Genomic DNA, 115,343 nt, shown 5'->3' with positions numbered 1-115,343 from the left:
CCACCAGTTGCTGCTCGATCCCAGCGATCCGTGGCCACAAGGCTATCGCCTGTCCGACACCTGGCCCGGCGCCTGACGCCGAACCGGAGCTTTTGTGGCGAGGGAGCAAGCTCCCTCGCCACAGGAATCGGCGCAATCGGGAAATACCGTTCCCCCAGACCAACGGCTGAAAAAACCACTGTTTGATTGAAAAAAGCACTAGCCGAGCATCGCCATTTAAAATATCGTATACGAAATACAATAAACGAACCGGAGGCAACAATGAGCAAGCGCATTAACTGGAGTGGCGTCTTCCCCGCGGTGACCACTCAATTCAACGATGACTTCTCGATCAACCTGGAAAAAACCCACCAGGTGATTTCCAACGTGATCCGTGACGGCGTGTCGGGCCTGGTGGTGTGCGGTTCGGTGGGGGAAAACACCTCACTGACCGCCGAAGAAAAAATCGCCGTGACCGAAGTTGCGGTCGACGCTTCCCGAGGCCGGGTGCCGGTGATCTGCGGTGTCGCCGAGTTCACCAGCGTGCAGGCGGCCAAGGTCGCCAACGCGGTACGCCGGGTCGGCGTCGACGGTGTGATGCTGATGCCGGCGCTGGTCTACGGCTCCAAGCCGTTCGAGACCGCCGAGCACTACCGCTACGTGGCCAAGAATGCCGACGTGCCGCTGATGGTTTACAACAACCCACCGATCTATAAGAACGACGTCACCCCGGACATCCTGATTTCCCTGGCCGACTGCGACAACGTGGTGTGCTTCAAGGACTCCTCCGGCGACACCCGCCGCTTCATCGACGTGCGCAATGAAGTGGGTGATCGTTTCGTGCTGTTCGCAGGCCTCGACGACGTGGTGCTGGAAAGCATCGCCGTGGGCGCCGAAGGCTGGGTCTCGGGCATGTCCAACGTGTTCCCGAAAGAAGGCGAAACCATCTTCCGCCTGGCCAAGGCCGGTCGCTTCGCCGAAGCCATGCCGATCTACGAATGGCTGATGCCGATCCTGCACCTGGACGCCCGCGCCGACCTGGTGCAGTGCATCAAGCTGTGCGAAGCCATCGCCGGCCGTGGCAGCGCCCTGACCCGTCCGCCACGCCTGGCCCTGCCGGAAGCCGACCGGGTGTTCGTCGAGCGGATCATGGCCAAGGCCCTGGCCAACCGTCCGGAGTTGCCGGACGTCGGTCTCTGAGTGATTGCCGGGCCGGCCCTCACGGGCCAGCCCCGGCTACCTGTCTTTGCGCCCCTACAGGAAACGCCAGCATGTCCAATCCTCAGCACACCCACAGCGCAACCACCCCTTCGGGACTCAAGCGTGTCGTGGCCGCCGCCATGGCCGGCACCGTCGCCGAATGGTATGAATTCTTCCTCTACGGCACCGCCTCCGCACTGGTCTTCGGCCAGTTGTTCTTTCGCCAGACCGACAGCCCGATCGACGGCATCATCGCCGCCTTCGCCTTGTACGCGGTCGGCTTTCTCGCCCGCCCGCTGGGCGGCCTGGTGTTCGGTCACTACGGCGACAAATTCGGCCGCAAGCGCCTGCTGCAACTGAGCCTGGTGGTGGTCGGCATCACCACCTTCCTGATGGGCTGCCTGCCCGGTTTCGACCAGATCGGTTATGCAGCGCCGGTGCTACTGGTACTGCTGCGGCTGATCCAGGGCTTCGCCTTCGGTGGTGAATGGGGCGGCGCGATCCTGCTGGTCTCCGAACACTGCCCGGACAATCGCCGGGGTTTCTGGGCCAGTTGGCCGCAAGCCGGGGTGCCAGCCGGCAACCTGGTGGCCACGGTCGCCCTGCTGCTGTTGTCCTCGAACCTGTCGGAGGAACAATTCCTCGCCTGGGGCTGGCGCGTGGCGTTCTGGTTCTCGGCGGTGGTGGTGCTGATCGGCTACTGGATTCGTACCAGTGTCGATGACGCACCAATTTTCAAGGAAGCCCAGGCCCGTCAGGCGCAGACCAAGCAACAGCAACTGGGGGTGGTGGAAGTCCTGCGTCACCACTGGCGCGCGGTGCTGGTGGGGATCGGCGCACGGTTTGCCGAAAACATCCTGTACTACACCGTGGTGACCTTCTCGATCACCTACTTGAAACTGGTAGTGCACAAGGACACCTCGGAGATTCTGCTGCTGATGTTCGGTGCGCACCTGCTGCACTTCTTCCTGATTCCGGTGATGGGTTACCTGTCCGACCTGGTCGGGCGCAAACCGGTGTACTTGACCGGCGCGGTCCTCACGGCCTTCTGGGGTTTCGTCGGGTTCCCGATGATGGACACCGGCAACAACTGGCTGATCATGGCCGCGATCACCCTGGGCCTGGCCATCGAGTCGATGACCTATGCGCCCTACTCGGCCCTGATGGCCGAAATGTTCCCGACCCACGTGCGCTATACCGCGTTGTCCCTGTGCTACCAGGTGGCGCCGATCTTCGCCGGCTCCCTGGCGCCGCTGATTGCCATCACCCTGCTCAACAAGTACCACAGCTCCACGCCGATCGCCTGGTACCTGGTCGGTGCCTCGGTGATTTCCCTCATCGCCGTCGGCCTGACCCGGGAAACCCGTGGCAAGTCGCTGCATCAGGTGGATGCCGAGTCGGCGGCGCGGATCGCGGCGTTGGGTCACGCAGCACCAGCGTCTACGCGCCGGGGTAGTGAGTTGGTCAGTTAAGCGAACGTCGACCTGTGTAGGAGCAGCCGGTCGACGCTCGAGTGCTCGCGATGGACGTTAACGATAACGCGTGCTTTCTGATTAAACGCGTTGCCCTTGAGTTCATCGCGAGCACGCTCACTCCTACAAATGCGACCTCCGCTCCTTAACTGATCGGCATTAGGCATTAGCCCCCTCTTTTCAACAGGAGTTTTCCATGCCCGAGATCATCGGCCATAACTACATCGGCGGTGCGCGCAGTGCCGCCGGCCACATCACCTTGCACAGCCATGACGCCACCCGTGGCGAAGCCCTGCCCTACACCTTCACCCAGGCCACACTCGAGGAAGTGGACGCTGCCGCCCTGGCCGCCGCGGCGGCCTACCCGACCTTTCGCAACCTGCCAGCCAGTCGTCGGGCGGAGTTTCTCGAGGCCATCGCCAGCCAACTGGATGCCCTGGATGACGAATTCGTCGCCCTGGTCACCCGGGAAACCGCCTTACCCAGCGGGCGTATCCAGGGCGAGCGCGGGCGCACCAGCGGGCAAATGCGCCTGTTCGCCCAGGTGCTGCGCCGGGGCGATTTCTATGGGGCGCGCATCGACCGGGCATTGCCCGCGCGTCAGCCGCTGCCACGGGTCGACATCCGCCAGTACCGGATCGGCGTCGGTCCGGTGGCGGTGTTCGGCGCAAGCAACTTCCCCCTGGCGTTCTCCACCGCCGGTGGCGACACCGCAGCGGCGTTGGCCGCCGGTTGCCCGGTGGTGTTCAAGGCCCACAGCGGACACATGGCGACGGCCGAGCGCGTGGCCAATGCGATCCTGCGCGCCGCCGAGCAAACCGACATGCCCAAGGGCGTGTTCAACATGATCTACGGGGCCGGCGTCGGTGAAGCACTGGTCAAGCATCCGGCGATCCAGGCCGTCGGTTTCACCGGTTCGCTCAAAGGTGGCCGCGCCCTCTGTGACATGGCCGCCGCCCGGCCACAGCCGATCCCGGTGTTCGCCGAAATGAGCAGCATCAACCCGGTGCTGGTATTGCCCGAAGCCCTGCACCTGCGGGGCGAGAAAATCGCCAGCGAACTGGTGGCGTCGGTGGTCCAGGGCTGCGGTCAGTTCTGCACCAACCCGGGCCTGGTGATCGGCATGCACTCTCCTGCGTTCAGCGCGTTCGTTGAACACCTCGCCGCGCACATGGCCGAACAGCCGGGGCAAGTCATGCTCAACGCGGGTACGTATCGTAGCTACAGCAACGGCGTGCAAGCGTTGCTCAGCCATCCGGGCATCCATCGCCTGGCCGGCCAGGATCAACCAGGCAATCACGCACAACCGCAACTGTTCAAGGCCGACGCCAGCCTCTTGCTCAGGGGGGATCCACTGCTGCAGGAAGAAGTGTTCGGTCCCACGACCATCGTCGTCGAAGTCGCCGACAAGGCACAGTTGCGACAGGTGCTGAACAGTTTGCACGGCCAACTCACCGCCACCCTGATCGGCGAAGCGCAGGACCTGCAGGAGCACGGCGAGTTACTGGCGCTGCTGGAGCAAAAAGTCGGCCGAGTACTGTTCAACGGTTATCCGACGGGGGTCGAGGTCTGCGATGCCATGGTCCATGGCGGGCCGTACCCGGCCACCTCCGACGCCCGTGGCACCTCGGTCGGCAGCCTGGCCATCGAGCGTTTCCTGCGCCCGGTGTGCTACCAGAACTGCCCGGACGCCCTGCTGCCCGAGGCGCTCAAAGACGCCAACCCGCTGGGCATTGCCCGCCTGGTTGACGGCAACAGCCAGCGCGAAGCGCTTGCGTAAAACAACGCTCGACGCCCTGTCACGATCGTTCCCACGCTCCTGCGTGGGAATGCCTCAAGGGACGCTCTGCGTCCAGTGACGCGGAGCGTCACCGGCTGCATTCCCACACAGAGCGCGGGAACGATCGACCGTAGGAGCGAGCATCAGGCCAGCAGTGCCTTCAGGTCGTGGTACAAGGCCTCGGGGATCTGCACCCCTTCCACCAGGCTACGCGCTCGCGCTTCATAGCGTCGTTGCGACGGCAGACGCGCGCCCTGCCCCTGGATACTCTCGAACAAGACTTCGGCCCGGGCCAGGTGGTGCTCGGTGGCCTCGCCGAGAAAGCGCCGTGGGTCGAGGGCAATGATCAGTTCGCCATGGTATGGCGACGACTTGCTGCCGGCGTCATAGGCCAGCGATTCGGCGCTGGTCAGGTCACCGATCAATGGCCCGGCGATCAATTCCACCATCGCCGCCAGCGCCGAACCCTTGTGCCCACCGAACGTGAGCATCGCGCCCGTATCCAGCACCACGTTGGCATCGGTGCTCGGTCGCCCCTGGGCATCCACGCCCCAGCCCTCGGGAATCGCCTTGCCGGCACGCCGGTGCAACTCGATGTCGCCCCGGGCAATGGCACTGGTGGCGAAGTCGAAGACAAAGGGGTCCTGGCCCGCACGGGGCCAGCCGAAGGCAATCGGGTTGGTACCGAACACCGGCTGGTTGCCACCGGCCGGCGCGACCCAGGCATGGCTGGGGTTGCAGGCCAGGGCCACCAGGCCGGCGGCGGTCAACTGCTCGATCTCCACCCACAAGGCGGAAAAATGCACGCACCGATTGATCGCCAGGGCGGCAATCCCGTTGGCCCGGGTTTTCTCCTGCAGCAAGGGCAAGCCGGCCTGGTACGCCAACTGGGAAAACCCGCCGGCGGCATCCACCCGTACGATCGACGGCGCCTGGTCGATGACCTGGGGCTGGGCATCGGCCACCACCTTGCCGGCCCTGAGGGAATTCACGCAGCCCAGGACCCGGTACAAACCGTGGGAGGCACAGCCATCGCGCTCACCGGCGATCACCGTGGCGGCCACCGCCTGGGCATGGGCCGCGTTGAAACCGTTGTGTAGCAGGATCGACTCGGCCAGTTCGCGGGCCTCGATCAGGGTCAGTCGGATCATAATCAACTCCTTGGACAGACCGTCCAGACTGGCCCATTGCAGGGTGTGAAGCTTGATCGCTTTAGGCAGGCTCGATGACGAATTCAGCACAACGAGCGTTGTATGACTGCCGTGCTCAGACCAGTAGGTCGACCGTCTGCAGCATCCGCCGATACGGCGACTGTGCCTGGCCCATCTCAAAGTGAATGACGTCGATCAGACACTCCAGGAACCGCTCCGCCGCCGGGCGCAGGGGCTGGCCGCTGCGGCTGATGGCCCCCACCGAGGCACTGCCGACCGGCTCGCGCAACGGCAAGGCGCACAAGCCCTCGCGCTGCGCGCAAATCTCCACCAACGGCCAGGGGAAGATGCTCAACATGTCGGTCTCGCGCAGCAGGCTCAACAGCATCGACAGCGAGTGGGCGAAATGCACATGCCCCTGGCGGGTGATCGTTTCGTCCTGCTGTGAGGCCAGGATCCAGTCGGCTGCGTCCAGCTCCGCCATGGCGTGACAGTCCGACAGCGGGTGTTGCTGACGGGCCACCACCGCACAATCGGCGGTGAACAAGGGTTGGCAGGTCAGGTCGGCGTTGCGGCTATGGGTATCCAGCCGCCCGACGAACAGATCGATGCTGCCTTCGCGCAGCCGCGGGCAGGCCACGGACGAAAGCCCTTCATGCAGTTCCAGTTGCACCTGGGGAAAGCGCTGGCGAAAACACACCACGGCCTTGGGCATCAGCGTCATCGCCAGCCACGGCGTCACCGCGACCGCCAGGCGCCCGGTGAGCTCGCCGTTGCCGTCAGCCAGCACTTGGCGGGCACTGACCATCTGCGCCACCAGCAACCGGGCCTCGACCAGCAATTTCTTGCCGACTTCGGTAAACACGATCCCGGAGGTGTGCCGGATCAGCAATTGCGTGGCGGTGTCGGCCTCGAGTTTCTGCAGGGCCTTGGTGACCGCGGCCGGTGAGGTGTCGAGCCGCCTGGCCGCGCCGCGAATACTGCCCGCATCGGCCACGGCCACCAGGGCATTGAGTTGATAGAACTTCATAGTGTCCGCCACTGTTAACCCTGGGTTGCCGTGTTGACTTTCGGATGTCTATGGGCCGCTCACGTGGCCCTCTAAGCTCGGACCACAGAGCCCGGGCCTTGCACCGCTGCCAGGGACCGTAGCAGAAAACGCCCGCAAGGTTCGCCCAAACGCAGGCTGTCGTGAACCCTGGCACAGGTTGCGGTGCGGGCGACAGTCGGGTTGGACCTCCCGATCATCAAGGAAAACGCTGCCCATGTCCGAGCCCATCACGCTGCTGCAAGAGATCGAGCACGAAATGCGCGAACTGCGCCACCGGATCCATGCCAACCCCGAACTGGGCTATCAGGAAGTCGAGACCAGCCAGCTGGTCGCCGAACGCTTGCTCAAGTGGGGCTACCAAGTGACCCGTGGCCTGGCTGAAACCGCCGTCATCGGCACCCTGAAGAAAGGCACCGGTACCCGGGTGATCGGCATCCGGGCGGACATGGACGCGTTGCCCATCCTGGAGAAGACCGGCCTGCCCTACGCCAGCCGGATACCGGGAAAAATGCACGCCTGCGGCCACGACGGGCACACGGTCATGCTGCTCGCCGCCGCCTACGCCCTGGCCCACGACCACCCGTTCGATGGCACCGTGCACCTGATTTTCCAGCCGGCCGAGGAAGGCCTGGCCGGCGCCCGCAGAATGATCCAGGAAGGCGTGCTGCAACAGTTCCCCTGCGATGCGGTGTTCGCCGCGCACAACATGCCGGGCTACCCCACCGGTAAACTCGGGTTCCGCGCCGGGCCGTTCATGGCCTCCGCCGACCAGGTCAATGTCACGATCCACGGCAAGGGCGGCCATGGCGCCATGCCCCACCTGACCGTCGACCCGGTGGTGGTCTGCGCCAGCATCATCATGGCCTTGCAGACCATCGTCTCGCGCAATGTGTCGCCGCAGGAGATGAGCGTGATCACAGTCGGGGCGGTCAACGCCGGCAAGGCTTCCAACGTGATTGCCGACAGCGCCCACATGCTGATCTCGGTACGGGCACTGGACAACACGGTCAGGGATCGCCTGGAGCACCAGATCAAGCAACTGATTCACGCCCAGGCCCAGGCATTCGGCGCGAGCGCCGAAATTGACTACAGTGCCGACTACCCGTTGCTGATCAACGATGCGCACATGACCCGGTTCGCCAGCCAGGTGGCCACCGACTGGCTGGGTGCGGACGAAGTCATGAACGACATCGCGCCCTTCAATGGCAGTGAGGATTTCGCCTATTTCCTGCAGCAATGCCCGGGCTGCTACCTGATTATCGGCAACGGCGACGGTGAGAAGAGCTGTATGGCCCACGACCCTCGCTATGACTTCAACGACGAGATCCTGCTGCGCGGCGCTGGCTTCTGGGTCAAGTTGACCGAGGCCTTCTTACCGCTCAACCCTTGAACCCAGACCTGCCAAACCGTGAAAAACCATAATAAAAGAGGTCATCATGCAGCCACGCAAACTCCGCTCTACCCTGATGTTGCTCGGGTTGATCTTCGCCCCGCTGTCCCAGGCGCAGCCGGTGATCAAGTTCGGCGTCGACCCCAGCTACCCGCCTTTCGAACAGAAGCAGCCCGACGGCTCGCTGAGCGGTTTCGATATCGACCTGGGCAATGCCCTGTGCGCCGAGTTGCAGGTCAAGTGCATCTGGGTCGAACAGACCTTCGACGGCATGATCCCGGGGTTGAAGGCGAAGAAATTCGACGCCATCCTGTCGGCCTTCAGCGCCACCGCGGCGCGGCGCCAGCAGGTCGATTTCAGCGACCGGATCTACACAGCCCCGTCCTCGCTCGTCGCCCGCAAGGACAGCGGCCTGCTGCCCACGGCCGAGTCCCTCAAGGGCAAGTCGGTGGGGGTAGTCCAGGGCACGCTGCATGAAAGCTTCGCCCGCTCGCACTGGGGCAACCAGGGGGTCAGCATCCTGACCTACCAGACCCAGGACCAGGTGTTTTCCGACCTGATCAACGGGCGCCTGGATGCAACGTTCCAGGCTTCGGTACAGGCCGATGTCGGTCTGCTGCAAAAGCCCCAGGGCCAGGCCTTCGCCTTTGCAGGCGCGCCCATCACCGACAAGAGCATCATCGGCGACGGGGTGGCCATCGGTGTGCGTAAAAACGAGCCCGAACTCAAGGCGCAGTTGAACACGGCCCTTGCCAGCATTCGCCAGTCCGGCGAGTACGACCAGATCGCGAAGAAGTACTTCAACTTCGACATTTACGGTGAGTGAGGCCAGGCCATGAACGACATGATCCCATTCGGTGAGTCCGGTTTTGCCTGCCCCGTGAGCGATGAGGCCGTGCGTGCCTTTCAGGCCCATGGCGCGGTGTGCATCCGTAACGCGTTCACCCCACAGCAAATCAGCGAGTTGACCCAGGGTATCGAACGCAACCTTGCCCGCCCCAGCCCGCGCGCCAAAGTGGCGAGCAGTGCCTCGGACCCGGGCTGGTTTTTCGAGGACTTCTGCAACTGGCAGGAGAACGCGCACTACCGCGACTTCATCTTCAACTCTGCCATCGCCCCCATCGCCGCCGCGTTGTTGGACAGCCAACAGGTGCGCCTGCACCACGACCACTTGCTGGTCAAGGAACCCAATACCCGCCAGCGTACGCCCTGGCACCAGGACCAGCCCTACTACAACATCAGCGGCTCGGACACCGTCAGCTTCTGGATTCCCGTCGACCCGGTGTCCAGGGAGTCGACCCTGGAGTTCATCGCTGGCTCGCACAAGGGTCCTTGGCTGATGCCCCGCACCTTCATGGACAGCCAGGCCAAATGGTTTGCCGAGGGCACCCTGAACGAACTGCCGGACATCGAGAACCACCGCCAGGACTATCCCATCCTCGGCTGGGCACTGGAACCGGGGGACATGGTGTGCTTCAACATGCTGACCTTGCACGCCTCCGCAGGCGTCGGCGGCCAGAACCGCCGTCGCGCGTTTTCGGTGCGGGTCATCGGTGACGACGTCAGGCATGCGCCCAGGGCCTGGGCCACTTCCCCCGACTTTCCCGGGCTGCAGGAAAGCCTGGCGCCGGGCGCGCCCATGGAGCATGCGTTGTTTCCGACGTTGTCGCAGCACGGGCGTTGAATGCCGTCGGGCCTTGAGACCAGGGCCCGGCGATCGGCAATAGCCAGGGGCAGGCAGGGCTGTTGTGGCGAGAGTATCTGCGCAGCCATGAGGTTGCGCGGGTTGACGCTATAAGTCCCGCGACATCAGCCACTGCTCTTTGCCCCACGCCTCGAATCGCTCCATGACTTTCCAGCCGCGCCGGGCGTAATAATCACGTTGGTCGTGGGTGTGCAAATACAGGGTCGGGATGCCGGTTTCCCTGGCGTGGTCGCAGATACCTTCGATCAACTGCGCTGCGAGCCCTTTCCCTCGGGCTTGAGGGGTGATGAACACACAGGCCAGCCACGGGCCCAACTCCGGCCGATCAGGCAGATCGTCGCTGGCAAGGGCCGCGCCACCCAGCAGTTGCCCTCGGTCCAGGACGATCAACGACTTCCAGTTGCCGTCACGCTGCCCATCAGCGAACTCACGTTGCCAATCGGAAAGAGACTGCCGTGCATATTCGTAGCTGAATTGCCGATACAACCATTCGGCCATCGTGGCGCACTGATCCATGTGGTGGTCGAGCCAGTCCATGTGCAGCATGTGAAGCGCTCCTTTTGTCTGGGTTTGCATGACGCGATGCAGGGCCGTCGGATACCACCAGGAAGACCGCCCGCTGCGGCAGATTAGGTGAAATCCCTGGGGGCTGCCTGAGCGTCTCAACCCGGCGACGACCGGAGCCGGCCAGGCCTGGCGGAACACAACACGGCGTCAACGACAGCTGCCTGCCAGGCAAAACGACTGCTAGGCTTTCCGTTAGCCCTGAGCACATCTTGCCTTCCCTGCCGCCCCAAGGCTGTCGGCAGGTGCCGGTCGTTTCCTGGTGTACGTCGGCAACCTCAGGCAGTTGGCGGTTCGTTGATAAATATCAGAGGGGCGCTACCGGTGCTCCAGTACCCTTTCGCGGGCCATCGCCACCGGCGGCTGGCATCAACGATGCGTGCGAAACGGATTCGAACCATCAGAACAACCAGCCACTGCCAGCCATTTCCCATGACCGGCGCCGCTTGCGAGGTAAGTCAATGCTCTACTGGATGCTGCTCTTCATCCCCGGTGCCATCCTCCTGGAGTTCCTGGTACCGCAGCAGCACCTGCTGATCTTCCTGACCGCCGCGCTGGCCATCGTGCCGCTGGCCGGCTGGCTGGGCCGGGCCACCGAGCAGTTGGCGGAGCGCTCCGGCGAGGGCGTGGGCGGACTGCTCAATGCCACGTTCGGCAACGCCACCGAACTGATCATCGCCCTCAGCGCACTGCGCGCCGGCTTGCACGACGTGGTGCAAGCCTCCATCGTCGGCTCCATCATCGGCAATATCCTGCTGGTGCTGGGCGCCGCCATGCTCGCCGGGGGGCTGGGGCACAAGGAGCAGCACTTCAATGCCTCCGCCGCCCGCTCCCAGGCCACCTTGCTGACCCTGGCAACCATTGCCCTGATCCTCAGTTCAGTAGTGGCCTCCCGTGTCCCTAGCGCGCCGCAGGCGTTAAGCCTGTACATCTCCCTGGTCCTGTTGCTGGTGTACGGGCTGTTCCTGGTGTACTCGCTGGTCACCCACAAAAGCCTGTTTGCCGGGGAACCGGTGGTGCGCGATGCGAGCATGCCGCCCCTCTGGTCGATGAAAAAAGCGTTGCTGGTACTGGCGGCAGCCACCCTGATGATCGCCTGGATCAGTGAAATCCTGGTGGCCGCCATCGAGCCGAGCGCCCATCAACTGGGCCTGAGCAATCTGTTCGTCGGGGTGTTCATCGTCGCGATACTCGGCAATGCGGCCGAGCATTTTTCCGCGATTTCCGCCGCCCGGAAAAATCGCATGGACCTCGCGCTGTCGATCTCCATTGGCTCCAGCATTCAGGTCGCCCTGTTCGTCGCCCCCGTCCTGGTCCTGGCCAGCTATGCTATCGGTGCAGCGCCCATGGACCTGGCCTTCCCCGGCGGCCTGGTACTCAGCGTGCTGCTGGCCGTGCTGATTACCGGCCAGGTGGCGGCCGACGGGCGATCGGACTGGCTCAAAGGCGTACAGCTACTGGCGGTGTACCTGATCCTCGGCCTGGCCTATTTCTTCATACCAGAGGCTGTGAGCGCCTGAACCCTATCGACCCAAGGAAAACGTCGCCATGAGCGAAGTCCAGCCCTCCGAACCCGGGCAAGCAACGCCCCCTCAGAACCGTGGCCTGTCCGGCTGGCAACGCTGGCTGCCTGGGCTGCAATTGATGCGCAGCTACCAGCCCGGCTGGCTGCCGAAGGACCTGATTGCCGGCCTGGTGCTGACCACCATGCTGATCCCGGTGGGCATCGCCTATGCCGAGGCCTCGGGGGTGCCGGGCATCTACGGCCTGTACGCCACGATCATTCCGCTGCTGACCTATGCCCTGTTCGGCCCCAGCCGCATCCTGGTACTGGGCCCCGACTCGGCGCTGGCGGCCATCATCATCGCCGTGGTCCTGCCGCTGTCCGGTGGCGACCCCATGCGTGCCATCGCGCTGGCCAGCGCCATGGCCCTGGTGTCGGGCCTGGTCTGCATCGGTGCCGGGCTGCTGCGCCTGGGCTTCATCACCGAATTGCTGTCCAAGCCGATCCGCTATGGCTACATGAACGGCATCGCCTTCACCGTGCTGATCAGCCAGACGCCCAAGCTGTTCGGCATCTCCATCGACAGCAGCGGTCCGCTGCGCGACATCCTGGCCCTCAGCCAGGCTCTGCTTGCGGGGCAGGCTAACTGGATGGCCTTCGCCATCGGCATCGGCACGCTGGCGCTCATCCTGCTGCTTGCGCGCTTTGACCGCGTACCTGGCATCCTCATCGCGGTGGTCGCCGCCACCCTGGTGGTTGGCGGCCTGAGTCTGGACGCGGCCCATGACCTCAAGGTGCTGGGTCCCCTACCCGAGGGCCTGCCCGGTTTCAGCCTGCCCTGGCTGACACTGACCGACCTGAGCACCGTACTGATAGGCGGCTTCGCCGTGGCGCTGGTGTCCTTCGCCGACACCAGCGTGTTGTCGCGCACCTACGCCGCGCGGACCCGCACCCACGTCGACCCGAATCAGGAAATGATCGGCCTGGGCGCTGCCAACCTGGCCGCGGGACTGTTCCAGGGCTTTCCCATCAGCAGCAGCTCCTCGCGCACCCCGGTGGCCGAGGCGGCCGGTTCCAAGACCCAGCTCACCGGCGTGTTCGGCGCCGTGGGCGTGTCGCTGTTGCTGCTGTTCGGCCCCAACCTGCTGCAGCACCTGCCCAACAGCGCCCTGGCCGCGGTGGTGATCGCCGCCGCCATCGGCCTCTTCGAATTCAAGGACCTGCGACGCATCTACCGCATTCAGCGCTGGGAGTTCTGGCTGTCGGTCACCTGCTTCGTCGGCGTCGCCGTGCTCGGCGCGGTACCGGGCATCGGCCTGGCGGTGGTGGCGGCGGTGATCGAATTCCTCTGGGACGGCTGGCGCCCGCATTTCGCCGTGCTTGGCCGCGTCGACGGGATTCGCGGTTATCACGACATCTCGCGCTACCCCCACGCCCGCCGCGCCCCGGGCCTGGTGTTGTTCCGCTGGGACGCACCGCTGTTCTTCGCCAATGCCGAACTGTTCCAGAACTGCGTCATGGAAGCCGTCGCCCAGTCCCCGACACCCGTGCGCCGGGTGGTCGTGACCGCAGAACCGGTCACCAGCGTGGACGTGACCTCGGCGGACATGCTGGTGGAGCTGGAACAAGCCCTGCGCGCCATAGGCGTCGAACTGCGATTTGCCGAGATGAAAGACCCGGTCAAGGACAAGCTGCTACGCCTGGAAGTGCTGGAGCGCATCGGCAGCGAGGTGTTCCACCCGACGGTGGGCGCGGCGGTGGATGCGTACCTGGATGAGCATGAGGTGGATTGGACGCCTTGAAGCAAGCCCGGCCGGGACGCTGTTCAATCAGTCAAGGCAGGGCTCAGGCACAGCTGGGCGATACAGGCACCTGGCTGATGTCGCAGACATAGCGATCGCGCCCCTGTTGCTTGGCCTGGTACAGCAACTGGTCGGCGCGGATCAGTAACGCCTCGAGGCTGTCGCCGGCACCGCGCCACGTGCTGACACCCAGGCTGCACGTCACGCCAATGCACTGCCCTTCATGGCTCAAGGGGGCCTTGCGCAGCGTTTTCAGCAGACGCTCCGCCAGAAGCCGGGCACCCTCCAGATTGGTGTCCGGCAGCAGGATGACAAACTCCTCGCCGCCCATGCGGGCGAGCACGTCATGCTGGCGGATGATCCGCTCCAGCTGGCGCACGAAAAATTTCAACACCTGGTCACCACCATCATGGCCATAGGTATCGTTGATCCGCTTGAAATGGTCGATGTCCAGCTGCAACACGCTCAGCGGACGACCGTTGCGGACGGCGCGGCTCAGTTCGCGCTCGCCCAGCACCATCAACGCACGCCGGTTGTAGGCACCGGTAAGAAAGTCACGGGTGGCCGCCTGGTGATGCCCCACGCTGACATCGACCAGATGCACCAGCAGTAGACCGATCAACGGCAAACAGAGGAGCAACCCGGCGAGCAATATCAATGGAAAGCTATTGATTCGCACGAACAGCGCCAGGTAATTCGAGATCAGCGGCTCACTGTAGTAAATCAGTTGCAACTCGTGCTGGGGGTCCACCAGACGCCGGATAAATCGCTCGCCGCCCGCTGCCACGTCTACACCCTCGTCCACCACAGAAGCAGAGACAAACGCTGGGGGGGCCAGCGCCCTCCAGCCCTCGGCAGAGCAGGCCAGGAACTCGACCTTGCCTGAGGCCAGGTCCATATGAATGTCGAAATACAAGCCGGGATTGCGCCCTTGGGTCATGGCGACATGCAAGACAATGCCATCGCCGAACGCCATCGCCAGGTCAGGTCGCGCGGGTAACGGCAACGGTGGCAAATCGGTCTGCGTCTCCCGGATCAAGGCCAAATCACCCGTGCAGGCGTAGCCGACGACTTGTCGGCTGAGCAAGCGGATCATGCCTTCGTTCAAGCTCATGTGCGGCGAGTTCATAGCGGGCATGCTGTCTGCCATCGCACGCGGCACATTCAGCAGTTGCTGCTTGAGTTCGGGCATGTTCCGGGCCAGCGCCGCACTGACCCGCTCCCGACGGGTAATGCCATCGTTCGGCAGGCAAGTATCCGTCGGTAAGTTGGCCCACAACACCGACTGATGCAAATCATGGATAGAGAGTTGTTTCACCAGGCCCGAGAAGGCTCGATCAGTACGCTCCACCAGCGCCGCATGCTGCCCGGCGAGCAACAATTCACGCTGCAGTTGGTACTGATGCACAAGCCCCTGCAAGGCAGCCAGGGACAGCACCGCCACCACTAACCAACAACCGATCCTGACGCTGCGCGCGTGTTCGACGACCCAATTCATGACACCTGCTCCACTGCGGCACCTGGCACGCGTTGTCTTGCTCCACAGCTGATCTTGCGCAAGGCTGGAACGGCCGTGTCCAACTCTCTCGCATCAACATCGGCCTCACGATGGGCTCGCGGGGGGGGTAGTCAGGACGCGGCGGCAAACGGGGCCGCCGCCAGTGACGGGCCGACCACGGCGCTGACAATGGCCTGCAGTAACGCATACCCCCGGGCATGGCCGCTGTGAATTGAGGCGCCGTTGCGCTGAAAATCGAAGCGTAATGCTGAATACCTGTGAACGTGGCTGATAAGGCGACGTATCGACAGGCGTTTGTTCACAAACGTGATGCCCGACCGTCAATGCGACAGCATGAAGGTGTCGTACTCCAGATCCTCCAGCACCCTCGAAAGCCGGTGCAGTCCCAGGAGCACACAGACCAGCAACGAGAGCGTAAAGCCATAGCCGAAGAAGCTGGGGCCAAGGTACTGGCTGAGCAGGGTCAACACGGTATTCAACACCACGAACCAGACACACAACTCAAGAACGATCATGCGTTTGTCCAGGTAGAAGAAGACATTGAGCAAGGCCATGAACACCACCTGGAGACTCACGCCAATCAAGGCGATGTGAAACAGTGGCAGGTAGTAACTGGACAGCCCCAACCACTCGAGCAAACGCGGGGCGAACAGGAACAACAGCAACACTGTCACGCCCTGCACCTTGCAGATTTCCAGCAGGCCCTGGCGGATCGACAGGACCATCTCGGTTTTCAGCTGACCGATGTACTGCAGCGTTTCGCCGTCTCGAATGGCTTGAAACAACCGTTCGCACCACTCGGCGAAATCGGTTTCGATGCGCACCAGAAACACCGCCATGCCGGGGATGATCGCCAGGTAGGCGAGGAAGATCGGCAGGTCATAGATAATCGAGGCGCGCAGCGGGCCGACCATTTCACTCGATGTCCCGGGGTTGAGCCAGAACAGGAATTTGTCGACCCAGATCCCCAGGTTGTAACAGAAGCCGGTGACGAGCAGGCTGACATACACCTGGCGGCGGTCGAGGAAATCGAAGGCAATCAGTTTCTCTGCCTGGTATTCGCGCAGGATGTCGTAGAGATACAGGAACAGCAACGCGCTGTGACCGATCAACAGGGCCAGCAGCAAGCCCGGCAACTGCAGGAAACTCAGCGCATAGGCACTGGCCACCATCAGCGAATAGCCCACCAGCATCACCAGCAGAATCCGGTTGTAAGCCTTCATGCCGGACAGAAAGATAATCACCAGCCACAGGTTGCAGAGCACGACGAAGTTTGACAGCACCAGCACGCGGAAGATCAGCGACTCGTCGAACAGCAGGCTCAGCACGATAGTCCCCAACAACCCGGCACCGAGGGTGACCAACAGTAAGATCCCCAACAGATTCGGCAATATCCGCTCGTGCTGGTGTTCGTACAGAAGGTCGGAAACGAAACGGGTAAAAAACAGCTGCAGGCCACCGGTCAGGATCAACGAACTGGCCATCAGGTAGGTCACGGTCACCAGGAACTGGCCAACCAGCACGTCGGGCAGCAACAAGCCCAGACTGATGCTGCCGACCAGCATCACGCTGACAATCGACAGCACCCAAGGGCCGGAACTGATCAATCCGGCATACAGGTAGGCATGCAGGGTCGCCGTGTAGGAGTCGCGCGAGAGAATTCTGCGCAGTTCAAAGCCTATTCCAGCCATTCAACAGGTCCCCATGGCAGCGTGATAAAGATCGCGATAGCGGCGCAGCATCAAGGCCTGGCTGTAGTAACGGTTGACCCGCAACTGGCCGCTGGTCTGCGCGTCTTGCCAGCGCTGCGGGTTTCTCAGCAACCCAAGGATTGCTGTAGACGTGGCCTGAGGGTCGGCGATCGCCACCACCGTCCCGCCACATCCCAGGTCGCGGTCCTCGGCGCTGCCGCCTTCGATCAACTCGCGGCAGGACCCCACGTCGCTGCTGACCACCGGTGTTCCGGCGGCCCAGGCTTCCAGAATCACCAGCGGCTGGGCCTCGCTGATGGAGGTCAGGACCATCAGGCCCAACTGCGGCAGGATGTCCTGGATGCGTTGGAAACCGAGGAACCGCACCTTGCCGTCCAGCCCCAGGCTCGCCGTCAGGCTGCGGCACTCACTGGCGTATTCCGGGTCCTCTTCTTCGGGCCCGACAATCCAGCCTTCGACCTGGGGCATGACACTGATCACACCCCGCATGGCTCGCAGGAAGGTCTTGACGTCCTTGATCGGCACCACACGGCCAATCAAGCCAACCACGGGGGCAATACCGGGCGGGCGGGTGTCGAAGGCAGCCGTCCATTGCGGCAGGTCAATGCCGTTGGGAATCACCTGGGTGCGGGCCGGGTCGGCACCGTCCTGGATCTGCCGTTGGCGATTGCCGTCGTACAGCGCAACGATAGTGTCGGCACTGTGGTAGGTCAGTTGGCCGATGCGCTCGAAGAAGCGTATCCAGAGCTCACGGAGGTAACCCGTGCCGGCATCCAGGCTCCCGTTCAGGGCATGCTCGGTACTCTCGGCGAGCCAACTGGCCTGGGCCAGATCGATTTTGCGCTCCTTGGTATAGATACCGTGCTCGCTGAGCAGATAGGCACAACCCCAGCGCTTCTTGAGCATGCTGCCCAGTACCCCGGCATAACCGGTGGAGATGGCGTGCAGCACCCGTGCCGGTGGCATTCGCCGCGAGGCTTCGGCGAGCATCAGCAATGGCGACTGCATGGAGCGCAAGGTCCAGAAATAATTGACGAACGACGGAGCGCTGCAGTGCTGCCGATAGCCGCTGCTGAGCACTGCCCAACTGGCACGGCTGCGCAACACATCGTCCAGCGTCAATTGCCCCTGGACCATGAGGTCGAGCAAGCACTCGCCCAGCTCCGGGGCCGGCGTTTCCGGGTGGTGCAGGAAGCGATACAGGTCGGACAGTTGCTGCTCGCAGGCCTTGCGCGGCAATGCCCTGGTGCTGGTGGGCCGGGTTGCATCCTCCAGAAAGACTTCCTCGATGTGCAGAACATTCGACGGAATCTCATAGCGCCGGCTCGCATAAGCCGAACGCTGTCCGCCAATGAACATCACCGAGAACGTCAGGTCCGGCAGACCGAGAATCATCTGGTGGATCCAGCTGGACACACCTCCGCGGACATAGGGCCAGGTACCTTCAAGCAACAGGCAGATATCAGCGCGCGGCCCATCGTCTTTGCGGCTCATGTCCAGCTCCTCACCAGGGCTGCGAATGGCGGTCGCTGCTGCATGTCCACTGGCAGGCGGGTCAACAGCCCGAGCACCTCATGGTAACGACCGGCCACGAAGGCCAGTTCCGCGCGATACGGCAACACGTGGGCCTCGTCTATGCCGCTCTCCTGAGCCAGGCTCAACAGCTTGTCGGCTCGCTCGACATCGCCACGCTCCAGGGCAATACGCCCGGCCAGCAGGAACAGCTCACCGCCCTCCCCAGCCTGCAGTCCTTGTGCGGCATGCTCACTGGCCTGATTGAGGACGTGCTCCAGCACACTGCCCTGGGCCAGCCCAAGATAGGCCAGCTCCCAGTACCAGCGCGCCAGTGTGGCGTGCAGTACGCCTGCCGCTTGTGCAGTGGCAGCGGGCACTTGCGCGAGGGCGGTTTGTATCCGCAGGTTGATGTCGCTCTCCAGCTTGTCGAGCATCGAGTACGCCAGCAACCGCACGTCATCGCTTGGATCGCCCAATGCCAGCTTGAGGATAGGCACCGCTTCCCGGCCGGCCATGCGCCGGGTCGCCAGCAGGCCGGCCGAACGCTGCTCTGGCTGCGGTGCATGGCGCAACACATCCTGCAACCCTCCCCCGGCAAAGGTCGACAACCCCGTGTTGACCTGGGCCAGGAACGGCAGCTTGGGGATGGTGACGGATTGCCAGGTCTGTTTGTCGCGTTGGCGCGACACGTGCAGCGTCGGGAAAATCGCCATGACCCCCAAGGTGCCAAACACAGGCACAAAGAACGCCAGGCTGAAGATCAACAACGGACTCCAGGGCAGCGGCGAACGATAGCGCACCGGCAACGACCGCCACACCGCCGCACACAGCAGTGCACAGGCAAGTCCATGAACCGGAATGAAGACCAGCCACTGTTGCCACTCGGGCGAAGCCGACCACAAACGGCTCCAGCTTCCCGCTTCCAGCACCAGGGCCGCGCTAAACATCCACTTGCTGATCATTCAAACCACACTCGGCGAATAGAAAATGACGTAACCCGGCACAATCGTCGGCAGGCTCCAGGCTGCAGGCCAGGACCTGTACCCCCAGGCTGGCCAGGTCGCTCTCGACACCAAACTCTTCATGCAACAACACACCAATGCGTGTGAGATACCCGGTGGCGCCTGTCCTGTCGGTCAAGGGCAGCAGCATCAGCAGCACCGGGTTGCCCCGACCATTACGCACTAGCAGTTGCACGTCGAGACCTCGCTGGTGACGCTCCAGCAGACGCACCAACCGGTCATTGGCGCGGGTCATTTCCAGGCCGAACAAACACGCATTGAGCCCATGTTGCTGGTTATCCGAAAGGCAGCGCTTGAGCTGCCGGCTGAAGTGGTGAGCATCGGCATCCACCGATTGCAGCGCGTGCCGGTCACCGCGCAACAGGTCGGCGATGTGTCCGGCCAGTAGCGCCAGAAGGCTCAGGGTCCGCTCCTGAAAGGCAAAGAATGGCATCTGCCGAATCGCCAGGACCGCCAGCAGATGGCCTTCGGCATCGATCAGCGGCACACAGGCCTGCAGCGAGTAGATCTGCGCCAGACCGCCGGAATCGATCAACTCCTGACGTACGCTGATCAGTTCACCGCGCTCCAGGCAGAGCCTGATCAAGCCGTCATCGGTGTCCAGATCCCCCATGGCCCCAATGGTGGCCAGCGCGTCTGACTGAACCTTTGTCCGGTGCTCATCCACTCGATACAGCCCGGCCACTCGCAGTGAGCCGTACTGGCCCAGCAACGCCAGGATCGGCCCGGCCAGGAGCGTCACTGCATCGCCTTCGCCGGGCATGACCCGCAGCTTTTCCCGCAAGCCGAGCAACGCACTGCGCAGGCTCTGATCACTGCCCGCCACACGCTGCTCCAGCAAGTCATGGGACACCCGAAGAATCTGGTGAGCGCAGGTGAACTCGTCCAGACGCGACCGGCTGTAGTCGTTGGCCCTCTGCAGGCGCTGCAAACGCTGCTGCCACAGATCGTGCACCTCCCCCACCAACATGCCGCACAGCAACAGGCCAACAATGAATGACGGTTCAATCTGTTCGTAGGCGGCGAGCCCGGCAGCGCGCAGGATGAACAAGGTCATCACCAACAGACTGGCGCTCAGCAGGCCCCGGGCAAAGCCATAGCGCACACCGGCCAACAGCGGAGCCAATACCGGCCAGGCAAAGGCGGCATGCATCTGCAGCGGGTCTTCCGGTATCAGCCACAGCCCCAGGCCAATGAACAGTCCCGTGACGATCAGGGTTTCCAGCCAGGACACCGGGCCTTTGGCACGGGGCGCCAGGCTGTAATCCATGTAGGGAGATTTCATCGCAATCACTCGAACCGAAGGGTATCAACCAGCGGTTCGATCACCTGCTGTGCCGTGCCGGCAAGGCTTTCACGGGACCAGCCGGCCCGCGCCCCACTTTTGCTCCAGAGCACGCGGCCGCTGCGGACGTCCATCACACGCAGGCTGACACCCACCGCCGGCTCGCCATCCAGACCGCTTTTGTACTGCCACTCCTCGACACTGCCCATGATCACGTAGTCGAGCTGCTCGGCGCGCGCCCAGTCCAGGGCGCCGGCCAGGCGTTCGTTGTCATCCATCAAGGCCTGCTCACCTTGAGTGCTGACCGGGTAGACGCGGGGCTGCAGTCCATGGCGGCTGATCGCACTGAGCAGGATCTGCTCGCTGCGCTCGCCGGCTTGTGGCGTCTGCGAATAGTTGACCATGGGCAGAATGCCCCACTGTGCATGACGCGGCAGGTTCGGGCCGGCGTCACCGGTAAAACGGGTGCAGCTGGCGATCAGCAAGACCGCCAGGCCCAGACTCAGATTACGGATCACTTGCATCGCTTGATGTTCCTCTAGAAATTCCATGATCAGCGCCCAAGGCGCACGCTGTAGCTCACACCCAGGGTTCCGCCCGCCTGCCCGTTGCCGCCTTGTGGCTCGGATTGGTAGCCCGCGGTGAAGGCCAATTCGTCATTACCCAGCACTTCCATGCCCATCCCGGTGTTGATGCCGTAGTTGACGGTTTGATCCAGCCACTGCCAGCCGACCGTCACGTCCACCAGCCAGGTGTACTGTGGGTGCGCCCGGCTCAGCGCGCCCGGCATGCCTCGACGCCAGGTACTGCCGACATACAGCAGGCCGTAACGGCTCTGCAGCAGGTCGCTAGCGACCACGGTGGGTTGATCAAGCGGACTATCAGGGTCTGGCAACTCGACCCTCACCGGGCCACCGTTGTTGCTGGACAGTGAGTCCAGGGTGCGGTCGTCCACCTGGTTGTGCTGGTAGGCGACGCCACTGCGCAAGGTCCAGGCAGGCCCTTCGAACTGCAGCGTGTGGCCGTACTCCGCCTTCACATCCTGACCATTGCCCAGCGCGTCGCCACCCCGAGTGGAGAATGACTTCTGGGCCACCTCCCAACTGAGCTGGTCACGGGCGGTGAATCCATGGCGGCCGCCCAGCCGAACGCCGTCGTACTGCCCGAATGTACGCATCAGGCCACTGTCCTCGCTCTCGCGGTGCCAGTCGAAACCGGCTTCGAGCTCGTCACCCGCACCCAGTTGCCAATGGCGGCCAAGCCCGAAACCGTTGCGGTCATCGTCCTGCCGCTGGCTGGTATCGAGGACCAGCGTGTAATGACCTCGCTCCACTTGCCGCTGCAGGGTCAGCTCGGCGTTACGCTCCTCCCCCAGGCGCGATGAGATCAGTTGATCGCTGTCGTAGGTGCCCTGCTCCAGCTCAAGGTTGGCGTGCCACTGATCACCCAGGCTTTGAGCAACCCGCAGACGCGGCCCGTTGAATTCGAGCCCGCCGAAATCCTGTCCATGCCAGGCCAGCTGTGCCCCCTGCGGCGTGCGCTCGTGACCTTCCACCGCCTGCCGCCGCAGCTGCTCACGGATGGCCCGGGGTTGCTCATCACCCAGCTCGGACAGGCTTACGCCCAAGGCCTCGCTGTGACGCCCCAGGCGGCTGAGGGCCTGGGCGCGCTGCGCCGGATTCAGATCGTCATTGCCCAGCAGCGCTTCGACCTGGGCCGTGTTACGGCTGCGCAGGGCTTCCTGAATCTGCTCGTAACGCTCAACCTGCAAACCCTGGCCGCGCGCCCACGCCAGCCATTGGTCCTTTTGCGCGGGCTGGTTGGAAGCATCGAGGCGCGCCAGCAGACGTTCGAACCACAACTGCAACATGGCCGGCGAACCGTCCTGCCACTGCAGCACCTGCTGCTGAGCCTTGCGCGGCGAATAGCTGGTGGCCACCAGGCGCAACCAGGTGGTGTAACGCTCGGAGGATGGCTGCAGCGTTTCACTATCAAGGTCACGTATCAGCTTCAAGCGCAGGCGCTGCGCGGCATCCTGATAACCGGCGCTGTCCAGCGCATCGGCGTAAGCGGCCTGTACCAGCCAGTCCTGAGGATGGGCCTTGAGGTGCAGGCGATACCAGGCCAGGGCCTCGCGGTTACGGCCGAGCAGTTGGCTGGCACTGGCAAACGCCAGCCACAGAGTCGGCTCCTGGCGTGCCAGGACACGCCATTTGCTCACCAGTGGCCCGAGCGCGGCGACGTTGCCCTGATCCACGTACAACCACATCAGGTGTTCACGAAACCGCTTGTCGTCGGGATACCGCGCCAGCCCCGCGAGGTACACCTGTGCCGCCTCATCGAAGCGCCCCTGCTCCACGGCCAAGGCACCACGCATCGCCAGGACCTGCGGCAGGTCATAGAGGGCCGGATAGCGCTCGGCGTCGTTGAGCAACGCATTGATCTGCGGCCAGTCCTGAAGCTCCCGGGCCTGTTGCAGTGCCCGGATCAAGGGCTGTGGTTCATGGCTGCGCTGCCAGCCGGCAACCAGCAGGCTCAAGGCCCGCTGCGGATCGCGGGCATGGTAGAGGGCAGCAAGCCGATCCTCATCAGCACGGCTGAGCGAACCTTCGAGACTCAGCAGATGTTCAAGGGCCTCCTGCAGTGCGTCGTCAAGCTCGAGATCCCAGGCCAACGCCGCCCGCGCATGCCAGAAACCTTTATCCACGAGGGTGCGGCTATCCACTTGCAACACCTGCCAGGCCGCCTGGTTATCGAACAGTTTCAGGTAGGTACGAGACCTGTCGAGCCGTTCGGGCAGGGTCAGCTCGAAATGCGTCGACAGGTTCTCGTAGGCCATCGCCTTGGCCGTCAGCTGTCCGGTACTGTCCAGGTTCAGCAGCCATTTGCTCCAGGCCAGGCGATGCCCGGGGTACTGACGCAAGTAAGCCCGCAACCAGGCTTCAGACTGCTCCGGGGTACCCCGTGAGTCATGGCTGTAAACCAACGCCTCAAGCTCGTCATCGGTCAGTGCTCGCTGGTCCATGATGACGGCCAGCAACGGGATCGCGCGGTCAAAGTCGAACAGGTGCATTGCCAGACGCCAGGCACGCTCGCGGATCTCGGGGTTTTCACCCAGATCCAACAGGCGGGTCCAGTAGTCCAGGGACTCGTCCAGCTCGCCCCGCCATTGTGCGAGAAGGCCCAACTGCTCAAGCACGTACACGTCGTGCGGATGCTCGATCAACAGTTGCCGGCCACTCTCCCTGGCACCGGGCACGTCGCCCAGCGCCAGGCGCAGGCGGAAGTCTTTGCCCAGTCGCTCGGGGTTGTCCGGCTGCACGGTGCGCCATCGCTCAAGAAACTGCATGGCCAACGCGGTACGCGTGTTCGCCAGCGCAATATCGGCGCCCTGCTCCAACCAGGCCGCATCGATGGGTGGCCCCTCCAGCGCGTCGAGTTCATCGGCGAGGACCTCTATCGCTTGCTCGCCGCGTCCGCTCGCCAGCAGGCTGTCGAAGGCCTGCCGCGCGTATTGACGACGGTCCCCGGGGTGCTCGCTGCCCTGCCAGAGTTGCACATAGATGTCGGCGGCACGCTCCGGTTGCTCCCCGGCCAGGTACCACTGCGCCGCGGCATCAAGCGACGCCCTGCGCTGCTGCGGATCGCGGCTGGCCAGCTCTTCATGGACCTGCGCGGCAATCGCCGGTGCCTGCAGGCGCAACGCCAGCCTGGCCAGGCGCTGCAGTTGCGCCAAGGGCAGTGACTGACGATCGATCGCCTCCAGCCGCGCCCGCTGCTCGAGGGTCTCGTGAGCACCGGCCACCGCCAGGCTGTCGAGCTCCAGCCGGTAGTAATCAAGCAGTGCCGGCACCGGTCGCGGCCAGCTCTCCAGGTAACGACGGGCCTTGACGGTGTCACCGAGCTGGATCAGCAGGTCCACCAGTTGCAGACGCAATCGGTCATTGTCCGGACGGGCCATCAACAGCAGCGCGGCATAGTTGGCCGATACCGCGTCCGGTTGACGACTATCAGGGTGGAATACGGCTTCACGCTGAAATACCAGCAGCAACAGACCGCCCACAGCGCCAGCCACCACTGCCAGCACCCAGGGATTGAGCAGGCGGATGTCCTCACTCACAGATGAGTTGCCCCTGGCTCACGTGCTTGAGGGGCAGCTGAAAATGCCAGAGTCCGGCAGCGGCCTTGCCGGCAAATCGCTGCCCATCGACTTCTACCCGGCAGGCGGTAGCGCAGCGCACGGAAAAGTTCAGGTCGACTTGACCGGCGAAGGAAAAGCGCACGCGCCGGGGAGCCAGATAGCGCCAATCCAGCAACGGCAGATTGGCCTCTTCCAGCGCCGGCCGCGGGTCCCTGTCGGGCCGCAACACCAGCAACGCCCGGTCACTGCTCAAATGCACGTAACGCCCCTGGGGCAGATCCCGCACACCGGCCACGCCTTGCGAGCGCGCCAGGTCCGGCCAGCCCAGTTGCGGATCCAGGCGCAAGGTGCGCAATGCATTCATCCCGCGAACCTGCCAGTCGCCGTCGGCGGTGCGGGCCAGGCTGGCCTGATACAGCCCATGAACGCGATCCAGATAATCGCTCATCCACAGCGAAATCGGTTGCTGGTCCTTCATGTAGCGGTAGATATCGTTCACGGCCTTGATCGAGGCCTGTTTGGTGCCCGAATAGAAGTGGTAATACAGGTGCAGGCCGCGCATGCGCCGCGGGCTGTCGGTCAACTCGAAGGTATCGATCAGGTCGCGAAAGCCGTAGTACGGCCCCTTCCACAGATTGGTGTAGACGTTCTCGTTGATGATCGGCGCGTAGTACTGCAGGCCACCTTCGGTCGGCCTGAGCAACGGGCTCAAGCCGGTCAGGGACGGATCGGCCCGGGTCAGCATGGTCTGGGCGCCATTGACGTTTTTCAGGCCTGAGTCGTAGGCCAGCTTGACGGTGGCAGGCGACGGCAAGGCATCGCCCGACCAGAAGATCAGCTTGACCGGCTTGTCAGGGGTGGTCAGACGCTGATTGATGTAATCGCGCGAACCCACGACTTCGCGCCTGAAGTCGATGGTGTCATAGCCCGGGATCGCCATTTTCAAGCCATATGCCGCCGTTAAGTGAGCACGCTTGCGGGCCAGTTCCGGTTGCATGAAAAACGGATGGCTGAAGGTGTGTGTCGCCACTTCGACTTTCGGCTCGGCAAACAGCTCGCGGGCGATGGGTTCCAGTTCCTGGGCCAGGTACGGGTACATGCCCTGCGGTGACACTTCACCTTCGATCACCGAAACCGAGGTGAGGAACGGGTTGGGCCGCACGAAGCCATCCAACACCTGCCGGCCGGCATAGGGCATACCGCGCACTTCCGCCCGGGACGGGAAGCCGTCGCCATCGATATGCACGGTGGCGATCCGCCGGCCGTTTTCCGTGGTGGCGTCCGGGCGTGGCAGCGCAGGCAAATGCAGGGCCGCCTGGAGAAACGCGAAAGGATCAAGGATCCAGCGTGCGCGCTCGTTGTTCGATTCCAGAAGGTAAGGCGCCAGGGCCAGGCCGCCCCAGTCAGCGACGGCCACTGGCGAATATTCCTGACCGTTTTCAGCCATGAGCGACAACACGGCCTTCGGGCCTCGGGGTAACAGCGAAATCGCCATCAACTCACGACTTCTGGGCTTAACCGGCGCCTCGAATGCACCGATCAGCGACTTGTCCTGATGGGTGATACGCAAGGTTTGCAGGCCCGGCGCCGTTGCGCGGTTGAGCCCCAGGCGCTTGAGCAGCCCATCGTCCTCAACCGGCAGACCGGCGAAAAAAACCAGCGGGACCTGCTCATCCAGCCGCAGGTTGAGCCAGCGGTTGAATGCCTGGCTGCCCGGAGGCGGGCCGCTGGTCATCCAGGTCAGGATACCGGCATACAGGCCACTGAAACCCTGCTCCGGCAACGAAGCATCCGCGGCCAGGTAATCTACCCGGTAGCCCAGGTATTCCAGCAACCCACCCAGCAGGGTATGCCCGGCGCTGGAGGCCAGGTCACCCTCTCGTGGGTCGTACAGCAGTGCAATTCGACGCGGCTGAACTTCGATGTTGCTGATGCCCAGGGTGTTCAGCTCAGGTGTGCCGATGTACGGAACGAACCCCTCTTTGCTCAGGCGCTTGGCCAACTGGCGGGCTTCGTCACGACGGAACGGCGGCAGGTACTCGATCGCCACCAGTGGCGTGCCTTTGGCTCGCAGGGGTTGCAGCTGGGTGTCCAGCCACTGGCGGTCCGCTTCGGGCACCGGCCGATAACGCTTGGCAGCCGCATCCCAGCCCGCGTGGATTGACTCCACGGCAACCGCCGACGCCACGCCATCGAGCTGCGGCAAGACTTCGAAGCCACGGTTGAAAAACAACCGCAAGTCCGGCTGGCGTTGATGCAATTCACGCAGAAAACTGGCCAGTGCCAGGCGCTGGGGTTCTCGCGCCGACTCGGGCAGCAACTGAAAGCTGTCCAGCGTGTCGAGGAACACCCCGGCATACCCGTCCGCCTGCAAGGCCTTGGCGCGACTGAACAGGTGCTCACGCCAGGCCGTGGCGGTGAGGTCCATCACCTGACTGCCCCAGGCGCCATTACGGACAGGGCTGACCGCCTCCGTGAGGGACGCCGTGTCGAGCTCTGCCTGGCCACCGTGGAACTCGCCGACCGACAGATAGGCGAACGGCAAGCTGCCCTGGCTGCGCAGTGTCTTGACGTCGGCAACGGACAGATGCCCCGGCTCCACGACCGCCCAGTCGAACTGGGCCAGTTCCAGGAGCGGGGGCTTGTCGGCGTACCAAAAGACCACGCTGCTGGGCGGCGGCAATGCGGCGGCCTGGACGGTGGGCCCTGTCGAACACACCATCAAGGCGGCCAGCAAGCGCTTGAATGCCGAGCAAACACGAATTCTGCGAAAAGCGTTTTCCATAACTCACTTTTTCAATGGCTGAACCGATACCGTTTACATACCGGGAAGTAAGACTGTCGGGGGTAACGACTGCGGGTAAGTTGCGCCATGCCTGCGGCGATGGGGGTGGCTACTTCATCCGGGCTATACAAAAAGAAAACTATTCAAGGAATAAGTCTCAACCACATGAACACTGAACCTTCGAATTCAACCATGCTTCACTTTTTATAGACGGCTACTGCGTGCCAGCACCATCACCACGCGGGCCCATGGTTTCAGCGGACTTCTCCTGCTGCACAACACAAACAGATTTTCACCGACATCAATCGTGTAACGGGTTTCACCCAGTGGCTGCATCCAGTAACTCAAGCTGGACTTAGGTTGAAAGATATAAAGATCAAGTGAAGACAACTGCTCCGGGCTCAGATTGTCGGCATTACTCTTGAGGCTACTGTCCACTTCGACCATCAACCGGGATCCGTTTTTCTTGACTCGAAAAGCGCTATAGCGATTCATGACGCCAATTTCCGCTTTGGAATCCGCGTCGATCAACCGGGCCGCCATGCGCAAATGACTGAGGCCCGAAGGACTCAAGTCCAGACTGAATCGAGTCATGAACCAGGCAGGACGTGCATTGATCTGCACTTGCCGCGCGCTCTCGCCATCGCACCAGAGGTCCATGGGCACCGGCTGCACCCCCGACAAGCGCCCCAACCCAATGCCCATCAGCCCGACGACGACGAAGGCCAGGCACCAGATCGCTTTCGCACCCCGCTTAGTCATTCAGCTGTACTCCCACGCAGCGGGACCTGGCCAGCTCCAGCTCGCCGTCACAGAGGATGGCGTGCTCCCTGTGGTACACCGGTATCAGGTACAGGTTTGCGCTGCTCGACGCGATATCCAGCAATTGCGCCAACTGCTGGCTGCGCTGGGCCAAGGTCTTTAACTGGGAGGCTGAAAGGGAGCTCAAGCCCTCAACCGGCACATGCACGCGCATGCCTTCTATCGTCACTGGAGGGGCAAATACCGGGAGATCGGTGTTCAACATCGGCGTCTGGAGAACGACTCCCAGGAAAAAACTGGCGATGCCCCACAGGATCAAGGCGATCAGCAGTCCCCAGTATTTATACGCAGACATTGCCCGCGCCAATACGCTCGACGTGCCACCCTCGACAGGCCCGGGTGAAGTGGTTGAAGGTGCGACAACACTCACGACGTCCTCAACTGGCGGCAAGGTTGACGCCGCGCAATCCGGCAAGTCGTGGTCAATCTCCCGAGAGTCGGGAGTCGAAGCCGCCTCCTCCCCAGCTGCCTGCAACGCTCGAGTGCGCACGCCATCGGCGAGCTTGTAGCCCACACGCGGCAGCGTCTGAATGAATTCGCGGCCCGGTTGCAGTGTCTCCAGGGCAAGGCGCAATTGGCGAATCGACTGGGCAAGGCTGTTGTCGGTAACCTCCAGGCCATACTGACCCCAGGCACCCTCCATCAACTCGCGCTTGCGCACCACGGCGCCTCCCGAGCGGAGCAACAAGGCCAGACAGCTGCTGGTGGTCGCGCCCAGGCGCAAGGGCGCCACGTCAGGCGCATCCACACGAAACAGCAGGAAGCTGTCCTCATCGAACACAACCTGCTCATCGATCAGCACTCGGCCCATGGCCCTTGACCCCCTTGCGCACGTGGAAAGCCGATAAGCAAACGCGTCAGGTCCGCATGGTTGTCGACATCCAGAGTTAAGCAGTCATTGCGTGCTTCAGCGTGTGGTTGCAAGGATTCGGTCATTTCACTTGCGTGTAACTCCAGGCGCCTGGTTTCGCTCTTGTACAGTTCAGTCGACAGATTGATCTTGTTCAAGAACGGCCGGCTGTTTTGCGCCAACAGGTGCAACGGGCGGCTATTGATCGTGCGCAGGGCATCAGCATCATCCATGACAAGAAATACCGTATCGGCAGTGATCATTGGGGTTTCCGGGCGGCGTGTTCAGGTCAGACAAGAGAGCCGGCGCACATCGACATTTTTCGGGGGAACGGGAGTGTGTCGCTCAGGTATCGGTTGCGGGCCTGCTGCCTGGCCTGGCCCAACAACGGTCGCCGTGGATCAAACACCCTCTTTGATCCCGGCCAATTCGCTGCATTAAGGCATAGCCCTCCAAAGGCCGCTGTGAATTGGAATGAGCGGCGCCCGGACGGACGATGAAAATATTGAAAAGCGATGAATGTCCATGAAATAGGTGGGGGTGATGATCATTCACTCATGCAGTGCTCTGCGTGGAGGATCAGCGCCTGTATGGACCCTTTTTCGGGATTCGATGCGGGCTTTGGGTAGCGAGTCGAACTGGCGCAGTTGGTTAACGATCCATCCCGATTGCCCTGCGCTCACCCCCACGGACGGCTCAAGCTGCTGGTTTTAAAAGGACCACGCGCCAGATTCTCAAGGGGCCAGTGTTGGGTTGCAGAGCGGCTTTTTGCGTCTATACCGTGTTACACGTCCTCTCTTGACACTCCAATACGGCACCAGCATAATTCTCCCAAATTGGGAGAATTACCGCGACATGAGAGTCATCGCAAAGCGAACACTAAAGGAGTTCTGGGAAAGACCAGGGTGCAAGGACGCTGAGCGAGCACTCACCGAATGGCACAACATGATGCTAAAGGCCGTTTGGAGCACACCCCAGGAGCTAAAGGCTGAGATACGTACAGCTAGTATCATCAAGAGCGGCCGGGTCGTTTTCAACGTCGCCGGCAACAAGTATCGACTCGTGGTGTCCATCGATTATGGCCATCAGATCGCATGGGTTAAGTTCATAGGCACTCACGCCCAGTACGATCAAATTGACGTGGAGTCTGTGTAATGAACCTGAAACCGATTCGCAGCGAAGAAGAGCTCAATGCCGCTTTTGCTCGCCTTGAAGAGCTTTGGGGAGCAGCCGCCGGATCCCCAGAAGCCGACGAACTGGAAGTACTCTCAATGCTTATTGAAAAATATGAAGACGAGCATTATCCAATTGCCCCGTCGGACCCTATCGAGGCCATCAAATTTCGAATGGAACAACAAGGACTCACCCCTCGAGACCTGGAGGCGTTCATTGGCCCAAGCGGACGTGTTTCTGAGGTACTCAACAACAAACGTGCACTGAGCCTGGCCATGATCAAACGGCTGCACAATGGCCTCAGAATCCCCTACGAAAGCCTGCTTGGCGAAGCATCGTAAACACCGGCCTTGTACCGGTTTCCTGTCAATTGCCTGGGTTGCTGATTTCTGAACAGCCAACGGCCGGGGGCCTGTCAGGTGCATGCGCGGCGTTTGGACTAAGGTAATTCAGTAGCCCCCAACCCGGTACGCACCTGATGAACGCGCACATCACACAATTCCTTGGCATGTTCACCACGCTACTGGCAATCATCAATCCATTGGAGGCCATCCCGGTGTTCCTCGGTCTACTGCAAGGCAAGAGCGACACCGAGCACCGCCAGGTGGCACGCAAGGCCTGTTTCTACGCGCTGCTGCTGATGTTCTTCTTCCTCATTTTCGGCAACCTGTTATTGCGCCTGTTCGAGGTGCCATTGAGCATGATCCGGGTAGTGGGCGGGGTGATCCTGATGCGTATCGGCTTCGAGCTATTCGCCCCCTCGCCCGCCAGCAACCTGATCCCCAGCGCAGGCAAGGGCAACCAGGACGTATCCTTCATTCCCTTGGCCATGCCGATCATGTTCGGCCCGGGCGCCATCGCCACGGTGATCGGCCTGACCAGCACCATCAAGGACTCCGACCGCGCCGTGATCTCTTTCGCCGTAGTCGCCCTGGCCATCTGCGCCACCATGCTCACCGTCTATCTGTCCCTGGTCTACGCCAAGAACATCCTCAAGAAAATCGGCCCGCAAGGCATAGACGCCGCCACCCGCATCGTTGGCTTCTTCGTCTCCGCCATGGGGGTCGGTTTGATCTTCCACGGCACGGTTGAGTTTCTGCAGTCCTACGGGGTACTGCTCAATGGCGTCGTGAAGTAGTGGCTGAAGGGTGGATTGTGAAGTGTCTGGAAACCTCGCAATGGACACAATCCCCCAGATTCGCATCGACAGCATCTGGCCTGCTTTCAAAACCGGGAGGGGTTGTGATTTATCGGTCATGCATGATCTGGCGTTGTATCACCCTAGCGAATACCGGCACCCGCCATGGACTCTGGCACCCACTGCGCCGTCGATAGCGGCTCGATATACCGAATACCGCCATGGGGGCCTACCACGCCATTGATGTTGTAGGAGCCGCGCGACAGATCGTAAGTCATGAACGGGGTGGCATCCGGGACCTGCTGGTCATAGCTCTGGCTGAGGAAAGCGAAGGAGCCACGATAAAGCTCGCCACTCATGCCGTACTGATCGGAGGCCAGAGCGGCCCAGGTGTCTTCATCCAGGTAAAAGCGGCGTTTCTGGTAGATGTGCTTTGCACCGGGCTTGAGATTGCCCTCCACCACGTAGACGCGGTGTTTTTCCCAGCGTACGAAGTCCGGGGAAATGTAATTGGGGGTGGTCAGCGACTTGGCATCCCGAGCATAGGTCAATTTGTAGGTGTTGTAGGGCACGATCATTTCTTGCTTGCCCACCAGCGTCCAGTCATACAGTTCGAGGGCACGGGCAGTACCGGGGTTCGGTGTGTCGTAGGCCAGGATCGAAATCAGTTTGACCCGGCGCTGGGCCGGCATGTACTGCCAGGCACGGGCAGGACGCTGCAGCGGGTTGGTGGCGTTCTTGAGCATAATCGACTCGCCGGCTCGCCGCGCAGGTCCGGTATAGGACAGTTTCAACTGGTAGTAGAGGTCAGAGTTGTTGATGGGCTTCGACATGTTCTCGTAAATCGGGAAGGAGGCGTATGCCGCGCCGGTGACAACCAGGCTTGGCACTCCCGCCGAGTCGACGCTCCAGGAGTCGTACTTGGAATGGATGTTGACGCCCTGGTAGCGCAGCAGGAAATTCCACATCGCCTCGGCACCCGATTGCGGGATCGGGAACGGCACACCGGGCAATACATTGTCGAAGGCTATCCCATCGTTGAGGGACCTGGCGGCGGTGGCGTTCTTGCGGCTATTTTCCAGTACCGCCTGCGGCAGCGCAGCGGTGCGGTGGGTCTGATACACATCGATGCGGTAGCCGGGGTAGCGCCTGGCCAACTCGACAGTGGTAGCCGTCAGCAAGCCCTTGTACTGGTCGACGTTCTTGCCATTGATCACCAGCAGCGGTTTCTCGTGCGCATAGGGGTCCGGGCGCATGGTATCACCGGTCTTGAAGCTGGCCGGGGCAGTGGTCAGGCCACCGCGATAAGGCGGAATGGAGCCATCGGCATTACCGGCCTTTTCAGCCCCCACCAGCGTCAGGCGGGTACCCAGTTCGGCGGCTTCCTGGCTTGACACCAATGCCTGTGCATCAATGGCCAGCGCCATGAGGAGTGAAGCAGCCAGAAGACTTTTCACGAATTTCATATTGTTATTCTCCTGCTTAGCGTACCAAGCAACTCGTGACTCAAGCGAAGCAGTCGCATCCGGCGGTTCAAGCGGCAGCACGCTGTACACACCCCCTCGGATAACGACCTTCCAAGGCTGGCGTGCATTCACACAGGGCTGGCAGAATCATCGCGTTACGCCGGCCTGCAGTTTGCCCGCCTGGTTATGTTCATCTTGTGGGCGACCAGACTGGCTCAATCGCCAGATGCGTTTTTATGACTGACATTAAGGCCCCCCAAATGGAGGGGGCGCTTTTCATTCGACGACAGTCGCTTGGCTATTCATGACAGACCCGGAATATCCCGCGGGCATGGCGGCCGTGGTTGCTTCAGTCAGGACCAGCAGCGCCTTTTCAAAGTCGTATGGAGTTACCGTTACTCACGTCAAGCAGCCGCTCTGACCTCGCTCACAGCACGACCAATCCAAGCAGCCCCCTGCCCTTACCAAGCTCTCGGGCCTTGCCTTCGCTAATGCCGTAGTGCCTGCCCACACGAACCATGTGCCACCGCTTGACGCATCAGCGCGAAAGCCGGAGATGTAGATGGGTCGACTATTTGACGATGACGAATCGAAGATCATCCCCGGGCTGAAGCCGGGCACGCAGAAGGATTACATGAAGGGGCTGAAGCAGCTACGCAACGCATTCGACGCCGCGCCTATCGAAGCGATCACCCCCTCAGGTGATCGCCCAGGCGCCACCTGAACCACAAGACGCGATGGACCTGGCCTATCTGACCGCTCAACGGCCGGCCGACGTGCTGAAGGCCTCAACCAACGACCTCAATAATGGTTTCCTGCTGGTGGGCCAGGGCAAGACCGAGAAACACCTGCGCATCCGCCTACACGACGGGACAGACGCATCAAACCTCAGCACCTTCCTCGATGCCCTGCTTGAGCGCAAAGCCATGGCCGGCATCAGAAGTTCAAGTCTGATCACCAACCAGACGGGCCTGCGAATGAGTTACGCCGTGCTGAGAAATCGCTGGGATGAAGCCCGGGAGAAAGCAACTACAACGGCCGCAGCCGATGGAGACACATAACTTGCAGACGCCATCCGACAATTCCAGTTCAGAGACATTCGACCTAAGGCAGCCAGCAAGATAGAAGACATTCATCATGCTAGTAGATTACTCGGACACTCGACCGAAGACATGACGAAAAAAGTTTATCGCCGCATTGGCGAGATAGTACGCCCCACGAAATAACTATAAGTGGTTATTTACCTACACCCACCTAACTATGCATACACAAATTTTCTCGGTGAGCGCGTACATCTCGTGTTATAAAATTAATGTAACACAAGATCAGCACACTATGGAGAACTATGCAATACTCCGCCCCCAAGCACTAACCTTTTCTACTTCAGCGCGATAGTGCGCTGCATGCTCACTATCACCAGACAGAAACGACTGTAAAGATTGAATAGCACCGAGATACATAGCGTCGTAAGAGCAATTAGATTTCTTTGCAGCCGAAGTCAGATAATTTGATATGAATGCATTCACTGCACTCTGAAGAAAGTGACCCCGAAAGAGGAAAGGCAATCTCAACGGATAACGTGCAATCAATGCTTCAATCTCAGACTTCTCAGCATCATTCAATACACGCCCAAAATTTTTAATTAAATATGACTCTAATTTACTTTGATTAAATACACAGGATTTTTTTGACTGCATAAATCCCGAGCAATTATCGGGCAACCCAACTCCCCAGCCGCCAATACTATTGGCAAGGTCAAAATGCAGATAATTCTTTGAGCATTCAAAAAAAGCATCGAACCACTGCTCTACAGAAACCTGATCTACCGTAGCAACCCTAGCAAGAACCGAGAGCATCTCGGCAACTGAAGAGGGTGTAAACAAAGTATTTTCTATTGCATATCCGTAGGTATAAACAACACGATTGTCCGTGACGTGCGTATTACGGATTTTTGTATGATCAGCATCTCTCGCCGCCAAAACACGCAAGTCTTCATTTATAATTCTTTTAATTTTTCTATCAATCTCTACAGCGCCACCTAGAGGAATAACTTCAATTGTAAAATTACAAAATTCTTGGAAAACTTTCGACCAAAACTGCACATCATCATCGCCCTCGACGTACAATACATAAGACGATCGATAAAATCTAGACAACACATTGACAGCATCAGCTGAGTAATCAACTTTGGACATTGGTGATATCCGCCATATCAATAATGTTGTTAAGAAATTTCCCGGCAACTTCAGGTGAATGGGTTGCGACGATCACCTGTGCCGTAGGATTCAAACTCCTTACAGCTGGAATAATCTGTCGCTGCCAACTGATATGGAGCGAAAGTTCCGGCTCATCCGCTAAGAAAATGAACGGCTGCTCCCTCTGCAATAACGCCTCGGTAAGAAGTATGAGCAACTGCTTTTCCCCAGAAGACAGTTTCTGAATAGTAATTTCAGTCTGACCACTTAAAATCAATTTCCCGCTTTCAAAACAGAATTTCTTATCAGTAATAAATTCATGCAACTGCTTCAAAAACAACTGAACAGGGCTGAATATCTTATCAATTTTCGACTCTGCTATTAGCGACATATCAGAAACCATTCGAGCGCGCTTACTCGCCTCCAATGGAGCAAAGTCAACTACAGACAAATCATAATTATCGTCTTTTTTATTGATAATTTTACGTATTTTTTCCACTGTGCTTCCGACAGCAGTGACGTGCTCACTTACCCGCCGCTGTAGAGCAACTCCTGTTATACCAAGCTGCTCGTATGCGGAAACAATTGCTTGCCTTTCTTTTTCCGCATCAAAATCCAGCGCATACCCAACTTGGTTCTTTTCAGTGTTCGAACGATAAAGAAGAGACATCAGAACATCTTTCTGCAAGTTTGCCGAGATTTCCCTAGCTCTCTGAGAAAGATTCAACTGATAAGCTGTAAGATTCTGCATCAACTCTTGAAGTCTTAAATCAACAGGCCCCGCAAACTTCCTCTGAGTAGACCTCTCCATGCTTTCAGAGTCGACCGCACGGTATCTATATACTGAAAGCGAGGCCAGGGAAACGAGCGAACTCATTTCTTCCTTAATCCTTGATATAGCTTCATTCATCACCCTACGTCTATAGGTCGCAGGACCTGATCTAATATCATCCGAATGAAAGAGCGGGAAGTTGAATTTTTTTCGACCGACCCAATAGGTGATTATAGAGTAAGCTTCATCATTGTTTTTGGTTACACGTATCTGGCGACTACTTTTACCATGCGATAGCACAACATGAACATTTGAAAACTCATTCTCTGCTATTCCAGCCACATCCACAGCTAAAACAGCATGCAGAATATTCATAAACGTTGTTTTACCGGTCCCATTATTTCCGATAATTACGTTCACACTCTCATCGAATACACTTCTAACATCATACTTTTGCCAGAAGCCATTTATTTCAACTTTACTAATTTTGTACACGAAATTATTTCCCGCAAATTAATTAGAGTGCAGAGAGCAGATGCAAATAAATATTGTTTGCGTGTAAAGCGTTAAATTCGATAATGAGACCATTGGCCATTTTATGCCCTTCCTTGGTGCCGAGCGGTTTGTTGATAGTCATCACCGCTTGATATTTCATGAGGCTATCAAAACGCCATCCAAGCGTCCACGACCATTTCGCCAGAATACGAAGCTCCAGATGCTGAAATTACAGCCGATCCTGTCGGCCCCTTTCCCATCTTGAAAACAAGTCAACGGACCGAGTGCTGCCGCCCCCAATGCATGCAGTTGCGGAACACCTTCCGAAAATTGCGGAACACCTGACTTTTCTACAGGCATAAAAAAACCCCGTAACTCATTGAGCTACAGGGTTTTTAAAAGTGGAGGCCGAGGTCGGAATCGAACCGGCGTAGGTGGATTTGCAATCCACTGCATAACCATTTTGCTACTCGGCCTCAAATGTCAGATGCCCTAAAAGCAACATCAAACACATACAAACTGGAGAGGGAATCTAGATTTGCATCTACTTCCAACCCTTTGAAATCTAAAGGGTTTTTCTCGTTCCCTAATCAGGAATGGACGCAATTCTGGACTGCTTCTCTGGGCATGTCAAGAACGGGAAGTAAAAAATCTCCAACCCGGTCAACGCTGTGGTTCGGCCATGGTGGCCGAACCACAGTTCACTCCGGCGTTTGCTAGAGGTACCAGCGATATTCCCGGGCGGTGATTTCCTGTTGGAAGGCCAGGTGGTCCTGGCGCTTGTTCTCGCAATAGACATCGACGAACTCCGCCCCCAAGCCTTGGCGCAGCTGCGGTTGGTGTTGCATGGCACGTACGGCTTCGAGCATTTCCAGGGGGAAGTCGATGCCGCTGTTACGGTCTTCGTTGAGCGGCGGGATCGGTTCGCGGCCGGCTTCCAGGCCCTGTTCCAGTCCGACCAGGATCGCCGCCAGCACCAGGTAGGGGTTGGCGTCGGCGCCGGCCAGGCGGTGTTCGATGCGCAGGTTTTTGCTGTCCGACTCGGGAATGCGTACGCAGGCGTCGCGGTCTTCGAAGCCCCAGCTGGCCTGGGTTGCCGCGTTCACGGTGCCGCCCAGGCGGCGGAAGGCGTTCTGGTTCGGGGCGAAGATCGGCATGCAGTGGGGCAACAGTTCCAGGCAGCCGGCCACTGCATGGCGCAGGGCCTGTTGCTGGTTGGCGGCCAACAGGTTCTGGCCTTCGCCATCGTAGAGGCTGACGTGCACGTGCATGCCGCTGCCCGGGTGCTGCAGGTAGGGCTTGGCCATGAAGCTGGCGCGATAGCCGTGCTTGAGGGCGACGCCCCGGGTGCTGCGGCAGAACAGTGCGGCCCAGTCCGCGGCTTGCAGGCCGTCATTGAGGTGGCCGAAGTTGATCTCGAACTGGCCGGGCCCAAGCTCCGCGGTGATCACCGTGGTGTCGACGCCCTGGGCGCGCGCGGCCTCGACCATTTCGTCGAGGACCGGAGCAAACCGTGACAGGCGTTCGATGTGCATGTTCGGCTGGTCGTCGGTATCGTCGGTCAGGGGGTCGCGGGGGAACTGCGGCTGGCCGTCACGCAGTTGCTTGTCGAACAGATAGAACTCCAGTTCGAACGCCACCACCGGGTGAATGCCTTTGCGCCGCAAGCGTTCCAGCACTTGCGCCAGCACTTCGCGGGGTTCGAATTCGATGGGTTTTTCGGTGCCATCGGAGGTGATCAGCATCTGGCCCACCGGCTGCGCTTCCCAGGTCACCGGCTTGAGGGTGCCCGGTACCAGGCGCCGCACCGCGTCCGGGTCGCCGTCGTGGAAGCAGTAGTCGCCGATTTTGAACAGCCCGCCCTGCACCCCCAGCAGCACGCAGTTCTGCGGCAACTTGAGGGCACTGCCGGCCGCCACTTTTTCGAGCATCTCGATCGGATAGCGCTTGCCGTAGAAGTGCCCGGGAATGTCCAGGGAGATGAGGTCGACGTAGCGCACCTCAGGGTAGCGTTGGCGGAAAACACGTACTTCAGCCAGCAGGTCGGAACAGGCAGCGTCCATCATCAAAGTTTCCTGTGTTGTTATCAGGTGTAAACCCACAGCACGCGGGTGAGTTGGTCGGTGAGGTTGCCGTAGCGACAGCGGGTATGGCTGTCGAGTTGAAAGCTGTCGCCGACCACCAGGGTCACCGGTTCGTCGTCTTCGTCCAGCCACAGCGTCAGTTCGCCTTCGAGCACGTAGCCGCCCTGCTCCGAGCTGTCGCTCAAGTGCCGCTCGCCACTGCTGGCACCGGCTTCCAGCCGGCTTTCGAGCATGGAGAACGAGGCCCTGATTTTCGGTGAAACGAGGATGTCGGTAATGCCGTTGGCGTAGTACAGCGTGCGGCGCTCATCGGGCCGGGTCACCCAGGGCAGCACCTTGGGCTTGGGCAAACTGTAGAAGTAGGTGGTGGGCACGCCCAGGGTTTCGCTGATGGCCGTCAGGTCCGCCACCGTGGGCCGTGACAGGCCGCGCTCGACTTGCGACAGGAAGCCCACGGAGCGGTCGATTTTGTCGGCCAGCTCCTTGAGGGTGTACTTCTTGTGCTTGCGCAGGTCGTGGATGAGGATCGCCAGCGCGGCGATTTCTTCTTGCTTGTTCATGCCAGGGTTTCCCAAAGAGAATTCATCAAATGCTGTCACGCAGGCGGTACCACGCCTTGCCGATGGCTTCCAGGGGCGCCGCCAGGTATTGGCCACCGGGGAAACGCTCATTGTTCAGGCCCTGGTACAAGGCCAGCCCATCCGCGTCACCGAGGATTGCGTCGGACACCGCACGGGCAGCGGCCAGGGTCGGCAGCACGCCATGCCCGGAATAGCCCTGCAGCCAATAGAGATCGCCCCGCCGGCCGATATCGGGCGTGCGTTTGAGGGTCAGGTCGATATGCCCGCCCCAGGCGAATTCCAGTTCGACCCCCTTGAGCTGGGGGAACACTCGCTCGAGAAACGGCCGGGTCGCCGCGGCAATGTCCCGGGGCATGCCCCCCAGGTAAGTGCAGCCGCCACCGAACAGTAGGCGGTTGTCCGGTGTGCGGCGGAAGTAGTCGAGCACGAACTGGTTATCGGTGACGCAGACGTTGCCCGGGAGCAAGGCGCTGGCCTGCCCGGTCGGCAGCGGCACCGTGGCCACCTGGTAGGTACCCACCGGCAGGACACGGCTGGCCAGTTGCGGATCGAGCTGGTCGAGGTAGGCATTGCACGCCAGCACCAGCACGTCCGCCCGGACACTCCCGCGCTCGGTGGTGACCCGGTACTCACCGCCCTCCTCTCGATAACTCTGGGCTTTGCTCTGTTCAAAGATGCGCCCGCCCGCGCGCTCGATGGCCGCGGCCAGGCCCAGGGCCAGCTTCAGTGGGTTGAGGTGCCCGCCTTCGGGGTCATAGAGCCCCGCCTGATAGCGGTCGCTGGCGACCCATTGGGGCAACTGGTCGCGGGGGATGAACTGCAGGGCATCGTAGCCCCACTTGTGACTGGCCTCATGCTGCCACTGGGTGAGTAGCCTGACCCGGCGTGGCATGACCGAGGTCCACAGATGGCCGGGGCGATAGTCGCAATCAAAACCATGGCGGGCCGGCAGCTCGCGCAATTCCTGCGCGGCCCAGCACATGCTGTCCCACAGGCGGCGCGCACGCTCATGACCGAGCGCGGCCTCCAGTGGGGGCATGTCACACGACCAACCGAGTATCGCCTGCCCGCCATTGCGCCCCGATGCGGCCCAAGCCACGCGACTGGCCTCCAGCAGCGTCACCCGCTTGCCCGCCAGGGCCAGGCGCAGGGCCGTGTGCAAGCCACTGAAGCCGGCCCCGATGATCACCACCTCGGTACGGTGCTCGCCCTCGAGCGCCCCACGCTCCAGCAAACGCTCCGCACAACTGTGGGCGTAATAGCTGGCGACATGCTGGGTGGACTGCTGGAACATAGGGGCACCATGAAATTATGTTTTTATAATTTCATGAAAAACTACAGTATAAATTTCACGTACGCAATCCACCCCGGCATCGAGCACCTTCAATGGGGGTTTACCCGACGACTTGCCGACTCATTCGTGGTCGGGCGACTTGCCCTGGAACCGCGCCCGGTAACGCCCCGGACTCTCGCCCGTCCACTTCTTGAAGGCACGATGGAAAGCGCTGGGCTCCTGAAAGCCGATCTGCTCGGCAATCGCGGTGATGCTCGCCGGGGTCCGGCGCAGTTGCTCGATCGCCACGGCGCGGCGCACCTCGTCCTTGATTTCCTGGTACGAACCGCCTTCGCGCTCCAGCCTGCGCCGCACGGTACTGGGGCTCAGGTGCTGTTCCTCGGCGAACACCTGCAAGGTCGGCCATTGGCTGTAGTGGCTGTTGCGCAACCGCTGATGAACCTGGGAGGCCAGGCCATGCTGATTGCGGAAGCGGATCACCAGCCATTGCGGCGCGGTACGCAAGAACGACTTGAGCGAGGCCAGGTCCTGCACCACCGGCAAGTGCAGAAAGCGGCTGTCGAATTCGATTTCGGTGCACTCGGCGCCAAAGGTCAGGTTGTTGCCCCAGAGCAACGCATCGTCACTCAGGGACAGACGCGGATGACGAAAGTCCGCGCGGTCGATGGGAATCCGCCGCCCACCCAGCCAGCACAGCAGGCTGATCATCAACACCAGGAAGGTCTCTTCGGCGAAACGCGCCACTTCATCGTCGCGGGCCTGGGTCTGCACGCTGATCACCGCGCGCTTGCCGCGCACCGTCAAGGTGCCGCGAAAGTCACGCAGGAACAGGCCGAAGTTGACCAGGCACTGGCGCATGGCTTTTTCCAGCGTCGGCTCCTGGATCAGCGCGCGGCAGATCAAGGCGAAACTGCCGGGGGGCATGCCGTGGGAGTCGAGCCCGAAGAATTCGTCGTTCAATTCGCGGATCTGCGCCAGCCACAAGGCGGCAAATGCGCTGGCGGGCACCCGCGCGGCCGGCTGGTCGATCAGGGCCGGATCGATGCCGGCGACTTCGAGTACAGACCGCAGGCGCTGCGGCTGGTCACGCAGCGCATGGATCATCGGGTACATGAAGTAGACCGCCACCGAATCCGTTTCCCGCATGTGTTCCTCTCTGGCTCATCATCCAAACATGGCAAAAAACGCCACCACCCTTGCACAGTTTTGGCATAGGCCACTGGCGTGCCTGACTCTAGACTCGCGGCCATATCAACCGGCACTGCAGCGCAGCCCGCCAGACGTCGCCCATAGTACGCGAGCGGCTGGCGGTCCACGATGTTTAGCCAACGAATTGAAGACGTACCGAGGAATCCACCATGAACCCTTCCGATATTTTTGTAGTCAGCGCCGTCCGTTCTGCCATTGGCGCCTTTGGTGGCTCGCTCAAGGACGTTTCGCCCATCGACCTGGGCACCGCCGTCAGCCGTGCCGCCATCGAGCGCTCGGGCCTGGCACCGGAACTCATCGGCCACGTGGTCATGGGCCATGTGATTCCGACCGAAACTCGCGACGCCTACGTGTCCCGGGCCGTGGCGATCAATGCCGGCCTGACCAAGGAAACCCCGGCGTTCAACGTCAACCGCCTGTGCGGTTCCGGCCTGCAGGCCATTGTCAGTGCCGCCCAGAGCCTGATGCTCGGCGATGCCGATGCGGCCCTGGCCGGTGGTGTCGAATCCATGAGCCGCGGCGCGTACATCCTGCCGCAGGCACGTTGGGGTGCGCGGATGGGCGACATGCAGGCCGTCGACTACATGCTCGGCGCCTTGCATGACCCGTTCGCCGGCATTCACATGGGCATCACCGCGGAAAACATCGCCGAACACTACGGCATCACCCGCCAGGCCCAGGACCAACTGGCACTGGTCAGCCAGCAGCGTGCTGCCCGAGCCATTGCCGAAGGACGTTTCGAAGGGCAGATCGTGCCGATTGAAATCGCCACCCGCAAAGGCACGGTGACCTTCGCCACCGACGAACACGTGCGCACCGATGCCAGCCTGGAGCAACTGGAGCGCATGAAACCTGCGTTCAAGAAAGACGGCAGCGTCACCGCAGGCAACGCCTCCGGCCTGAACGACGGCGCCGGCGCGCTGGTCCTGGCCACCGGCAAGATGGTGATGGAGCAAGGCCTCAAGCCCCTGGCCCGCCTGGTGAGCTATGCCCACGCGGGTGTCGAGCCGTCGATGATGGGCCTGGGGCCGATTCCCGCCACCCGCCTGGCGCTCAAGCGCGCCGGCCTGACCGTCGCCGACCTGGATGTGATCGAGTCCAACGAAGCCTTCGCCGCGCAAGCCTGCGCCGTTGCCCAGGAACTGGGCTTCGACCCGGAGAAGGTCAACCCGAACGGTTCCGGTATCTCCCTGGGCCACCCGGTGGGTGCAACCGGCGCGATCATCGCCACCAAGGCCATCCACGAACTGCATCGCAGCCAGGGCCGCTATGCGCTGGCGACCATGTGCATCGGCGGCGGCCAGGGCATTGCCGTGCTGTTCGAACGCGTTTAAGGACATGAGCATGAATCTGCAGCACATCGGCGTGATTGGCGCCGGCACCATGGGCAACGGCATCGCGCAGGTCTGCGCGCTGGCCGGCTTCAACGTGACCTTGCTGGACATCTCCGAGAGCGCCTTGCAGAAGGCGCTGGCCACCGTGGGCAAAAACCTCGACCGGCAGGTGACCAAGGGCACGCTGAGCGAAGGCCAGAAACTCGCGGCCCTGGACAAGATCCGTACCGACACCGACTACGGCAGCCTGCACGGTGCGCAAATGGTGATCGAGGCCGCCACCGAGAACGTCGACCTGAAACGGCGCGTACTGCAACAGATCGCCGCCCAGGTCAGCAGCGACTGCGTGATTGCCTCCAACACCTCGTCGCTGTCCATCACCGAGTTGGCGGCCAGCGTCAGCGAGCCGGGGCGGTTCATTGGCCTGCACTTCTTCAACCCGGTGCCGGTCATGGCGCTGATCGAAGTGATTCGCGGCCTGCAAACCAGCGACGCGACCCACGCCCTGGCCCTGGAAATGGCCAAGGCCCTGGGCAAGACCGCAATCACCGCCGGCAATCGCCCGGGCTTCGTGGTGAACCGGATCCTGGTGCCGATGATCAACGAAGCCATCCAGGTGCTCGATGAAGGCCTGGCCAGCGCCGAAGACATCGATGCCGGTATGCGCCTTGGTTGCAACCAGCCCATCGGACCGCTGGCACTGGCCGACCTGATCGGCCTGGACACCTTGCTGGCGATCATGCAGGCGTTCTACGACGGCTTCAACGACAGCAAGTACCGCCCTGCGCCGCTGCTCAAGGAAATGGTTGCCGCGGGCTACCTGGGACGCAAGACCGGTCGTGGTTTCCATCGCTATGACTGATCGCTGCTCACGCTTTGCCGAGAGCCGGGACAAGGCCCTGGAGCTGTTCGCCAGCAAGGGGTTCGGCCAGGTCGGCATGCGCGAGCTGGCAACGTACCTGGGGCTTACCCCAGGTTCGTTGTATCACCATTTCCCCAGCAAGCAGCACTTGCTGCTGGACCTGATCGAGGAGTTCTACGAGGAACTGCTGACCACCCTCAGCCGCCTCGAGCGGCAACCCCGGGACTCGCGCGACAGCCTGCACGCCCTCATCCAGGCCCACCTGAGCCTGCATCAGGAGATGCCCTGCCACTACCGCTTGGTGGAACGCGACAGCAGTTGCCTGAACGAGGATCAGCAAGCCCGCGTCCAGCAGTTGCAGGAACGCTATGAGCAGCACTTGATGCGCCTGCTCTGCACCACCCAGCGCCTGCCCGACCTCCGCTCACAGGCCACCGGACACGCCATCGCCAACCTGCTCAACGGCGCGCCCAACTGGCTGGCGCAGCACCCGCTGGAAACCTGGGAACGCAACCGTCTGCTGGAAAGCCTGATGGTCGGCGCCATTGAACGCGTGCTGTGGGATGACGCCCAGATGGCCGCTGTTCAGGCCAATGTCGCCTGAGCAATGCCGCCCCGTCGCAAGACCCTGTCACCTCCCTCGCCCCATGACAACCCGCCCGTTTCCAACTCCGTCACAGCCCCGGCTCTCCTGCCTCCGAGCCCCTGAAGCGCCGCGCCAGCACCTGACTGGCACCGGCAATGACCAACGCGACCATGATCAACACGACGGCAACCGCAAAGGTGATCTGCATGCCGGTCCCAATGGCCTGCAGCTGCGCACTGGTCAGGTCGGACACCCCCGAGCCCAGGGCAAACACCGCCCCCATGAATGCCGCCCCGGTGATCAACCCAAGGTTGCGTGACAGACTGAGCAACCCGGCGATCACGCCACGCTGCTGCGCACTCACACCGCCCATGATCAAGGTATTGTTGGCCGTCTGGAATAACGCATAACTGGCGGTCAGGCCCATCATCGGCACGACATAGCCGGCGATCCCCAGGCGGGCCGGCAGCATCGCCAGCCCACTGGCGCCAAGGGCCATGGACACGAGCCCGAGCACCGTCATCCGGCGGGCGCCGAAACGGTCGACGATGCGGCCAGCCGGCACCCCGGTCAACGCCGCGACGCAGGGGCCCGCCGACAGGACCAGCCCGACCGTCAGGGCATCGAACTCCAGCCCACGGGCGAGGTAAAACGGCCCGACCACCAGGGTCGACATGATCACCGTCGAGACCAGCAGGCTCATGGCAAGGCCCGCGCTCAAGGATCGATTGCGCAACAGCGCCAGGCACACCAGCGGCGCTTCAACCCGTGACTCGACCCAGGCAAAGAGCCCGGCGCCACAAGCGGCCGTCAGCAGCAAAATGCCGTTGAGCGCGCCGAAGTGGCCCTGGCCGAGGGTCATGGCCAGCGCATACGCGGCGAGCGTGAGCGCCAGCACCAGCGTGCCTACGGCATCAAAAGCGGCTTTGTTGCGTGGTGTGCGTGGACGGTCCACGGGCAAGTATCGCCAGGCAAGCAATAGACTGATGATGCCCAGCGGCACGTTGATCAGAAAAATCGCCTGCCAGCCGACACTGGCGATCAACACCCCGCCCAGGGACGGCCCCAACGTAGTACCGAGCGCCGACATTGACCCCAGCAAGCCCATGGCCCTGCCGGTTCGGGCCTGGGGCACGGTGTCAGCGACCAAGGCCACGGTCAGGGCCATCATGATCGCGGCACCAAGGCCCTGCACGGCGCGGGCAGCAATCAGCCAGCCGAGCGTCGACGCCAGGCCGCACGCCAGTGAAGCGCCGGTGAAGATGCCGATCCCAACCAGCAGCAAGCGCCGGCGCCCTACCAGATCACCGAGCCGGCCGACACTGACGATCAAGGTAGTGATGGCCAGCAGGTAGGCCAGGACAATCCATTGCACCTGGGCAAAGGACGCGTCGAACACCCGGGCCAGGGTCGGCAAACCGGCATGGGCGATGCTGGTATCCAGTGACGGCAACACCATCGACAGTGACAGACTGGCGAGCGCCCACCGGGCAGCAGGTATCGGCTTCGCGCCTTCAGCGGTATTGGCCTGGGTCATGGCATTCATGGTTAGTGGCTCCAGAAAAGTCGTAATCCAGAGCCTATGCCGGTTGCTGGCAAGGCGGAAGACGCAGCATTTGCACTCAATACCTGCACCAGACGCCATGCCATGACCAGGCCGTGCTACCGTACAAGTATGTCGACGCCCGATCTGAACTTACTGATTACCCTGGACGCGCTGCTCGCCGAAGGCAGCGTTGCGCGCGCGGCCCAGCGGCTGCACCTGAGCCCATCGGCGATGAGCCGGGCGCTGGCGCGATTGCGCACCACCACCGGCGACCCGCTGCTGGTCAGGGCTGGACGCAACCTGGTGCCAACTCCGCGTGCCATCGCCTTGCGCGAACAGGTCCGGCAACTGGTGCACGACGCCGAAGCGGTGCTGCGTCCGGCCGAACAACTGAACCTTGGGCAACTGGTTCGCACCTTCACCCTGCGCACCAGCGACGGTTTCGTGGAAAATTTCGGCCCCGGCCTGATCGCCCGCCTGCGCGCCGAAGCCCCCGGCGTACGCCTGTTTTTCCTGCAGAAACTCGACAAGGACAGCGCGCCGCTGCGCGACGGCAGCGTCGACCTGGAAACCGGCGTGGTCAGCGAGTCGACCAGCCCGGAGCTGCGTAGCCGGGCCCTGTTCGAGGATCGATTCATTGGTGTGGTGCGCACCACCCACCCCTTGAGCCAGGGCGAAGTTACCCCGGCCCGGTATGGGGCCGGCCAGCACATCCTGGTGTCACGCCGGGGCCTGGCCAAGGGCTTGCTTGACGAGCGATTCCAGTCCCTGGGGCTGACACGGGACGTTGTCACCCTGGTCAGTGGCTTTTCGGCCGCGCTGGCACTGGCGCGGGCTTCGGACCTGATCGCCACCGTCCCCGAACGCCACACCCACCACCTGCGTGCCGGCCTGTACAGCTTCGTGCTGCCGCTGCCGGTGCCCCCGATCACCCTGTCGATGATCTGGCACCCACGGATGGACGCCGATCCCGCCCACCGCTGGTTGCGCGAGTGCATTCGCCAGGAGTGCGCCAACGTGCTCAGCCAACCGGCAGCCGAGTTCTGATACCTCGGCTGTAGCCGTCGGTAACATCGCGCCCCATCCAGGTGCGCCCGGACACCGAAGCCCCCTTGCTCTATCCGTCAAGCAAGGGCCCCCCGTTGCCGTGGCGTATTTTGTGCATGTCTTGGCGACTCCATTTCGTTCGAAGCCCCCCATGCGCCCCAAGGAACTGAAACTCTGGACCACCGGTGTCGCCCATCTGCTGGACCTGCCCGCCGGGCACCCACGGCTGGCGGGCTTGAGCCACTGGTTGCGGCAGGTGTGCCCGGTCGATCATTTCGTGTTGTTCGTCTACGAAGGCAACCACCGCCCCCTGGCCTTGTTCGACACCTTCCCCGCCGACAAGCGCGCGGTGTATGTCGATGACTACCAGTGCGGGCCCTATCTGCTCGACCCCTTCTACCTCGCCTGCACCCGCCGGCAGGCACCTGGCCTGTGGCGCCTGCGCCAGTTCGCGCCCGACCATTTCTACCTCGGCGAGTATTACCTGACCTATTACCAGCAAACCGGCCTGGCCGAAGAAGTGGCGTTTTTCGTCGACCTGGGCGACGGCGCCATGGCCGTGCTCTCGCTGATGCGCTCCAGCGCCAACTGCGCCTTCAGCCGCGATGAAATGCAGTTGATCGAGTGCGCCCAGGCCGTGGTCGAACAGGTCATCGGAGAAGCCTGGCGCCAACGCCAGGCCCAGCAGCCGCGCCCGGCCCAGGACCTGGACTTCAAGATTCGCGAAGCCTTCGACCAGTTCGGCGCACACACCCTCACCGGCCGCGAACAGGAAATTGTCCGACTGCTGTTGCGCGGCCACTCCAGCGCCTCGGTGGCCGAACAACTGACCATCAGTCCCGGCACGGTGAAGATCCACCGCAAGAACATCTACGCCAAGCTCGGCATCGGTAGCCAGTCCGAACTGCTGGGGCTGTTCATCCGCGAGCTCACTGAGGATCAGTTGCAAGCTTCAAGCTACAAGCTGCAAGAAGATCGCAGCCGCGCCATCGGCTTGTAGCTTTTGGCTTTTGGCTTTTGGCTTTTGGCTTTTGGCTTTTGGCTTTTGGCTTGTAGCTTGCAGCTTGCAGCTTGCAGCTGCCCCTATCCTATCCCCCAAGGGATATATACACGGCAAAACCCCCGTTGCTAGTTTGGCCCTCGACGCACTGATGCATCACTGCAAGGGAGCCGGACCGTGAACGACAGCCAGCCAAGCGATATCGAATTCTGCAATGTGGTCAAGCGCTATGGCGAGGTGCCGGCCGTCGATGGCCTGAACTTCACCGTGCGGCGGGGCTCGTTCCATTCCTTCCTTGGCGGTTCGGGCTGCGGCAAGACCACCACCCTGCGCATGATCGCCGGCTTCGAGCAGCCCACCAGCGGTGAGGTGCGCCTGGCCGGTAAAAACGTCGCCGGAGTGCCTGCCTTCGAACGCCCGGTGAACATGGTGTTCCAGCATTACGCCCTGTTCCCGCACCTGACGGTGGCCCAGAACATCGCCTACGGCCTGCGTTATCGCACTCCACGGCCGGACAAGAACACCCAGGCGCGCATGGCCGATGAGGCCCTGGAAATGGTGCGCCTGAGCGGCTTCGGCCAGCGCAAGCCGAGTGAGCTGTCCGGCGGTCAACAACAGCGCGTGGCCCTGGCCCGGGCGCTGGTCAACAAGCCCACGGTATTGCTGCTCGACGAGCCGCTGGCGGCCCTCGACCGCAAGCTGCGCAAGGAAATGCAGTCCGAGTTGCTGCGCCTGCAGCGGGAGGTCGGCATCACCTTCGTGCTGGTCACCCACGACCAGGAAGAAGCGTTGTCGATGAGCGACAGCATCAGCGTGATGCACAACGGTTCAATCATCCAGACCGCCACCCCCGAACAACTCTATGAAGCCCCGGCCAGTCGCTACGTGGCCGACTTTATCGGTGAATCGAATCTGTTCAACGGCACGGTACACCGGCTGCACGGCAACTCGGTGGTGTTGCGCACCGCCCAGGGCCTGGAGCTGACCAGCCCGCTGACACCCACCGGTAAACCCCTGAGCGCTGACGCCGACGGCTGCATCGCCGTGCGCCCGGAGCTGATCAGCATCGCCGGCGCCAACACCGACATGACCCGCGAAGTGACCCTGCAAGGCTGCGTGGAGGACCGCATCTACCTGGGCAACTCCACCGAATACCGGGTGCGCACCCGGGCCTTTGGCGTGGTCTGCGTGCGGGTGCCGCGCCAGCAGGATCACGGCGCCAACGTATTCGAACACGGCGCTGCGGTCAGCGTCGGCTGGGATCACGCCAATGGCTTGGCCATGGCGTTGTAAATCATCGATTCGTTTCATCAACCGGATGTGGAGCGTGCCATGGACCAGAAGACGTTTATCAAAACCCTGCGCAGCTGGCAGAACGGCTCGATCAGCCGCCGTGAATTCCTCGGCCGCACGGGCCTGGGCATTGCCGCGGCAGTGGTCGCCAGCAACCTGCCGGGCCTGCTGACCTCAACCGCCGAGGCGGCCGAGTCGACCAAGCTCGGCGATCGCCTGTCCCTGGCCACTTGGCCGAACTATCACAGTCAGGAGAACCTCGACGCCTTCGCCAAAACCACCGGCGCCCGGGTCTCCATGAGCGTGTTCGGTTCCAACGAAGAAATGCTCGCCAAACTCCAGGCCGGCGGCAGTGGCTGGGACGTGCTGGTGCCGACCAACTACACCATCAGTACCTATGTCGGCCTGGGCCTGATCGAACCGCTGGACCTGTCGCGCATTCCCAACTTCGATGCCGCCGCCTTCCAACAGAAGTTCATGGCCCAAGGCACGGTGGACGGCAAGGTCTATGCGGTGCCGAAAAACTGGGGCACCACCGGCATGCTCTACGACAGCGGCAAGCTGAAGGACGGCCCCACTAGCTGGAAGCAGTTCTGGGAAGCCGCCCAGGGGCCCGCCAGCGGCCGGGTGATGGTGCACGACTACCAATTGACGGCCATTGGCAACGCCCTGAAAAGCTTCGGCTACAGCTTCAACTCCCTGGACCCGAAAGAACTGGCCGAGGCGGAAAAGCTGCTGATCCAGGTCAAGCCCCACCTGTTCGCCATCAACTCCGACATCCAGCCCTCGATGCGCAGCGGCGACGCCTGGCTGGCCATGTGCTGGACCGGCGATGCCTCGCAATTGCACCGCGACAACCCGCAGATGCAGTTCGAGCTGGGCAAGGAAGGCGGCGAACTGTGGAGCGACTTCTTCGCCATCCCCAAAAGCTCGGAGCACAAGGACGCGGCCTATGCCTTCATCAACTACCTGATGGACCCGCAGCACAACAAGCTGGAAGTGTTGAGCCACGGCTACCCCAGCGGTGACAAGCGTGTGGATGCCCTGCTGCCGGTCGCCATGCTCGACGATCCGATCATGTACCCGGCTGCCGAAGCCTTGAGCCCCCTGGAGTTCGGTGCCGCCGCGACACTCACCAGCCCTGCGCGTGCCGAGCTGATGGCCCGCTTCAAGTCCGCCTGATCGCTTTGCCATGGCCCACGAGGAGTCGCCCATGAATGCCGCCACCCACCCGCAGACGGTGCTGCCGGGCAATGCCCTGTCCGCCGGGGCTCGCCCACGGCGCAGCCTCGGTCGGCGGATCACCCTGCTGATGCTGTTGCCCTCGACCCTGTGGTTCCTGCTGCTGTTGCTGATGCCATTGGTGATTATCCTGGTGTTCAGCTTCGGTGAGCGCAGCGCCGTCGGCGGGTATGACGGCGGCTTCACCCTGGGCAACTACCTGAACCTTGGCTCGCGGGCCGCGGCGTTCGGCAACACCTTGTTGTTGGCGCCGCTGGGCACCCTGGTGTGCCTGGTGGCGGCCTACCCGCTGGCGTACTTCCTGGCGGTCAAGGTCAGCCGGAACCGCTCGCTGTTGCTGACGCTGGTCATCGTGCCGTTCTGGACCAGCTTCCTGATCCGCACCTATGCCTGGATCTTCATCCTCAGCGGCAAGGGGATTCCGGCGCTGCTGGCCAGCCTGGGCCTTGAGGACGTGCGGTTGATCAACACGCCGTGGGCGGTGCTGATCGGCATCGTCTACGGCTACCTGCCGCTGATGGTCTTCCCGATCTACGTCAGCCTGGAAAAACTCGACAAACGCCTGCTCGAAGCCTCCGCCGACCTCGGTGCCAGTGCCTTCGAAAGCTTTCGGCGGATCACCCTGCCGCTGTCCGCGCCGGGAATCATCACCGGGGTGATGCTGGTGTTCATCCTGCTGATGGGCGAGTTCCTGATCCCGGCCATTCTCGGCGGCGGCAAGGTGTTCTTTGTCGGCAATGCGCTGGTCGACCTGTTCCTGCAATCGCGCAACTGGCCGTTCGGCAGCGCGCTGGCGATGACCCTGGTGGCGATGATGCTGGTGATCATCGGCCTGTATTTGAAGCTGGTGGCGCGCTACGGCAGCCGCCCTGCCGACGGAGGCCTGTGACATGTGGCTGCGCAGTTATTCCACTTCGCTGTACCTGTTCCTCTACGCCCCCATTGCCCTGATCGTGCTGTTCAGCTTCAACGCCGGGCGCAGTGGCCTGGCCTTCGAATGCTGCTCGGTGCAATGGTTCGGCCGCGCCTTCGGCAACCCGTTCATCATGGAAGCGCTGGGGCACAGTGCGTTCATTGCCTTCTGTTCGGCGGTGCTGGCCACCCTGTTCGGCACCCTGGCGGTGTTCGGCCTGCAACGGGCCGGGCGCAAAGTGCGCCTGTTGTTCGATGCCCTGACCTACTGCGCGATCATCATCCCCGGCATCGTCATCGGCATCTCGACGCTGATCGCCTTCATCAGCCTGTTCGACCTGATCAACCCGCTGCTGGCCCGCTGGCTGCCGGATGTGCCCCGGTTGAACATGGGCTTTTTCACCGTGATCGCCGCCCACTCGCTGTTCACCATGGCCCTGGTGATGGTTATTGTGCGCAGCCGCGTCGACTCCCTGGACAAGGCCTTGCAGGAAGCCTCGGCCGACCTGTACGCGCCGCCCATGGCCACCTTCTGGCGGGTGACCCTGCCGCAGATCAGCCCGGCCATCATGGCCGGCTTCCTGCTGGCGTTCACCTTCAGCTTCGACGATTTCATCATCGCCTTCTTCGTCGCCGGGTCCGAAACGACCTTGCCGATCTACATCTTTTCCTCGATCCGCCGTGGCGTGACGCCAGAGATCAACGCGGTCTCGACCGTGATCATCTGTGTCTCGCTGGCCCTGCTGTTCACTTCCCGCTACCTGCAAAACCGTCGCGCCGGCGGCCAGGAGTCTCACCATGCATGATCAGCTCTACATCAACGGCGAATGGGTCAGCCCGGACCTGGGCGGTTACCTGGAGGTCATCGACCCGGCCACCGGACAGGCCTTTCATCAAGTGGCGGCAGGCACCGAGGAAGACATCGACCACGCTGTGCGGGCGGCCCGACGCGCGTTCGACAACGGCTGGGGCCGGACCTCGGGCGCCGAGCGTGCGCAGTGGCTGGAGGCGCTGGCCGATGAACTGGAAAGTGGCCAGCCGGCACTGGCCGAACTGGAAGTGCGGGACAACGGCAAACCGCTGCCCGAAGCGCAATGGGACATCGGCGATGCGATTGGCTGCTTTCGTTACTACGCCGGCCTTGCCCGTGAACTGGACGAACGCCAGGACCAGCCGCTGGCCCTGCCGGATGCCCGCTTCCGGTGCCGCATCCGTCACGAGCCAATTGGCGTAGCGGGACAGATCATCCCGTGGAACTACCCGCTGTTGATGGCCGCCTGGAAGGTCGCGCCGGCCCTGGCCGCCGGTGCCACGGTGGTGTTGAAACCGTCCGAACTGACGCCCTTGACCGCCCTGGAACTGGCCGCCGCCGCTGATCGCATCGGCCTGCCCGCCGGCGTGCTGAACCTGGTCACCGGCCTTGGCGCCGAGGCCGGCAGCCCACTGACCGAACACCCCGGTGTGGACAAGCTGGCCTTTACCGGCAGTGTGCCGACCGGGGCGAAAATCATGTCGGCGGCTGCCCGAGACATCAAGAACATCAGCCTGGAACTCGGAGGGAAGTCGGCGTTCATCGTGTTCGACGATGCCGATGTCGAGGCGGCCGTGGAATGGATTCTGTTCGGGATCTTCTGGAACCAGGGCCAGGTGTGCAGCGCCACGTCACGCTTGCTGGTGCAAGAGCGCATCGCTGCGCGACTGATCGAACGACTGGTGGAGGAAACGCGCAAGATCACCATCGGCCCGGGCCTGCAGCCCGGCGTACTGCTGGGTCCGCTGGTGAGTCAAAGCCAGTACGACAAGGTGCTGGGGTTCATCGACCAGGGGCTGGCCAGTGGAGCCCAGCTGTTGACCGGTGGCCGCCGTCCGGCCCACCTGCCCCAGGGCTATTTCGTGGAGCCGGCGATCTTCGATGAGCCTGGACACAGCAGCATCCTCTGGCGCGAAGAAGTATTCGGCCCAGTGCTGTGCATCAAGCGTTTCAAGACTGAAGACCAGGCCGTGCAGATGGCCAACGCCAGCCGATTCGGTCTCGCCGCCGCCGTCATGAGCGCCGACCCGCAGCGCACCACACGCATCGCCAACCAGCTACGGGCCGGCATTGTCTGGGTCAACTGCTCGCAGCCGACCTTTGTCGAAGCGCCCTGGGGCGGCATGAAACACAGCGGCATAGGCCGGGAACTGGGCCAGTGGGGGTTGCACAACTACCTGGAGGTCAAGCAGGTGACCGAGTACATCAGTGACCAGCCGTGGGGCTGGTACCTGAAGTAACCTGCCGGCCTGTTCGCGCTTACCAGAGTGGCAGGCTGTAGCTGACGATCAAACGGTTCTCGTCGATGTCGCTGGCGAAGCTGGTGCGATACGTCGCATTGCGCCATTTCAAGCCCACGTTTTTCATCGGACCACTCTGGATCACGTAGCCGATGTCGGTGTTGCGCTCCCACTCCTTGCCGTCGCCTGGCGCCGCGCCCAGATTGATCTGGTCACCCTTCACGTAACGGGTCATGAAGGTCAGGCCGGGAATGCCGAGACCGGCAAAGTTGAAGTCGTAACGGGCTTGCCAGGAGCGCTCGTCCTGGTTGGCGAAATCGTTGATCTGCACCAGGTTGACCAGGTAGGGGTCGGCGCCGTTGACGTTGGCAAACCCGGTATCGCCACTCATTTTCTGATAGGTGAGGCCAAAGGCATGGGCCCCCAATGAGTAGGTGAACATGGCGCCGAGCATACGGTTGTCGACGTTGCTGTTGCCGTCGTCGGTCGAATCGGCCCAGCGCAGGTCGGATTTCAGCGACTGCCCCTCCGCCACCGGCAACACGTGGGTCAGCGTCAGGTAGTTCTGCTTGTACAGGCCGTCCAGGTTCGCATAGTGATAGCCGGTGGTGAGCGCACTGTTCCATTTGTAATCGCCACCGATGAAGTCGAACTCGTCGGTGGTGGCATTGGCCCCGGTGACGATGTTACGGCGCGGCCCCTTCATGATTGTCATGTCTTCGCGGTTTGACGAGTTGCGCTGGCTGACCTGGGTCAGGCGACCGCCGTTGAACGTGAAGTTTTCCAGGTCCATCGAGTTCAACAAACCGCCCTGGAACGTCTGGGGCAACAGGCGCGAATCGTTGGGCTGCAAGACCGGCAACTTGGGAATCAGGGTGCCCAGCTTGAGGGTCGACTTGGAGACCCGCAGCTTGCCGGTCAGGCCCAGTTCGCTGTAGTCGTCCGGTGCCCTTTTCGATGTTGGACCCTGTGGCAGCAAACCCGTGACACCGGCGCGATCGGGGCTCGAATCGAGCTTGATCCCCAGCAGTCCGAGGGCATCGACCCCCACACCCACGGGGCCTTCGGTGAAACCGGACTCGTAGCGCAGAATGAAACCCTGCGCCCATTCCTCGCCCTTGCTTTGGGGGGCGCCTGACTGGCGGAAGTCCCGGTTCATGTAGAAGTTTCGGGTATCCACACTGGCCTTGCTGTCATCCAGGAATGCGGCTGAAGCCGGAGCACACACCCCCATGACCCCGGCCAGACCAGACAACTGAACAATACGGACAGAACGTATGACGTGCATAAGACTCTCTTTTTATTGTTGTGGGTTAGCACACCCGGGCAAACACCCTGGGCTCCAGACATTACTTGCAAGCAGACAGACGCCACCGCCCGGCGCAAACCTGGATCTGCGCGGTTCACAACGACGGTGGAATCGAATCAGGCCCTAGAAATTGCGGCGACTGAGCTTGAGTACCCAGCCGACGATGCCGACCCGGAACAACAGCACGCAGATGACGAAGATCATCCCCAGGATCACATGCACCCACTCCCCCAACGGTCCGTTGGACAAGTAGCTTTGCAGGGTGACCACCACGGTGGCGCCCACCAGCGGGCCAAGGACCGTGCCGACGCCCCCGAGCAGGGTCATCAGAATCACCTCGCCGGACATGTGCCAGTGCGCGTCCGTCAACGACGCCAACTGGAACACCACGGTCTTGGTCGAACCGGCAAGGCCGGTCAGCGCCGCCGAAATCACGAACGCCAGCAGCTTGTGGGCATCGACGTTGTAACCCAGGGAAATCGCCCGTGGCTCGTTCTCGCGGATCGCCTTGAGTACCTGGCCGTAGGGCGAATGAATGGTGCGCTGGATGACGGCGTAACCGAACACGAACACCGCCAGCACGAAGTAGTACATCGTCAGGTTGTTGCTCAGGTCGAACACCCCGAACAACTGGCCGCGCGGCACGCCGTGCAGGCCGTTCTCACCACCGGTGAACGGCGCCTGTACAAAGATGAAGAACACCAGTTGTGCCAGCGCCAGGGTGATCATCGCGAAGTAGATGCCCTGGCGACGGATCGCCAACAGACCGAACAACAGCCCCAGAACCGCCGAGGTCAGGGTCCCGGCGAGAATCCCCAGTTCAGTCCCCAGGCCACTGTAGTGGCTGAGCAGGAACCCGGTGACATAGCCACCGGTCGCGAGAAACGCGGCATGACCAAAGGACAGCAGTCCGGCGTAGCCCAGCAGCAGGTTGAAGGCACAGGCGAACAGGGCAAAACACAGCAACTTCATCAGGAACACCGGGTACACCGCCATGGGTGCCACCAGCGCGACGGCGAACAGCGCCAGATAGAACCAGCGCTTGCGCCGAACGGCTGCCTGCCGTCGCTCCTGCACCACTTGCGGTTGCAAGTGCACAACACCCTGCTTGATTTCCAGACTTGTCATCTTCATGCCTCCTTTCCGAACAGTCCCACGGGACGTACCAGCAGCACGAGCACCATGACCAGGAACACCACGGTATTGGCCGCTTCTGGATAAAAGACCTTGGTCAGCCCTTCGATCAGGCCCATGGCCAGGCCGGTGACAATGGCCCCCATGATCGACCCCATGCCACCGATCACCACCACGGCGAACACCACGATCAGCAGGTTGGCGCCCATGGTCGGCGTGACCGAATAGATCGGCGCGGCCAGCACACCGGCAAAGGCCGCCAGGGCGGCGCCATAGCCATAGGTCAGGGTGATGAGCAACGGCACGTTGATGCCGAAGGCCTGCATCAGCTTCGGATTCTCGGTACCGGCGCGCAGATAGGAACCCAGGCGGGTGCGCTCGATCATGAACCAGGTGACCAGGCACACCGCCAGCGCGGCCACGATGACCCAGGCGCGGTACGTCGGCAGGAACATGAAGCCGAGGTTGTAGCCGCCCTTGAGTTGCTCCGGCATCGGATAGGGGGATCCGGACACGCCGAACAGTTTGACGAACGAGCCTTCGACGATCAGCGCCAGGCCGAAAGTCAGCAGCAGGCCATACAGGTGATCCTCACCGGCGATGCGCCGCAGCAGGAAGCGCTCGATCAACACGCCGATCACGCCCACCAGCAACGGCGCCAGCACCAGCGCCACCCAATAGTTGACGCCCAGGTAGTTGAGCCCGAGCACTGCGGTGAAGGCGCCGAGCATGTACTGGGCGCCGTGGGCGAAGTTGATGATCCGCAACAGGCCGAAAATGATCGCCAGGCCCAGGCTGAGCAAGGCATAGAACGCACCGTTGATCAGCCCCAGGAGCAACTGCCCGGACAGTACGCTCAGAGGAATACCGAATATCAGAGTCATGAATTACCACTCGCAAAAGTCCGTGACGCCCGGCTGCCAGCAGCCGGGCAAATAACTTCAGTCACGCATCGATCAGCTTTTGGTCAGCAGCTTGCACTTGCTTTCGGACACCGGGCGGTAAGCCTCGTCCCCGGGGATGGTGCGTACAATCTTGTACAGGTCCCACTCGCCCTTGGATTCGGCCGGGGTCTTGACCTGGACCAGGTACATGTCATGGACCATGCGGCCATCGGCGCGGACCTTGCCGTTCTTGGCGAACATGTCATTGACCGGCGTCGCCATCATCTGCGTGCGCACGGCCTGCGCCTCGTCGCTGCCCGTGGCCTTGACCGCATTGAGGTAGTTCATGGTGGCCGAATAGATACCCGCCGGCACCATGCCCGGCATCTTGCCGAAACGCTGGTGGTAGCGCTGGGCCCAGGCACGGCTCTCGTCATTCATGTCCCAGTACCACCCCGTGGTCAGCATCAACCCCTGGGTCACGCCCAGCCCCATGGCATGGATGTCGTTGAGAAACACCACCATGCCGGCCAGTTTCTGCCCGGACTGGGCCACCCCGAACTGGCTGGCGGTCATCAACGAGTTGACGGTGTCGGCACCGGCATTGGCGAAAGCGATCACATCCGCCCCCGAGCCCTGGGCCTGCAAGATGTAGGAGGAGAAGTCACTGCTCGGGAACGGGTGCCGAACCTTGCCGACCACCTTGCCGCCATCCGCTTCGACGACCTTGCTGATGTCCGTTTCCATCGCGTGACCGAAGGCATAGTCGGCGGTGAGGATGAACCAGTTCTTGCCGCCGTCGGCGAGCACCGACTTGGCGGTGCCGTTGGCCAGGGCGTAAGAGTCGTAGGTCCAGTGAATGTGGTTGGGCGAGCAGTACTCATTGGTCAGGCTGGAGGCCGCTGCGCCGGAAATCAGCGCCAGTTTCCCGGACTGCTCCACCACCTTGCTCGCCGCCAGCACCACCGAGGACGCCACCATGCCGGTGACCATGTCGACATTGCGCTCATCGACCCACTGGCGCACGGTGTTGGCGCCGACATCCGGCTTGTTCAGGTCATCGGCGCTGAACACGACAATCTTCTTGCCATTGACCTGGCCGCCGAAATCTTCGATGGCCATGTTCAACGCTTCCAGGCCACCGGGGCCGGACAGGTCGCGGTAGGTCCCCGACATGTCCGCCAGGTAACCGATACGGATTTCGTCGTTACTGATCTCGGCCTGGGCCGCGCTGGCGATCAGGCTGGAGACGAGGATGGCGCTTGCTGTGTGCTGAAAAACCTTCATGTAGTTCACCCACTGTCCGAGTTTATTTTTATTGTTCCAGGCAAAGCGGCCCCGTGCCGTCGGGCTCTGGGCCACGGCGACGTGCGTAGTGCGCGGGGTAAAACGGGGTTCAGACGCCGAGACAGCTGTGCAGCAGTTCCTGCTTGGCGCCCAGCTCGGCGGCGCTGATTTGCTCCACGATCTGACCGTGTTCCATCAGGTAATGACGGTCGGCCAAGGGCGCGGCGAAACGGAAATTCTGCTCCACCAGAACGATGGTCAGGCCCTTGTGCTTGAGCTTGATCAACACCTCGGCGAGCTTCTGCACGATCACCGGCGCCAGGCCCTCGGTGATCTCGTCCAGCAGTAACAGATTGGCGCCGGTACGCAGGATCCGCGCCATGGCCAGCATCTGCTGCTCGCCGCCAGACAGGCGCGTGCCCTGGCTGAAACGGCGCTCATACAGGTTGGGGAACATCTCGTAGATCTCATCGAGACTCATGCCGTTACTGCGTACCGTTGGCGGCAGCAGCAGGTTTTCCTCGACGTTGAGGCTGGCGAAAATGCCCCGCTCTTCCGGGCAATAGCCGACGCCCAGGCGCGGGATCAGGTGCGCGGAAAGGCCGATGGTCTCGTTGCCGTTGACTACGATGGAACCGGTCCGGCGCCCCACCATATTCATGATTGCGCGCAGCGTCGTGGAGCGTCCTGAACCGTTGCGTCCCAGTAGCGTAACCAGTTCGCCGCGCCGTACTTGCAGGTCGATGCCATGCAGGATGTGGGACTCGCCGTAGAAGGCATGCAGGTCTGCGATACGCAGTTGTTCGAATTCCGGGGTCTGCAGGCTGCTCATGAGTGTGCTTCCTCGAGCATGGCGGCTTCGCTGCCCAGGTAGGCTTCGCGCACCTGCGGGTTGGCGGAAACGCTGGCGTAGTCACCTTCGGCGAGAATCGCACCACGGGCCAGCACGGTAATGCGGTCGGACAGCTCACTGACCACACTGAGGTTGTGCTCCACCATCAGCACCGTGCGCCCCACTGCCGCGCGGCGTACCAGCTCAATGACCATGTTCACGTCCTCGTGCCCCATGCCCTGGGTCGGTTCGTCGAGCAGCAGCACGCCAGGGTCCAGTGCCAGGGTGGTGGCCAGCTCCAGTGCACGTTTACGGCCGTAGGGCAGTTCGATGGTCTGGGTGTGGGCATAGTCGAGCAGGCCCACCTGATCCAGCATCTGCATGGCCCGTTCGTTGAGTGCGTCGAGACTGCGCTCGGACTTCCAGAAATGGAAAGAGTCGCCCTGCTTGCGCTGCAGCGCCACGCGCACGTTTTCCATCACGCTCATGTGGCCGAACACCGCCGAGATCTGGAATGAACGCACCAGCCCCAGGCCGGCAATCTCGTTGGGTTTGAGGTGGGTGATGGGCTTGCCCAGGTAGAGGATTTCACCTCGGGTGGGGGGGAGAAACTTGGTGAGCAGATTGAAAACCGTCGTTTTGCCGGCGCCGTTAGGTCCGATCAATGCGTGGATGTGTCCCTTCTGCACACGCAGATCAACCGAATCCACGGCGGTAAAGCCACGAAACTCCTTGGTCAGGCCGCGTGTTTCCAACACAAACTCTGGTGACATGTGGAGCCCTCTAACCTTGATTGTTTTTATTGGTTATGGCGCTGCTGACACACTTGCTTTCATGTTTACGTTTACGTAAGCGTTACGAAATATACAAAAGTCCTACACGGACAACAGAATCAACATGTATCCAAATGTTTCACGACCATTACAAATGTTTGGCAAGCGCTCAAGCACAGGCCTGACAGGCATTTTTCTCGAATCAAAAACCTTGATTCATGGCCGCCCGTAGGCCTTATCAGGCTGTCTGACTCACGCTCAAAACCGTCGGACGCTCATTCACACATTGTTGAAAATCCCGGTGACCGGCTCGATATTGCCGCCATAGGGCACACTGGTTCCGGCGGCTTTGGCAAGGGTTGCCCAGATCCGCTGCATATCGACGAAGTCCCGACCAATGACCGGGTTCCCCGCATGATGCTTATGATCAGCCTGCCCGGTGATATTGAAATAGCGCCCGGCGCCCTCTCCACTTTTCAGTAATCCACTCGCGCCACCCATCAGCACCAAAGGCATGTCAATCGTATGTTCAGGTGCGCCGTCAGCCATCTCGCTGGTCAGCACCACCAGGGTATGGTCGAGCAGGCTGTCACCGGGTACATGGGGGTCCTGATAACGGGCCAGTTCGTCCATGAACAGTTTGACCTGGCGGACATACCATTGCCGTGTGCCCTTCCAGAATGCCTCGCCGGAGCTTCGATGGGCACACTCATGGGGATTGCTGGAAGGTGTAACGTCGATAATGTTCAGCGACTCCGCCGAACGCCCGATCTGAATTGTCGCGACCCGGGTGATCCCGCAACTCAAGGCGGTGGCTACCACCTGATGATGGTTGGCCTGGACACGCGTGCGGTCCCGCGCCGACCGGAAGTCCAGGGGCTCCAGGGTCACTGGCTTGCATTCGCCCACCGGAGGCTGTGTCATATCCAGATCCTTGATCACCTGCTCCACTGAGTCCAGATGGACATCGAGCTTTTGCCGCTCGGCACCGGACAGCTTGCCCTTGATTTCCTGGATATCCGCCAGGGCAGTTTCCAGTAACCCACGGCTCCTGGGCTGCGGACCCGAGGACAGCCGGACAGGATCCTTGAATAGCGCCTCAGCCATCAGCACCGGATCGCGATGAGGTGTACGAATCGCTCCGCCCTGAAACGACACGAACCAAGGGAAAGCGTCGATACCCGCATGCGGGCCGGCAAACAGACTGCGGTGAGACGGTTCAGTGCCCGGCAGCGCCTGCCCCAACAGGATGTCGATGGACGAATGGTTAGAATGACTGTCGCGCAATACCCAATTCCAGGCGTTATGACCCGCATTTCCTAGCCCGAGAATTATCCCGCGCAGGTACAGCGATTGACTGCGATAGGCCGCCAGCTCTGCACTGACTTCATTCAAGGTGAAGGCCGTGGTGTCCATGCCCTGTGCCGTGGGGTGCCACAACCCGCGGCCGTCACCAAAATTACCGCCCTGAAAGGAATCCACCGCCAGGCCGTCGGGCACGACTACGAACACCACCTTCAACCTGGATTCTTCGGCTTGCCCCGCCAACGCCATGCGCGCCAGGCCGAATTGAGTCAACGGACCATAGACACTCGCCGCAGCCAGGCCCGCCAGGAAACGCCGACGACTTTTCAGAATGCCCATGCTCAGTTCCTCTCGGTCTTGTAGGTGAACGCTTTGGACGTGCCTAAGGTTTTCAACATCTCGACCAGGGAGCCTGAGGTGTTCAACCCGTCGGCAACCGCCTTGACGGTCCCTGACGTCGACACATCGGATTTATTACCGAAGACAAACCGGAAATAACTGTCGGCCATGCAGAACTGCGATGCCGGGTTGCGCGGAATGATTTTGGCAATATCGCGAACATCATTGATCGGCTCGGTGCCGGTCGCCATGATGAAGGGACCGGAAGCCTTGATCGGCAACATCTGTGGGTACTGGTTGAAGTTGTGGGCCTTATCCTCGACGCGATAGCGTCCGGCCGCATCGTAATGCTCCATCGAGGACCCGGTGTCATTCATGTATTGGAGGCATTGCCAGCAGCGTCCGCCCGAGGCCTGTTCGCCGTTCACCAGGTCCCAATGTTCCCGGGTGGTGATGGCTCGAGGTGGATAAACCGGCTCAGTAGGATCCGCCTCCACCGGGGCGCCGAACTCACGGCAAAACATCTGCTCGCGAATCATGATGCCGCGCTTGACCAACGAGGTGCTCTGGTAGTCCGAAGTAGCGGCCTGAGTCAGCCCCAGGTGCAGCAACCCTCCGCGTTTCTCGTCGACCGCGACCTTTTGCATGGTACTGCCAGAGACTCCGCCGATCCCGTAATGCGCGGCCAGGACCTGGTTGAGGTAGGTGTAGCGTGGGTTGAACAACTCCTCGAAAGTCCCTGCGTTCAAGATCAGGTTGCGACTCAACAGGTACTGCTCCTGCGCCATGAGTTGAATCGTTTGCGCGCTCAACCCCGGCTTTTCCTGGACGCCGCGAATGGTCTTGGCGTAGTAGCTGACAAACCGGTTGAACTGCTCGACCCCCTTGTCCGTGCGCATCATGCGCTCGATCTCTGCCGAGATTTGTTGTGGGGTCTGCAGCTCATTGCGCTGGGCCTTGGCCAACAGTTCAGCGTCCGGGGTGGTGCCCAGGAATCCATAGGACAGCGCAGTCGCCAACTCGAACGGTGTCAGCTTGAACACACTGCCCCCCTCTGCCGTCGCCAACCCCAACTCCGAGCGATAGAGGAAATGAGGCGACAACAGCAGCGCGGCGATCAGTGCCGGGGCACCCTGTTCATCGAACAACGCCTGGTAGCGCAACCGCTCGCTATCGCTGACAGGACGACGGAACAGTTGGTAGCCCAACGACGTCACCAGGTCGGATCCAGCCTTCGATTGCGCCAGGACGCTCAACCGCGACGGCGGAACCTTGTCTGCCACCCACAGCGCCATATCGTAAAACTGCTTGACGTCCTCTGCCTGCAGAATGCCCTTGTCCGCCTCACCCGGGTACTTGAAGTCTTTCTCAGACTTGTCGGCCGGTAGTTTCTCTGGATTGATCTCGACCGCTAGGATATCCCTGACACTGGCGGCATATTCATCCGGGGTCAGCAAGCGCAGTTGCCGCACCCCATGGGATTCGGACGGATCCAGATAAGGTTTCCACACGACGTTGTACAGGTGCTTGCTGATTTCGGTGGCACAGGTGGTGTCGCAATGCCCGGACACTGGCATGCTCTTGATCTGTTTGACCAGCGCATCCTGCCCCGCCACGCTCCAGGCCAGGGCCATGCGCAAGCTGTCGAAGTACTCGACCGCGTGACATTTGGTACAGGACTGGGCCAGCACCGTCGCCCCAAGGTTCTCGACAGCGCGGTATGAGACCGCTGGTAATTGACCGTCCTCACTGGACTCATCAATCACCACCTGCTCCAACTCAGGCTCAGGCTTGGCCTTCGAATAAAACGGGTAGATGACCTTGTACTTGCCGTAGTCCAGGATCTGCGTGGTGCTGGCGCCCCAGGGCACCTGGATCACCTGGGGCTCGGCGCCACTCTGTGCCTCGTTGACCAGGCTGATATGCCACTGCGCATCGGTCACCGACGTAGGTTTGCTCGGGGCCTTGATCGTCACCTTGACCTCGATCTTTATTGGCCGTTCGCGGTAACTCAGATTGATGGTCTTACTTTTGTTGGTTTCAGACAGGGTGAAGGCCGTGTTGCGAACCTGGGGAATCCAGTCTTTTACATCATTGAGCCTGAGCTGATAGTCGCCGTAGGGCAGCCCGTTGAGGACTATCCCGGCCGCGTTGTCCTCGGGGTTCCATGACAGCTGAACCAGCCGGCGATTGCCATCGGGGGATGTCAGGTAGCCGCTGATCATTTCTTTTTCAAACCCCGGCGGCGGCAGCATGGGCCGCAACGCCAACTGCGTGGGCAGCAACTCGCTGGCATCGTAGCGCACGCGATAAATCACCCCGGCAACGTCGTCGCTGATCAGCAGGCTGCCATCCGCCAACTCGAGAAACTCTGCGGGCCGGCCAATGCAGGAATTATCCAGGCAATACACATCAAAACGATCAGGGTCCTGCACAAACCCATTGATCAGCGGGATCTGATTGACCACCCGCGTACCGCCCTGGATCGTCAGCATCTGCACATCCATTCCAGGGCTTGCGGCTGAGCCGGCACCGTGTACGGCCACCAGCAGGCGCTGGGTACCATTGGCAGCCGGATAACCCTTCCAGAACTTGACCCCGAGCGGCGCGGTGTTGGTCCCCAGCTCAAAGGCGGCGGGCACATAGTCCGCCGGACTGACCTGGGCCGGAGCCTTGTCGGAGACAATGGCGCCAGGCACCAGTGGCGGCTGGATCACCCCCGGGTTCTGGTACTCCTCCTGGGTGAAGCCGGGTGTGCCCTTGCCAAACAGGTAAGGCACGCCGAAATGCAAGCCGGGGCCGCTGATCCAGTTGACCTCATCAGGGTTGGGAAACCCCTGGCGATTGTTGTCGCTGAACCAGAGGCTGCCGTTCTGCGGGTTCCAGTCAAAACCCACCGAATTGCGCACGCCCTTGGCCAGGATTTGTGATTCACCGGTTTCCAGGGAGTAACGCAACAGTGTCCCGTAGCGCTGATCGGCGGGGATCATGCACAGGTTGCAGGGAGTGCCGACCGCCGTGTACAGCCATTTGTCCGACAGATCCAGCGGATTGAAGCGCAAGGGGTGTTTCATGTGCCAGATGCGGGTGTTGGAGCCGGAGGCCAGGGGCGGCAAGGGAAACAGCGTGTCGTCGGCCGGGAAGTTGAAGACCCGTTCCGGCTTGGGGTCCTTGTAGTGGTTATCGGCATCGCGCAAGCGATACAGCCCGCCTGTGGTCGAGTAATACAGGTCACCGTCGCGCCAGGCCACGCCATGGGGTTCTTCCAGGCCGCTGGCAATCACATGGATGGCCGTCGGTTTACCCGCCCCATCCAGTGGCAACGCATAAATCATGTCGGCAATCTTGCCGTCATAGACGTACGACGGAATGGCGCTGGAGCCGACATACAGCACGTTCTTGCCCATGGCCATTTGCCGAGGCTGGATCACCCCCTGGGCAAACAACTCGATCTTGATCCCTGGCAAGCCGCTGAGCTTGCCGACCTCCACCGGTGGCCGGTACTTCACTGTCACCGTTTGCTCGTCACCCTCTGCTTGCTTGAAGGAAACGATGCGTGGCGTATTCAGCGGAATGAAACCGTCAGCGACATTCATCACCAATTGATAATCGCAGGCTTTCAAATTATCGAAATGGATCGTTTCACTGGCCTTGGCGCTGATCGGAATTTCTTCGGCGTTGCAACGCAAGATTCCGGTGACCACCTCATCGGCCCGCGCCACACCGGGTACCGCCGGTTTCAGGGGCGCCTTGCCACTCAGGGTGGCGAAGCTCAGGGTCAGGCGATTGCCTTCGAAACCACCGCATTCGCCGAGTTCCTTCCAGGCGTCCTTCCAGGGCCCACCCGGAAGCAAAGGCTCATAGGCGGGCAGTTGGCACCACGCCCAACTGCCTGTCCCCAAAGGCGGCCCGTCCTCGTCTCTCCAGCACTCGAATTGCTGGTCTTTATGCTGAACCTGCTGTCCCGGTTGATAGACCGTGCCCTTCTCATAAGCGGGCGCCGTGCATGACTGAAGCGCAACGGGAGATGATTCGGATGCGCTGGAAAAAACCACCAGCGCGATGATCACGCCGAGCGCCACCAGACACATGATCCACAGCAAACGACGCACACCGACAGACGTATCCATGACGCAAGCCTCGTTGGTCAGCCAAGCGCTTCATGACCGCGGGCAGCCTGCTCATTGAGCATGGCGCGGCGAACCACCTGACCCGGAGCAGCTGGCCACAGAGGGACGAGCCAACCCGGCGTTTAGTGAAATGTCTTCCAATACGGTTCCACTGCATGACCACGACATGGCATCAACGCCATAGAGACAGGAACAGATAGACACTCATCCTTGCAAAGCCACCCGCTCGTGGGGGCACTGCTATCCATCGTTGGAGCAAGTGCTACAAGCGTCTTAATGGAAACTCCAAACGGCAGGACTCGTCTACTGTCAGAGTTGACAGGTACCCTCTTCAATAATCGCCCGGACCTTTCGGTACCCCAGGACGAAAAATCCGGCTAATCCTCCACCGTGACGGGCTTGTTCAGCTCGCCGAGCCTCTCCAGATGAGCGCGCACGATGTTGCGGTTGATGCTGAGCAGGCGTGCGGTCTGCAACGGGTGACCGTGGTAGCTGTGTGAGTCTGTGTGTGCCGCCTACGCTCGGAGACTGCGGTTCAGAGACTGTCGCGCTTGAGGATGCGGTCCATCACCCAGTCGGTTTTCAACGCCTGGTCCGCGGTCGCAGCGTGCTGCGATTCGCCGCGAATGTGCGCATTCATGCCGAGCACGTGATGCCACTGGATGTGTTCGTGGTGGGCAATGTGCAGACTCTGGGGGTGTTCGCCGTGCAATTGCACCGGGTGCTCATCAAACACCGAGAAGCTGATGCGACCCAGGCTGCCGATCAGCTCGACACGGTCTTCACGACGGTCGGCGACGAAGTTCCAGCAGCCCATGCCGGTGGCACCCGAGGCAAAGCGCCAGCTGGCGGTCACGGCATCCTCGGCGGCGTACAACCCGGCCTGCCGCGCGGTGAACCCGGCGACCTCGACAATGTCGCCCAGCAGGTACTGGAACAGGTCGAGGCCGTGGCTGGCCAGGTCGACGAAATAACCGCCACCGGCAATCCGCGGGTCGGTGCGCCAGTTGGCGCTGCCGTCCCGGTCCGCTGGCGAAGGCGCCTTGGTCAGGGTCCAGGTCAGGTGCCGAACCTCGCCAATACGTCCGTCCTGCAACCATTGACGCACCTGCTGAAAACGCGGAAGCGAACGCCGGTAGTAGGACACGAACAGGTGCAGGCCCGCGTCGGCAAAGGCCTGTTGCATCGCCTGGCTTTGCCGGAGGTTCAACGCCATGGGCTTTTCGACACAGCAATGCTTGCCGGCCGCTGCCACCATGAGGCTGTAGGCGTGGTGGCTGTCAGGGGGCGTGGCGATATACACCGCATCCACTTCGGGGTCGGCAATCAGTGCCTGAGCGTCGGTGTACACCCGCTCGATGCCATGGCGCGCGGCATAATCGCGCACCGCGTCATGCCGGCGCCCCATCACCGCCACCAGCGCCGAACCCGGCGCCTTGTAGAACGCCGGGCCACTCTTGCGCTCGGCAACGCTGCCGCAGCCGATCATTGCCCAGCGTACCACCCTCATAAACCTCTCCCTGCCCCGATGCCCAGCGCTTAACCGATGTTCAGGGCGCGCAGATCCAGATGCCCGTCCTTGAGCGGCGGGCACCAGTAGTAACCGCCGGTGATCGGCCGGCTGATGCGGTACAGGGCGTCCGTGATGCCGTCTTCCAGGCCGCTCATGCGGCGCAGCTGGGCTTCGAAGGCATTGAAGGAATGACCGAAGGCCAGGAACATCAGGCCCGCGCGATCACCTTCGATCCACGGCATCGAACGGCGCACGATGAAGGCCTCGGGGCTGAAACTTTCCTGCGCGGTGCGTTTGACGTGGGCGCAAACCGGCGCGTCGTCTAGCTCTTCGTTGTCGCTCTTGCGACGACCCATGATGTTGTCCTGCTCATGGGACGCCAGCCCATGGAAGCCGCTCAGGTCATGTTGCCACTGCTGGATCGCGGCAAAGCTGCCACCGACCATGCCGTCGTCGCCTTCGGCCACCAGCGCGGCGGCAACGGCCGCTTCGTCATGGGGGTTTTCAGTGCCGTCTTCGTAGCCGGTCAGGTCGTGGCCGTCCATGTGGCGGAATGCTTCGTTCATCTGCACCAGGCGCAGCGCCGGAGCCAGTGCTGCTTCGAACGCGTGGCTGCGGTTGAGCAGTTCGCCACGGTCTTCACCGTGCAACCAAAGCCACAGCGCGTGCTGGGTCGAAGGGTTATCAACGCCCACACCGATCATCGCCGGAAATGGCCGCAGCCCTGCCACTTTCGCCCCCAGGGCATTGACCAGCGACTTGCCAAAACCGACCACCGCCGACGTACCGTCCACCTGTTGCATCAGTTTCTCGAGTACCGCCGGCAGAGCCTCGGCGGATTCGAGTGCAAAAAACAGATGACGTGCCTGAGGCGGAACAGGGGTGGCAAGAATGCCCGGCTGGTAGTAAGTCATGAGAACTCCTCTGGAAAGCTGCGCAGTTTACCCGGCACATCGGGGTTTGTGTCGGTTGAACGGTATAACAGCGGTGCACGGGCGAACTGTGCTGTTGCCGGACTCTGCCCCTGGAAAACCGCAGTACGGGGGTCAACGAGCGCGGCGCCCACGTGTGCACCGAGTCGATGAGCGGTGGTGCTCTTCGAAAAAATAAATTTCATCGGCCCCGGTGAAATGAATCACTTATGGCTCAACAAGATAGCTGCCGGTTGATTAGCCATTGGCCGCTATCGATGGGCGATCGGGGTCGTTTCCCGCCACTGGCGCGGGTCGCCGGATCAATTCCTTTGCTAACATCCTGGAACAACACACAAGGAGGTGGCAGTTGGTTATCACCGCCTTCCCTTAATCGACATCCGCATCCTCTCGGGAGGGCATGGGCATGGTCGTGCAGGAACTGCTTCAGAAAAGCCAGACGAAAATTCGCCAGAACGGTTTGTTCAACACCCTGCTCCAGATGCTGTTGAAACTGATCAACATCTTCACCCTGTTCAAGATCCTGCGCGGTTTGACCCTGAAAAAAGTCGACCCCAGGTTCCTCGACTACCCGCCACACTTCACGCCGATGTTTCTCAGCGAACAGATGCTACGCCACTACGCCCTCGATCCCGTGAACGAGCTGCCCGGACACTTCATCGATCAAGCCATGGCCAGGGGCGACCAGTGTTTTGGCATCTTCGATGGAGAGAGACTGGCCTCCTACGGCTGGTACTCGCGACAACCTACGCCTATCGACCCACCGGAACTGCTCCTGCATTTCAGCTCGTCCTTCGTGTACATGTACAAGGGCTTTACCCATCACGACTATCGCGGCCAGCGCCTGCACGCGATCGGCATGAACCTTGCGCTCAAGCACTACCTGGAGCAAGGGTATCAAGGGCTGGTCTCGTACGTTGAATCAGGCAACTTCGACTCGTTGAAATCCTGCTACCGCCTGGGCTACCTGAACATTGGCTCGATCTATCTGTTCCGGTTGTTCGGCCGCTACCGAAGCTTCGCCAGCCGGGACTGTGAACCCTACCAACTGGGTTTGAAGCCCCTCGCCTGAACCCTTGATTCGCCAACCCCGGCCCCCAGCAAGGTGCCGGGGTATCACTCGTTGCAATGGCTCTCGCCCCGATACGCACTCGGGCTCTGCCCGGTCCAGCGCCGGAAGGCTCGGCGAAAGCTGCGCACGTCGCTGTAACCGACTTCCTCGGTGATACGCTCGATGGACATCTCGGGGTTGGCCAGCAGGCTCATGGTCCGTGCCTGGCGCACTTGCTCGAGCAAGGCTTCAAAGGTCAGGGCATGTTCGGTCAGGCGACGGCGCAAGGTACGGCCGCTCATGTTCAGGTCGCCGGCAATTTTCTCGAGATGGCTGCCCTGGGCCAGATCGCGCGCAATGGCCCGCTCCACGGCCTGGATCAGGTCGACTTTCTGATGAATCTGGGCGCCTTCCAACTCCAGCAGCGTGACCGCCTGGCGTAACGCCAGCGAATGGTGATTGGGCAACCGCACATCGAGCCAGCGGGCCTCCAGCACCAGGCGATTGTGCAGGCAGCCAAAGCGCACGTCAGGTCCTACCAGGCGGTGATACTCGGCCACGTACTCGGGGGCCGCGTGCATGAACTCCACCCGTACACAGTCGAAATCGCCGCCGACCAATGCACGGCCGTACACCAGCAGGCTGGCAAAAAACTCTTCGACGGCAAACCTCTGCACATCGGCAAACGGCAGGCGACATTCAGCGTCGACAAACACCTGGCCGGCCACTTCCCGGACACTCGACACCACAATCCCACCCGAGGTGTGCTGATGACGCATGCCCAGTTCGAACGCATCGCGCAAGGTCTTGCACAACGACAGCACATGCCCCAGCAACCCCAGGGTACCCAACACATTCTGGCTGCCCACCCAGAGCCCAAGACCCTGATTGGGAATCACCCTGAGCGCGCGCTGAATCATCGCCACGGCCTGACGATAGGAAATGCGCTGCGCGGGATCCTGCAAGTCATCGAGGCTGAAACCCAGGCCACGGCACAGGCTCTGGGGGTCGATACCTTTTTCCCCCGCCACCTCGGCCAGGGTCTGCAGCAAAAAAGGTGAAACCAGCGCCAGTTCGTAGTGGGGATCGATGACTTTGATTGGCATGGACGACAGGTTCCGGATCAGGTTCAGTTCTTATTTTTGTAACCGATTATGTCGCAGAACGTTAGCACGCCTGGCCGCGTCACCGCCAACCCGGCACGCGTGACATCGATCACAGCCGACAACGGGACAAGGCTGGCCGCAGAAGTCCGCTCTGTGTCCGCCAATACCCTGCCCTGGCGGGAGCTGACGGCTTATTTCTAGGGTCCGGCCCGCGTGATGGCCGGCGGCGCGTCCGCTAACAATAATAACGAGCAGAAAAATGAATCCGACCCGTGCGTTCTCTCCCCTGCGACTGGCTGCAAGCGTTGCCCTGCTGTCGAGTGTGTGCGTATCGGCACACGCCACAGAGTCGGGGGTCGACAACATCGGCCCTGGCACCGATGGCTTCTTCATGTTGCCGCTGGACGTCAACAACCTCCCGGACAACATGGTCGCGTTCAACCTCTACTACAACGTCTACAAGGCCACCGAGCTGAACATCAGCTCGCTGGGCGGCAAGGTGCCGGACGTCGAAATCAAGTCCGAGGCGGTCGTTCCACGCCTGGACTACCTCAGCCCGTTGCGCATTGCCGGCGGTCGCCTGGGCTTCTACGCGGCGCAACCCTGGATCAAGCAGCAGGTGTCGGCCTTTGGCCTGGAAGATGACCGCGAAAGCATGGGCGACACCACCGTGGCGCCGATCATTCTGTGGGACATGGGGAAAAACCTGACACTGGGCGCCGCGCTGGAGATCACCATTCCCACCGGTGAGTACGACGCCACTCGCCTGGCCAACACCAGCAACAATTTCTACACCTACAAGCCGCTGTTTTCCTTCACCTGGCTACCGACGGAAAAAACCGAGCTGTCAGTCAAGACCACCTACAGCTTCAACCAGGAAAACCACGACACGGACTACCGTTCCGGGCAGATTTTCCACTTCGACTACTCCGCCAGCTACAAGGTGACCGACAACCTGAACCTCGGTTTGAACGGTTACTACCTCAAGCAAACCACCGACGACAAACAGTACGGCCACACCGTGCAGTTCAATGGCCAGGACGTGGACGACGGTGTACGTGGCGAGGTGTTCGCCATCGGTCCTGCGATGTTCGTAACCTTCCTCAAGTACGCCAGCGCCGAGTTACGCTGGGCCAAGGAGTTCGACGTGGAGAACCGCCCCGAAGGCCAGATGCTCTGGGCCAAGGTCACGATCCCGTACGCCTTCTGAGTTCCCGCCAGGGCAGCGTCAGGCGCGCCGCGCCACGGCCTGGGGGGACCGTGGTTCGCCCAACGCCTGAAGCAGACAGTGCATCGCCTCTTCACGGCTGCGCTCGAAGCGATAGCGCGACTCGATGTACAGCGCCAGTTGCAACTGCACCGGCTCGTCCAGCGGCAGCGGCGCCTGCTGCATGCCCAGCGCGCAAGCGACCCGGCTCGGCAGGCTCAGGCCAAACGGCTGGCGGTCGGCGATCATCTTCGCGGCCAGGGTACTTTGGGTGCTCACGGCAATCGTACGGCGCAGGCTCTTCAACCCCAGGTGCAGGTCCACCGGGCTCAACCCGTCGCGGCGGCTTGAAACCTGGATCTGCGGTTGCGCCAGATAGGCTTGCAGGGTGCGCGGCGGCTCCTTGAGTGCATCGCCATACGCGAACACGTAGTGATCGGCCGGCAAGACCTGCTTGTGCAAGCCGGCCAACCCCGCCAGCGGTTGATCGAGGTCGATCAGAATGTCCAGTTTTCCGGAGGCCAGTTCCTGCAAGGCATCGCGCCGCCGAGGCTGGAAGTAACGCACTTGCCAATCGGCATGGGGCGCCAGGAGCAAGGCATCGAGCAGCACCGGTTGCAGGCAGTCCAGGCAACTGATGCGCAGCAACGGCGTACTCTGGCGGGCGGCGGGAATCATTTTCAAACCGTCACGCAGGCTCTCCAGGGCATTGCGCACGTAGTCGGCCAGACGGTGCGCCACCAGGGTCGGGGTGACGCCCAGGCGACTCTTGATGAACAACGGATCGCCACACAAGTCACGCAGCCGACGCAGCGCGTTGCTCATCGCCGGTTGCGACAGGCACATGACTTCGGCGGCGCGGGTGACGCTGCGTTGCTGGTAGATGGCATCGAAGGCGAGCAGCAGGTTGAGGTCGAGCTGGCGTAAATCAAGCATGGTCTTGCTCCGGCAAATCGCTTAACGTCGGGCAGCCTAACCAGTGAACCGGAACATGCTGTGAGCCCTAAATGACAAAAAGCGATCAGCCGACACCCAACGCGTTCTACGCCCCCAGCCTGCTGCCGGCCATTGAAGAACTGCTGGCCCGCGGGATTGCGCGCGAACAGATCGAGGCGTTGTTTCACCGCAGCCTGTTTGAATTGCGCACCCCATTCATGCGCGTTCCGCTGTTTCTCTCTCGACGTTTCTGGGCCTTTGCCCAGGCCAGTACCGATGATCCGCTGGTGGGTCTGGCGGCGGGCCGGCGCTTCGTGTCCACCTCGACCAATGGCTTGACCTACCTGTTTGATGTCGCCGCGTCACTGGAAAGTGCCTGTGCCTATTTCGTCAGGTTCTTCCCGTTCTTCAATGGTCATTTCCAGGCGCGGATCGTGCGCGGCGAAGGCTCGGTGCAGTTGCACCTGCGCGACTGCGGCAGCCTGCGCGCCACCGCTCCGTTGACCGACTACATCCTGGTCAGCGTGTGCAGCATGTTGCGGCGCAAGCTGCTCGCCAGCGGCCTGGGGGCAGACCCGATTCTCGCTGTCGACCTGACCCACCCTGCCCCGGCCACTACGCTGCCCCATGAACAGGCGTTTCGCGTCCCCGTGCGTTGGTGCCAGGCCAACCCTGTGATTCACCTTGAGCCAGGGTTGTTCGTGCAGCCGCTGACACCGGGCAACCATCAGCTGGAGGACACCCTGGTCGAGTTGCTGGAACATACCCGGCGCAACAGCGAGTCGACGTTGCTGGAGTTGGTCAGCGACCACTTGATCGGCGATCTGCCCGGCGCCCACTGGCAGGACTTCTGTGCCTCCCAGCACCTGCTCGAACGTACCGCCGCCCGCCGCCTGAAGGCCCTGGGCTGGAGTTTTTCCGAGTTGCTCGACGAATACCGGCGTTACCGCGCCGAAGACCTGCTGCTGCAACCGGCCGTTGAACTGGTGCAGGTTTCCGACCAGCTCGGCTACAGCGATGTGCAGAGCTTCAATCGTGCCTGCCTGCGCTGGTTCGACTGTGCGCCAGGGCATTATCGTTCACGACACACCCAGCGCGGTGTCGTGGAGTGACAGCCATTGAATACTGATCGTTTTTCGACAACGTTACAGCACATGAAAAACGTAATACATGTCATTTGACTGATAAAACGTCAAAAAAAAGTTGATTCATTTCTGACACACATCCTTCTCCCCACCCCTTGTAATACAAGGCATACGACCGTTTATCGCATTCTTGATTCGCCTTGTGAATGCTCAAAAACTGACCAAAGCCAGTGCTTTGAGGCACTTGATAGCAGATCGCCCGAATACTGACCGTTTTTCAACATGAAGAACGTGTCAGTTTGCCGGCACGGATTCCCCGCACTCGTCTATACCCCTTCTAACAGTCTCATTTGAGTTACATCCACCGTTTCACGAGGCACGCCAGTATGGACGTGAGCGTATTTGGTACGGGTTACGTCGGCCTGATTCAAGCTGCTGCACTGGCGGATGTCGGTCATCGGGTGCTATGCGTCGACATAGACCCGGGCAAGATCCGTCAATTGCAACAAGCCGTACCGCCCATTAGCGAACCCGGCCTGAGCTCGGCGCTGGAGGAGAACATCAAGGCTGGACGCCTGCTGTTCAGCACCCAGGCCAGCGATGCCGTCGAGCATGGCGAACTGATCTTTATCGCGGTGGGCACCCCCGCAGATGAAGACGGATCTGCTGACGTCAGCCATGTACTGAGCGTCGCCCGGCAGATTGCCAACGCCATGGACGCCAACCGCACCCTGATCATCAAGTCCACCGTTCCGGTCGGCACTGCCGACAAGGTCATGGCCTGTGCCGAGGAAGAACTGGCGCGGCGCGGCAAGTCGTACTTGAGCGTGCGGGTGGTCTCGAACCCGGAGTTTCTCAAGGAAGGCAGCGCCCTGGTCGATTGCATGCGCCCGGACCGGATCATCATCGGCACCACTGACGAAGAAGCCCGCGCCCAGTTGACCGAACTCTATGCGCCGTTCTGCCGCAACCGGGAAAAACTGATGTTCATGGACAGCCGCAGCGCCGAGCTGACCAAATACGCGGCCAATGCCATGCTCGCCACGCGCATCAGTTTCATGAACGAACTGGCCAACCTCACCGAACAGTTGGGCGCCGACATCGAGGCCGTGCGCCGGGGCATCGGCTCGGACCCACGTATCGGCTATCACTTCATCTACCCCGGCTGCGGTTTTGGCGGCTCGTGCCTGCCCAAGGACCTGCGCGCCCTACTGCACATCGCCGAGCACAACGGCATGCCGCTGCGCCTGTTGCGCAGCGTTACCGAGGTCAACGACGACCAGCGCCACATCCTCTTGCGCAAGCTCAAGCCGTACTTTCCGGCAGGGCTGACCGGAAAAAAGATCGCCCTCTGGGGCCTGGCCTTCAAACCCAACACCGACGACATGCGCGAAGCGCCCAGCCGCTACCTGATGGAGTCACTGTGGCAGGAAGGCGCCACGGTGCGTGCGTTTGACCCGGAGTCGATGGCCGAATGCCGGCGCCTCTATGGTTATCGCGATGACCTGCACCTGTGTGCCACCCGCGACGACACCCTGGAAGACGCCGACGCCCTGGTGATTTGCACCGAGTGGAAGATTTTCCGCGTGGTCGACTTCGAAATGCTCGCCAGCAAGTTGCGCGCAAAAGTCGTGATCGACGGGCGCAATCTCTACAACCCGCAGCAAGCCGCGGATGCAGGCCTGCACTATCGCGGCATCGGCCTGCGGCATGTCATGCCCGAAGGACCGGCCGTATGAAAATCCTGATCACCGGTGCAGCCGGTTTCATTGGTGCTCATTGTGTGTTGCGGCTGTTGCGCGACGGGCATGAGGTCATCGGCCTGGACAACTTCAACGACTTCTATGACCCGGCACTCAAGCACGCCCGAGTGCACTGGGTACATCAACAGGTGGGCCCATTCCCCCTGCTGCGGGCCGATCTGGTGGACAGCGATGCCCTGGTCGCACTGTTCACCCGCGAGCAACCCGAGGTCGTGATTCACCTGGCTGCCCAGGCCGGGGTGCGTTACTCCCTGGATAATCCAAAAGCCTACCTGGACAGCAACCTCAGCGGCTTCCTGAACATTCTCGAGAACTGCCGGCACCATCCGGTGAAGCACCTGATCTACGCCTCCTCCAGTTCGGTCTACGGGGCCAACCAGCAGACGCCCTACTCCACCCATGACAGCGTCAACCACCCGCTGTCCCTGTACGCGGCCACGAAAAAAGCCAACGAGCTGATGGCCCACAGTTACAGCCACCTGTTTGGCATTCCCTGCACCGGGTTGCGCTTCTTCACCGTGTATGGCCCATGGGGGCGTCCGGACATGTCGCCCATCCGCTTTGCCCAGGCGATCGTCCAGGGTCGCCCGCTGAAGTTATTCAACCATGGCCGGCACCAGCGCGACTTCACCTACATCGACGACATTATCGAGACCATTGCGCGCCTGCTTGACCGCCCCCCCAGGGTGGCCATCGACTGGGACCGTAAGCACCCGGACCCTTCGAGCAGCATGGCGCCCTGGAAAATCTACAACGTCGGCGGCGAGCGCCCTGTCGAGCTCAAGGACTATCTGGCGCTGCTGGAAAAACACCTGGGACGCCAGGCTAACGTTGACCTGCTGCCCCTGCAGCCCGGCGATGTCCTGAACACCTTTGCCGATGTCCGTGAGCTGGAACACGACATCGATTTTCACCCACAGATCGCACTCGATGAAGGGCTCAGGCGTTTCGTGGCCTGGTTCCGTGAGTATTACGTGCTGCCCGTCATCCCGACGTCGCTCGCTGGCGATGCTTCGCGCCCGGATGAGCCCTCGCCTATACGGAGGCGTTTATGACCGGTCATGAACAAGAGGTGCCGGTACAAACGATGCGCCGTGACAAGCGCCTCGATCCCGAGCAGCGCATGCGCCTGGATTCAGCGATCCACATGCAAGGTCGTGGCTGGATAACCGGCCGTGACGGCGGGCGACCCTGGACCCTGTCGCGAACCAACCGGATCGTCGCCACACTGGGCGCGTTGATCCTGCTGGTGCTGCTGTCGCCGCTGTTGCTGGCCCTGGCCCTGGCCATCCGGTTGAACAGTCCGGGGCCGGTGCTGTTTGTCCAGAAACGCACCGGCTACCGCGGGCGCCTGTTCGGCATGTACAAGTTCCGCACCATGGTCGCCAACGCCGAGGACCTCAAGGAGTCGCTGCGCCACCTGAACAAGCACGGTGCCGATGCCATCGACTTCAAGATCGACAAGGACCCGAGGATCACCGCAATCGGCGGGTTCCTCAGACGCAGCAGCCTCGACGAGTTGCCCAACCTGATCAATGTACTCAAGGGCGACATGCGCCTGGTCGGCCCCAGGCCTACCTCGTTCAACGCCTATCGCTACAAGGACAGTCACCTCGCGCGCCTGAGCATTTACCCTGGCATGACCGGCCTGTGGCAGATCTCCGGACGCAGCAATATCGATTTCGATCAACGGGTCGAGCTCGACCTGAGCTACATCGCCAACCAGAGTCTGCTGCTGGATCTGAAGATCCTGCTCAAGACACCCTTCAAGGTTTTCAGTGGCCACGGAGCAAGTTGAGATGGACGGTTCAACCAAAAGCTTGACCATCGCTAATCCGAGCGAGTCCAACCTGACCTCGACCGTACTCGACCAGGACCTGCGAGTCCTGTTCCTGACGGCCGCCAACAGCGGCGACGGCGTCAGCACCAGTGCCCTGGTGCTGGCCCGACAACTGGCGGAAATGAGCAGCGGCCAGGTGCTGCTGGTCGATGCCAGCCAGTCCGCCAATAACCTGAGCCAGCAGTTGGGGCTGCACAAGGAGCGAGGTTTTCGCGACCTGGTGTTCAACCACGACAGCGCGCCACCGCTGCACGATTGCATCACGCAGTTGACGGGCCTGCCGTTCCTGATTCTGCCCAACGGCCACCATCGACGCGGTGCCGAGCACCTCACACCGGAGCAGCTACGTCCCCTGCTCAAGCAACTGGCCGAGCAGTACCGGTTTGTGGTGATCGATGGCGACCCGGTGTATTCGGCCACCGACACTCTGGTCATCAGTACCCTGGTGGACGGCGTGGTGCTGGTGGTGCGTGCCGAGGAGACCCGTTGGGAAGTCGCACAAGCGGCCGGCCAGCGCCTGACCCAGGCCGGGGCAAAGCTGGTCGGAAGCATTTTCAACAGCCGCAAGTACTACATGCCCAAATGGCTCTACAACAACCTGTAAAGACAGCAGCCAAAGGATGACCTCATGAACGCGAAATGGCTTGCCCTGCTGTTGCTGCCTCTAGCAGGTTGCTCCAGCCACACCGAAACCCAGAGCATGCCGGTGCAGATCCTCACCGCCGCACCGGCCAATGCCCAGGCCACCGATATGCCCAAGGTCGAACAGACCCTGCGCCCGGGCGACAAACTGGACGTGATCTTCCACGTCAGCACCTCAGGCTCATCGGCCTACCGTATTCAATCCGGTGATCAGATCGGCCTGAATTTCACCGCCGCCAGCCAGCTCAACGGCAGCCAGTTGGTGTTGCCGGACGGCACCATTGCGCTGCCGGGCGCCAACACTTCGGTGAAAATCGAGGGCTTGACCAGCGAGCAGGCGCGCGACGAAATCCAGCGTGCCTATCAACGCAAAATGCTGTTCCAGCCCAACCGCAACCAGTTGACCGTGCAGGTGATCAGCCCGCTGAGCAACGAGAACAACCTCAAAAGCACGCTGAACCACCCGACCACCGGCATGAGCCGGGAAATCATCGTGGGCAACGACGGTTACGCGAGCTTTCCGGAAGTCGGCGCCGTGCCCCTGCAAGGGATGAGCGTCAGCCAGCTGGAAACCTTCCTCAACAAGCGCTACGCGCAGTTGCCGGGGCGGATGACCGTCAACGTGATGCTCAAGTCCACCCAGGGCAACGAAGTGTTCGTGCTCGGCGAAGTCGGCCAGCCGGGTGCCTACCCGGTCCGGCGGCCGATCTCGGTGCTCGAGGCCCTGACCCTGGCCCGTGGTGCCAACGCCAAGGCCCGCCTGGATTCGGTGGTGATCATGCGGCGCAACGGTAATCAGGTCGAAGCGCGCCACTATGACGTCGACGCGGCCCTGTCCGGCGACGCCGCGCAGATCGCCTACCTGCAACCGGACGATATGCTCTTTGTGCCCAAGACCAAGCTGGCCAGCGCCGGTGAACTGGCGCGGCAGCTGGCGGATGTCGTGCTCTTCCAGGGCGTGGGCATGAGCTTCAGCTATCGCTTGGACGACAAAGACGACAACAACAATTAACTCACAGGTGACCGGCCATGAATCCAAAGGAAAACTACCTGCATGAGTTCTTCAGGATCTTTTTCGCCAACAAACAGTTGGTCAAACGAGTCTTCCTGGTCTTTGCAGTCATCACCCTGCTGCTACCGCTGGTGCTCAAACAGAGCTTCGATATCACCGCGCAAGTGATCGTGCAGTCCAAGAAACTGTCCCAGGGGGATGCCACCACCTCCCTGACCCAGGAGAATGCGACCTTCGTCCCACCGACCCTGTCGGACATGGAAACCGAGGCCAACATCCTGCGTTCACCGGCGCTGATTCGCCAGACCATCAGCCAGTTGCGCGACAAGGGTGAGTACAACCCGGCCCCGGGCCTGCTCGCCAGAGTGGTAACCGACCCGCTGCGCAACCTGCTGATCAACCCGCTGCGCGAGTACGTGATCAACCCGGCGCGCCAGCTGTTCGGACTGGAAGTCGACCCGGTGCGCGATACGACCCTGGACGGGCTGACGCAAGAGGCCATCGACAAACTGAAGGTTGAAACCCTGCCCGGCTCCAATGTGATCTCGATCATCTACAGTTTTGGCGACCCCAAGCAGGGCACCGACTTCGTCGCGCAACTGCTGCAGAACTACCTGCAAAACCGTCAGGATCTGCAATCGATCGACTTGCCACAAACGTTCTATGAAACCAAGAAACTGCAATACCAGACCCGCCTCGACGGCCTGGAAGGTACGCGCCTGGGGCTACTGGAGCGCGTCGGTTCGTCCGACCCCAAGGAGGAAATCACCTTCCGCCTGAATGCCATCAACACGGAAGAACAGGCACTGAACCTGTACCGCGACCGCCTGCTGGAAAACCAACGCTGGCTCGACTACCTGAAGGCCAACCTGGGTAACGCCAGCAACGCCAGGTTCAGCGATTACACCTTCCCCTACACCTTCACCACCACCGTGGACAAGGTGGCGTTCGAGGACCGGGAAATCAAACAGCTCGGCGAACAGCTGACGAACCTGGTCACGCGCTACAACAACGACCTGGCAGTGTTCCAGCCTGGCAGTGAACCGATGCTGCTGACCCGCGAACAAATTACCCGCGGCCGCCAGCAGTTCCTGAAAGTGGTCGGCAACCGGATTCAGGAACGCACCAACGATCTGGCCGTCATCGGCTTGGTGATCGATCAGAAAATCGCGCGCATCGCTGAGTACAAGGAGCGTATCCACCAGTTGCAGGAAACCCAGAGCAAGCTGCGGCAGATGGACACCGAAATCAACGCCCTGCATTCCGCGTTCTCCACCTACGCCCAGCGTTTTGCCGAAAGCAGTACCGCGCGCCTGCTCGACAACGACCTGTCGAACGCACGGGTCCTGAGCCCACCGTTCGAACCCACCGAGGCGGCATTTCCCAAACCGTTGCTGATCATTCCGTTCGGCCTGCTCAGCGGGCTGCTGCTGGCGATCGCCCTGGTCTATGTGCGTGAGTTCTTCGACCATCGCTTCAAACACCCGGCACAAATCAGCCGCGAACTGGGCTTGCCGGTGCTGCTGGTGATCAACGACCAGAAAGCGTTGCCGAACAATCCGCACCCGAACTGGACCGTCCCCAGCTTCCTGCACTGGATGCGCAATTGAACGGGCAGACCGCACCTGCGCTGCCGATCATTCATCTGCTCGGCAGCGGCGGGTTCTACGGTGCCGAGCGGATGTTGCTGGACCATTGCCTGGCAACGCCCGGCCAGCACCAGGTGCTATTTCTCGATGCGCCGCCCGAACTCATCGCCCGGTTTCGCGCCGCCGGGGTCGATTGCCGTGCCTGCGCGGGACTGGGTGAATTGATGCGACACCTGCGTCAACGGCGCGACGAACGTCCGCTGCTCAACACCCACAACTTCAAGGGCCTGGTGTTGGGCTGGGTGGCCGCGACCCTGCTGCGCCTGCCGCTGGTGATTACCCAGCACGGCTTCACCCCGCGCAGCCGCAAACAGAAGTTCTACACCTGGCTCAGCCTGCAACTGTGCCGCACCGCGTCGGTGGACCGGGTGGTTTGCGTGGCCGAGAGCATTGCGGTGCTGTGCCGGCATGCCAGTGTCCGGGCGGACAAGCTCCAGGTGATTCCCAACGGTTTGCCGGCGGCCACTGCCCTGCCCCAACGCACCGCCGATCAGCAACGCTGGCTGGCCGGTTACGTGGGGCGCATGAGCTGTGAGAAAGGCCCGGACCTGTTCCTCGATGCCTTGATCCCGCTGTGCCAGCAATATCCACAGTTGCACGCGGTGATGCTCGGTGACGGCCCGGAGCGGCCCGCCCTGGTGGCACGCATCGACGCTGCCGGCTTGCTGGAACGCATTACGCTGCCGGGCTACCAGACCGAGATGGGCCCCTGGTGGACGCAGCTCGATGCACTGGTGATCAGTTCACGCACCGAAGGCACACCGATGATTCTGCTGGAGGCCATGCAAGCCGGAGTACCGGTGGTGGCGTTCGGGGTCGGTGGCATTCCCGATGTGCTCGAAGACCGGCACAACGGGTTGCTCGCCGCACCGGCCGACAGCCCGGCACTGGCGCGACAACTGGAAACCCTGCTCAACGAACCGCTGTTGGCTCGCACGCTGACGGAAAACGCCCGCCGCACCCAACTCGACCGCTACGACCTGCGGGCCCTCGCCGAGCGCTGGTCGCAGTTGTATATCCGCACTGCACAGGAGGCTCGCGCGTGATCATCCCTCTGTCGCTGGTCAGTCTTTTGGGGCTGGTCTCTCTGGTACTGCTGGCCAGTCCCTGGCCGTACCTGGCCCCCGGCGCCGTGCTGGGTATCGTTGGCGTGGCGGTGTTGTATCGCCGGCCGGCCTGGGGCTTGCTGGGGATCGTGGCAATGGTTCCGCTTGAAGGCCTGTTCAAGGACAGCACGCCGACCGGGGCAAAACTCCTGGGAGCGTCCCTGGCTCTGATCCTGTGCCTGCAACTGGCGGTGCACCAGATTCCGTCCGAGCGCTTGCGCAGTAACCTGTGGCGCTTTTTGATCGGGTTCATGGTGCTGTACTTCCTGAGCATGCTACTGACCGATAACCTGGATCGGTCCCTGGTGAACCTGCATGAAATCAGCGTCGCCCTGGTGCTGTTCGTGATCACCCTGCTGATCGGCCGCGAGATGAACATGATGATGTTCTGTCGACTGGTGACCCTCAGCGTGTCGCTGACATGCGCCCTCGCGATGCTCTCCACCCAGTATCAGGACCAGGGTCGCGCCGCCGGCCTGCTGGCCGACCCGAACACCTTTGCCCTGCTGATCGCTTTCGCCGTTCCCCTGGCGCTGTTGCTGCTGCTCAAGAGTCCTGGCCTGTGGCAACGCTTGCTCTGGGGCGGTTGCTGCCTGTTGTTGTTGGTCGGCATGACCAAGACCGAGTCCCGTTCCGGGCTGGTGGTGTTGCTCATCACCCTGCTCATAGGCCTGTACCACTACCGCGCCCAGTTACCACGCGTTCGTCCGCGTCATCTGGGGTTTGCCATGCTCGGCGCGGCGATCGTGATTCCACTGGCCATCTACGCCATGCCGGCCGGGTACCTGGCGCGGATCCAGTCGCTGAGCATTCTGAGTTCCGGTGCCAGTGCCCACCGTGACGAGTCGCTGGGCCGTCGCGCGTCGTACATTGTGGTCGGCAGCAAGATGATCCAGGAAAACCCGCTGCTGGGCTCGGGCCCGGGCACCTTCCCGCTGCATTACTCGGTCACCGGCTACGCCAAGGCATTCTCGATCAAGGGCGCAGCCAACGACTTGTACCGTCGTGCCCACAACACCTACCTGGAAACGTTCAGTGAGCTGGGTATTCCGGCCGGGCTGCTGTTTGTCGGTCTGCTCGGCACGGGCCTGTTCAACCTGCAACGCGCCCGCGCAGCCTGGCTCAAGCGCCATGAGTGGGAACAGGCCGACCTGGTCACGCACCTGGCCATGAGCCTGGTGTCGCTGATGCTGTTTCTGCTGTTCCTCAGCGCCGCGAACCATAAATACCTGTGGATCATGCTGGCAATGTCCTGGGTGTTGCGCCAGACGGCCGAACAAAGCCCCTTGCCGGAGCGCCAGGCATGAGCTGCGTCAGCATTATCATTCCCATGTTCAACGAAGCCCGACACATTGCGCGGACCTTGCAGGCGGCCCGGCTGGCGGCGAAATCGGCAGGGCTTGAGTGCGAGCTGATTGTGGTCGACAACGGCTCCCATGATCAGGGACCGCAGATCGCCCGCACCCTGGGTGCTCAAGTGTTGAGCCTGCCCGGCCTGCACATCGGCGCCTTGCGCAATCGCGGCGCAGCGCTGGCCAGCGGCGAATGGCTGGCGTTTATCGATGCCGACATCGAAATGCCGACCAACTGGCTGACCTTGCTGACAGGGCTGGAACTGGCCGGGCAGGCCGATGTGCTGGCGCTGGATCTGCACATCCCGCTCCAGGCGCCGTGGTTTGCCCATGCCTGGCAACGCCGCACCCTGCGCCCGACCACCCAGACGATGCACCCGGTGCAATGGCTACCCTCGGCCAACCTGCTGATGCGCCGCGAACGCTTTGTCGCCATCGGCGGCTTCAACGAAAGCCTGCGTACCGGAGAGGACAAGGACCTGACCCTGCGCCTGAGCGGGACGGGGGCGCGACTGTTGTCGGTCAATGAAAGTGTCGCCCTGCATTGGGGCTATGAAGGCAGTTGGCGTGAGTGGATGGGCAAGGAGTTGTGGCGCCAGGGCAGTCACCTGCAACTGCTGCGCAGCCAAGGTGTGAGCTTGCGCTTGCTGCGCTTTCCCCTGCTCTCGATCGGCGCCTGGGGGCTGGACGGACTGGCCATTGCGGCACTGCTCGACGGTATGCCGCATCTGGCCCTGGCGCTTCTGCTGATCAGCAGCCTGCCGGCGCTCGCACTGAGCTTGCGCCAGAGCCTGAAACACCACCACCTCGGCTTGACCCTACAACTCTGGGGCCTGCACTGGTTGCGTCTGCACCTGACCGGCGCGGCCTTCGCCCTCAGCCTTTGTCATTGGACCGCCAGGAGACCTGCTCGTGGCTAAACTCATTTTCTGGTTGTGCCTGTTGCTGCCGGTGTACGCCTACCTGGGTTACCCGCTGCTGCTGACAGTCGCAGGGCCGTTTTTTCCTCGACACAGGCCAGCGCCCTTGCCTGCGCAACGGGTCAGTGTGGTGGTTGCCGCGCACAACGAGCAACGCAATATCGAGAACAAACTGCGCAATCTGCTGGCCCAGGACTATCACGCCGCCAGCTTGCAGATCATCGTCGCCAGCGACGGCTCCACCGATCAGACCGTGGCCCTGGCGCGCAGCTTCAACGACCCGCGCATCGAGGTGCTCGACCTGCCGCGCCAAGGCAAGAACAGTGTGCTCAACGCCGCTGTCAGCCACTGCACAGGCGATATCCTGGTGTTTACCGATGCCGACGTTCACTGGATCGACGGCACCTTGCAGCGGCTGCTGGCGCCGTTTGCCGACCCTGAGGTCGGTGGTACCGTCGGCAACATGAACATCCCCGTCCCGGGCTCAGGCCTGAGCCTGGGCGAAAGCCTGTATCGCCACTACGAAGCCTGGCTGCGCCGGGTGGAAAGCCGAACCGGCTGCACGGTCTCGGCCGACGGCGCCCTGCAGGCGTTGCGCCGCGAGCTGTACCAACCGATTCCAGCTCTGGTCAACGACGATTTCTTTATCAACACCTGCGCACCGGTCGCGGGCAAGCGCGTCATCTATGTCGACGACGCCAAGGTGCTCGATCGGGGCGTGGACGAGGCCGACCGACAGTTCAGCCGCCGCCAGCGTGTCACCGTCGGCGGCCTGATCAGCCTGGCGGCCCGGCGTGAGCTGCTCAACCCGCTGCACCATGGCCTGTACGCCATCGCGTTGATCAGCCACAAGCTGATCCGCCGGCTGGCGCCGGTACTGTTACTGCCCTTGCTCGCGGCCAACCTCTGGTTGCTCGATGAGCATGGCTTCTACCGCCTGACCCTGGCCGCCCAGTTGCTCGGCTACGCCTGCGCCGTGGCCGGCCTGCTGGATGTGCGTCACCGCTTGCCCAAGCCGTTTCGCCTCGCCGCGTTCGTGCTGGTGACCCTGGCCGGCATGAGCATCGGCCTGTGGCAGTTCTTGCGCGGGCACAGCTACAACCAATGGAACCCCGACCAGACTCGATGAGTGCCTGACATGCCGATCAAAACCTGTATCAAGCGTGCCAGCGGCTGGTTGTACATGAACTCCCCCCTGGGCCGTCATCAACTGCGCGGCACCGGCGTGATCCTGATGCTGCACCGGGTACTGGCCGACGACGCGGCGGCGGCACTGCCGCACCGCAATGAGTTGTGTGTCGGCCCCCTGGCCTTCGATCACCTGCTCGGTTGGCTCAAGCGGCATTTCGACTGCGTGCCGCTGATGTCGCTGTTGCAGCCCGACGCCCGCCTGCGCCAGTCAGTCCGGCCCCGGGTGGCACTGACCTTTGACGATGGCTGGCGTGACAACGCGCTCAATGCCTTTGCGGTGCTGCAACAGCATCAGGTACCGGCGAGCATTTTCCTGTCCACGGACTTTATTGGCAGCCGCCAGCGCTTCTGGTGGGAAAGCCTGGGGGAAACCCTGTGGGGCAGTCACGGCGAAGTGCCGCGCCAGAACTTGATCGATCACCTGCAACAGTCGGGTCATACGCTGCCCGAAAGCCTGCTCGGCGAGGCCGACGAACAGCGCCGCAGCCTGGCCTTGGCGCATTACCTGCAAACACTCAAGCGCTTGTCGCCGGACACTCTCTGCCAGCTCGCCGGGACCTGCCCCGAGGATGCATCGCCCCAGGCGCTGGATTGGCATCAGGTGCGCACCCTGGAGAGTTCAGGACTGATCAGCTTTGGCCCCCACGGGGCCAGCCATGCCATCCTGACCGGGCTGGACGACCAGCGCCTGGAACAGGAACTGCGGCGCAGCCGCGACGCCCTGGACAACGGCTGCCTGCAGCCCCTGCCGGTGTACTGCTACCCCAACGGCGACCACGATCAACGGGTGCGCCAGCAGTTGGCGGCGCACCGTTACCCCTTTGCACTGGGCACCGGCGCCGGCCTTTACCGTGGCACTGGCGACCCCCTGGCCCTGCCGCGATTCGGTGTCAGCCAGCGCAACGCCAGCCGTCCGGAACTGCTGGCCTGGCGAATCAGCCAAGGGGCCCGCGCATGACCCTGAACCAGTACCTCAAGCACCTGGCGCTGAGCATGGGCACCACGGTGTTGATGATCGCCCTTCGCTTGCTGCGCAACGTGCTGCTGGCGCGCATCCTCGGTCCCAGCGAACGGGGCCTGTTCGCGTTGCTCAGTACCCTGCCCGACCTGATCAGCGCCGCCACCAGCGGCGGCCTGAATTCGGCCGTCGGGTTTCAGGCGGCAAAACAACGCCCCATGGGGTTGCTGCTCAGCCAGGTGCTGGTGTTCGGCTGCCTGCTGGCAACGATGCTGACGCTGTTGGTGGTGGCGCTGACGCGCGAGTTCGGCGGTGAACTGGACATCACCCGCCAACTGGGCCTGCTGGCCTGGCTGCTGCTGATGGCCGTGCCGCTGTCCGTGCTCAAGAGCGGCTTGCTGACCCTGCACAATGCCTCCGGCGGCGTGGTCGCCTTCAACGTCTTGCGGCTGATCGAGTCCCTGACCCCCTTGCTGCTGTTTCTTGCCTTGTTCTGGATGTGGAAGAGCGCGGCGCTGGAGGCGGCACTGATCAGCTGGCTCGCGGGCATCTGCCTGGTGGTCGCCGTGGGCTGGTACTGGCTCAAGCGCGATCACCCGCTGCGCCTGCAATGGGATCGCGCGGGGCAGAATGAACTGCTGCGCTACAGCGCCAGAAGCCATCCCGACCTGCTGTTTCAGCAGGTGATCCTGCGCTCCGATTACCTGCTGATCGGCGCTTTGCTGGGCAGCACCGCGCTGGGTGAATACGCCATGGCCACCGCCGCTGGCGAACTGCTGTTTATCGTACCGGAAGCGGTGACCACACCGTTGATGAAGCGCCTGCTGCAGCAGGAACAAGGTATCGAGCGCCTGACCCCTCTGGCCTTGCGCCTGACCGCCACGGTGATGATCGCCGCCTGCGTGAGCATGGCACTGGTCGGCGAATGGCTGATCGTCACCCTGTTCGGAGAGGCCTACCAGCCGGCGTACCCGGCGCTGCTGGCCTTGCTGCCAGGCCTGCTTGGGCTGTGTTACGTGAGCATCCTGCGCCTGGATCTGCTGGGCAAGAACCGGCCCGGCAGCATTTCGCTGGTGATGGGCCTCTGCGCCCTGTTCAACCTGGCGCTGAACCTGCTGCTGATTCCCGCCTATGGCATTGTCGGCGCCGCCGTGGCGTCCTCCGTTGCTTACCTGGCGGTGACCGTCGCCCTGCTGTGGCTGTACTGTCGCCTCAGCGGCGTGCCGGTGTGGCAAACCCTGATCATCCTGCCCAGCGATCTGGTGCCGATGCGTCAACTGCTGATGCGTAAACCGGCATGAAGCACCTACTGCTACTGATCAGCCTCGGCCTGGGCCTGAGCGCGCAAGCCGCGCCCATGCGCTGGGGCGACATTCGTGACGCCAGCCTGTACCTGCAGGCCGGGCAGCCTGACACCCTGACCGTGAGCTGGGTCCCGGCCTGGCAAGCGGATGCCAACGAAGAGCAACTGTACCTGCTTGACGGTCAGGGCAAGCTCGCGGGCGAACGGCACATCAAGGCCAGCGAAACCCGTGGCAGCCAGCGCTGGGACCTGGCGCCGAGTGCCTCCAGCTATCGGCTGGAGATTCCCGGCTACAGCTTTCGCAACTATCGGATCGAACATGATGAACACACCGTCGCGCTGCTGGCCCCGGCCAAGGTTCACTTCAGCGCCTCAACCCGGGATGGCGACGAGCTGTATTTCAAGGTCGCAGCCGGCGAACGGGCGATCCTGGCCGGCAAATTCCATGGTGGTGTCAGGGCATTGCAAGTAGAGCGACTGGCCGATGGCAAACCGCTGAGCCTGGCGCTCAAATCCTATCGCGACTATTGGCAATTCGATCAGGTGGCGCTGCCTGTCGCCAGCGTCGAACAGGTCTGGCGGCTGCGTCTGCTGGGCTCGGGCAAAGCCGCATTCTGGCTCGATGGCACCGCCAATCTGTTCGCGCAAAACCCGCAGCAGCTCCAGCCTGTGCGTGAAGACGCCGGCCAGACCCTGCTTACCCTGCATACCCAGATCGTCGGCCGAACCCCGGACCTGGGCCTCGCCCTGCCCTACGCACTGCCGCCACCGGACAGCCACTCGCTGTTCGATACGCTCAAGCCGCGCGCGGGCAGCTACTACAGTTTTGTCGACCTGACCGCGAAAAGGCCGCAGTACGAGGACCCCTTCCGGCGCTTTTACCAGGAACGCCTGGGCATTACCCACGACATCACCCTGCTTTCCGCCACGCAACGGGGCTCCATCCTGCGCGTCGATGCGGTCAGCAACGCCGGCCTTGACGCCTGGCTCGCCGGGACCCGCGCCCTGGGGGGCAAAGGCCTGCACTACATCGCCTTTGCCGATGAACCGAACCTTAGCTACGCGGACTTTTCCGACTATCAAGCACTCTTCGACAGCATGGTGCGCCAGGTGCAAAGCAATCCCGCCAACTTCCAGGCCGGTGTGCGCATCGCTATGCCGGCCAGTTCGCGGCTGATCAACGGTCCCCTCGCCGACAACGCCGCCGAACGCTGTGGCATTGACTGGGCGCGACGCCTGCTACAGGCATCAGGCGAGCGGATCGACGCCCTGGCCTGGCACGAATGGATGATCCGCGACCTGCTGGCCACCCGCGTGTACCGCGACGGCGTGCGACGCGCCGCCGAGCTCGTTGGCCTCGATCAACAAGGTCGGCCCCGCAAGGCGCTGCTGCTGGACCAGACCAATATGTCCAGCGGTTCGAGCCTGAGCCCCTACGACCAGGAAACCCATTTCGCTTCGCTGTGGTGGGCCTCGGTAGCCATCAATTCGGCCCAGGACGGCCTGCTCGACATGCTCAACTGGTTCCAGATCGATGACGAAGGCGACCACCGCAAGGGCATGTTGCGCGTGCTGGAAGGCGATCGCTTCGAACTCAAGCCGGTGGGCTACGCTCAGCAATTCATCGCTCGCTACTGGCTCAAGGACGTGGTGCGCCTGGACAATGACGCGTTCGAGGTTGACGTGCTGGCCATGGCCAGCGATCGACAACGCAGTGTGCTGGGCGTCAACAAGACCACACGCCTGCAGCATGTCACCTTGCAGGGCATCGCCGCCTCATGTCCGTTGCAGCCTGGCGCGCTGGTGTATTTCGGCGCCGACAGCCAGAGCCGGCCGGCCACGTTCAACTGTGAGGACGGCCGGGTGAAGTTCGAGCTGCCCGGCGAAACGCTGTTTGCCTTGAGCTGGAATGCTTCATGAGCCCCTCCATCGAACCGGTTGCCGTCGCGCAACCTCGCCATCGCAGCACAGGGAGTTCAACCGTTATGGCGGTGCGATTGCAATGGTGCATGTCACTGTGTGCCCCTGACTTTCCGCAAGTCGCGTACGAAGCGCTACGCCAGCGCGTGCCGGACGCGACACCCTTCAATACCCTGGCCTGGTTGCGCGCGGCCGAACACGCCCTGCAAGACGGTACGACGTTGCAGGTCCTGCTGGGCTGGCAGGACGACCAACTGTGCCTGTGCCTGCCGCTGATCGCCTGCCGTGAACGGTTTGCCGGGTTGCCATTTCGCGTCGTTCGTCACCTGGGCTATCCGATGGCCGACCGGATCGCCCTGCTCGCCTGCCTGGACAGCGACAGCCTGCAACAAGGGCTAAGGGCGATCCGCCAGCACTTGCCGCACGCCGTGTTGCAACTCAATGAGTTGCCGCAGCCCCCGGATCAGCCAGGCACACTGACGCCCTGGATGCCGCTGAGCTCTACCAGCGAACGGCGCCTCAGCTGTCGAGTACCGGTGCTCCTGATCAGCGACAGTGACCGCCAGGCAGTCTCGGGCAATCATCGCTACAAACTGCGTCGGGCGCGCAACCGTATCACGGCCTGCGGTGCGCAGATCAAGCGCCTGGCCCCGGACGCGCTGACCATCGGCCCCTTGCTGCAAGCGATCAGCGAGGTCGAAGCGGCCAGCTGGAAAGGTGACGAAGGCGTCGGAATCTTCTCCGACGCGCACCGCCGACTATGGATGAACGAAGCGTTCACCCACCTCGCCGCCCTTGGCCTGGTACGGGCCGTGGTGCTGGAGCTCGATGGGCGTTGCATCAGCTATCGTCTCGGGCTGCTGGAACAAGGCCGGCTGTATGACTACAACCTGGCGTTCCTGCCGCAACATGCGGACCTGAGTAGTGGCCGCGTACTGCTTGAGGAATGGATTCTCTGGGGGCTGGACGAAGGCTGGCAGTGGATCGATGCCTCGCGCGTGAGCCTGAACAACTCCACCCATCAACTGCATGAACGCATGACCGGGCAACTCGAACACTGGCGCTGGAGTTTCTATTCCTGGCGCCCCAGTGGCATCTGCCTGGGCCTTGGCCTGCGGTGCTGGCACTACCTCAAACCGCGACTGCACGCCTGGCGCGCCTGGCGGGTGGCCACCCGCGAGCCCGTCGGCGCGAAAAACCCTGTGGGCGGTACACACCCCAAGGAGGGCGAACATGCCTCGTCAAGTCATCGTCAACGCTGACGATTTCGGCCTCAGCCCGAACGAGAATGCAATCATCCTGCGGGCCTTTCAGGCCGGGGTGATCAGCTCCGCCACCGCCATGGCCAACATGCCCGCTTTCCACGCCGCTTGTCAGCTGGCGCAACAACCGCTGCTCAAGGGCCGCGTCGGCCTGCATTTCAACCTCACCTACGGCCGCCCCTTGAGCGAGGCGATCGTCCGCCAGTCAACCTTCTGCAGCGCCGCTGGCGAGTTCGACCTGAACCTTGCGCGCCACCACTTGTGGCTCGGGCGCGAACAACGTGAAGCGGTGTTGCAGGAGCTTGAGGCACAGTGGCAACACTGCCTGGACAACGGCCTGCAACCCAGCCATCTGGATTCCCATCAACACGTTCACAATATCTGGCCGATCGGCGAGATCGTCGCGCGGTTTGCCGCCCGCCAAGGAGTACCGGTTCGGCTGGCGCGCAATCTGGGACAAAACCTCAGCCTGCCAAAACGGGTGTTCAAACACCTGCTCAACCAACGCTTGCGCCGCCTCGCCAACGCAACGGCCGATTATGTATGCACCCCGGTGGATCTACGCAACGCCGCTCCCCCCACGGACGGACTGCTGGAGATCATCGCCCACCCCACCCAGCTCGACAGCGACTTTGGCGATGCCTACCTGCGTGCGGACGAGTCGTTGAGCCTGCTACTGGACCTTCGACTGCCGGGTATCCCGCGCGTGCCCTACAGCGTATTGCTACGCAGCCCATCCGCTGCGGCGACCGCCCTGGAATGACCCAGACAGCACACTGCCCCTGGCGGTTAACCAGGGGCAGTGTGCAAAACGCAATGGACTCAGGGTTTCAGCGGCCATTCCTCGTCGAGGTCCGACAGGCTTTTTCCATCATCCGGGTGTTTCCAGGTTTGCGGTGGCGGATTCTCTTGCGGGGTGGCCTCATCCGGCCGCTCCTCGTCGCCATCGTCGTCATGTTCATGCTGCTTTTCAGTGGCCATGGACCCTCCTCCTGAGCTGAAGGTGTACCTTTGAGAATAGAACAAGGTCCAGGCATCGCCGGGGACAGGCCGACATATGATCAAGCGTCGGTGAATTCGCGCACGACAAAAGTGAAATGCCAGAAACAAAAAACCCCGGTCTTTCGACCAGGGTCTTTGCTATCGACGCGAAGTAGATACTGGCTTTGCCAGTGGCTTTCTTCGTAGCTCCAAGGCGTTCAGTGGGCCTTGAGGCAGATATGGCGCAGCGGACGGGACTCGAACCCGCGACCCCCGGCGTGACAGGCCGGTATTCTAACCGACTGAACTACCGCTGCGTATCGCTTTGGACTTTCGCCCAATTAACTCGTCTGATTGCCAAGCTTCGAAGCTTTTCAATCTCGAACCAGGAAAACCTGATTCGGAAAATATGGCGCAGCGGACGGGACTCGAACCCGCGACCCCCGGCGTGACAGGCCGGTATTCTAACCGACTGAACTACCGCTGCGCGTCGGTGGAGGCTTTTCAGCTTCCCTCCTGCTTTCGCAAGAGTCTCAAGAAGTGGTGGGTGATGACGGGATCGAACCGCCGACATTCTGCTTGTAAGGCAGACGCTCTCCCAGCTGAGCTAATCACCCGTTTGCTTCTCCGAGGCCGCGAAATTTACGCAGATACCGAAGCTAAGTCAATAGCAGGATTGGATTTTTTTCAAAAACAGCTTCAAGCGGCAAGCTACAAGTCAAAAGCCGTGCCGCGCAGACAGGCCCAACACTGAACGGCTTTTACTTGCCGCTTGTAGCTTGTAGCTTAAAGCTGCCTCTCACTGCTGATAGACCATCTTCTTGGTCATGCCACCGTCGACCACAAACTCCTGGCCCGTGACGAACCCGGCATTCCTGGACAGCAACCAGGCCACCATCGCCGCAACGTCTTCGACCGTCCCTACCCTGCCCGCCGGATGCTGGGCGTGATCGGCGTCACTTAGCGGCTCGGCACGCCGGGCAGCAGGGTCACGGGCATCGATCCAGCCCGGACTGACTGCGTTGACCCGAATCTCCGGCCCCAAGCTGATGGCCAGCGCGTGAGTCAGGGCCAGTAAACCGCCCTTGCTCGCCGCGTAGGCTTCGGTGTCCGGTTCCGACTGACCCGCACGGGTCGAGGCCAGGTTGACGATGGAACCGCCGTGAGCCCGCAGATAGGGCGCACAGTGCTTGGCCAGCAGCATCGGCCCACTGAGGTTGACCGCCAGCACCCGGTTCCAGTACCCCAGGTCAAGGCTTTCCAGGGTGATGTTGCGAGGGTCGGCGACCGCCGCGTTGCACACCAGCGCATCGAGACGACCGAATTGCCCAAGCACCTCGGCAACGCCCAGGGTCACTTGCTGCTCATCGGACACATCCATGGCGATGAACCACGCGTGTTCACCCAGCACCTTGGCCACCCTGGAGCCCCGCTCACGATCGAGATCGGTCAGCACCACCTGCCAGCCTTCGCTGATCAACCAGGCGGCAATCCCCAGGCCGATACCCCGTGCCGCACCCGTGACCAGGGCGACCCGACCGTTGGTAGCACCGACAGACGTGGACAACTCGATCACAAGGCAGCCAGCCCGCGCGCCAGATCCGCTTGCAGGTCGGCCACGTCTTCCAGGCCGACCGCGATCCGGATCAAGCTGTCGCGAATACCGGCAGCCTCACGCTCCTGCGGCGCCAGGCGCCCATGGGAGGTGGTGCTCGGATGGGTGATGGTGGTCTTGCTGTCACCCAGGTTGGCAGTGATGGAAATCAGGCGGGTCGCATCGATAAAGCGCCAAGCGCCCTCTTTGCCGCCCTTGACTTCAAAACTCACCACCGCCCCAAAGCCTTTCTGCTGGCGCAACGCCAGTTCGTGCTGTGGATGGCTCTTGAGGCCGGCGTAGTGAACCTTCTCGATGCCGTCCTGCTGCTCCAGCCACTCAGCCAGTTGCTGGGCATTGGCACAATGCGCCTTCATGCGCAGGCTCAGGGTTTCCAGGCCCTTGAGGAAGATCCAGGCGTTGAACGGGCTCAAGGTTGGGCCCGCGGTACGCAGGAAGCCGACGATTTCTTTCATCTGCTCGCTACGACCCGCCACCACGCCACCCATGCAACGGCCCTGACCGTCGATGAACTTGGTGGCCGAATGCACCACCACGTCCGCGCCGAGCTTCAGGGGTTGCTGCAAGGCAGGCGTACAGAAGCAGTTGTCGACCACCAGCATCGCGCCCTTGCCATGGGCCACTTCAGACAGCGCGGCGATATCCACCAACTCGGCCAACGGGTTGGACGGCGACTCGACGAACAGCAATTTGGTGTTGGCCTTGATCGCGGCATCCCAGCCGGACAGGTCCGCCAGCGGCACGTAATCGACTTCGATGCCAAAACGCTTGAAGTACTTTTCGAACAGGCTGATGGTCGAGCCAAATACGCTGCGCGACACCAGTACATGGTCGCCGGCACTGCACAGGCTCATCACCACGGCGAGGATCGCCGCCATGCCAGTGGCGGTCGCCACGGCCTGCTCCGCGCCTTCCAGAGCGGCAATGCGCTCTTCAAACGCACGAACGGTCGGGTTGGTGTAGCGCGAGTAAACGTTGCCTGGTACTTCGCCCGCGAAACGCGCCGCCGCATCGGCCGCGGTACGGAACACATAGCTTGAAGTGAAGAACATCGGATCACCGTGTTCGCCTTCGGGCGTGCGGTGCTGGCCGGCACGTACGGCCAGGGTATCGAACGCTACGCCATCGAGGTCGCTGTCCAGCCGACCGGCATCCCAATCCTGACTCATGCTGTCACTCCTTGCCCCGTTCTTGATAGATAAACCGTCTTTGACAGATACAAAACCGGCCCCTCAGGGCCGGTGGAAACTCAGTTGTTGTACAGATCGATGATCGCACTGACAGCCTGCGTCTTGACCTTGGAGGCATCGTTACGTGCCTGCTCGATCTTGTTCAGGTAAGCCTCGTCAACGTCGCCGGTAACGTACTTGCCGTCGAACACGGCGCAATCGAAGTGCTCGATCTTGATCTTGCCGCCACCAACCGCTTCGATCAGGTCAGGCAGGTCCTGATAGATCAGCCAGTCGGCGCCGATCAGGTCAGCCACGTCCTGAGTCGAACGATTGTGGGCGATCAGTTCATGGGCGCTCGGCATGTCGATGCCGTAAACGTTCGGGTAACGTACGGCAGGGGCCGCGGAGCAGAAGTAGACGTTCTTGGCGCCGGCTTCGCGCGCCATCTGGATGATCTGCTTGCAAGTCGTGCCGCGCACGATCGAGTCGTCCACCAGCATGACGTTCTTGCCGCGAAATTCCAGCTCGATGGCATTGAGCTTCTGGCGTACGGATTTTTTCCGTGCGGCCTGGCCCGGCATGATGAAGGTCCGGCCGATGTAGCGGTTCTTGACGAAACCTTCGCGGAACTTCACGCCCAGGTGGTTGGCCAGTTCCAGTGCCGCGGTACGGCTGGTATCGGGAATCGGGATAACCACGTCGATGTCGTGATCCGGACGCTCGCGCAGGATCTTCTCGGCCAGTTTCTCACCCATGCGCAGGCGAGCCTTGTAGACCGATACGCCGTCGATGATCGAGTCTGGACGCGCCAGGTAAACGTGTTCGAAGATGCACGGGGTCAGGGACGGATTGGTCGCACACTGACGGGTGTGCAGCTTGCCGTCTTCAGTGATGTAGACCGCTTCGCCTGGGGCCAGGTCGCGAATCAGGGTGAATCCCAGCACGTCCAGGGACACGCTTTCGGAGGCGATCATGTACTCCACGCCTTCGTCGGTGTGACGCTGGCCGAAGACGATCGGGCGGATGCCGTGCGGGTCGCGGAAACCGACGATGCCGTAGCCGGTGACCATCGCCACGACGGCGTAACCACCGACGCAACGGTTGTGCACGTCGGTGACGGCGGCGAATACGTCTTCTTCGGTCGGCTGTAACTTGCCGCGCTGGGCCAGTTCGTGGGCGAACACGTTAAGCAGCACTTCCGAGTCGGAGCTGGTGTTGACGTGGCGCAGGTCAGATTCGTAAATCTCCTTGGCCAGCTGTTCAACGTTGGTCAGGTTACCGTTGTGCGCCAGGGTGATGCCGTAAGGCGAGTTGACGTAAAACGGTTGAGCTTCGGCCGAAGTCGAGCTGCCAGCGGTCGGATAGCGCACATGGCCAATGCCCATGTGGCCGACGAGGCGCTGCATATGACGCTGATGAAACACGTCACGTACCAGGCCATTGTCCTTGCGCAGGAATAACCGGCCATCATGGCTGGTCACGATACCGGCAGCGTCCTGGCCGCGGTGCTGGAGGACGGTTAGCGCGTCATACAGCGCCTGATTGACGTTCGACTTACCGACGATACCGACGATGCCACACATGCGACGCAACCCCTACTTAATGAAACTGAACTGAACACGACTCACTGCGGCGTTTTGGCCGTCGGCAAGAGGTGCTCCTTGAACGGTATTTCAGCGGGTACGCTGATACCGCTGGCCAGCCACTGACTGCTCCACCCTAATATGAGGTTTTTGGACCAGTCTGCAACCAATAGAAATTGTGGCACGAGCCTCGACTCCTGCCACCATGAATCCTGCTGTACCGGCCCCAGGCTCAACAGCCCGACGGCGGTGACCACCAGCAACGCGCCACGCGCCGCGCCGAAGGCCATGCCCAGGAAGCGATCGGTCCCGGAGAGGCCGGTGACGCGAATCAGTTCGCCGATAAGATAATTGACCATGGCGCCGACCACCAGGGTGGCGACGAACAGGATGGCACAGCCCGCGATCACGCGGGCCGACGGTGTTTCGATATAACCGACGAGGTACTCGGACAGTGAGCCACCAAACATCCAGGCAACGGCTCCTGCGATGATCCAGGTCACCAGCGACAGTGCTTCTTTTACGAAGCCGCGGCTCAGACTGATCAAAGCGGAGATGGCGATTGTTGCAACGATCGCCCAGTCAACCCAGGTAAATGGCACAGTGCAGCCTACAGACGGATAAGGCGGCGCATTTTAGCAGAGCCCATGGCTGCCGGTAAGCTGCGATTTTCAGTGGATTTCAAATTGAGGCGATAGCCTTAGCCGCGCTCCGGCTGGAAACGCACCACAAAACCCTTGAGATTATGCTGGCGACCCAGCAGGTCACGCAGACGATCGGCTTCGGCGCGCTCGATCAACGGCCCGACAAACACCCGGTTTTTACCGTCAGCCGTACGGATATAAGCGTTGTAGCCCTGGCTACGCAGGGTTTTCTGCAAGCTTTCGGCGCTTTCACGGCTCGACAGGCTGGCCAGTTGCACCGACCAACTGACCGACAAGCCATTGGCATCGACCCGAGCCTGGGTGGCGGCAGGCTTGCTGACGGGCGCGGTGACTGGCGCAGGTGCAGGCTTGGGCGCAGGCGCTGGTGCTACCGGCTTGGCGGCAACCGGGGGTGGCGCAACGGGCGTGCTCGGTGCACTGGCTGCAGGTGCCGTCGTCGGCGTGGCAGGTACTTGCTCCATGGCTATTTCAGCATCGCTCGGCACCGGCTCCTGGGGCAGCGCCTGCGGATCCGGAACCACCACTGGTTCGACCTGAACTTGCGGCAGGGTGGGCGCCTGCGGCGCAGCCGGGGCCTCTACCACCACCTGGCGCTGCTCGTCCTCCCGGGAAAACAGCATTGGCAGGAAAATCACTGCCAGAGCCACCAGCACCAGGGCCCCGACCATCCGCTGCTTGTACGCGTTATCCAGCAAAGCCATCTGCAGCCTCCTCCGTGGAGCGCCGGGCCAGCCACTCGAGGGCCTCGGCAACACAATAAAATGATCCGAACAGCAGGATTTCGTCTTCCGCCGTCGCCTGCGCGCTTTGCCCCTCCAGGGCATCCGCCACACTGGCATAGGATGTTACCGCAGCCCCGAGGTTCTGCAACGCAACCTGTAAATCCGCAACCGGACGCGCGCGAGGCGAATCAAGCGGGGCGACCGCCCAATGCTGGACACTAGCACTCAACTGGCCAACCACACCATCAAGATCCTTGTCGGCCAGCAACCCGAAGACGGCCAGGCGTCGACCCGCCACCGGACGAGCGGTCAGGCGCTGCGCCAGGTACTCGGCCGCATGGGGGTTATGCCCCACGTCCAGCATCAGGTTCAGGCGCTTGCCATGCCAGGTGAACTGGCGGCGATCCAGGCGCCCGACGACTTTCGTGGCCTGCAGCGCCGCGACTATTTGCCCAGGAACCCAAGGCAAGCCCGACAGCGCATAAGCCTGCAACGCCAGCGCGGCGTTTTCCATGGGCAGGTCGAGCAATGGCAGGTCGTGCAACTCGATCTCCCGACCTTGCCCGTCGACACCCCGCCACTGCCAGCCGTGATCGGTCACGCCCAGGTCGAAATCACGACCACGCAGCAAGAACCGGCAATTAAGCTCGCGCGCCTTGTCCAGCAAGGGTTGGGGAGGATTGAGATCACCGCACAGCGCCGGTGCGCCCTGACGGAAGATACCGGCCTTTTCGAAGGCCACGGATTCGCGGGTATCGCCCAGGTAATCCGCATGGTCGACGCCGATGCTGGTCACCAGCGCGATGTCGGCATCCACCAGGTTGACCGTATCCAGACGTCCGCCAAGACCGACTTCCAGCACCACCGCATCCAGGCCCGATTGCTGGAACAGCCAGAACGCCGCCAGGGTACCCATTTCGAAATAGGTCAGGGAGATCTCGCCGCGACCGGCCTCGACCGCCACGAAGGCTTCGCACAGTTGTTCGTCAGTGGCCTGAACGCCATTGATCTGCACCCGCTCGTTGTAATGCAGCAGGTGCGGGGAGTTGTAGACGCCAACGCTCAAGCCCTGCGCGCGCAACAATGACGCCACGAACGCACAGGTAGAACCCTTGCCGTTGGTGCCGGTGACCGTGACCACCCGAGGCGCCGGCTTGCCCAATCCCATCCGGGACGCTACCTCTTGCGAGCGCGCAAGCCCCATGTCGATGGCTGACGGATGCAACTGCTCAAGGTAGGCGAGCCACTCGCCAAGGGTACGCTCGGTCATAGGTTGGCAGGCACCGGCGGAACCACCACGGTCTCGACGGGCGCCGCCACGAACTCAGGCGTCGGCAGCCCCATCAGTTGCGCCAGCAGATTACCCAGGCGTGGACGCAACTCGTGACGCGCGATGATCATGTCGATCGCACCATGCTCCAGCAGAAATTCGCTGCGCTGGAAACCTTCCGGCAGCTTTTCACGCACGGTCTGCTCGATAACACGCGGGCCGGCAAAGCCGATCAGGGCCTTTGGCTCACCGACAATCACGTCGCCGAGCATCGCCAGGCTGGCGGAAACACCGCCGTAGACCGGGTCGGTCAGCACCGAGATGAACGGAATGCCTTCTTCGCGCAAACGCGCCAGCACCGCAGAGGTCTTGGCCATCTGCATCAGGGAGATCAGGGCTTCCTGCATCCGCGCACCGCCGGAAGCGGCGAAGCAGATCATCGGGCAACGGTTTTCCAGGGCGTAGTTGGCCGCACGCACGAAACGCTCGCCAACGATGGCACCCATCGAACCACCCATGAAGGAGAATTCGAACGCCGACACCACTACCGGCATGCCCAGCAGGGTGCCGCTCATGGAAATCAGGGCGTCCTTTTCACCGGTCTGCTTCTGGGCAGCGGTCAGGCGGTCCTTGTACTTCTTGCCATCACGGAACTTCAGACGGTCAACCGGCTCCAGGTCGGCACCCAGTTCGGCACGGCCTTCGGCGTCGAGGAAGATGTCGATCCGCGCACGCGCACCGATGCGCATGTGGTGGTTGCACTTGGGGCAAACGTCCAGGGTCTTTTCCAGCTCCGGACGATACAGCACCGCCTCGCAGGACGGGCACTTGTGCCACAGACCTTCAGGCACCGAGCTCTTCTTGACCTCGGAACGCATGATCGAAGGGATCAGTTTGTCTACCAACCAGTTGCTCATGCTTTCTTTCTCCAGTACCGGCGGCCCGAACGCTCTGGTTCGCGGCCCCGCGTATGCCCTTGAGCTAAATTCATGTGTGCGGCGATGATCGGTTCGCTGCCGCGGTCGGCACAGGGCCAGGACCTGCCTGCAACGCTTCCATCCTCAGCCATCCCGACAACCTGCGCAGGGCGGTTGTCACTTCGGTTTTGGTCCACCCGGAGGTGGCACCTGCCTGCTTTCGTGCAGCGCATGTTTGTACCATGCAGTGGACGGCGGCAGACTGCCAGCCGTCACATCGACGACGCGCTACTGCGCACTGCCTGCACAAAGGCGCGAATCTTTGCGTGATCCTTGATGCCCTTGCCCTGCTCTACCCCGCCGCTGACGTCCACCGCATAGGGCTGGACCCGGGCAATGGCCCCGGCGACGTTGTCCGGCGTCAGCCCACCGGCCAGGATAATCGGCTTGTTCAAGCCCTGCGGAATCAAGGACCAGTCGAAGGCTTCGCCGGTTCCACCGGGAACCCCTTCGACATAGGTATCCAGCAGAATCCCGCTGGCACTCGGATACGCGAGGCAGGCGGCGGCGATATCGTCCCCGGCCTTGACACGCAAGGCCTTGATATACGGCCGGTGCCAGCCTTCGCAATCGGCCAGGGTTTCATCACCGTGGAACTGCAACAGGTCCAGCGGCACTGCATCGAGTATTTCACCGAGCTCGCAACGACTGGCATTGACGAACAGGCCCACGGTGGTCACGAACGGCGGCAACGCTGCAATAATCGCCCGCGCCTGCTGGACCGTCACCGCCCGCGGACTGTTGGCATAGAACACAAAGCCAAGCGCATCGGCCCCGGCCTCGACGGCCGCCAACGCATCTTCAATGCGGGTAATCCCACAGATTTTGCTGCGAACGGCTGGCATGTCGTTGGAACCTCAGGGCAAATCCGGGAAAGTCCCGGATGGTAGCAAATGCGTTCGAGGGCGTCAGCCGTCAAGTTCCGAGAAACCGGTCAGGAAGTGCGGCCCGACGTAACGCTCCGGCAGCTGGAACTCATCACGATACTCGACCTGCACCAGGTACAGCCCGAACGGGTGGGCCGTGACACCGCCGGCACGCCGGGCCCGGCTTTCCAGCACCTCCTTGGCCCACTCCACCGGACGCTCACCGGCACCGATGGTCATCAGTACACCGGCAATATTGCGCACCATGTGGTGCAGGAATGCGCTGGCACGGATATCCAGCACGATCATCTTGCCGTGCTGGGTGACCCGCAGGTGATGGATTTCCTTGATCGGCGACTTGGCCTGGCACTGCCCCGCGCGAAAGGCGCTGAAGTCGTGAGTGCCGAGCAGGTGCTGCGCCGCCTCGGCCATGCGCTGCACATCCAGCGGCCGGTGGTTCCAGGTCACCTCTTCGTTGAGGTGCGCCGGACGAATCTGGTCGTTGTAGATCACGTACCGATAACGCCGGGCGATGGCCTTGAAGCGCGCATGAAAGTGCGCCGGCATGACCTTGGCCCAACTGACGCTGATATCGTGGGGCAAGTTGATATTGGCCCCCATGACCCAGGCCTTCAACGACCGGTCGACCTGGGTGTCGAAATGCACCACCTGGCCGCAGGCGTGCACGCCCGCATCGGTGCGCCCCGCGCAATGCACGGAAACGGGCGAATCCGCGACCTTGGACAGGGCCATTTCAAGGGTTTGCTGCACGGTGGCCACGCCGGAGGCCTGACGCTGCCAGCCGCGGTACCGCGAGCCCTTGTATTCAACGCCCAACGCGATCCGGAAAAAGCCCTCGGCCGCCATTTCGGCGGCCGGATTATCTATATTTGCCAAGGAGTGACAGCCTGCTGATGTACGCAAAGGCGGGCATTATAAGGCCCCGCGCCCGGGACGCCATGTTCGCGGTATTTTTTGTTCAACCCGGCGCCGCGAGTAAGCACCTGGAGAGGAGCCGCTTGCTGGAGTATCCGCAGGTGTGGCGACCAGGGCATTGTCTAGCCCTGAAACAGGTGTGAACCTTATTCAGGACGGGACACATAAAACAAAAACGGCAGCCATCATGGGCTGCCGTTTTTGTCATGCCAGGTCAATCAAGCCAGGCGAGCGAGCATTTCCCTGGCTTCGCTCTTCTGGCCGTCATTGCCCTCGCTGAGTACCTCGCCGAGGATGTCCCGCGCACCATCGTTATCACCCATGTCGATGTACGCCTGGGCCAGATCCAGCTTGGTGGCGACTTCATCGGTACCCGAGAGGAAGTCAAGCTCCGACTCATCGCTGTCCGCCGCCAGCGCCGCATCCTCAGCGGTGAAGGTGGGCTCAACGATGGGCGGATGCTCCAGCTCTTGCGAGAAGCGATCCAACTCGGCGTGCACATCATCCAGGTCAGCAATGAAGTCATCCGGCTTGGCGGACGAATCCATTTCATCGGCCAGGGACAGGTCGAAATCGGCCGGCAACTCCAGGTCATCCAGCGTCACGTCGACCACCTCAGGCGTCTGCTGTGCCGGCGGCTCATCGTCGAGGCTGAGCAGGGACTCATCCTCGGACAAGGTCGACTCCGGCAGGTCCGCACCCAGGTCGAGATCGAAGTCCGCCAGATCGCCCAGCCCCTCCGGCTCTTGAGCCTGCTGCGATACCGGCTCAAAACTCAGGTCATCGTCCAGCGGGAATGCTTCCAGCTCGGCGACAGGCTCGGCGGCGAGCTGTTCAGGCGATACCGCCTCCAGCTCATCCAGACTGAGGTCGAATGCACTATCGAAATCTTCCTCTGGCGCAGCAACTTCGGGTGCTGGAGCTGGAACCTCAGGCTCATCCAGCAGCAACTCCTTGACGTACTGGGCATCCAGCTCGGCCGCCGCCGCAGCGGCGGCAATGCCACCCACTGCCGCTATGGCAAGCATGGCCGGGAAGCGACTTTTGAGCTGCTCGACCTCTGCGTAGTTCTTACCATTGGCAACCAACTGGCGCTCTTGCGCGACAAACGCATCGCGATCGCCCTGCTGAGCATAGACTTCCATCAACTTGAGGCGCAGCTCGCTGCGTTGCGGCTCTTGCTTGACGCCTTCTTCCAGCAGGTTGACCGCCTGGTTCAGACGCCCGGCATCGATATGCGACTGCGCGTGCATCAGCACATCGTCCGAGCGTTCGGCGGCAGGCGACACCAGGGGCGCAGCAATTGGCGTGGTCATCACGACCGGCGCCACCACCACCGGCTCAGCCGCTGGAGCTGGAGCTGGAGCCAGCTTGACGGCGGGCGGCGCAACTTCAAGGCCCTCGAAGCTGCTTTCCGGCAGATCGAGGTCCTCGGAGAAATCCGACTCTTCAGCCAGCGCCTTCGCCATCCGCCGGTGCTTTTCGGATTCCTGCTGAGCCTTGCGACGACGCGCCAGCAGCAACAGCAGCAAGGCCAGCACGACCGCCCCACCACCGACCAGCCCCATCAGCGCCGGACTGGCCAGCAGCTCGCCGTACTTCTGCTCATCGCTGGCCGCAGGCGCGGCGACGGGCGCGGCGGCCGGGTCTGCCTGTGGCGTCTCGGGAGATTCTGTAGCCAAGGTCGCGGCAGGCTCAACCAACTCGGCCGGCATCGTCTCTGAAGACAGGGTCGCGCCAGCATGCCCCGCTTCTGCCTGCAGCTTGGCCAGTTGATTGTTTTTCAGCTCGATCAGGCGCTGAAGCTTGTCCAGCTGGCTTTGCAAGTCGGTCATGCGGCTGTTCAGCTCGGCGTTGTCACGACGGGCCGTGTCGAGGCTTTCCTGTGCTACTGCCAGCTTGTTGCCGATGGCCTGGCTATCGCCGGCCGGGCCCTTGCCACGGTTTTTGCCGGACTCGGCCGAGACCAGGCTCAGGTTATCCTTGGCAGCACCCTGGGCCAGCGCGCTATTACGCCCGCGACCGCTGGCGTCCAGTTGCTGCGCCTGGGTCCGCGGCACGTAGCGTCGCCCCTGGCGCCAGGCGGCGTTCTGCGCGGCCACTTCAGCAATGGCTTGCGCTTGCGGCAGGCCAGTGCTTTGCCCAGCGTCCGGCAGGCGCAAGACCTGACCGGTTTTCAAGCGGTTGATGTTGCCATCGATAAAGGCATCGGGGTTCAACGCCTGGATCGCCAGCATGGTTTGCTGGATCGAAGCGCCATTGCGCGCCTTCGCGGCAATCTCCCACAGGGTGTCGCGCGGCGCCGTGGTGTGTTGCGCCGTCGCCCCGGTAACCGGCGCATTGACCGCTGGCGCCGTTTGCGCCGCGGCGTCAGCCGTTTGCGGCGAGAACTTGGAAGGGTCGAGCAGCACGCTGTAGTCACGCAGCAGGCGGCCGTTCGGCCACATCACCTGAACCAGGAATTTCACCATGGGTTCGGACAGGGGCTGGCTGGACGTCACCCGCAGGATGCTTTTACCGCTGGCGTTGAGCACGGTCGTGAATGTCAGGTCATTGAGGAACGCCTGGCGGTCCACGCCGGCCTTGGCGAAGTCATCGGCCGAGGCCAGGCTTGGTACCACTTCGGCCACCGTGAGGTCCTTGACATCGAGCAACTCGATCTCGGCCACCAACGGCTGGTTCAGGGTCGACTTGAGGGTCAGTTCCCCAAGCCCAAGGGCATGCGCCATACCGGAGGACAGCGCCGAGGCGGCCGCTATTGCTAACACCAGTTTGCGAACTTGAACCATAGCCTCATCCTTTGTTTGAACATTCCTCGGCCAGCGAGAAGGTGTTTAATGCTGCTGCCGTAAGGCATGGCGCACAGGACTCGGAGGAGTCTGCGCGCGATTATTTCACTCACGCCCTTGCAGGCCCCGCATGGCGGCCCGCCTCATAGCATAGCGCTCAGCTAGAATCATTCTGCAAATTGTTGCCAAGTATCTTTTACACAAGGTCTTTTATCAACAACTCGGCCACCTGCACTGCGTTGAGCGCGGTACCTTTGCGTACGTTATCTGACGTCAGCCACAGATTAAGTTCCGCCGGATCGTCGACGCCGCCGCGAACCCGACCAACGTAAACCACGTCCTGGCCGACCGCATCACCGACCGGCGTCGGGTAATCACCCGCCTCCACCAACTCGATACCCGGCGCCGCCTCCAGTGCGGCGTTGACTGCAGCCAGGTCGACCGCCTTGGCCGAAACCAGGGTCACGGTATAGCTATCGCCAAAAAACACCGGAGCTTGAACGCAGGTCGCGGAAATCTTCAAGGCTGGCTGCGCCATGACTTCACGCAACTCTCGAACCAGGCGTTTTTCCAGCAGCGTATGGCCTTGGGCATCCGGCGCGCCGACCTGTGCCAGCAGGTTGAACGCCATCTGCCGATCGAAGAAGCGCGGCTCCAGCGGGCGGGCGTTCAGCAGCTCGGCGGTCTGCCGGGCCAGTTCGGTCACCGCCTCGCGACCCTGGGCTGAAACAGCCAGGCTGGCGGTCACGGCGATGCGCTGCACATCGAGCTGATCGCGCAATGCTGCCAGGACCACGGCCAGGGTGGTCGCCGAGGCACTTGGGCTGCTGACCTGAAACGGCTTTTTCAGCCCGGCCAGCACCTGGGCATTGGCTTCCGGCACCACCTGTGGCGCCTGGTCGGCCGGCAAGGCACCGGACAAGTCGATCAGCGCGCAACCCGCGGCCGTCGCTCGCGGGGCAAAGCTCAGGGTGACCGCCGGCCCGGCGGCAAAGAACACCAGTTGCACCTTGCTGAAATCAAACTCGTCGACCTCCCGCACCCGCACGTTCTTGCTACGGAACATCACCGAATGCCCAGCCGACTCGCTGCTCGCCAGCAGGTGCAGGTTGGCAACCGGAAAATCACGCTCTTCGAGAATCTGAACGAGGGTTTCGCCAACAGTACCGGTGGCGCCGACAACGGCGATATCAAAGGACTGGCTCATGGTTCTACCTCAGGCGAAACGGGGGGAGCGGCACTTTACCGGGTGACTGGCATGCAGGCAATTGCGCCGGGGATTTGTCGTGCCTGTGCCTGCTCGTGATGGCGACTTGACTGACGACACAACGCTCATAAAAAAACCCGCACCTCTTTCAAGGCACGGGTTCTTTCACGGCATCAACCGATCAACGTTCCAGCAGGATCCGCAACATGCGACGCAGCGGCTCGGCCGCGCCCCACAGCAGTTGGTCGCCGACGGTGAAGGCACCGAGGTACTGGGTCCCCATGTTCAGCTTGCGCAGACGGCCAACCGGTACGTTCAGGGTACCGGTGACCTTGGTCGGACTCAGCTCCTGCATGCTGATGTCGCGGCTGTTCGGCACCAGCTTGACCCAAGGGTTGTGCTGGCTGATCAGACCTTCGATATCGGCGATCGGCACGTCTTTGTTCAGCTTGATGGTCAGCGCCTGGCTGTGGCAGCGCATGGCGCCGATACGCACACAGATGCCGTCCACCGGGATTGGGCTCTTGAAGCGCCCGAGAATCTTGTTGGTCTCGGCTTGGGCCTTCCACTCTTCGCGGCTCTGGCCGTTCGGCAGTTCCTTGTCGATCCAGGGGATCAGGCTGCCCGCCAGCGGTACGCCGAAGTTTTCGGTCGGGTAGGCGTCGCTGCGCATGGCTTCGGCAACACGACGGTCGATGTCGAGGATGGCGCTGGCCGGGTCGGCCAGTTGATCGGCGACAGCGGCATGGGTCGCGCCCATCTGCTTGATCAGCTCACGCATGTTCTGCGCGCCGGCACCCGAGGCTGCCTGATAGGTCATGGCGCTCATCCACTCCACCAGACCGGCTTCGAACAGGCCACCCAGGCCCATCAGCATCAGGCTGACCGTGCAGTTGCCGCCGATGTAGTTCTTGGTGCCCGCGTCCAGCTGCTGGTCGATGACCTTGCGGTTGACCGGGTCCAGCACGATGACGGCGTCATCCTGCATACGCAGGCTGGACGCGGCATCGATCCAGTAACCCTGCCAGCCGGCTTCACGCAGCTTGGGGAACACTTCACTGGTGTAGTCGCCACCCTGGCAGGTCAGAATCACGTCGAGGGTCTTGAGCTCTTCAATGCTGTAAGCGTCTTTGAGCGGAGCAATGTCCTTGCCCACGGACGGACCTTGGCCACCGACATTGGAAGTGGTGAAAAACACCGGCTCAATGAGATCGAAATCCTGCTCTTCCAGCATCCGCTGCATGAGCACGGAACCGACCATACCGCGCCAACCGATCAGACCTACACGTTTCATCGCAACTACACCTTTTACAAAAAGTGGGCTCGCTTGCCGGCATCAGCAACAAGCGGGGCCCGAGAGATTACAGATTCCGCAGCGCGGCGACTACTGCGTCGCCCATTTCCTGCGTTCCGACTTTAGTGCAACCGGCCGACCAGATGTCACCGGTGCGCAGGCCCTGATCCAGGACCACGCTCACGGCTTGCTCGATGGCGTCAGCGGCGGCCTGCTGGTTGAAGCTGTAACGCAGCATCATCGATACCGACAGAATGGTCGCCAGCGGGTTGGCAATGCCCAGGCCTGCAATGTCCGGCGCCGAACCATGGCACGGCTCGTACATGCCTTTGTTGTGGGTATCCAGCGAGGCCGACGGCAGCATGCCGATGGAGCCGGTGAGCATCGATGCCTGGTCGGACAGGATGTCGCCGAACATGTTGTCGGTGACGATCACGTCGAATTGCTTCGGCGCGCGCACCAGTTGCATGGCGGCGTTGTCGACGTACATGTGGCTCAGCTCGACCTCGGGGTAATCCTTGGCCACTTGCTCGACCACTTCGCGCCACAGCTGACTGGAGGCCAGGACGTTGGCCTTGTCCACCGAGCAGAGCTTCTTGCCGCGCACCATGGCCATGTCGAAGCCGACCCGGGCGATGCGACGGATTTCGCTTTCGCTGTACGGCAGGGTGTCGTACGACTGGCGCTCACCGTTTTCCAGGGTGCGGGTGCCGCGTGGCGCGCCGAAGTAGATACCGCCGGTCAGTTCACGGACGATCAGGATGTCCAGGCCGGCGACGATTTCCGGCTTCAGGCTGGAAGCCTCGGCCAGTTGCGGGTACAGGATTGCCGGACGCAGGTTGCCGAACAGCCCCAGTTGCGCACGAATCTTCAGCAGGCCACGCTCAGGACGGATATCCCGCTCGATAGCGTCCCATTTCGGGCCGCCCACGGCACCCAGCAACACGGCATCGGCCGCACGGGCACGCTCCAGGGTTTCGTCGGCCAATGGCACGCCGTGCCGGTCGATGGCGGCGCCACCGATGACGTCGTGGCTCAATTCGAAGTCCAGGGCGAACTTGTCATTGGCCAGCTCCAGCACCTTGACCGCTTCGGCCATGATTTCCGGGCCAATACCGTCACCTGGGAGAATCAGAATCTGCTTGCTCATGCGTTCCTCATGTCATCAGTCGGCGCACCCACGGGTGCACCCGGAAAAATTCTAGCGTTCGGCCCACAGTACCAGCACATCGGTACTGAACGAACCATCGGCCTCAATCTCAAAATATTCACGTACTTCGTTGCCCATCGACTGCTGCAACTCCCGGATCGCCGCACGCATCACCGCTGGCGTGCGCATGCGCTCGACCCAGCTGCTGTACTCCAGGCGCAACCGCTGGCGCGTGGTACTGCGGGTCTGCAACCCCGCCTCGCTGACCTGGCGCAACCACTCGCCGGCGGAATAATCACGCACGTGGCTGGTGTCGCGCAGTACCTCGACGCTTTGCAGGTAAGTGTCGAGCAATGGTGCGCCCGGTGACAACACATCGATGAACGCCGCCACCCCGCCCGGCTTCAATACCCGGCGCACTTCGCGCAGGGCCAGGCCGAGGTCGCTCCAGTGGTGCGCCGAATAGCGGCTGAACACGAAATCGAACTCGCCATCGGCGAATGGCAGCCGTTCGGCGGCCCCCAGCACGGTGGTCACGTTGCCCAGGCCGCGATCAACGGCAGCACCGGCCACCACGTCGAGCATCTGTTGCGACAAGTCGTAGGCCACCACTTCCTTGACCAGCGAGGCCACATGAAAACTGACATGACCGGCGCCACAACCCAGGTCCAGCACCCGGGCTTCACCCTGCCCCGCCAGCTCGGCCTGTAGCAGCGCAAATTCAGTGCCTTGAGCGTGTACAGCGCTGCTCAGGTAGGCCGAAGCCTGTTCACCGAATTGCTTTTGTACGACTTGGGTATGGGCGGTGTTTGTCATGATGACTTCCCTGATTGGACAGCCTGGTGATTATCTGTAGGAGCGAGCTTGCTCGCGAAGGTCGTCAACGATGATGCTGGGATCCTGAAGGAACGCAGCGTCCTTGAGTCTTTCGCGAGCAAGCTCGCTCCTACAGTGGGTTACACGTCCGGTTAATTAAGCGTCGCGAAACAACCAAGGCTGGCTCGCGCGATGCTTGGCTTCAAACGCAGCAATCGCCTCGCCGTCCTGCAAGGTCAGGCCGATATCGTCCAGGCCGTTGAGCAGGCAGTGCTTGCGGAACGCATCAATCTCGAAGCTCAACACCTTGCCGTCAGGACGGGTCACCGTCTGGGCCTGCAAATCGACCTGCAACTGGTAACCAGGAGTCGCCTCCACTTGCTGGAACAGTTCGTCGACTTCCTCGTCGCTGAGAATGATCGGCAGCAAGCCGTTCTTAAAACTGTTGTTGAAGAAGATGTCGGCGTAGCTCGGCGCGATGATGCTGCGGAAACCGTACTCTTCCAGGGCCCACGGCGCGTGCTCACGGCTGGAGCCGCAACCGAAGTTCTCGCGGGCCAGCAACACGCTGGCGCCCTGGTAACGCTCGGCGTTGAGTACGAAGTCCTTGTTCAGCGGGCGCCTGGAGTTGTCCTGGTACGGCTGACCCACGTCCAGGTAGCGCCACTCGTCGAACAGGTTCGGGCCAAAACCGGTGCGCTTGATCGATTTGAGGAACTGCTTGGGGATGATCTGGTCGGTGTCGACGTTGGCACGATCCAAAGGCGCGACAAGACCTGTGTGCTGGGTAAAGGCTCTCATGGTTACTGCGCTCCCTGGATCAATTCACGGACATCGATGAAACGACCGTTGACGGCTGCGGCGGCTGCCATGGCCGGGCTGACGAGGTGGGTACGTCCACCGGCGCCCTGACGGCCTTCGAAGTTACGGTTGGACGTCGAGGCGCAATGCTCGCCGGACTCCAAACGGTCCGGGTTCATCGCCAGGCACATCGAGCAGCCTGGTTCGCGCCATTCAAAACCGGCCTCGAGGAAAATCTTGTCCAGGCCTTCCGATTCCGCCTGCGCCTTCACCAGGCCCGAGCCCGGCACCACGATGGCCTGCTTGATGGTCGATGCCACTTTGCGGCCCTTGGCGATCACGGCGGCAGCGCGCAAATCTTCGATTCGCGAGTTGGTGCAGGAGCCGATGAACACGCGGTCCAGTTGAATGTCGGTGATCGCCTGATTGGCGGTCAAACCCATGTATTTCAAGGCGCGGACGATGGAGTCGCGCTTGACCAGATCCATCTCTTTAGCCGGGTCCGGCACGTTCTGATCGACGGCGAGAACCATTTCCGGGGAAGTGCCCCAGCTGACTTGCGGCTTGATCTGCGCAGCGTCGAGTTTAACCACCGTGTCAAACACTGCATCGGCGTCGGACACCAGGTCTTTCCAGGCTTCGACGGCCAGATCCCACTCAGCGCCTTTCGGGGCGAACGGACGACCCTTGACGTAGGCCACGGTCTTCTCGTCCGCCGCGACCAGGCCCACACGGGCACCGGCTTCAATGGACATGTTGCAGATGGTCATGCGGCCTTCGACCGACAAGTCACGAATGGCGCTACCGGCGAACTCGATCGCATGGCCATTGCCACCAGCGGTGCCGATCTTGCCGATCACCGCGAGAACGATGTCCTTGGCAGTCACGCCGAACGGCAGCTTGCCCTCGACCTCTACCCGCATGTTCTTCATTTTCTTGGCGACCAGGCACTGGGTGGCGAGCACGTGCTCGACCTCGGAGGTGCCGATACCGTGGGCCAGGGCACCAAACGCGCCATGGGTCGAGGTATGGGAGTCACCGCAGACCACGGTCATGCCCGGCAAGGTTGCACCCTGCTCCGGGCCGATGACATGGACAATCCCCTGGCGCACGTCGTTCATCTTGAATTCGACGATGCCGTATTCGTCGCAGTTGTCATCGAGGGTCTGAACCTGCAGGCGCGAGACCTGATCGACGATGGCGTTGATGCCACCCTTGCGCTCCGGCGTCGTCGGTACGTTGTGGTCCGGGGTCGCGATGTTGGCATCGATACGCCAAGGCTTGCGCCCGGCCAGGCGCAGCCCCTCAAAGGCTTGCGGCGAGGTCACTTCGTGAATGATGTGACGATCGATATAGATCAGCGCCGAACCATCGTCGCGCTGCTTGACCAAATGCGAATCCCAGAGCTTGTCGTAGAGCGTTTTGCCGGCCATCAGACGTTTCCTCATCAGCTTGTTTCTATGCCGGGGAGGCCTGCGTGGCAAGTGCCGCTGGAGCACTTCGCCGTACAGGCCCCTGGGGTTGAAGTGACTCAATAACCCCGTGGCTTGTGAGGTCGATCCTATGGGGTTACATTAAATAACTCAAATTCATATTTTTTATGCTTTGGATAACCAACTGGAATACAAGAAATGGACCTGGCCAACCTCAATGCTTTTATCGCCATTGCCGAGACGGGCAGCTTCTCGGGCGCCGGTGAGCGCCTGCATCTGACCCAGCCGGCCATCAGCAAGCGAATCGCCGGGCTGGAACAACAACTCAACGTGCGCCTGTTCGATCGGCTGGGTCGCGAAGTCAGCCTGACCGAGGCCGGACGTGCCTTGCTGCCGCGCGCCTACCAGATACTCAACGTGCTGGATGACACCCGCCGGGCGCTGACCAACCTGACCGGCGAGGTCAGCGGGCGCCTGACACTGGCCACAAGCCATCACATCGGCCTGCACCGCCTGCCACCTTTATTAAGGGCGTTCACCCGCCTCTACCCCGAGGTGGCACTGGATATTCAGTTCCTCGACTCGGAAGTGGCCTATGAGGAAATTCTTCATGGTCGCGCCGAGCTGGCGGTCATCACCCTGGCGCCAGAGCCTCATTCGCTGGTCAAGGCCACGCCCGTGTGGGACGACCCCCTGGACTTCGTGGCGGCCCCCGAACACTCGCTGATCAGCAATGGCGCGGTCACGTTGGCCGATATCGCGCGCCACCCCGCGGTATTTCCCGGCGGCAATACCTTTACCCATCACATCGTCCAGCGCCTGTTCGAAACCCAGGGCCTCACGCCAAACATCGCCATGAGCACTAACTACCTGGAAACCATCAAGATGATGGTCTCCATCGGCCTTGCCTGGAGCGTCTTGCCGCGCACCATGCTCGATGATCAGGTGGCGCGCATACCTTTACCGGGCATACAGCTCAGTCGCGAGCTAGGCTATATCGTGCACACCGAACGGACGCTATCGAATGCGGCACGGGCTTTCATGGCCTTGCTGGACGCACAAATCGATTTGCCAGGGACTCACGGCTGACTTGTGCTAATCCTTTAAGGCTGCAAACCCCACTGCCGAATGCCCAATTCAGCCCAAGGCCTGTAGCCAATGCCCAAATCTGTTGACCGCCCACGCCCACACACACCGCCGATGCCGCGTATACAGGCGCTGGACCCTCACACCTCGGAGCAGAGCTGGGAAAGCGCACCGCAGTTGCTGGCCGCCCTCAACGGCGCTCGCCTGGGCGCCTGGTACTGGGACATCGAGCGCGGGCAGATCAGTTGGTCCCGGGGCACCCAGGCGCTGTTCGGTTTCGATCCACGGCAACCACTGCCCACGGACCTGGAATACCTGGACCTGCTCCCTCCCGAGGATCGGGCAAAAGCCCTGCGCGCCTTCCATGCGGTGATCGCGGGCGCCCCGCTGGAGCAGGCGATGCACCATCGCATCCGCTGGCCAGATGGCACCCTGCATTGGCTGGAGATCAGCGGCAGCCTGCTGCCGGACAAGCACGGCCGGCCACGCATGATCGGCGTGATCCGCGAAATCACCCACCAGCGCCAGCGCGAACAAGCCCTGAGCAGCTCGGAAAAGCGCTTCGCCACGCTGTTTCACCTATGCCCCAACATGGTGCTGCTGACCCGCCAGGAAGACGGCCTGATCACCGAAGCCAACCAGTATTTCGAAAGCCTGTTCGGCTGGCCGGTACAGGACGCCATTGGCCGCACGACCCTGGAGCTGGGCCTATGGGTCCACCCCGAGCAACGGACAAAGCTGGTCAAGGCCACCAAGGCCAAGGGCGAACTGGTCAGCATGGAGGTGCAGTTTCGCGCCAGCAATGGCCAGGTCCATGACGGCATCCTCAGCGCACAGAAGGTCGAGCTCGAAGGCCAGCCCTTCCTGCTCAGCACCTTTCTCGACACCACGGAACGAAAAGTCGCCGAACAGGCGCTCAAAGACAGCCAGGAGCGCCTGGACCTGGCCCTGGACTCGGCCCAGTTGGGCACCTGGGACTGGCACATTCCCAGCGGCATGCTCTATGGCTCGGCGCGGGCGGCCCAGTTGCACGGGCTGGACGCCAAGCCCTTCCATGAGTCCTTCGATGATTTTTTCGAGGGTGTGCCCGACGAAGAGCGTGGCAGCATGCGCGACGCCTACCGCAGCCTGCGTGAGGGACCGGCGGGCAATTACCAATTGACCTATCGCGTGCAATTATCGGACGGCAGTTCGCGCTACCTGGAAAGCCGCGCCCGACTGTACCGAGACGAGAGCGGCCTCCCGCTGCGCATGGCCGGCACGCTGCTGGACATCACCGACCAGGTTGAGCGTGAACAACGGCTGGTGACCTCCGAAGAAAAATTCGCCACCCTGTTCCAGGTCAGCCCCGACCCGATCTGTGTCACCCGCCAGGACAGCGGCCAGTTCATCGAAATCAACTCCAGCTTCACCCAGACCTTCGGCTGGAGTGCCGCCGAGGTGATTGGCCGCAGCGGCGACGACCTTGGCCTGTGGGATGCGTCATCGAAAAGCCTGCAACGGATCGAGCAGGTGATCCGCGAGCAGGGCCTGAACAATGTCGCGATCATCGTCCGCCACAAGGACGGGCAGGCCCTGACCTGCGTGATCTCCAGCCGCCAGATCAGCGTCGGCGACCAACCCTGCATCGTCACCACCCTGCGCGACATCACCCAGCAGCAACGCTCGGAAGCCGCGCTCAAGGCCAGCGAAGAGAAGTTCGCCAAAGCGTTTCACTCAAGCCCCGACGCCATCACCATCTCCGAGCGCGACACCGGACGCTATCTGGAGGTCAACGACGGATTCTGCCGCCTGACCGGCTATCGTGCTGACGAAGTGGTCGGCAAAACCGTGTATCAGGTGGGCATCTGGGCCGAAGAGAAGCAGCGCTCTGCCCTACTGTCGGAGTTGCAACTCAAGGGCCGGGTTCACCATCTGGAAATGCTCGGGCGCAACAAACGCGGCGAACTGCTGACGGTAGAAGTCTCGGTGGAACCGATCACCCTCAACGAGACGGCGTGCCTGCTGTTGACCGCCCGGGACGTCAGCCTGCTGAAGAACGCCGAAGCGCAGATCCGCCACCTGGCCTACCACGACCCCCTGACCAACCTGCCCAACCGGGCGCTGCTGATGGATCGACTGAGCCAGCAGATCGCCCTGCTCAAGCGCCATAACCTGCGCGGCGCCCTGATGTTTCTCGATCTGGACCACTTCAAGCACATCAATGACTCCCTCGGCCATCCCGTGGGCGATACCGTGCTGAAGATCATCACCGCACGCCTGGAAGCCAGCGTGCGCATGGAAGACACCGTGGCACGGCTGGGCGGGGATGAGTTCGTGGTCCTGCTCAGCGGTCTGGAGGGTTCGCGCAGCGAAGTCAGCGATCAGGTCCGGGAACTGGCCGACACCTTGCGCGAACTGCTGTCGGAACCGATGTTCCTCGACGGCCAGCGCCTGCAAGTCACGCCGAGCATTGGCATAGCATTGATTCCCGACCACGGTTCCACGCCCACCGACCTGCTCAAGCGCGCGGACATTGCCCTCTACCGCGCCAAGGATTCGGGGCGCAACACCACGCAGATGTACCACAACACCATGCAAAAGGCCGCCAGTGAACGGTTGCGCATGGAAACCGACCTGCGCCTGGCACTGTCCCGGGGCGAGTTTCGCGTGCACTACCAATCCCAGATCGACGCCCGCGACGGGCGCATCGTCGGCGCCGAGGCGCTGGTACGCTGGAACCACCCCCAACTGGGCGCGCAGTCACCCAACGAGTTCATCAAAGTCCTGGAGGACAGCGGGTTGATTCTCGAGGTCGGCACCTGGATCCTCGATGAAGCGTGCCTGGCCTTCAAACAACTGATCGCCAACGGCAAAATCGACCCGCTGAACTTCAGCCTCTGCGTCAACATCAGCCCGCGACAGTTCCGTCAGAACGACTTCGTCGAGCGCATCGAACAAAGCTTGGCCAGCCACGACCTGCCCTGCTCATTGCTGAAGCTGGAAATCACCGAAGGCATCGTGATCCAGAACCTGGAAGACACCATCATCAAGATGCGTCGCCTGAAAAAGCTCGGCGTCAGCTTTGCGATGGACGATTTCGGCACCGGGTACTCGTCACTGACCTACCTCAAGCGCCTGCCTGTCGACACCCTGAAAATCGACCAGTCGTTCATCCGCGACGCCACCAGCGACCCCAACGACGCCGAAATCATCCGCGCCATCGTCGCCATGGCCCGCAGCCTGGAGCTGGAAGTGATCGCCGAAGGCGTGGAAACGCCAGAGCAGCTTGAGTTTTTGCAGGGGCTCGACTGCCATTTGTATCAAGGGTACCTGCACAGTCGGCCGTTGCCGCTGGAGGAGTTTCAACAACTGCTGAAATGACGGATCGAGTAGGAGGCGGTTTCACAACCGCCGTCCTCTCACACCACCGTACATACGGTTCCGTATACGGCGGTTCAGGTTATGCGGCTAAGCCGGTTAATCGTTTCCAGTATTGAGACAAGCCTCA

Annotated in this window: 93 protein-coding genes, 4 tRNA genes and 1 pseudogene (1 of these 98 running past the window's edge); 43 read left to right on the top strand and 55 right to left on the bottom strand. The window is 61.8% G+C overall.

The genetic code is table 11. The annotated features are described in order from the left end of the window. From CKW07_RS18350 to CKW07_RS18335, 4 genes are all read left to right on the top strand, one after another. A protein-coding gene (locus CKW07_RS18350; RefSeq protein ID WP_095077303.1) for a proline racemase family protein crosses the window boundary here: on the top strand, nt 1-76 show its final stretch. The gene continues 953 nt to the left of window position 1, outside the view; the window shows 76 of its 1,029 coding nt (coding positions 954-1,029); its start codon lies off the left edge, out of view; it ends in the stop codon at nt 74-76. Between the two features lie 185 nt (nt 77-261). Next, on the top strand, nt 262-1,179 hold the full coding sequence (locus CKW07_RS18345; protein WP_095077304.1) for a dihydrodipicolinate synthase family protein: 918 nt from the start codon (nt 262-264) through the stop codon (nt 1,177-1,179). Between the two features lie 71 nt (nt 1,180-1,250). Beyond that, nucleotides 1,251-2,651: a fosfomycin efflux MFS transporter AbaF gene (gene abaF, locus CKW07_RS18340; RefSeq protein ID WP_095146409.1), complete on the top strand. Its 1,401-nt coding sequence runs from the start codon at nt 1,251-1,253 to the stop codon at nt 2,649-2,651. 196 nt (nt 2,652-2,847) lie between these two features. Continuing rightward, entirely contained in the window at nt 2,848-4,431 is a 1,584-nt protein-coding gene (locus tag CKW07_RS18335) for an aldehyde dehydrogenase (NADP(+)) (protein ID WP_095146408.1), read from the top strand. 143 nt (nt 4,432-4,574) lie between these two features. On the opposite strand, the gene CKW07_RS18330 is transcribed toward CKW07_RS18335, so the two are convergent. Together CKW07_RS18330 and CKW07_RS18325 are read right to left on the bottom strand one after the other, a co-directional pair. After that, complete coding sequence (locus tag CKW07_RS18330; RefSeq protein ID WP_095146407.1) at nt 4,575-5,582, bottom strand: Ldh family oxidoreductase; 1,008 nt, start codon at nt 5,580-5,582, stop codon at nt 4,575-4,577. 115 nt (nt 5,583-5,697) lie between these two features. Then, the gene (locus CKW07_RS18325; RefSeq protein ID WP_095146406.1) at nt 5,698-6,612 is read right to left on the bottom strand and encodes a LysR family transcriptional regulator; all 915 of its coding nucleotides are present in this window, start codon (nt 6,610-6,612) and stop codon (nt 5,698-5,700) included. 235 nt (nt 6,613-6,847) lie between these two features. On the opposite strand from CKW07_RS18325, the gene CKW07_RS18320 reads away from it, so the two are divergent. Genes CKW07_RS18320 through CKW07_RS18310 form a run of 3 tightly spaced genes read left to right on the top strand, consistent with a single transcriptional unit; the run spans nt 6,848 to nt 9,707 of the window. Then, the gene (locus CKW07_RS18320) at nt 6,848-8,023 is read left to right on the top strand and encodes a M20 aminoacylase family protein (protein WP_095146405.1); all 1,176 of its coding nucleotides are present in this window, start codon (nt 6,848-6,850) and stop codon (nt 8,021-8,023) included. A 46-nt stretch (nt 8,024-8,069) separates the two neighbouring features. Next, on the top strand, nt 8,070-8,849 hold the full coding sequence (locus CKW07_RS18315; RefSeq protein WP_095146404.1) for an ABC transporter substrate-binding protein: 780 nt from the start codon (nt 8,070-8,072) through the stop codon (nt 8,847-8,849). A 9-nt stretch (nt 8,850-8,858) separates the two neighbouring features. Then, nucleotides 8,859-9,707: a phytanoyl-CoA dioxygenase family protein gene (locus CKW07_RS18310; RefSeq protein ID WP_095146403.1), complete on the top strand. Its 849-nt coding sequence runs from the start codon at nt 8,859-8,861 to the stop codon at nt 9,705-9,707. A gap of 108 nt (nt 9,708-9,815) precedes the next feature. Here CKW07_RS18310 and CKW07_RS18305 read toward each other — a convergent pair whose 3' ends face one another. Then, on the bottom strand, nt 9,816-10,274 hold the full coding sequence (locus CKW07_RS18305) for a GNAT family N-acetyltransferase (RefSeq protein ID WP_095146402.1): 459 nt from the start codon (nt 10,272-10,274) through the stop codon (nt 9,816-9,818). 479 nt (nt 10,275-10,753) lie between these two features. On the opposite strand from CKW07_RS18305, the gene cax reads away from it, so the two are divergent. Beyond that, nucleotides 10,754-11,812 carry a calcium/proton exchanger gene (gene cax, locus CKW07_RS18300; RefSeq protein WP_095146401.1) on the top strand — a complete coding sequence of 353 codons (1,059 nt, stop codon included), beginning with the start codon at nt 10,754-10,756 and terminating at the stop codon, nt 11,810-11,812. Between the two features lie 28 nt (nt 11,813-11,840). Continuing rightward, a complete protein-coding gene (locus CKW07_RS18295) occupies nt 11,841-13,598 on the top strand; it encodes a SulP family inorganic anion transporter (RefSeq protein ID WP_095146400.1) in 1,758 nt (585 codons plus the stop codon). A gap of 43 nt (nt 13,599-13,641) precedes the next feature. Here CKW07_RS18295 and CKW07_RS18290 read toward each other — a convergent pair whose 3' ends face one another. The 11 genes from CKW07_RS18290 to CKW07_RS18240 form a co-directional block, all read right to left on the bottom strand. Next, nucleotides 13,642-15,096 carry a GGDEF domain-containing protein gene (locus CKW07_RS18290; protein WP_095146399.1) on the bottom strand — a complete coding sequence of 485 codons (1,455 nt, stop codon included), beginning with the start codon at nt 15,094-15,096 and terminating at the stop codon, nt 13,642-13,644. A gap of 341 nt (nt 15,097-15,437) precedes the next feature. After that, nucleotides 15,438-16,808 (bottom strand): exopolysaccharide Pel transporter PelG, encoded by a 1,371-nt coding sequence (gene pelG, locus CKW07_RS18285; protein WP_095146398.1) that lies wholly within the window; start codon nt 16,806-16,808, stop codon nt 15,438-15,440. Next, a complete protein-coding gene (gene pelF / locus CKW07_RS18280) occupies nt 16,809-18,323 on the bottom strand; it encodes a GT4 family glycosyltransferase PelF (RefSeq protein ID WP_095146397.1) in 1,515 nt (504 codons plus the stop codon). It abuts the gene before it with no gap. Then, entirely contained in the window at nt 18,320-19,306 is a 987-nt protein-coding gene (locus tag CKW07_RS18275) for a transporter (protein WP_095146396.1), read from the bottom strand. Before CKW07_RS18275 ends, pelF begins: the two co-directional genes overlap by 4 nt. Beyond that, nucleotides 19,284-20,651 (bottom strand): PelD GGDEF domain-containing protein, encoded by a 1,368-nt coding sequence (locus tag CKW07_RS18270; protein WP_256577065.1) that lies wholly within the window; start codon nt 20,649-20,651, stop codon nt 19,284-19,286. Before CKW07_RS18270 ends, CKW07_RS18275 begins: the two co-directional genes overlap by 23 nt. Nucleotides 20,652-20,656: 5 nt before the next feature. Further along, the gene (locus tag CKW07_RS18265; RefSeq protein ID WP_095146394.1) at nt 20,657-21,175 is read right to left on the bottom strand and encodes a penicillin-binding protein activator LpoB; all 519 of its coding nucleotides are present in this window, start codon (nt 21,173-21,175) and stop codon (nt 20,657-20,659) included. A 29-nt stretch (nt 21,176-21,204) separates the two neighbouring features. Further along, nucleotides 21,205-24,771, bottom strand: a complete 3,567-nt coding sequence (locus CKW07_RS18260; protein ID WP_256577064.1) for a tetratricopeptide repeat protein — start codon at nt 24,769-24,771, stop codon at nt 21,205-21,207. Continuing rightward, entirely contained in the window at nt 24,764-27,577 is a 2,814-nt protein-coding gene (locus CKW07_RS18255; RefSeq protein WP_095146393.1) for a bifunctional glycoside hydrolase 114/ polysaccharide deacetylase family protein, read from the bottom strand. The genes CKW07_RS18260 and CKW07_RS18255 overlap by 8 nt, the downstream gene beginning before the upstream one ends. 204 nt (nt 27,578-27,781) lie before the next feature. Beyond that, nucleotides 27,782-28,339 (bottom strand): hypothetical protein, encoded by a 558-nt coding sequence (locus CKW07_RS18250; RefSeq protein WP_095146392.1) that lies wholly within the window; start codon nt 28,337-28,339, stop codon nt 27,782-27,784. Continuing rightward, nucleotides 28,332-29,210 (bottom strand): transcriptional regulator, encoded by an 879-nt coding sequence (locus CKW07_RS18245; RefSeq protein ID WP_095146391.1) that lies wholly within the window; start codon nt 29,208-29,210, stop codon nt 28,332-28,334. Before CKW07_RS18245 ends, CKW07_RS18250 begins: the two co-directional genes overlap by 8 nt. After that, the gene (locus CKW07_RS18240) at nt 29,195-29,512 is read right to left on the bottom strand and encodes a hypothetical protein (protein WP_095146390.1); all 318 of its coding nucleotides are present in this window, start codon (nt 29,510-29,512) and stop codon (nt 29,195-29,197) included. Before CKW07_RS18240 ends, CKW07_RS18245 begins: the two co-directional genes overlap by 16 nt. Before the next feature lie 592 nt (nt 29,513-30,104). On the opposite strand from CKW07_RS18240, the gene CKW07_RS18235 reads away from it, so the two are divergent. The 3 genes from CKW07_RS18235 to CKW07_RS18225 all read left to right on the top strand — a co-directional run bounded on the left by CKW07_RS18235 (nt 30,105) and on the right by CKW07_RS18225 (nt 31,560). Continuing rightward, entirely contained in the window at nt 30,105-30,404 is a 300-nt protein-coding gene (locus tag CKW07_RS18235) for a type II toxin-antitoxin system HigB family toxin (RefSeq protein ID WP_095146389.1), read from the top strand. Further along, on the top strand, nt 30,404-30,763 hold the full coding sequence (locus CKW07_RS18230) for a type II toxin-antitoxin system HigA family antitoxin (protein ID WP_095146388.1): 360 nt from the start codon (nt 30,404-30,406) through the stop codon (nt 30,761-30,763). The genes CKW07_RS18235 and CKW07_RS18230 overlap by 1 nt, the downstream gene beginning before the upstream one ends. Before the next feature lie 137 nt (nt 30,764-30,900). Next, nucleotides 30,901-31,560, top strand: coding sequence for a MarC family protein (locus tag CKW07_RS18225; RefSeq protein ID WP_095146387.1), 660 nt, complete (start codon nt 30,901-30,903; stop codon nt 31,558-31,560). A 143-nt stretch (nt 31,561-31,703) separates the two neighbouring features. Here the strand turns inward: CKW07_RS18225 and CKW07_RS18220 are convergent, their stop codons facing one another. Next, nucleotides 31,704-33,026, bottom strand: coding sequence for a DUF1329 domain-containing protein (locus tag CKW07_RS18220; protein ID WP_095146386.1), 1,323 nt, complete (start codon nt 33,024-33,026; stop codon nt 31,704-31,706). Nucleotides 33,027-33,588: 562 nt separating this feature from the next. Here CKW07_RS18220 and CKW07_RS18215 point away from each other — a divergent pair. Beyond that, nucleotides 33,589-34,252: pseudogene (locus CKW07_RS18215) on the top strand (tyrosine-type recombinase/integrase). 117 nt (nt 34,253-34,369) lie between these two features. Here CKW07_RS18215 and CKW07_RS18210 read toward each other — a convergent pair. The 7 genes from CKW07_RS18210 to CKW07_RS18180 form a co-directional block, all read right to left on the bottom strand. Then, a complete protein-coding gene (locus tag CKW07_RS18210) occupies nt 34,370-35,221 on the bottom strand; it encodes a DUF4435 domain-containing protein (RefSeq protein ID WP_095146385.1) in 852 nt (283 codons plus the stop codon). After that, nucleotides 35,208-36,488, bottom strand: a complete 1,281-nt coding sequence (locus CKW07_RS18205) for an AAA family ATPase (protein ID WP_095146384.1) — start codon at nt 36,486-36,488, stop codon at nt 35,208-35,210. Before CKW07_RS18205 ends, CKW07_RS18210 begins: the two co-directional genes overlap by 14 nt. A gap of 402 nt (nt 36,489-36,890) precedes the next feature. Next, a tRNA-Cys gene (locus CKW07_RS18200) sits at nt 36,891-36,964 on the bottom strand. A 240-nt stretch (nt 36,965-37,204) separates the two neighbouring features. Continuing rightward, on the bottom strand, nt 37,205-38,551 hold the full coding sequence (locus tag CKW07_RS18195; protein WP_095146445.1) for a glutamine synthetase family protein: 1,347 nt from the start codon (nt 38,549-38,551) through the stop codon (nt 37,205-37,207). A 23-nt stretch (nt 38,552-38,574) separates the two neighbouring features. Further along, nucleotides 38,575-39,132, bottom strand: a complete 558-nt coding sequence (locus tag CKW07_RS18190) for a helix-turn-helix domain-containing protein (RefSeq protein ID WP_095083345.1) — start codon at nt 39,130-39,132, stop codon at nt 38,575-38,577. Nucleotides 39,133-39,157: 25 nt separating this feature from the next. Then, nucleotides 39,158-40,447, bottom strand: coding sequence for an FAD-binding oxidoreductase (locus tag CKW07_RS18185; protein WP_095146383.1), 1,290 nt, complete (start codon nt 40,445-40,447; stop codon nt 39,158-39,160). Between the two features lie 120 nt (nt 40,448-40,567). Further along, nucleotides 40,568-41,593, bottom strand: coding sequence for an AraC family transcriptional regulator (locus CKW07_RS18180; RefSeq protein ID WP_095146382.1), 1,026 nt, complete (start codon nt 41,591-41,593; stop codon nt 40,568-40,570). A 212-nt stretch (nt 41,594-41,805) separates the two neighbouring features. On the opposite strand from CKW07_RS18180, the gene CKW07_RS18175 reads away from it, so the two are divergent. The 3 genes from CKW07_RS18175 to CKW07_RS18165 are packed head-to-tail and all read left to right on the top strand — an operon-like array spanning nt 41,806 to nt 44,456. Beyond that, complete coding sequence (locus CKW07_RS18175; protein WP_095146381.1) at nt 41,806-42,990, top strand: acetyl-CoA C-acyltransferase family protein; 1,185 nt, start codon at nt 41,806-41,808, stop codon at nt 42,988-42,990. A 10-nt stretch (nt 42,991-43,000) separates the two neighbouring features. Continuing rightward, the gene (locus CKW07_RS18170; RefSeq protein ID WP_095146380.1) at nt 43,001-43,852 is read left to right on the top strand and encodes a 3-hydroxybutyryl-CoA dehydrogenase; all 852 of its coding nucleotides are present in this window, start codon (nt 43,001-43,003) and stop codon (nt 43,850-43,852) included. Further along, complete coding sequence (locus tag CKW07_RS18165) at nt 43,845-44,456, top strand: TetR/AcrR family transcriptional regulator (RefSeq protein ID WP_095146379.1); 612 nt, start codon at nt 43,845-43,847, stop codon at nt 44,454-44,456. The genes CKW07_RS18170 and CKW07_RS18165 overlap by 8 nt, the downstream gene beginning before the upstream one ends. A 70-nt stretch (nt 44,457-44,526) precedes the next feature. Here CKW07_RS18165 and CKW07_RS18160 read toward each other — a convergent pair whose 3' ends face one another. Further along, nucleotides 44,527-45,984, bottom strand: a complete 1,458-nt coding sequence (locus CKW07_RS18160; protein WP_371850656.1) for an MFS transporter — start codon at nt 45,982-45,984, stop codon at nt 44,527-44,529. Between the two features lie 129 nt (nt 45,985-46,113). On the opposite strand from CKW07_RS18160, the gene CKW07_RS18155 reads away from it, so the two are divergent. From CKW07_RS18155 to CKW07_RS18125, 7 genes are all read left to right on the top strand, one after another. Continuing rightward, complete coding sequence (locus CKW07_RS18155; RefSeq protein ID WP_095146377.1) at nt 46,114-47,031, top strand: LysR family transcriptional regulator; 918 nt, start codon at nt 46,114-46,116, stop codon at nt 47,029-47,031. Between the two features lie 151 nt (nt 47,032-47,182). Further along, on the top strand, nt 47,183-48,031 hold the full coding sequence (locus tag CKW07_RS18150; protein ID WP_095146376.1) for a helix-turn-helix transcriptional regulator: 849 nt from the start codon (nt 47,183-47,185) through the stop codon (nt 48,029-48,031). Between the two features lie 177 nt (nt 48,032-48,208). Beyond that, nucleotides 48,209-49,324, top strand: coding sequence for an ABC transporter ATP-binding protein (locus tag CKW07_RS18145; RefSeq protein ID WP_095146375.1), 1,116 nt, complete (start codon nt 48,209-48,211; stop codon nt 49,322-49,324). A 39-nt stretch (nt 49,325-49,363) separates the two neighbouring features. Beyond that, a complete protein-coding gene (locus CKW07_RS18140) occupies nt 49,364-50,506 on the top strand; it encodes a PotD/PotF family extracellular solute-binding protein (RefSeq protein ID WP_095146374.1) in 1,143 nt (380 codons plus the stop codon). 31 nt (nt 50,507-50,537) lie between these two features. After that, a complete protein-coding gene (locus tag CKW07_RS18135; protein ID WP_095146373.1) occupies nt 50,538-51,455 on the top strand; it encodes an ABC transporter permease in 918 nt (305 codons plus the stop codon). Nucleotide 51,456: 1 nt separating this feature from the next. Beyond that, nucleotides 51,457-52,284 (top strand): ABC transporter permease, encoded by an 828-nt coding sequence (locus CKW07_RS18130; protein WP_095146372.1) that lies wholly within the window; start codon nt 51,457-51,459, stop codon nt 52,282-52,284. After that, nucleotides 52,277-53,749 (top strand): aldehyde dehydrogenase family protein, encoded by a 1,473-nt coding sequence (locus CKW07_RS18125; RefSeq protein ID WP_095146371.1) that lies wholly within the window; start codon nt 52,277-52,279, stop codon nt 53,747-53,749. The genes CKW07_RS18130 and CKW07_RS18125 overlap by 8 nt, the downstream gene beginning before the upstream one ends. A 19-nt stretch (nt 53,750-53,768) precedes the next feature. Here the strand turns inward: CKW07_RS18125 and CKW07_RS18120 are convergent, their stop codons facing one another. From CKW07_RS18120 to CKW07_RS18075, 10 genes are all read right to left on the bottom strand, one after another. Further along, nucleotides 53,769-54,983 (bottom strand): OprD family porin, encoded by a 1,215-nt coding sequence (locus CKW07_RS18120; RefSeq protein WP_256577067.1) that lies wholly within the window; start codon nt 54,981-54,983, stop codon nt 53,769-53,771. A gap of 198 nt (nt 54,984-55,181) precedes the next feature. Next, nucleotides 55,182-56,186, bottom strand: coding sequence for a branched-chain amino acid ABC transporter permease (locus tag CKW07_RS18115; RefSeq protein ID WP_095146369.1), 1,005 nt, complete (start codon nt 56,184-56,186; stop codon nt 55,182-55,184). A 2-nt stretch (nt 56,187-56,188) separates the two neighbouring features. Next, complete coding sequence (locus CKW07_RS18110) at nt 56,189-57,076, bottom strand: branched-chain amino acid ABC transporter permease (RefSeq protein ID WP_095146368.1); 888 nt, start codon at nt 57,074-57,076, stop codon at nt 56,189-56,191. A 72-nt stretch (nt 57,077-57,148) separates the two neighbouring features. Beyond that, nucleotides 57,149-58,363, bottom strand: a complete 1,215-nt coding sequence (locus CKW07_RS18105; protein WP_095146367.1) for an ABC transporter substrate-binding protein — start codon at nt 58,361-58,363, stop codon at nt 57,149-57,151. A 109-nt stretch (nt 58,364-58,472) separates the two neighbouring features. Next, a complete protein-coding gene (locus CKW07_RS18100; protein WP_095146366.1) occupies nt 58,473-59,195 on the bottom strand; it encodes an ABC transporter ATP-binding protein in 723 nt (240 codons plus the stop codon). Then, on the bottom strand, nt 59,192-59,968 hold the full coding sequence (locus CKW07_RS18095; RefSeq protein WP_095146365.1) for an ABC transporter ATP-binding protein: 777 nt from the start codon (nt 59,966-59,968) through the stop codon (nt 59,192-59,194). The genes CKW07_RS18100 and CKW07_RS18095 overlap by 4 nt, the downstream gene beginning before the upstream one ends. A gap of 279 nt (nt 59,969-60,247) precedes the next feature. Next, a complete protein-coding gene (locus tag CKW07_RS18090) occupies nt 60,248-61,612 on the bottom strand; it encodes a DUF1552 domain-containing protein (protein ID WP_095146364.1) in 1,365 nt (454 codons plus the stop codon). Between the two features lie 2 nt (nt 61,613-61,614). After that, nucleotides 61,615-65,742 carry a DUF1592 domain-containing protein gene (locus CKW07_RS18085; RefSeq protein WP_095146363.1) on the bottom strand — a complete coding sequence of 1,376 codons (4,128 nt, stop codon included), beginning with the start codon at nt 65,740-65,742 and terminating at the stop codon, nt 61,615-61,617. A 535-nt stretch (nt 65,743-66,277) separates the two neighbouring features. After that, nucleotides 66,278-67,252, bottom strand: a complete 975-nt coding sequence (locus CKW07_RS18080) for a Gfo/Idh/MocA family protein (RefSeq protein ID WP_095146362.1) — start codon at nt 67,250-67,252, stop codon at nt 66,278-66,280. 29 nt (nt 67,253-67,281) lie between these two features. Then, entirely contained in the window at nt 67,282-68,169 is an 888-nt protein-coding gene (locus tag CKW07_RS18075; protein WP_095146361.1) for a Dyp-type peroxidase, read from the bottom strand. A 424-nt stretch (nt 68,170-68,593) separates the two neighbouring features. Between CKW07_RS18075 and CKW07_RS18070 the strand changes: the two genes are divergently transcribed. Beyond that, nucleotides 68,594-69,259, top strand: coding sequence for a GNAT family N-acetyltransferase (locus tag CKW07_RS18070; protein ID WP_095146360.1), 666 nt, complete (start codon nt 68,594-68,596; stop codon nt 69,257-69,259). 44 nt (nt 69,260-69,303) lie between these two features. On the opposite strand, the gene CKW07_RS18065 is transcribed toward CKW07_RS18070, so the two are convergent. Next, nucleotides 69,304-70,344, bottom strand: coding sequence for an AraC family transcriptional regulator (locus CKW07_RS18065; RefSeq protein WP_095146359.1), 1,041 nt, complete (start codon nt 70,342-70,344; stop codon nt 69,304-69,306). A 259-nt stretch (nt 70,345-70,603) separates the two neighbouring features. Here CKW07_RS18065 and CKW07_RS18060 point away from each other — a divergent pair, with 259 nt between their 5' ends. Then, nucleotides 70,604-71,554, top strand: a complete 951-nt coding sequence (locus CKW07_RS18060) for a transporter (protein ID WP_095146358.1) — start codon at nt 70,604-70,606, stop codon at nt 71,552-71,554. An 18-nt stretch (nt 71,555-71,572) separates the two neighbouring features. Here the strand turns inward: CKW07_RS18060 and CKW07_RS18055 are convergent, their stop codons facing one another. Beyond that, entirely contained in the window at nt 71,573-72,487 is a 915-nt protein-coding gene (locus tag CKW07_RS18055) for a LysR family transcriptional regulator (RefSeq protein WP_095146357.1), read from the bottom strand. A gap of 71 nt (nt 72,488-72,558) precedes the next feature. Between CKW07_RS18055 and CKW07_RS18050 the strand changes: the two genes are divergently transcribed. From CKW07_RS18050 to CKW07_RS17975, 16 genes are all read left to right on the top strand, one after another. Further along, on the top strand, nt 72,559-73,599 hold the full coding sequence (locus tag CKW07_RS18050; protein ID WP_095146356.1) for an AraC family transcriptional regulator ligand-binding domain-containing protein: 1,041 nt from the start codon (nt 72,559-72,561) through the stop codon (nt 73,597-73,599). A 359-nt stretch (nt 73,600-73,958) separates the two neighbouring features. Continuing rightward, a complete protein-coding gene (locus CKW07_RS18045) occupies nt 73,959-75,311 on the top strand; it encodes a UDP-glucose/GDP-mannose dehydrogenase family protein (RefSeq protein WP_095146355.1) in 1,353 nt (450 codons plus the stop codon). Continuing rightward, on the top strand, nt 75,308-76,390 hold the full coding sequence (locus tag CKW07_RS18040; protein ID WP_095146354.1) for an NAD-dependent epimerase: 1,083 nt from the start codon (nt 75,308-75,310) through the stop codon (nt 76,388-76,390). Before CKW07_RS18045 ends, CKW07_RS18040 begins: the two co-directional genes overlap by 4 nt. Next, complete coding sequence (locus CKW07_RS18035) at nt 76,387-77,133, top strand: sugar transferase (RefSeq protein WP_095146353.1); 747 nt, start codon at nt 76,387-76,389, stop codon at nt 77,131-77,133. Before CKW07_RS18040 ends, CKW07_RS18035 begins: the two co-directional genes overlap by 4 nt. A gap of 1 nt (nt 77,134) precedes the next feature. Next, a complete protein-coding gene (locus tag CKW07_RS18030; protein ID WP_095146352.1) occupies nt 77,135-77,779 on the top strand; it encodes a CpsD/CapB family tyrosine-protein kinase in 645 nt (214 codons plus the stop codon). A gap of 24 nt (nt 77,780-77,803) precedes the next feature. Beyond that, nucleotides 77,804-78,829 (top strand): polysaccharide biosynthesis/export family protein, encoded by a 1,026-nt coding sequence (locus CKW07_RS18025; protein ID WP_095146351.1) that lies wholly within the window; start codon nt 77,804-77,806, stop codon nt 78,827-78,829. 17 nt (nt 78,830-78,846) lie between these two features. Further along, complete coding sequence (locus CKW07_RS18020; RefSeq protein ID WP_095146350.1) at nt 78,847-80,439, top strand: Wzz/FepE/Etk N-terminal domain-containing protein; 1,593 nt, start codon at nt 78,847-78,849, stop codon at nt 80,437-80,439. Further along, a complete protein-coding gene (locus CKW07_RS18015; RefSeq protein WP_371850657.1) occupies nt 80,424-81,524 on the top strand; it encodes a glycosyltransferase family 4 protein in 1,101 nt (366 codons plus the stop codon). The genes CKW07_RS18020 and CKW07_RS18015 overlap by 16 nt, the downstream gene beginning before the upstream one ends. Next, the gene (locus tag CKW07_RS18010) at nt 81,521-82,891 is read left to right on the top strand and encodes an O-antigen ligase (RefSeq protein WP_095146349.1); all 1,371 of its coding nucleotides are present in this window, start codon (nt 81,521-81,523) and stop codon (nt 82,889-82,891) included. Before CKW07_RS18015 ends, CKW07_RS18010 begins: the two co-directional genes overlap by 4 nt. Beyond that, nucleotides 82,888-83,856: a glycosyltransferase family 2 protein gene (locus tag CKW07_RS18005; RefSeq protein WP_095146348.1), complete on the top strand. Its 969-nt coding sequence runs from the start codon at nt 82,888-82,890 to the stop codon at nt 83,854-83,856. The genes CKW07_RS18010 and CKW07_RS18005 overlap by 4 nt, the downstream gene beginning before the upstream one ends. Beyond that, the gene (locus tag CKW07_RS18000) at nt 83,849-84,985 is read left to right on the top strand and encodes a glycosyltransferase family 2 protein (RefSeq protein ID WP_095146347.1); all 1,137 of its coding nucleotides are present in this window, start codon (nt 83,849-83,851) and stop codon (nt 84,983-84,985) included. Before CKW07_RS18005 ends, CKW07_RS18000 begins: the two co-directional genes overlap by 8 nt. 9 nt (nt 84,986-84,994) lie before the next feature. Further along, nucleotides 84,995-86,005, top strand: a complete 1,011-nt coding sequence (locus CKW07_RS17995) for a polysaccharide deacetylase family protein (protein WP_095146346.1) — start codon at nt 84,995-84,997, stop codon at nt 86,003-86,005. Then, the gene (locus CKW07_RS17990) at nt 86,002-87,306 is read left to right on the top strand and encodes an oligosaccharide flippase family protein (RefSeq protein WP_095146345.1); all 1,305 of its coding nucleotides are present in this window, start codon (nt 86,002-86,004) and stop codon (nt 87,304-87,306) included. Before CKW07_RS17995 ends, CKW07_RS17990 begins: the two co-directional genes overlap by 4 nt. Next, nucleotides 87,303-89,228, top strand: a complete 1,926-nt coding sequence (locus CKW07_RS17985; RefSeq protein WP_095146344.1) for a hypothetical protein — start codon at nt 87,303-87,305, stop codon at nt 89,226-89,228. Before CKW07_RS17990 ends, CKW07_RS17985 begins: the two co-directional genes overlap by 4 nt. 65 nt (nt 89,229-89,293) lie before the next feature. Next, on the top strand, nt 89,294-90,490 hold the full coding sequence (locus tag CKW07_RS17980) for a GNAT family N-acetyltransferase (RefSeq protein ID WP_095146343.1): 1,197 nt from the start codon (nt 89,294-89,296) through the stop codon (nt 90,488-90,490). Beyond that, nucleotides 90,462-91,253 carry a ChbG/HpnK family deacetylase gene (locus CKW07_RS17975; protein WP_095146342.1) on the top strand — a complete coding sequence of 264 codons (792 nt, stop codon included), beginning with the start codon at nt 90,462-90,464 and terminating at the stop codon, nt 91,251-91,253. Before CKW07_RS17980 ends, CKW07_RS17975 begins: the two co-directional genes overlap by 29 nt. Nucleotides 91,254-91,312: 59 nt before the next feature. On the opposite strand, the gene CKW07_RS25480 is transcribed toward CKW07_RS17975, so the two are convergent. The 20 genes from CKW07_RS25480 to leuC form a co-directional block, all read right to left on the bottom strand. Beyond that, complete coding sequence (locus CKW07_RS25480; RefSeq protein WP_176465336.1) at nt 91,313-91,471, bottom strand: hypothetical protein; 159 nt, start codon at nt 91,469-91,471, stop codon at nt 91,313-91,315. A gap of 240 nt (nt 91,472-91,711) precedes the next feature. Continuing rightward, nucleotides 91,712-91,788, bottom strand: a tRNA-Asp gene (locus CKW07_RS17970). Between the two features lie 93 nt (nt 91,789-91,881). After that, nucleotides 91,882-91,958: transfer RNA gene (locus CKW07_RS17965), tRNA-Asp, on the bottom strand. 54 nt (nt 91,959-92,012) lie between these two features. Next, nucleotides 92,013-92,088, bottom strand: a tRNA-Val gene (locus CKW07_RS17960). Between the two features lie 182 nt (nt 92,089-92,270). Continuing rightward, nucleotides 92,271-93,047, bottom strand: coding sequence for an SDR family oxidoreductase (locus CKW07_RS17955; protein WP_095146341.1), 777 nt, complete (start codon nt 93,045-93,047; stop codon nt 92,271-92,273). Beyond that, on the bottom strand, nt 93,044-94,255 hold the full coding sequence (locus CKW07_RS17950; protein WP_095083040.1) for an O-succinylhomoserine sulfhydrylase: 1,212 nt from the start codon (nt 94,253-94,255) through the stop codon (nt 93,044-93,046). Before CKW07_RS17950 ends, CKW07_RS17955 begins: the two co-directional genes overlap by 4 nt. 80 nt (nt 94,256-94,335) lie before the next feature. After that, nucleotides 94,336-95,841: an amidophosphoribosyltransferase gene (purF, locus tag CKW07_RS17945; RefSeq protein WP_095146340.1), complete on the bottom strand. Its 1,506-nt coding sequence runs from the start codon at nt 95,839-95,841 to the stop codon at nt 94,336-94,338. Nucleotides 95,842-95,882: 41 nt separating this feature from the next. Beyond that, a complete protein-coding gene (locus tag CKW07_RS17940; protein WP_095146339.1) occupies nt 95,883-96,443 on the bottom strand; it encodes a CvpA family protein in 561 nt (186 codons plus the stop codon). A 98-nt stretch (nt 96,444-96,541) separates the two neighbouring features. Further along, nucleotides 96,542-97,207, bottom strand: a complete 666-nt coding sequence (locus CKW07_RS17935; protein WP_095146338.1) for an SPOR domain-containing protein — start codon at nt 97,205-97,207, stop codon at nt 96,542-96,544. Next, nucleotides 97,191-98,498, bottom strand: a complete 1,308-nt coding sequence (gene folC, locus CKW07_RS17930; protein ID WP_095146337.1) for a bifunctional tetrahydrofolate synthase/dihydrofolate synthase — start codon at nt 98,496-98,498, stop codon at nt 97,191-97,193. The genes CKW07_RS17935 and folC overlap by 17 nt, the downstream gene beginning before the upstream one ends. Further along, the gene (accD, locus tag CKW07_RS17925) at nt 98,495-99,415 is read right to left on the bottom strand and encodes an acetyl-CoA carboxylase, carboxyltransferase subunit beta (RefSeq protein WP_095083030.1); all 921 of its coding nucleotides are present in this window, start codon (nt 99,413-99,415) and stop codon (nt 98,495-98,497) included. Before accD ends, folC begins: the two co-directional genes overlap by 4 nt. A gap of 272 nt (nt 99,416-99,687) precedes the next feature. Further along, on the bottom strand, nt 99,688-100,320 hold the full coding sequence (locus tag CKW07_RS17920) for a phosphoribosylanthranilate isomerase (RefSeq protein ID WP_095146336.1): 633 nt from the start codon (nt 100,318-100,320) through the stop codon (nt 99,688-99,690). 63 nt (nt 100,321-100,383) lie between these two features. Next, nucleotides 100,384-101,208 carry a tRNA pseudouridine(38-40) synthase TruA gene (gene truA / locus CKW07_RS17915; protein ID WP_095146335.1) on the bottom strand — a complete coding sequence of 275 codons (825 nt, stop codon included), beginning with the start codon at nt 101,206-101,208 and terminating at the stop codon, nt 100,384-100,386. 287 nt (nt 101,209-101,495) lie between these two features. Beyond that, a complete protein-coding gene (locus CKW07_RS17910; RefSeq protein WP_095146334.1) occupies nt 101,496-104,066 on the bottom strand; it encodes a FimV/HubP family polar landmark protein in 2,571 nt (856 codons plus the stop codon). A gap of 196 nt (nt 104,067-104,262) precedes the next feature. Continuing rightward, nucleotides 104,263-105,273 (bottom strand): aspartate-semialdehyde dehydrogenase, encoded by a 1,011-nt coding sequence (locus CKW07_RS17905; RefSeq protein ID WP_095146333.1) that lies wholly within the window; start codon nt 105,271-105,273, stop codon nt 104,263-104,265. Between the two features lie 181 nt (nt 105,274-105,454). Next, on the bottom strand, nt 105,455-106,567 hold the full coding sequence (asd, locus tag CKW07_RS17900) for an aspartate-semialdehyde dehydrogenase (RefSeq protein ID WP_095146332.1): 1,113 nt from the start codon (nt 106,565-106,567) through the stop codon (nt 105,455-105,457). A gap of 67 nt (nt 106,568-106,634) precedes the next feature. Next, nucleotides 106,635-107,717, bottom strand: a complete 1,083-nt coding sequence (gene leuB / locus CKW07_RS17895) for a 3-isopropylmalate dehydrogenase (RefSeq protein WP_095083018.1) — start codon at nt 107,715-107,717, stop codon at nt 106,635-106,637. A 51-nt stretch (nt 107,718-107,768) separates the two neighbouring features. Then, nucleotides 107,769-108,533, bottom strand: a complete 765-nt coding sequence (locus CKW07_RS17890; RefSeq protein ID WP_095146331.1) for a class I SAM-dependent methyltransferase — start codon at nt 108,531-108,533, stop codon at nt 107,769-107,771. Nucleotides 108,534-108,689: 156 nt separating this feature from the next. Beyond that, a complete protein-coding gene (leuD, locus tag CKW07_RS17885) occupies nt 108,690-109,334 on the bottom strand; it encodes a 3-isopropylmalate dehydratase small subunit (RefSeq protein ID WP_095146330.1) in 645 nt (214 codons plus the stop codon). Nucleotides 109,335-109,336: 2 nt separating this feature from the next. Next, complete coding sequence (gene leuC, locus CKW07_RS17880; protein ID WP_095146329.1) at nt 109,337-110,767, bottom strand: 3-isopropylmalate dehydratase large subunit; 1,431 nt, start codon at nt 110,765-110,767, stop codon at nt 109,337-109,339. A 198-nt stretch (nt 110,768-110,965) separates the two neighbouring features. On the opposite strand from leuC, the gene CKW07_RS17875 reads away from it, so the two are divergent. Further along, nucleotides 110,966-111,856 carry a LysR family transcriptional regulator gene (locus tag CKW07_RS17875; protein ID WP_095146328.1) on the top strand — a complete coding sequence of 297 codons (891 nt, stop codon included), beginning with the start codon at nt 110,966-110,968 and terminating at the stop codon, nt 111,854-111,856. A gap of 69 nt (nt 111,857-111,925) precedes the next feature. Continuing rightward, nucleotides 111,926-115,216, top strand: coding sequence for a PAS domain S-box protein (locus tag CKW07_RS17870; RefSeq protein WP_095146327.1), 3,291 nt, complete (start codon nt 111,926-111,928; stop codon nt 115,214-115,216). Nucleotides 115,217-115,343 lie beyond the last annotated feature (127 nt).

Source organism: Pseudomonas sp. Irchel s3b6, assembly GCF_900187415.1.
Taxonomy (GTDB): domain Bacteria; phylum Pseudomonadota; class Gammaproteobacteria; order Pseudomonadales; family Pseudomonadaceae; genus Aquipseudomonas.
This window is presented reverse-complemented; position numbering and strand designations above follow the sequence as displayed.

Bases quoted from the DNA above. Each gene is read 5' to 3' on its own strand.
- CKW07_RS18345 (WP_095077304.1), top strand. From the start codon at position 262: ATGAGCAAGCGCATTAACTGGAGTGGCGTCTTCCCCGCGGTGACCACT.
- abaF (WP_095146409.1), top strand. From the start codon at position 1,251: ATGTCCAATCCTCAGCACACCCACAGCGCAACCACCCCTTCGGGACTC.
- CKW07_RS18335 (WP_095146408.1), top strand. From the start codon at position 2,848: ATGCCCGAGATCATCGGCCATAACTACATCGGCGGTGCGCGCAGTGCC.
- CKW07_RS18330 (WP_095146407.1), bottom strand. From the start codon at position 5,582: ATGATCCGACTGACCCTGATCGAGGCCCGCGAACTGGCCGAGTCGATC.
- CKW07_RS18325 (WP_095146406.1), bottom strand. From the start codon at position 6,612: ATGAAGTTCTATCAACTCAATGCCCTGGTGGCCGTGGCCGATGCGGGC.
- CKW07_RS18320 (WP_095146405.1), top strand. From the start codon at position 6,848: ATGTCCGAGCCCATCACGCTGCTGCAAGAGATCGAGCACGAAATGCGC.
- CKW07_RS18315 (WP_095146404.1), top strand. From the start codon at position 8,070: ATGCAGCCACGCAAACTCCGCTCTACCCTGATGTTGCTCGGGTTGATC.
- CKW07_RS18310 (WP_095146403.1), top strand. From the start codon at position 8,859: ATGAACGACATGATCCCATTCGGTGAGTCCGGTTTTGCCTGCCCCGTG.
- CKW07_RS18305 (WP_095146402.1), bottom strand. From the start codon at position 10,274: ATGCTGCACATGGACTGGCTCGACCACCACATGGATCAGTGCGCCACG.
- cax (WP_095146401.1), top strand. From the start codon at position 10,754: ATGCTCTACTGGATGCTGCTCTTCATCCCCGGTGCCATCCTCCTGGAG.
- CKW07_RS18295 (WP_095146400.1), top strand. From the start codon at position 11,841: ATGAGCGAAGTCCAGCCCTCCGAACCCGGGCAAGCAACGCCCCCTCAG.
- CKW07_RS18290 (WP_095146399.1), bottom strand. From the start codon at position 15,096: ATGAATTGGGTCGTCGAACACGCGCGCAGCGTCAGGATCGGTTGTTGG.
- pelG (WP_095146398.1), bottom strand. From the start codon at position 16,808: ATGGCTGGAATAGGCTTTGAACTGCGCAGAATTCTCTCGCGCGACTCC.
- pelF (WP_095146397.1), bottom strand. From the start codon at position 18,323: ATGAGCCGCAAAGACGATGGGCCGCGCGCTGATATCTGCCTGTTGCTT.
- CKW07_RS18275 (WP_095146396.1), bottom strand. From the start codon at position 19,306: ATGATCAGCAAGTGGATGTTTAGCGCGGCCCTGGTGCTGGAAGCGGGA.
- CKW07_RS18270 (WP_256577065.1), bottom strand. From the start codon at position 20,651: ATGAAATCTCCCTACATGGATTACAGCCTGGCGCCCCGTGCCAAAGGC.
- CKW07_RS18265 (WP_095146394.1), bottom strand. From the start codon at position 21,175: ATGCAAGTGATCCGTAATCTGAGTCTGGGCCTGGCGGTCTTGCTGATC.
- CKW07_RS18255 (WP_095146393.1), bottom strand. From the start codon at position 27,577: ATGGAAAACGCTTTTCGCAGAATTCGTGTTTGCTCGGCATTCAAGCGC.
- CKW07_RS18250 (WP_095146392.1), bottom strand. From the start codon at position 28,339: ATGACTAAGCGGGGTGCGAAAGCGATCTGGTGCCTGGCCTTCGTCGTC.
- CKW07_RS18245 (WP_095146391.1), bottom strand. From the start codon at position 29,210: ATGGGCCGAGTGCTGATCGATGAGCAGGTTGTGTTCGATGAGGACAGC.
- CKW07_RS18240 (WP_095146390.1), bottom strand. From the start codon at position 29,512: ATGATCACTGCCGATACGGTATTTCTTGTCATGGATGATGCTGATGCC.
- CKW07_RS18235 (WP_095146389.1), top strand. From the start codon at position 30,105: ATGAGAGTCATCGCAAAGCGAACACTAAAGGAGTTCTGGGAAAGACCA.
- CKW07_RS18230 (WP_095146388.1), top strand. From the start codon at position 30,404: ATGAACCTGAAACCGATTCGCAGCGAAGAAGAGCTCAATGCCGCTTTT.
- CKW07_RS18225 (WP_095146387.1), top strand. From the start codon at position 30,901: ATGAACGCGCACATCACACAATTCCTTGGCATGTTCACCACGCTACTG.
- CKW07_RS18220 (WP_095146386.1), bottom strand. From the start codon at position 33,026: ATGAAATTCGTGAAAAGTCTTCTGGCTGCTTCACTCCTCATGGCGCTG.
- CKW07_RS18210 (WP_095146385.1), bottom strand. From the start codon at position 35,221: ATGTCCAAAGTTGATTACTCAGCTGATGCTGTCAATGTGTTGTCTAGA.
- CKW07_RS18195 (WP_095146445.1), bottom strand. From the start codon at position 38,551: ATGGACGCTGCCTGTTCCGACCTGCTGGCTGAAGTACGTGTTTTCCGC.
- CKW07_RS18190 (WP_095083345.1), bottom strand. From the start codon at position 39,132: ATGAACAAGCAAGAAGAAATCGCCGCGCTGGCGATCCTCATCCACGAC.
- CKW07_RS18185 (WP_095146383.1), bottom strand. From the start codon at position 40,447: ATGTTCCAGCAGTCCACCCAGCATGTCGCCAGCTATTACGCCCACAGT.
- CKW07_RS18180 (WP_095146382.1), bottom strand. From the start codon at position 41,593: ATGCGGGAAACGGATTCGGTGGCGGTCTACTTCATGTACCCGATGATC.
- CKW07_RS18175 (WP_095146381.1), top strand. From the start codon at position 41,806: ATGAACCCTTCCGATATTTTTGTAGTCAGCGCCGTCCGTTCTGCCATT.
- CKW07_RS18170 (WP_095146380.1), top strand. From the start codon at position 43,001: ATGAATCTGCAGCACATCGGCGTGATTGGCGCCGGCACCATGGGCAAC.
- CKW07_RS18165 (WP_095146379.1), top strand. From the start codon at position 43,845: ATGACTGATCGCTGCTCACGCTTTGCCGAGAGCCGGGACAAGGCCCTG.
- CKW07_RS18160 (WP_371850656.1), bottom strand. From the start codon at position 45,984: ATGAATGCCATGACCCAGGCCAATACCGCTGAAGGCGCGAAGCCGATA.
- CKW07_RS18155 (WP_095146377.1), top strand. From the start codon at position 46,114: ATGTCGACGCCCGATCTGAACTTACTGATTACCCTGGACGCGCTGCTC.
- CKW07_RS18150 (WP_095146376.1), top strand. From the start codon at position 47,183: ATGCGCCCCAAGGAACTGAAACTCTGGACCACCGGTGTCGCCCATCTG.
- CKW07_RS18140 (WP_095146374.1), top strand. From the start codon at position 49,364: ATGGACCAGAAGACGTTTATCAAAACCCTGCGCAGCTGGCAGAACGGC.
- CKW07_RS18135 (WP_095146373.1), top strand. From the start codon at position 50,538: ATGAATGCCGCCACCCACCCGCAGACGGTGCTGCCGGGCAATGCCCTG.
- CKW07_RS18130 (WP_095146372.1), top strand. From the start codon at position 51,457: ATGTGGCTGCGCAGTTATTCCACTTCGCTGTACCTGTTCCTCTACGCC.
- CKW07_RS18125 (WP_095146371.1), top strand. From the start codon at position 52,277: ATGCATGATCAGCTCTACATCAACGGCGAATGGGTCAGCCCGGACCTG.
- CKW07_RS18120 (WP_256577067.1), bottom strand. From the start codon at position 54,983: ATGGGGGTGTGTGCTCCGGCTTCAGCCGCATTCCTGGATGACAGCAAG.
- CKW07_RS18115 (WP_095146369.1), bottom strand. From the start codon at position 56,186: ATGACAAGTCTGGAAATCAAGCAGGGTGTTGTGCACTTGCAACCGCAA.
- CKW07_RS18110 (WP_095146368.1), bottom strand. From the start codon at position 57,076: ATGACTCTGATATTCGGTATTCCTCTGAGCGTACTGTCCGGGCAGTTG.
- CKW07_RS18105 (WP_095146367.1), bottom strand. From the start codon at position 58,363: ATGAAGGTTTTTCAGCACACAGCAAGCGCCATCCTCGTCTCCAGCCTG.
- CKW07_RS18100 (WP_095146366.1), bottom strand. From the start codon at position 59,195: ATGAGCAGCCTGCAGACCCCGGAATTCGAACAACTGCGTATCGCAGAC.
- CKW07_RS18095 (WP_095146365.1), bottom strand. From the start codon at position 59,968: ATGTCACCAGAGTTTGTGTTGGAAACACGCGGCCTGACCAAGGAGTTT.
- CKW07_RS18090 (WP_095146364.1), bottom strand. From the start codon at position 61,612: ATGGGCATTCTGAAAAGTCGTCGGCGTTTCCTGGCGGGCCTGGCTGCG.
- CKW07_RS18085 (WP_095146363.1), bottom strand. From the start codon at position 65,742: ATGGATACGTCTGTCGGTGTGCGTCGTTTGCTGTGGATCATGTGTCTG.
- CKW07_RS18080 (WP_095146362.1), bottom strand. From the start codon at position 67,252: ATGAGGGTGGTACGCTGGGCAATGATCGGCTGCGGCAGCGTTGCCGAG.
- CKW07_RS18075 (WP_095146361.1), bottom strand. From the start codon at position 68,169: ATGACTTACTACCAGCCGGGCATTCTTGCCACCCCTGTTCCGCCTCAG.
- CKW07_RS18070 (WP_095146360.1), top strand. From the start codon at position 68,594: ATGGTCGTGCAGGAACTGCTTCAGAAAAGCCAGACGAAAATTCGCCAG.
- CKW07_RS18065 (WP_095146359.1), bottom strand. From the start codon at position 70,344: ATGCCAATCAAAGTCATCGATCCCCACTACGAACTGGCGCTGGTTTCA.
- CKW07_RS18060 (WP_095146358.1), top strand. From the start codon at position 70,604: ATGAATCCGACCCGTGCGTTCTCTCCCCTGCGACTGGCTGCAAGCGTT.
- CKW07_RS18055 (WP_095146357.1), bottom strand. From the start codon at position 72,487: ATGCTTGATTTACGCCAGCTCGACCTCAACCTGCTGCTCGCCTTCGAT.
- CKW07_RS18050 (WP_095146356.1), top strand. From the start codon at position 72,559: ATGACAAAAAGCGATCAGCCGACACCCAACGCGTTCTACGCCCCCAGC.
- CKW07_RS18045 (WP_095146355.1), top strand. From the start codon at position 73,959: ATGGACGTGAGCGTATTTGGTACGGGTTACGTCGGCCTGATTCAAGCT.
- CKW07_RS18040 (WP_095146354.1), top strand. From the start codon at position 75,308: ATGAAAATCCTGATCACCGGTGCAGCCGGTTTCATTGGTGCTCATTGT.
- CKW07_RS18035 (WP_095146353.1), top strand. From the start codon at position 76,387: ATGACCGGTCATGAACAAGAGGTGCCGGTACAAACGATGCGCCGTGAC.
- CKW07_RS18030 (WP_095146352.1), top strand. From the start codon at position 77,135: ATGGACGGTTCAACCAAAAGCTTGACCATCGCTAATCCGAGCGAGTCC.
- CKW07_RS18025 (WP_095146351.1), top strand. From the start codon at position 77,804: ATGAACGCGAAATGGCTTGCCCTGCTGTTGCTGCCTCTAGCAGGTTGC.
- CKW07_RS18020 (WP_095146350.1), top strand. From the start codon at position 78,847: ATGAATCCAAAGGAAAACTACCTGCATGAGTTCTTCAGGATCTTTTTC.
- CKW07_RS18005 (WP_095146348.1), top strand. From the start codon at position 82,888: ATGAGCTGCGTCAGCATTATCATTCCCATGTTCAACGAAGCCCGACAC.
- CKW07_RS17995 (WP_095146346.1), top strand. From the start codon at position 84,995: ATGCCGATCAAAACCTGTATCAAGCGTGCCAGCGGCTGGTTGTACATG.
- CKW07_RS17990 (WP_095146345.1), top strand. From the start codon at position 86,002: ATGACCCTGAACCAGTACCTCAAGCACCTGGCGCTGAGCATGGGCACC.
- CKW07_RS17985 (WP_095146344.1), top strand. From the start codon at position 87,303: ATGAAGCACCTACTGCTACTGATCAGCCTCGGCCTGGGCCTGAGCGCG.
- CKW07_RS17980 (WP_095146343.1), top strand. From the start codon at position 89,294: ATGGCGGTGCGATTGCAATGGTGCATGTCACTGTGTGCCCCTGACTTT.
- CKW07_RS17975 (WP_095146342.1), top strand. From the start codon at position 90,462: ATGCCTCGTCAAGTCATCGTCAACGCTGACGATTTCGGCCTCAGCCCG.
- CKW07_RS25480 (WP_176465336.1), bottom strand. From the start codon at position 91,471: ATGGCCACTGAAAAGCAGCATGAACATGACGACGATGGCGACGAGGAG.
- CKW07_RS17950 (WP_095083040.1), bottom strand. From the start codon at position 94,255: ATGAGTCAGGATTGGGATGCCGGTCGGCTGGACAGCGACCTCGATGGC.
- purF (WP_095146340.1), bottom strand. From the start codon at position 95,841: ATGTGTGGCATCGTCGGTATCGTCGGTAAGTCGAACGTCAATCAGGCG.
- CKW07_RS17935 (WP_095146338.1), bottom strand. From the start codon at position 97,207: ATGGCTTTGCTGGATAACGCGTACAAGCAGCGGATGGTCGGGGCCCTG.
- folC (WP_095146337.1), bottom strand. From the start codon at position 98,498: ATGACCGAGCGTACCCTTGGCGAGTGGCTCGCCTACCTTGAGCAGTTG.
- accD (WP_095083030.1), bottom strand. From the start codon at position 99,415: ATGAGCAACTGGTTGGTAGACAAACTGATCCCTTCGATCATGCGTTCC.
- CKW07_RS17920 (WP_095146336.1), bottom strand. From the start codon at position 100,320: ATGCCAGCCGTTCGCAGCAAAATCTGTGGGATTACCCGCATTGAAGAT.
- truA (WP_095146335.1), bottom strand. From the start codon at position 101,208: ATGGCGGCCGAGGGCTTTTTCCGGATCGCGTTGGGCGTTGAATACAAG.
- CKW07_RS17910 (WP_095146334.1), bottom strand. From the start codon at position 104,066: ATGGTTCAAGTTCGCAAACTGGTGTTAGCAATAGCGGCCGCCTCGGCG.
- CKW07_RS17905 (WP_095146333.1), bottom strand. From the start codon at position 105,273: ATGAGCCAGTCCTTTGATATCGCCGTTGTCGGCGCCACCGGTACTGTT.
- asd (WP_095146332.1), bottom strand. From the start codon at position 106,567: ATGAAACGTGTAGGTCTGATCGGTTGGCGCGGTATGGTCGGTTCCGTG.
- leuB (WP_095083018.1), bottom strand. From the start codon at position 107,717: ATGAGCAAGCAGATTCTGATTCTCCCAGGTGACGGTATTGGCCCGGAA.
- CKW07_RS17890 (WP_095146331.1), bottom strand. From the start codon at position 108,533: ATGACAAACACCGCCCATACCCAAGTCGTACAAAAGCAATTCGGTGAA.
- leuD (WP_095146330.1), bottom strand. From the start codon at position 109,334: ATGAGAGCCTTTACCCAGCACACAGGTCTTGTCGCGCCTTTGGATCGT.
- leuC (WP_095146329.1), bottom strand. From the start codon at position 110,767: ATGGCCGGCAAAACGCTCTACGACAAGCTCTGGGATTCGCATTTGGTC.
- CKW07_RS17875 (WP_095146328.1), top strand. From the start codon at position 110,966: ATGGACCTGGCCAACCTCAATGCTTTTATCGCCATTGCCGAGACGGGC.
- CKW07_RS17870 (WP_095146327.1), top strand. From the start codon at position 111,926: ATGCCCAAATCTGTTGACCGCCCACGCCCACACACACCGCCGATGCCG.